Genomic DNA, 112,816 nt, shown 5'->3' on the forward strand with positions numbered 1-112,816 from the left:
TTTCGGCCGTGGCAGTGGATGTCACTACCCGACGGCGATTCCGTAGCGGTTTCCATGAGTGGTGCGCTAAATGTAAGCGTCTGTGACCGGAAAAAACATCCTGTCTGGCTCAAATTACCTTTTGTCGATTTAGAAACAATCGACGCGCATTTTCTTGAAAAACCAACGACAAAAGCGTGTAAGACCGACGACAAAAGCGCCCCGGACGCGAACGCCCGGGGCGGAAAATCGGCCCGCGCCACCGTGTCTGCTCGCTCAGTCACGTGGACACCGCGGGGGACGGAGGTGCCCGTCAGGGATCGGCGACGGGCGGGGTGCGGTGGTCCGGGAAGCGCGGTCCGGCAACGTCATGATCGCGCGCGCGCCCCGTTGACACCCTGACGGGAACATGACTTTTTTGTCAGTTTCGCCGCGACGGCGGCGCGACCCAGGCACCCGCGGCCGGCGCAAACCCCGCCGGCATTGGCTTTGCGGGACAAGTGGTTGATCGCCGCAATCAGAAAAAGACGGTCGCCGAAGTCCGGGGCACCGCCGCCGGCCCGATTTTGCCGTTCGGGAAAATACTGAATCACGCGATCGTGACAAATCCGGAATCTGTCCTATGATTGGTTGGACCTTTGGTCCTTTGTGCCAATCAGTCGGCTTGGCCGGCTTCTACAGGAGTGGTGCTCATGAGATTGCAGGGCAAGCGCGCGCTGGTGACGGCGGCCGGGCAGGGTATCGGCCGCGCGACCGCGCTGCGGTTCGCAAGCGAGGGGGCCGACGTGCTGGCGACCGACATCAACGAGGCCGCGCTCGCGCAACTCGCGGCCGACGCCGAACGTGCAGGCGGCAGGCTGGCCACGCGGCGGCTCGACGTGACCGATGCGAGCGACGTTTCGGCACTCGCCGCGCAGGCGCGCGCGTTCGACGTGCTCTTCAACTGCGCGGGGTTCGTGCACCACGGCTCGATCCTCGATTGCGACGAGGCCGCGTGGGCGTTCTCGCTGAACCTCAACGTCACGTCGATGTACCGGCTGATCCGCGCGCTGCTGCCGGCGATGCTGGAAGCGGGCGGCGCGTCGATCATCAACATGGCATCGGCCGCGTCGAGCGTGAAGGGCGTGCCGAACCGCTTCGTCTACGGCACCACCAAGGCGGCCGTGATCGGCCTGACCAAGGCCGTCGCTGCCGATTTCGTCGAGCGGGGCATCCGCTGCAACGCGATCTGCCCGGGCACGATCGAATCGCCGTCGCTGGCGCAGCGGATCGCCGAGCAGGCGCGCACGCGCCACGTGTCGACCGACGAGGTGCGCCAGGCGTTCGTCGCGCGCCAGCCGATCGGCCGCATCGGCACCGCGGAAGAAGTGGCCGCGCTCGCGCTGTACCTCGCGTCCGACGAAGCGTCGTTTACGACCGGCGCGATTCACCTGATCGATGGCGGCTGGTCGAACTGACCGCGCCTTCCCCTTCACTTTCCGTTTCCGCTCGAGACGACATGAAACTGCTGAGATTTGGCGACAAACACCATGAAAAGCCGGGCCTGCTCGATGCGCAGGGCCATATTCGAGACCTGTCCGGCGTGATCGACGATATCGCAGGCGATGCGCTCACACCCGCGTCGCTCGCGCGGCTGCGTGACATCGACCCGTCGTCGCTGCCGCGCGTCGAAGGCACGCCGCGGCTTGGCGCGTGCGTCGGCCGCGTCGGCAAGTTCATCTGCATCGGGCTCAACTATTCGGACCACGCGGCCGAATCGGGGATGGAAGTCCCGAAGGAGCCGGTCGTGTTCGGCAAATGGACGAGCGCGATCTCGGGGCCGAACGACGACGTCGAGATTCCGCGCGGCTCGGAGAAGACCGACTGGGAAGTCGAGCTCGGCGTGGTGATCGGCCAGGGCGGCCGCTACATCGACGAAGCCGACGCGCTGTCGCACGTCGCCGGCTACTGCGTGGTGAACGACGTGTCGGAGCGCGAATACCAGCTCGAGCGCGGCGGCACGTGGGACAAGGGCAAGGGCAACGACACGTTCGGCCCGCTCGGCCCGTGGCTCGTGACGGCCGACGAAGTGCCCGATCCGCACGCGCTGCGGCTGTGGCTCGAGGTGGACGGCCGCCGCTACCAGAACGGCACGACCGCGACGATGGTGTTCCGCGTGCCGCACCTGATCAGCTATCTGAGCCGCTTCATGAGCCTGCAGCCGGGCGACGTGATCTCGACCGGCACGCCGCCGGGCGTCGGCCTCGGACAGAAGCCGCCGGTCTATCTGCGCGCCGGGCAGGTGATCACGCTCGGCATCGACGGGCTCGGCGAGCAGCGCCAGCGCACCGTGCAGGCCTGATTTCCTTTTACGGACCGTTCGTCATGCCTATCATTCGATCGATGCGCGTCCTCGACGTGCGCTTCCCGACCTCGCAGCAGCTCGACGGCTCCGATGCGATGAATCCGGACCCCGATTATTCGGCGGCCTACGTCGTGCTCGAAACCGACCACGACGGGCTCGAAGGCCACGGGCTCACGTTCACCATCGGGCGCGGCAACGAAATCTGCTGCGCGGCGATCGACGCGATGCGTCACCTCGTCGTCGGCCTCGACCTCGACTGGATCCGCGAGGACATGGGCCGCTTCTGGCGGCACGTGACGTCGGACAGCCAGTTGCGCTGGATCGGCCCCGACAAGGGCGCGATCCATCTGGCGACGGGCGCCGTCGTCAACGCTGTGTGGGATTTGTGGGCGAAGTCGGTGGGCAAGCCGCTGTGGCGGCTCGTCGCGGACATGAGCCCCGAGGAGATCGTGCGCGCGATCGATTTCCGCTACCTGACCGACTGCCTGACGCAGGCCGAAGCGCTCGACCTGCTGCGACGGCAGGCGCCGGGCAAGGCGGCGCGGATCGCGACGCTCGAGCGCGAAGGCTACCCGTGCTACACGACGTCGGCGGGCTGGCTCGGCTACAGCGACGACAAGCTGCGTCGGTTGTGCCGCGAAGCGGTGGACGCCGGTTTCGACTACGTGAAGCTGAAGGTGGGCGCGAACCTGGAGGACGACATCCGTCGCGTGACGATCGCGCGCGAGGTGATCGGCCCGGAGCGCAAGCTGATGATCGACGCGAACCAGGTGTGGGAGGTGGACGAAGCGATCGACTGGGTGCGCGAGCTGGCGTTCGCGAAACCGTGGTTCATCGAGGAACCGACGAGCCCCGACGACGTCGAAGGGCATCGCAAGATCCGCGAGGCGATCGCGCCCGTGCAGGTCGCGACCGGCGAGATGTGCCAGAACCGCGTACTGTTCAAGCAATTCATCGCGCGCGGCGCGATCGACATCGTGCAGATCGACGCGTGCCGGCTCGGCGGCGTCAACGAGATTCTCGCGGTGATGCTGCTGGCCGCGAAATACGGGCTGGCGGTGTGTCCGCACGCGGGCGGCGTCGGGCTGTGCGAATACGTGCAGCATCTGTCGATGATCGACTACGTGTGCATTGCCGGCACGAAGGAGGGGCGCGTGACCGAATACGTCGACCACCTGCACGAGCATTTCGTCGAGCCGTGCGTCGTGCGCGGCGCGGCCTACATGCCGCCGACGGCGCCCGGCTTCTCGATCGAGATGAAGCCCGAATCGCTGGAGCGGTATCGATTCCGCGGCTGAAGCACGCAGCACGACGATGCACCGCGCGCGGCCCGCGCGACGACAACATGAACGACGGAGACGCGAAGTGGATTTGAATCTGCAAGACAAGATCGTGATCGTGACCGGCGGCGCATCGGGCATCGGCGCCGCGATCTCGATGCGGCTGGCCGGCGAAGGCGCGATTCCGGTGGTATTCGCGCGCCACACGCCGGACGACGGCTTCTGGCATGCCCTCACGCAGCAACAGCCGCGCGCCGCGTGCGTGTCCGTCGAACTGCAGGACGACGCGCAATGCCGCGACGCGGTCGCGCAAACCATCGCGCGCTTCGGCCGCATCGACGGCCTGGTCAACAACGCGGCCATCAACGACAGCGTCGGCCTCGACGCCGGGCGCGACGCGTTCGTCGCATCGCTCCAACGCAACCTGATCCACTACTACGTGATGGCGCATTACTGCGTGCCGCACCTGAAGGCGACGCGCGGCGCGATCGTCAACATCTCGTCGAAGACGGCCGTCACCGGGCAGGGCAACACGAGCGGCTATTGCGCAGCGAAGGGCGCGCAACTCGCGCTGACGCGCGAATGGGCCGTTGCATTGCGCGACGACGGCGTGCGCGTGAACGCCGTGATTCCGGCCGAGGTGATGACGCCGCTCTACGAGACCTGGATCGCCGGTTTCGACGACCCCGAAGCGAAGCTCGCGGAAATCGCCGGCAAGGTGCCGCTCGGCAAGCGCTTCACGACCGCCGACGAGATCGCCGACACGGCCGTGTTCCTGCTGTCGGCGCGCGCGTCGCACACGACGGGCCAGTGGCTGTTCGTCGATGGCGGCTATACGCATCTCGATCGCGCGATCGGTTGAGGCCATCGAGCCATGCAACCCGATCTGAACCCGACCGCCGCACCCGCCGCGCTGATTGCGCTGACAGGCATCGGCAAGCGCTTTCCGGGCGTGCAGGCGCTCGACGATTGCCGGTTCGACCTGCATGCCGGCGAAGTCCACGCGCTGATGGGCGAAAACGGCGCCGGCAAGTCGACGTTGATGAAGATTCTCGCGGGTGTTTATCAGAAGGACGAAGGCGAGATCCGGATGGACGGCCGCGCGGTGGAGATCGGCGATCCGCGCGCCGCGCAGGCGCTCGGCATCGGCATCATCCATCAGGAGCTGAACCTGATGAACCACCTGAGCGTCGCGCAGAACATCTTCATCGGGCGCGAGCCGCGCGGCCGCTTCGGCGTGTTCGTCGACGAGGACAAGCTCAACCGCGACGCGGCCGCGATCTTTCAACGGATGCGGCTCGATCTCGATCCGCGCACGCCGGTCGGCCGGCTGACGGTCGCGAAGCAGCAGATGGTCGAGATCGCGAAGGCGCTGTCGTTCGACTCGCGCTTGCTGATCATGGACGAGCCGACCGCCGCGCTGAACAACGCGGAGATCGCCGAGCTGTTCCGCATCATCGGCGACCTGCGCGCGCACGGCGTCGGCATCGTCTACATCTCGCACAAGATGGACGAGCTGCGCCAGATCGCCGATCGCGTGACGGTGATGCGCGACGGCAAGTACGTCGCGACCGTGCCGATGGCGGACACGTCGATGGACGCGATCATCGCGATGATGGTCGGTCGCCAGCTCGATACGACGTTCCGCACGCCGCCCGATACGTCGGCCAACGAGGTCGCGCTCGAAGTGCGCAGGCTGTCGCGCGGCCGCGCGATCCGCGACGTCGGCTTCACGGTGCGGCGCGGCGAGATTCTCGGCTTCGCGGGGCTGATGGGTGCGGGCCGCACCGAGGTTGCACGCGCGGTGTTCGGCGCGGACCCGGTCGACGCGGGCGAGATTCGCGTGCACGGCAAGACCGTGACGATCCGCACGCCGGCCGACGCGGTCGCGCACGGGATCGGTTATCTGTCGGAGGACCGCAAGCACTTCGGGCTCGCGCTCGGGATGGACGTGCAGAACAACATCGCGCTGTCGAGCATGCAGCGCTTCGTGCACCGCGGCATGTTCCTCGATGCGCGCGGGATGCGAGACACCGCGCAGTCGTACGTGCGGCAGCTCGCGATCCGCACGCCGTCGGTCGCGCAGCCGGCGCGTCTCCTGTCGGGCGGCAACCAGCAGAAGATCGTGATCGCGAAGTGGCTGCTGCGCGACTGCGACATCCTGTTCTTCGACGAGCCGACGCGCGGCATCGACGTCGGCGCGAAAAGCGAGATCTACAAGCTGCTCGACGCGCTCGCCGCCGACGGCAAGGCGATCGTGATGATCTCGTCGGAGTTGCCCGAGGTGCTGCGCATGAGCCACCGGATTCTCGTGATGTGCGAAGGGCGCGTGACCGGCGAACTGCGCGCGGCCGACGCCACCCAGGAAAAGATCATGCAGCTCGCCACGCAGCGCGAGTCGACCGTGTTGTCCTGATTCGGACGCCGATTCATACGCCTACCGACCATGTCCAACGATACGCATCCCGTCCCGCCCCTGGCTTCCGGCGACACGCCGGCCGCCGCATCGAGCCTGAAGTCGCGCTTCTTCAACCCGGCCGCGCGGCAGAAGCTGCTCGCGTTCGCGAGCCTCGTGCTGCTGATCGTGTTCTTCAGCTTCGCGTCGTCGAACTTCCTCGAAGTCGACAACCTCGTGACGATCCTGCAGGCCACCGCCGTGAACGGCGTGCTGGCGGTCGCGTGCACCTACGTGATCATCTCGTCGGGCATCGACCTGTCGGTCGGCACCCTGATGACGTTCTGCGCGGTGATGGCCGGCGTCGTGCTGACGAACTGGGGCATGCCGCTGCCGCTCGGGATCCTGGCCGCGCTGTGCTTCGGCGCGTTGTCGGGCAGTGTGTCGGGTTTCGTGATCGCGAAGATGAAGGTGCCTCCGTTCATCGCGACGCTCGGGATGATGATGCTGCTCAAGGGGCTGTCGCTCGTGATCTCGGGCACGCGGCCGATCTACTTCAACGACACGCCGGGCTTCACGTCGATTGCGCAGGATTCGCTGATCGGCAGCCTGATTCCCGCACTGCCGATTCCGAACGCGGTGCTGATCCTGTTCCTCGTCGCGGCCGGCGCGTCGATCGTGCTGAACCGGACCATCTTCGGCCGCTACACGTTCGCGCTCGGCAGCAACGAGGAAGCGCTGCGGCTGTCCGGCGTGAACGTCGACGCGTGGAAGATCGCCGTCTATACGTTCAGCGGCGCGGTGTGCGGGATCGCCGGGCTCCTGATCGCGTCGCGGCTGAATTCCGCGCAGCCCGCGCTCGGACAGGGCTACGAGCTCGATGCGATCGCGGCCGTCGTGATCGGCGGCACGTCGCTGTCGGGCGGCGCGGGCAGCATCGTCGGCACCATCATCGGCGCGTTCATCATGAGCGTGCTGACCAACGGCCTCCGCATTATGTCGGTCGCGCAGGAATGGCAGACGGTCGTCACGGGCGTGATCATCATCCTCGCCGTCTACGTGGACATCCTGCGCCGGCGGCGCCGCTGACGCACGCACGAACACACATGTGCTTCACAGCCGGCCCGCCCGGCATTTCAGTCGATACCAACCAAGGAGACGCGAAGTGATCAGGAGCAAGGTGTTGAACGCGATCGTCGGACTGGCGTTCGCCGTCGGTGTGACGGCGGGCGCGCAGGCGCAGGAAACCTACATTCCGCTGATTTCGAAGGGCTTCCAGCATCAATTCTGGCAGGCCGTGAAGGCGGGTGCGATGCAGGCCGCGAAGGACTACAAGGTGAAGGTGACGTTCGAAGGCCCCGAAACCGAGGCGATGGTCGACAAGCAGATCGACATGCTGTCCGCCGCGATCGCGAAGAAGCCGGCGGCGCTCGGCTTCGCGGCGCTCGACAGCAAGGCCGCATTACCGCTCCTGAAGAAGGCGCAGGCCGAGAAGATCCCGGTCATCGCGTTCGACTCGGGCGTCGACAGCGACATCCCGGTGACGACCGCCGCGACCAACAACAAGGCCGCCGCCGCGCTCGCCGCCGACAAGCTCGCCGCGCTGATCGGCGACGAGGGCGAGGTGGCCGTGGTCGCGCACGATCAGACGAGCCGCACCGGCATCGATCGCCGCGACGGCTTTCTCGAACGGATGAAATCGGCGCACCCGAAGGTGCGGATCGTGACCGTGCAGTACGGCGAAGGCGACCAGTTGAAGTCGACCGAAGTGACGAAGTCGATCCTGCAGGCGTACCCGAAGCTCAAGGGCGTTTTCGGCACCAACGAAGGCTCGGCGATCGGCGTGGTGAACGGCGTGCGCGAGATGAAGCGCAAGGTCGTGATCATCGGTTACGATTCCGGCAAGCAGCAGAAGGATGCGATCCGCAGCGGGATCATGGCCGGCGCGATCACGCAGAATCCGGTCGGGATCGGCTACAAGACCGTCGAGGCGGCCGTGAAGGCGATCAAGGGCGAGAAGCTGCCGAAGGTCATCGATACCGGTTTCTACTGGTACGACAAGACCAACATCGACGACCCGAAAATCACGGCGGTGCTGTACGACTGAACGTGACGTGACACGGCGGACGACGGCGAAACGCGAGGACACCATGGGCGCAGTGCGCATCGATTCTCATCAGCACTTCTGGCGCTATCGCGCGGCCGAATTTCCATGGATCGGCGCCGGGATGGACGTGCTCGCCCGCGATTACATGCCCGACGCGCTGTGGCCGCAGATGCGTGCGCAGGCGTTCGGTGCGTCGATCGCGGTGCAGGCGCGCGTCGGACGCGACGAGACGGCATTCCTGCTCGATCTGGCCCGCGACGAAGCGCGCATCGCGGCGGTAGTCGGCTGGGAGGACCTCGGTGCGCCGGCGCTCGCCGAGCGTATCGGAGAATGGCGCAGCCCGAAGCTGCGCGGCTTTCGTCACCTGCTGCAGGACGAAGCCGACGTCGGCGCGTTCGTCGCGGATCCCGCATTCAATCGTGGCGTCGCCTGGCTGCAGGCGAACGGTTACGTGTACGACGTGCTCGTGTTCGAACGTCAGTTGCGCGACGTGCGCGCGTTCTGTGCGCGCAACGATGCGCACTGGCTCGTGCTCGATCACGCAGGCAAGCCCGCGCTCGCCGAGTTCGACCGCGACGACACCGCGCTCGCACGCTGGCGCGCGGCGTTGCGCGAACTGGGTGCGATGCCGCACGTCGTGTGCAAGCTGTCGGGGCTCGTGACCGAGACGGACTGGCGGCGCGGCCTGCGCGCGCAGGACATCCGCCACATCGAGCTGTGCCTCGATGCGGCGCTCGACGCGTTTGGCCCGCAGCGGCTGATGTTCGGTTCGGACTGGCCCGTGTGTCTGCTCGCGGCGTCGTACGACGAAGTGGCGTCGCTGATCGAGCGCTGGGCAGAGGCGCGGTTGTCGGCGGCCGAGCGCGACGCGTTGTGGGGCGGTACGGCCGCGCGGTGCTATGCGGTGCCGGACGATATGAAGCCCGGCATATAGAATAGGTCCGATCGGTCTGGTGCGGCATTCGTCAGACCGTCCGCAACGCAACCGCTTACCTGTATCAACGTATGTCCATCCAGCCGATTCAGAACCGCCGCCTCTACCAGCAGATCGCCGACAAGCTCAGCGCGATGATCGAGTCGGGCGACTTCCCGCCGGGCAGTTACCTCCCGCCCGAGCGCGAGCTGGCCGAGCAGTTCGGCGTGTCGCGCACATCAGTGCGCGAGGCGCTGATCGCGCTCGAGGTGAACGGTCTCGTCAGCGTGCGTGTCGGCGACGGCGTGAAGGTGCGCCAACCCGAGGCGGCCACTGCGCCGCAAGCGCGGATCGACACGACGGTCGCGCCGTTCTCGATCGTCGAGATCGATCCGGAGCTCGGGATCGCTATCGACCTCGATACCGAAATCCCGCCGTTCGCGTTGTTGCAGGCGCGCCGGCTGATCGAGCCGGAAGCCGCGTCGCTCGCCGCGAAACACGGCTCGGACGCGCAGATCGAGGGAATTCACGAGGCGTTCCTGCGCAACCAGGAAGACAACCGTAGCGGGTCGCTCACGCATCCGGGCGATCGGCTGTTCCATATCCGTATCGCGGAAGCCAGCGACAACCCCGCGTATGCGCTGATGATCAAGCAACTGCTCGCGCACAAGTACGACCTGATGTTTCAGCGGCTGCAGTCGCTGTACATGCCGAACGACATGCCGCATCGGTCGGAGCTCGAACACCGCGCGATCCTCGATGCAATCCGCGCGCGCGACCCGGAGGCCGCGCGCCGCGCGATGGCCGAGCATCTCGACGAAGTGATCCGGATTTTCGGCCGCGCCCTCGACTGAGCGCGGGCGATCGGCATCAGAAGCGGTCGGCGCGGTAAGGCGTCGGATCGGTGAACGGCGTCTCGCCGGTCATCATCTCGGCCAGCAGGCGGCCGGAGACGGGGCCGAGCGTCAAACCGTGATGGTTGTGCCCGAACGAGAACCACATGCCGCGATGCGCCGGCGCGGGGCCGATCACCGGCCGCATGTCGGGCGTGCACGGCCGGAAGCCGAGCCACGGGTGCGGGTCGAGCCGCTCGCCGAAGCCGAACACCGGGCGCGCGACGCGTTCCGCGCGATCGAGCTGCACGCCCGTCGGCGGCAGGCCGCGCCGCGCGATCTCGACGCCGGTGGTCAGCCGCAGTCCGCGCCGCATCGGCGCGATCACGTAGCCGTATTCGCGATCGACGATCGGCGCCGACGGCGCGCCGCGTTCGGACGGCGCGTAGTGCATGTGGTAGCCGCGCTTCTCGCGCAGCGGAATCTTGTAGCCGAACTTGCCGAACACCGTGTCGGACCACGGGCCGAGCGCGACGACGACGGCCGGCGCGGCGATCCTGCCGTCGTCCGTCGTGACCTGCCAGCCGGGCGACAGCGCGTCGAGGCTCGCGGCATCGCCGGTGAGCAGCGTGCCGCCGCCTTGCACGAAGAGTTGCGCGTAGGTTTTGACGAGCGCGGACGGATCGACGACGCTTTTCGGATCGAGCCAGTGCAGCGCGCCGCAGAAGCCTGCGGCGAGGCTCGGTTCCCGTGCGCGAAGTGCCGCGGCATCGAGCGGTGTGATGCCGAGCCCGTGGCGGCGCGCGGTGAGTCCCGCATCGGCGACCGCGCGCTCGAATGCGGCAGGCGTGCGGAACGCTTCCATCCAGCCGCTGGCGCGCACCAGTTCCCCGGCGCCGGCGCGCGCGATCAGCGCGTCGTGCTCGACGATGCAGCGCTCGATCAGCGGCAGCATGTCGCGCGAGGCTGCCGCGTGACGCAGCGGCGCCGATTCCCACCAGAAGCGCGCGAGCCACGGCGCGAACGCGGGCAGCGACGCGCTGTGCCAATAGAGATCGGTGGAGCGGTTGAGCGCATAGCGCATCAGCGTGAACGGGCTGCGCGGGAACGGATACGGTTCGATCGACGAGCGCTCGATCAGCCCCGCGTTGCCGAAGCTCGTGCCTTCGCCGGGTGCGCCGCGGTCGACGAGGGCAACCTTGCGGCCGCGATCCTGCAGGTGCAGCGCGGCGGAGACGCCGACGATGCCCGCGCCCAGAACGATTACGTCGAAGTCCATGAGGGAAGACGAGATAGACGGTTGATGATCGACACTCGGCGTCGGCGACGCGCGCTTCGGCCGGGTGCGCGGAACTGCAATCGAATGATCAGCAAGGATACCCGCGAACGCGGTGATGTGCGAATCGCACTCCCTCGTCCGGCGCGATGGGGGTGTCTGGCGACTGGGTGCCTCGATCGAATTTGCCAGCTGGTCGTCTGAGCCCGCCATGTCCGTGAAGGACGGGAACGGGAATGTGTTCCGGGGCGATTGCAACTTCGTCGTGTCGAGCACCGCGTGACGGATGCGTTGCGTGTGCCGACGGAATCGCGCGGCAACGTCCACCGGCTTCGCATCGTTGCGTGGGGAAACCAGTCCGGCGCACCTCTGCGGAACGTATGAAGTTTGAATCGCACGTTCGTCCTGTTCGCTGACGAATCGTTCGGCATCGCATCGCCGCGAACAGCACCGATTCCCCATACTTTCCGACATGAATAGCGGGTGTATCCCACTGGTTTGGGATACGAATATTTACCTAAGATGGAAGCAATCGTGCGTGTGATACGGTGCCGGCACGCGCATGGCGGGAAGAGGCAGCGCCGGGAACGACTGCGGCAGATGTTTCCATTATGGATGCGAGTATGTGCGCGGCGGCCGCGAATCATCATGCGGTCGCATCGACGCCAGCGGGCGCGGCGGTAATCACCGCGCGGAAGGCATTCGGCCGGTCAGGCCGAGTCGCCGTGTTACGTCACGCATGCATCGCAATCGTTTGCGCTCTGAGCGTCGCGCCCGCCGTTCTCGCCGGGGCGCCTGGCGATGCCGACGAGCCGATCGACACGGTGCGGCTCGTCGCCACCACGACACCCGTCAATCCCACCAGTCCCGCCTTTTCGTCACACGACTCGGCCGTACGCCAGGTCGTGCTCGGCATCATCAGTTTCACGCGCTGGCCGACGACGCCCGTTCGCCTGCATCTGTGCGTGACGGGCAGGTCGGACTACGCGGGCGACCTGACCGGCACGATGCAGGCCGGCTCGACCGCGCTCGACGTGCAGCGGGTCCGCTTCGACGACCCCGCGCTCGGCGTCGCATGCGACGTCGTGTATCTCGGCGTGCTCGGAGACGAAGAGCGAAAGCAGGTGAGGACCGCGCTGGTTGGCCGCCCGGTGCTGACCATCGCCGAACACGATCCGTCCTGCACCGCGGGCAGCATGTTCTGTCTCGTGGTCGAAGGCGAACGCGTCACGTTCGACATCAATCTCGACGCCGTCGCGCGCAGTGGCGTGCGCGTGCATCCGAACGTGCTCAATCTCGCGCGGCGGACGCTGACGCCATGACACGTTCCGGACCCGCCATTTCGCCTTCACGTGTATCGCGCCCGACGCTGCAAAGCGTGTTGCGCCGCGCGCATTTGCGCCTTGCGTTCGTCGCGGTCGCGATGGCCGCCGTGTCGCTGATCGTCGTCGCCGTGATCGCGTTGCGTGCGTACGCCGGCAACAATCTGCACCTGCTGGCGCGCTCGCTCGGTTACACGGTCGAGGCAGCGCTCGTGTTCGGCGACCGCGTCGCGGCGAACGAGGCGATCGCGACGATCGCCAACGACGAGGACGTCGCGCAGGTGGTCGTCACCGATGGCAAAGGCCAGTTGTTCGCGACGTGGAAACTGCCCGACGAAGGCCGGATCGCCCTTCTCGAGCGCGGCGTCGCCACGCTGGCGCTGCCCGGGCCAGTGAGCGCTTCGGTGATGCACGACGGCATCGTCATCGGCCAGGTCATCGTGCGTGGCCGAGGGCACCAGTTCTTCGGGTTCCTGATCGGTGGCATCGGCGGCATTCTCGGTTGTCTGGCAGTCAGCGTGATCGGCGCGTATGTCAGCTCGAAGCGTCTGTTGCGCAACATCGTTGCGCCGCTGCGCGCGCTGGCTGACGTCGCGCACGCCGTGCGCCGCGAGCGTGCGTTCGCGCGTCGCGTCGAGCCAGTGGCGATCGCCGAACTGAATCAGCTCGGCGACGACTTCAATGCGTTGCTCGACGAATTCGAAGACTGGCAGAACACGCTGCGCCACGAAAACGCGTCGCTCGAACACAAGGCGACGCACGATGCGCTCACGGGGCTGCCCAACCGCGTGCAGTTCGAGTCGCGTCTGTCGGTTGCCCTCTGCGACGCCGTGGTGACGGGACAGCGAGTTGCCGTCCTGTATCTCGACTGCGACCGCTTCAAGGAAATCAATGACGGTCTCGGCCACGATGCGGGCGACGCGGCGCTGGTCGGCATCGCGGCGCGGTTGCGCGCGCAGGTGCGCGAGACCGATCTAGTCGCTCGGCTGGGCGGCGATGAATTCGCGGTGATGCTGACGGCTGTGCGCGATACGGAAAGCGTGTGCCGGATCGCCGACGAGATTTTGTCCGGCATGGTGCCGTCGATCGAGCTGTCCGACGGGAGCATGGTGGCCACCATGATGAGTGCCGGTATTGCGCTGTATCCCGATCATGCGTCCGACGCGAGCGGCTTGCTGCGCGCGTCGGATGCCGCGATGTACCGCGCCAAGCGTGCTCGGCCCGGGTCGTGGCAGCTGGCGGAGGCCGTAGCGGGACGGGTTTGATGTCTATCGTTTCGCGCCGTGGGCGAGGCCGCGGCGGCGGGATAATAAGCGCGCGCGAAGCGGGCGCGTACGAAGGGGGCGATCATGGATGACTCGTTGCCTGTGAGCATTGGGCGAATGTGCGTCGCGGGCGCGGTGCTTCTGTGCCTGTTGCTTGGCGGATGCAAGACGCCGCCGCTTCATCGGGGGCTCACGCAGACGCAGGTCACGGCGCTGAAGTCGGCCGGGTTCCAGGAGACCGAGCAGGGGTTCGAGTTCGGGTCGACGGGGCCGATTCTGTTCGATTTCGATCGGTATAACCTCAAGCCGGATGTCAGGCGGATCGTCGAGCGGATTGGCAGGACGTTGAGGTCGGCGGGAATCAACGGGGTGCGGGTGTACGGGTACTCCGACGAGGAAGGGCAGGCTGCCTACGATCTCGAGTTGTCCCGGCGGCGGGCGGAGGTGGTGGCGATCGAGCTTGTGGACGTCGGGCTGGATGCGAAGCGGATCGCGGTTGTGGGGAAGGGGAAGAGCGATCCGGTGGGGGATAACCGGACGCCAGCCGGGAGAACGCAGAATCGGCGGGTGGCGATTGTGGTGTCGCCGAGGTGAGGCGGCTTCAACGCGATGCCGGCGTTCGGCGATGCGCATCGTGCGCTTTGCGTGCGTGACCAGACTGAGATTGTGCAACTTGCTGTGTGCGACCGTTGCGGATCGCCCGCTGCTTCACCAGGCAATATTGCAAGACGACCGCGACGCTCCCGCACCGCCGGTAGCCGTGCAATGCGAACCCGCGCCGTTGTCATAGAACGTCCGCGTCTCCGGCTGCGGCACTGACGGATCGTGCGGATTCGGCGCACCGTGCGGACCGCGCGCGGCATCGTAAGGTCGCGTGGGCGCATACGAATTCCTGCCGCCAGGCGCGTGCGACCCGTTGGCCCTCAGATATTCATTCCAGTTCAACGCGCGCTGTTCGTGTCGTGGCAACGCGCGACCGAAGCTATCGCTGCCGCCCGCGCCGAGCGCGACGCGATTCGAGGGCCAGTCAGAATCACCGGGCTCGCGTTCGACCGAAGGCTGCGGCTTGAGCGTATCGCCCGAAACCCGCAACGGCCGCGTATCAGGCGTATCGAACGGACTGCGTTCAACCGGCGCCGCGTACTTCCCACGCCGAGTCGTCGGCGCCGCGCGTCCCTTATCCCGAGCCGAAGCGCGACGTTCCGAACGAAACACATTGGCACCGCCAGCATGCTCGACCAGCGATTCGTGGTCCGAAGCGTCGGCAATAGAAACGGAAAGTGCACAAGCAAGCGCGGCGGCGGAAGAAAAACGAAGAGGTCGATTCATCGGGCTCCGAACCAGGTGATATGTACTGGGAAAAAACGGCAGATCACTGGCTGGCGGCTCGGCGACGTGTGAGCGTCGAAGCGGCCCTGAAGCGACTGCGAATCGCGGAGGGGGCGACTCGCAGGAAGGCTGGCTGGATTGCAGAAGCGAGCGCGAATTATTTCATAAAAATCACAAACAGCTTTCGTTGTGCGGGTTGATGTCGGCAAACAGAAGGATTGGCCGCTCAGATACATCGCCCCGACTCGGTGCGTGCCGACACAATCGTCAGTTGATTGGTTTTCGACGATCGGACTCCAAGCATCCAAAGAAGCCGGCAGCGCGTGACGCAAAATCGCCGAAACCCACACCCGGTAAGGAATCTGTCCGCCAACCCACCCAAAATCGCAACCCAATTGCACCCACCGCAAACGTTCGCTACCCATCTTGGTTGCTCCCGAATCGCCACCTCGCGCGAGCCAAGTTTCTCCGTGTTTTCCCTCATAGAGACGGCATTTTTGACAGACGATTTAAAAACCCCCATATAATTTCGGCTGCCTTGCCAACGGCTGTCGGACCATCCCTCCGAACGATCAGTTGGCAAGCGGGGCAGGCGAAACGCTTGCGCAATGCAAGACGCATCACGATGTCTTTCCGAACCAGACGTCCCCCTTGGGGACTGCAAGAGCCGGGCCCCGCTACGCAACATCCATCCGCAGGTCCGTCTTCATGTGTCTCGGGCGTGTCCCATGTCCTCGCCCCGGGTGCTGTTCGATTGCGCAAGTCATGCCGCCTTTGCCCGTATGACTAAACAACATCGAGGAGCTCCCAGATGACGCTGTCCCGTCTTACGTCCATTTCCGCCGCCGCCGTGCTGTTCGCCGCCGGCGCCGCTGCCGCGCAAGCGGAAACCGTGAAGATCGCCATCGCTGGTCCGATGAGCGGCTCGGTCGCCCAGTACGGCGACATGGTGAAGGCCGGCGCGCTGACCGCGATCGAACAGATCAACGCGGCCGGCGGTGCGGGCGGCAACAAGTTCGAAGTCGTGCAGATGGACGACGCATGCGAACCGAAGCAGGCCGTCGCCGTCGCCAACAAGATCGTCAGCCAGAAGGTCAAGTACGTGATCGGCCACGTGTGCTCGGGTTCGACGATCCCCGCATCGGACATCTACGAAAACGAAGGCATCGTGATGGTCACGCCGTCGGCCACCGCGCCGCAGCTGACGGAAGGCAAGAAGCGCCACTTCATCTTCCGCACGATCGGCCGTGACGACCAGCAAGGCCCGGCCGCCGCGCACTACATCATCAACAACGTGAAGCCGAAGAAGGTCGCCGTCCTGCACGACAAGCAGTCGTACGGCCAGGGCATCGCGTCGTCGGTGAAGAAGGATCTCGAAGCCGCGAAGATTCCGGTCGTCCTGTTCGAAGGCATCAACGCCGGCGATTCGGACTACTCGGCGATCATCACGAAGCTGAAGTCGCAAGGCGTCGATTTCGTCTACTTCGGCGGCTACCACCCGGAAATGGGCCTGCTGATGCGCCAGGCGCGCGAGCAGGGCGTGAAGGCCACGTTCATGGGGCCTGAAGGCGTGGGCAACAAGGACGTGACGGCGATCGCCGGCCCGGCTTCGGAAGGCATGCTGGTCACGCTGCCGGCCGACTTCTCGGCCGACCCGGCCAACGCGGCGCTCGTGAAGGCCTTCGCGGACAAGAAGCGCGACCCGAACGGCCCGTTCCAGATGCCGTCGTACGCAGCGGTGAAGATCATCGCCGACGCAATTGCCGGCGCGAAGACGACCGACCCGACGAAGGTTGCCGCGTACATGCACAAGACGACGTTCGACACGCCGATCGGCAAGGTCGCGTATGACGCACAGGGCGACCTGAAGGCGTTCAAGTTCGTCGTCTACACGTGGCACAAGGACGCGACGAAGACCGCCGCCAAGTAACAACGGAGTATCCGCCCCGCGCACCCGCTCTGCCCGTCACCCGGGCAGGGTGCGTGCGCATTTGGCCGTTGCACGGCCAACGGGCGGCCCGAGACGACACCGTGCGTTGCGCGCGGCCGAACGCCGTGATCCGGCAACGGCACGCGACCCAGCGCCAACGGGAGCTTCCCGCACATGACTGACTTCTTTCCTCAATTCGCCCAGCAACTGGTCAACGGCCTGACGCTGGGTGCGATCTATGCGCTGATCGCCATCGGCTACTCGATGGTCTACGGCATCATCGGCATGATCAACTTCGCCCACGGCGAGATCTACATGATCGGCGCGTACGTGGGCCTCGTGACCCTGACTGCCATCGGCATCTCGGCCGGCTATCCGCTGCCGCTCGTGCTCGGCGCCGCACTGATCGTGTCGGTGATCGTCACCGGCCTGTACGGCTTCGCGGTCGAGCGCGTCGCGTATCGGCCGCTGCGCGGCGGCCCGCGCCTCGTGCCGCTGATCTCCGCGATCGGCATGTCGATCTTCCTGCAGAACTACGTGCAGATCGGCCAGGGCGCGCGCGACGTGTCGGTGCCGGTGCTGATTTCCGGTGCATTCGACATCCATCTCGGCGGCGACTACGACGTGACGATTCCGTATGCGCGTCTCTTGATCGTCTGCGTGACGATCGTGCTGATGATCGCGCTGACGCTGTTCATCTCGCATTCGCGGATGGGCCGTGCCTGCCGCGCATGCGCCGAAGACATGAAGATGGCGAACCTGCTCGGCATCGACACGAACCGCGTGATCTCGTTCACGTTCGTGCTCGGCGCGATGCTGGCGGCCGTCGGCGGCGTGCTGATCGGGCTGACCATCGGCAAGCTGAATCCGTACATCGGCTTCGTCGCGGGCATCAAGGCGTTCACCGCCGCGGTGCTGGGCGGGATCGGCAGCATCCCGGGCGCGATGCTCGGCGGCGTGCTGCTGGGCCTTGCCGAAACCTTCGCCGCAGGCTACATGCCGGCCGAGTACAAGGACGTCGTCGCGTTCGGCCTGCTCGTGCTGATCCTGCTCTTCCGTCCGACCGGCCTGCTCGGCAAGTCGGACATCGAAAAGGTTTGAGGGAGACGCAGATGAGTCAAGTCATTTCCGTTCGCCGCCCGGCCGCCGATGCCTCGATCGGCCAGGCGCTGAAGAATGCCGCGGCCGCCGCGCTGCTGACGGCGATCCTCACGATTCCGGTGCTCGGCCTGCAGTTGAAGCTCGACGGCTATCAGGTGGTGCTCACGCCGCACTGGCGCCCGGTGTGGATCGCGGTCGCGGCCGTGTTCCTGTTCCAGTTGTTCAAGCCGTGGCTCGTGCGCGCGAAATCCGCGGTGAAGCTGCCGGCGATGCCCGCGATGGGCGCGCAGCAGCAGCGCGCGATCATCTGGGTGCTGCTCGCGGTCGGGCTCGTGTGGCCGTTCTTCGGTTCGCGCGGCGCCGTGGACGTCGCGACGCTCGCGCTGATCTACGTGATCCTCGGCCTCGGGCTGAACATCGTGGTCGGTTTCGCGGGGCTGCTCGATCTCGGCTATGTCGGCTTCTACGCGGTCGGCGGCTATACCTACGCGATGCTGAACCAGTATTTCGGGCTGTCGTTCTGGGAGTGCCTGCCGATCGCGGCAATCGCCTCGGCGACGTTCGGCTTCCTGCTCGGCTTCCCCGTGTTGCGTCTGCGCGGCGACTATCTCGCGATCGTCACGCTCGGATTCGGCGAAATCATCCGCCTGCTCGCGAACAACCTGACGAGCCTCACGGGTGGCCCGGACGGCATCTCGAGCATTCCGAAGCCGACGGTGTTCGGCTTCGAGATGGCGCGCTCGGCGAGCGTCGAAGGCGCGAAGACCTTCCATGAACTGATCGGGCTCGAATACAGCGGCGAGCACATGGTGATCTTCCTGTACCTGATCGCGCTGGTACTGGTCGGCTTCACGCTGTTCGTGACGAGCCGCCTGATCCGCATGCCGATGGGGCGTGCGTGGGAAGCGCTGCGCGACGACGAGATCGCATGCCGTTCGCTGGGGCTGAACCCGACGCGCATCAAGCTGTCGGCGTTCACGCTCGGCGCGGCGTTCGCGGGCATCGGCGGCGCGTTCTTCGCCGCGCGTCAGGGCCTCGTGAATCCTGAATCGTTCACCTTCATCGAATCGGCGCTGATCCTCGCGATCGTCGTGCTCGGCGGGATGGGTTCGCAGCTCGGCGTGATTCTCGCGGCGATCCTGCTGACCGTGCTGCCGGAAGTCGCGCGCGGGTTCGCCGAGTACCGGATGCTGATCTTCGGTCTGGTGATGGTGTTGATGATGATGTGGCGTCCGCAGGGCCTGCTGCCCGCGAGCCGTCCCCACGTGGAGCTGCCGCAATGAGCGCGAATGCAGAACTGTTGAAGGTCGCCGGGCTGCAGATGCGCTTCGGCGGGTTGCTCGCGGTGGACGGCATCGATTTCGACGTGCGCCGCAACGAGGTGTTCGCGATCATCGGGCCGAACGGCGCGGGCAAGACCACGGTGTTCAACTGCGTCGGCGGCTTCTACAAGCCGACCGGTGGCGACGTCGTGCTCGACGGCCACGCGATCGCCGGGCTGCCGAGCCACAAGATCGCGTTGAAGGGCCTCGTGCGCACGTTCCAGAACATCCGCCTGTTCAAGTCGCTGACGGTCGTCGAGAACCTGCTCGTCGCGCAGCATCGCAAGGTGAAGTCGGGGATACTGCATGGCCTGTTCGCGACGCCCGCGTATCGCCGCGCCGAGAAGGAAGCGCTCGAACGCGCGGCCGTCTGGCTCGACCGGATGGGGCTGACGTCGGTCGCCAACCGGCAGGCGGGCACGCTGTCGTACGGGCACCAGCGGCGTCTCGAGATCGCGCGCTGCATGATCACCGAGCCGCGTCTGTTGATGCTGGACGAGCCGGCGGCCGGTCTCAACCCGCAGGAGAAGATCGAGTTGCAGCACCTGATCGACAAGCTGCGCCACGAGTTCGGCGTATCGGTGCTGCTGATCGAACACGACATGAGCCTCGTGATGGGCGTGTCGGACCGCATCCTCGTGATGGAGCACGGCCGGCCGATCGTGATCGGCACGCCGGATGCGGTCCGCAACGACCCGCGCGTGATCAAGGCGTATCTGGGGGAAGAGTGATGCTGAAGCTGGAACAGGTCCATACGCACTACGGCGCGGTCGAGGCGCTCGCGGGCGTGTCGATCGAGGTGAACAAGGGCGAGATCGTCACGCTGATCGGCAGCAACGGCGCCGGCAAGACGACGCTGATGATGACCGTGTGCGGCACGCCGCGCGCATCGTCGGGCCGCGTGCTGTTCGAGGGCAACGACATCACCGCGATGTCGACGCACCAGATCATGCGGCAGGGGATGGCGATTTCGCCCGAAGGGCGGCGCGTGTTTCCGAGTCTGACGGTGCTCGAGAACCTGAAGATGGGCGGGTTCTTCGCGAGCCGTCATGAGATCGAGGATGGCATCGAGCATGTGTTCAAGCTGTTTCCGCGCCTGAAGGAGCGCGCGGCGCAGCGGGCCGGCACGATGTCGGGCGGAGAGCAGCAGATGCTGGCGATCGGCCGTGCGCTGATGAGCAAGCCGCGCTTGCTGCTGCTCGACGAGCCGACGCTCGGCCTCGCGCCGCTCGTGATCGCGCAGATCTTCGACATCATCCGGACGATTCGCGACGAGGGCGTCACGGTGTTCCTGGTCGAGCAGAACGCGAACAAGGCGCTCGGTGTGGCCGATCGCGGGTATGTGCTCGAAACGGGGCGCGTGGTGCTTGCCGATACGGGCGCTAATCTGCTTGCGAACGACCGGATCAAGCAGGCGTACCTCGGCGGTTGATGAGGATAGCCGCCGGCCTGCAATGGGCCGGTGGCTTGCCGCATCCTTCGTGGATGCATCGGTACGACAGGTGCAATTTCCGCTTTGCAGGGAATCTGTAGCCGATTGAGCTTCGATCCTGGCCAAATCGGTTACATCTCGATGGTTCGTCCAGATCGACGTGAGTAGATAGCCATTGCCGCGTCGAATCGCAATCGCACTGTGGAGGCAACCCATGAAAATCAAACGAATCGTCGCCAATATCGACACACGCGCGATCGACGACGCGAAGCGCTTCTACCAACAGATCTTCGGTCTCGACTTGCTGATGGACCATGGCTGGATCGCGACCTACGGTAATGGCGAGCAGATGGATGTGCAGATCAGCTTCGCATCGCAGGGCGGGTCGGGCACGCCGACGCCCGACTTGTCGATCGAGGTCGACGATCTCGACGAAGCGTTCGCACTCGTGCATGCGGCGGGTGTTCCGGTCGAATACGGCCCGGCCGACGAGCCGTGGGGTGTCCGTCGGTTCTACGTGCGCGATCCGTTTGGCAAGCTCGTCAACGTGCTCGTTCACCGCTGAAGCGGCGGTTAAAGCACCACACCGAGCTCCATCGACTGTCGCCGTACCGTTCTATTTAGGAATGCCATCCGTGATGGCTTGGAGGCGTTGATATTCGGGAAACGGCTCGATCAACGCGCGGATATCGTTGATTGCCACCACCGGCTCCCGGCTGTCGCGACCAACATGCGGCGCGGATCGCAGTCAGCCGAAAACAGGTATCGCCATGCGATGCTCCGCGCGAATTCGACTCCCACCCGGGCACGCCCGGTTCAGCGCATCGTCTTCAGTTGCGACCACAACCGGTTTTCCAGTCGCATGATCGCGACGGGCTTCGGTTTCATCAGCGTCATTTTCTTCAGCACGTCGTCCGACGGATAAACCGACGGGTCTTGCGCAATCGCGGCCAGCACGAACTTGCGCGCCGGCACGTTCGCGGTCGGGTAGAACACCTCGTTGGTGATCCCCGCGTTGACCTGCGGATCCTCGATGTAGTTGATCCACTTGAGCGCGGCTTCCGGGTGGGGCGCGTCCTTCGGAATCGCCATCATGTCGAACGCCACCAGCCCGCCTTCCTTGACGTTCGAAAACCGGATGTCATACGCACGCTTGGCGTCGATGCTGCGCCGGCGCGCGATGCCGACGTCGCCCGCGAAACCGATCGACACGCAAACGTCGTTGTTCGCGAGATCGTTGATATAGCCGGACGAGTTGAACTCGGTCACGTACGGCCGGACCTTCTTCAGCATCTCGAAGGCGGCCTGATAGTCGGCCGGGTCGGCGCTGTTCGGATCCTTGTGCAGGTACTGCAGCGCGGCGGCAAACACGTCGATCGACTCGTCGAGGAACGAGACGCCGCATCCCTTGAGTTTCTTCAGGTTCTCGGGATCGAAGACCAGCGACCAACTGTCTGTCGGCGCATTGGCGCCGAGCGCCTTGCGTACCGACTGCACGTTGTAGCCGATGCCGATCGCGACGAATGCCCAGGGCACGCCGTACTGGTTACCGGGGTCGGCGCCCGCGACCATCTGCATCAGCGTCGGGCTCAGGTTCTTCAGATTCGGCAGTTTCGACTTGTCGAGCTTCTGGTACACGCCGGCCTGAATCTGTGCGCCCATGTAGTTCGAGGTCGGCACGACGATGTCGTAGCCGGAATTGCCTGCCAGCAACTTGGCCTGCAACGTGTCGTTGCTGTCGTAGTTGTCATAGCGCACATGAATGCCGGCCGTCTTCTGGAAGTTCGGGATCGTGTCCTTCGCGATGTAGTCCGACCAGTTGTAGACGTTGAGTTCGGTGTCGGCCGCGTGAGCGAACGCCACCGTACACGCTGCCGTGACGGCCGCGATGCGGGTGCCCGCGACGGCCGCACGGCGCACGAGAGCGCCAAAGCGAGAAACGCGCATAGTCTCCTCCTTGTAGATTGCAACTGCGACGGCAACGCCGCCGGTACGACGATGTCGGTTCACTGCTCGGATTCGGCCCGATGCGCCTCGTAGCGCAAGCGCATCGCGGCGCCGATGTCGAAGAACGGGCGGGGTGGCAGCCAGCCGGGTTGCGCATGATGGAGGACGGCCGTCAGCAACGCCGACTGGCCGCCGGATGCCATCTCCGCGAGCAATCGTCCCCACAGCGTGCCGCGTGCCACGCCCGAGCCGTTGCATCCCGCCGCGATATGGATGCCGTTGTCGAGTCTCGCGAAGCGCGGCTCGCCGGAGCGCGTGGCGCTCAGGTGGCCCGTCCACGTATATTGCAGGTGCGCGTCCGTGATCCACGGGAAGCGCCGTTGCAAGCCGCGCAGATGCATCGCGCGGCGCGTGTCCAGCGCGCGGCCGGCAAGATCGCGATGGCGATATTCGACGGTGTTGCGAATCAGCAGCCGCCGGTCCGGCGTCAGACGCACCGTCGCGCCCGCGGGATAGGTGGACAGCACGCCCCACGCGTCTGCGTGGCCGATCTCCGCCTGCTCCTGCGCGTTCAGCGGACGGCTCAACGATGCGCTGAGTTCGAGGGGAAACACGCCGCGCTCCGCGATGCCCAGGCGCGGTAGAAATGCGCCGACACAGGCAATCACCCGCGCGGCTTCGATGTCGCCGCCCGCCGAGCGGGCGCGAATGCCGCCGCCGCTCAGGCGTTCGAGGCCCGTGATCCCGGTATGCTCGAACACTGTCACGCGCTCGGGCAGCGTTTCCAGCAACCCCTTCGCGTACTTCGCCGGCTGAAGCAGCCCGTTGCCGTTGCCGCACCAGATCGCGGCCTGGTAGAACGACGTGCCGAGGCGCCGCGACAACGCGTCTCCGTGCACGAATTCCGCGCTTGCGCCCACCTCGCGCAAGGTCTGCACCTGGGCTTGCGCTTCTTCCAGCTTCGCCGGATCGTGGACCGCGAAGAAATAGCCGGCATCGCTCAGGTCGCACCGGATGCCCAGCGTCGCGATGCGTCGCCTCGCTTCCTCGTTGGCCGCGATGCCGATGTCGGTCACGCGACGGTATGCGTCGTGCAATCGTTGCCCCGCCAGTTCGGCGGGTTCCGGCCGCTCGTGCGCCACGACAAAGCCCGAATTGCGCGCCGACGCCCCCTGGGCCGCGCGTTGCCGGTCGACGACGACGATCTGCGCCTGCGGGTGCAATTCGGCAAGCGTATGCGCTGCCGACAGCCCGGTGAAGCCGCCGCCGATCACCAGCCAGTCGGTTTTCCGAGTGCCTTGCAGCGCGGGCCGGCACGGTGCCTCGCCGGCCTCGGCGATCCAGCCGCATGAATTCCTGGTCAAAACAGTCCTCCCACCTTGGCGCGAGCGACGGCGATCGTCTGAAGTATGAATAATTGGCATCCTTGGATGGCCAATGCGCCGTCGATTTCGGCCAACTATACTGACAGCGTCGTGCTCAGGCCATTGCTATTAATTCATTCAAGCATTCAAAAATCGCATGGATAAACTCTTTCGCCCGCCGTCGCTCCAGGCACTTCAGGCGCTCGTCCTTGCGGCGGATTCGTCGAGCTTTACCGAGGTGGCGGATAAACTGCATCTGACTCAGAGCGCGGTGAGCCGGAAGATCCAGCAGCTGGAAAGTCACTATGGCGTGCCGCTGTTCGTCCGCAACAGCCGCGCCATGCAACTGACCGAGCACGGCAAGGCTGTGCTGGAAGTCGCGCGCAACGTGCTCGGCGACCTGCGCACGCTGGGCGAGCGGATCGCGCCCAGGGACGGGCCGTTTCGGATCCGGATTCATGTGTCGCTCGCGGTGCGATGGCTGCTGCCGCGGCTGACCGATTTCTACGCCGAGCATCCCGACCTGTCGCTGTCGATCGAGACCGTCGCGACCCAATCGGTCGATCCTTCGGGCGAGTGCGACGCCTGCATCCTCTATCTGGCCAGGATGCCGGACGACCGGGCGTTCGTGCCGCTGTTCGACGAATATCTCGTGCCGGTGTGTGCGCCCGACAGCGTGAACGGCTTGCGCCCGCCGGCCTCGCTGGACGAACTGGGGCCGTACACGCTGATCCATGGTTCGACGGGGCACCACGAATGGACGACCTGGCTGGAGGCCCAGGGTGAATCGGATGTCGTTCGATACAAGCACATCACGTTCAATCTGGATGAGCTGGCGATGGATGCCGCCGCGCGCGGGCTCGGCGTCGCGATGGCGGACCTGACGCTTGCGCAGGAGATGATCGGCCGGGGCGCGCTGATCGTCCCGTTCGGCCCGAAGCTTAAGACGGAAGGCGGGTATGCGCTGTGGTTGCAGGCCGCCGAGGCGTTTCATCCGGCGCAGCAGCGCGTTCTCCGGTGGTTTGCCGGGCAGTCGGCAGCGGATGCGGGGAAAGCCGTGCGTTGAACGGTCGCGCCGGCCGCTCGAACCGGCGCGACGAATCGCACGATGCGGAGAAGGGCGTTATCGCGCGGCGGCGTTACAGCGCGCGTTCGATCGCCTGACCGAGCAGCGACACGCCGAGATCGATCTCGTCCTCGCTGACCGTCAGCGGCGGCGCGATCCGGAACACGCCGCCCATGCCGGGCAACTGCACGATGTTCATGCTGAGCCCGAGGTTCATGCACTCGCGCGTGATCTTCGCGCCGAGGCCGTCCGCCGGCTCTTTCGTGCGGCGATCCTTGACGATCTCGACGCCGAGCAGCAACCCGCGCCCGCGCACGTCGCCGATGCAGTCGAACCGTTCCATCAGGTCGAGCAGGCCGCGCCTGAGCCGGTCGCCCATCGCGTTCGCGCGTGCGACGAGCCCGTCGCGCTGCACCACGTCGAGCACGCGCAGGCCGACGGCTGCGGGCAGCGGATCCGACACGTGCGTCGTGTAGAACAGGTAGCCGAGTTCGTGCGCGCGTTCCTCGATCGCCGCGGACGTCACGATGGCCGCGAGCGGCAGCCCGGCGCCGAGCGTTTTCGACAGCGTCAGGATGTCGGGCGTCACGCCGTCGCGCTGGCACGCGAACATCGTGCCGGTGCGTCCGATGCCCGTCTGCGCCTCGTCGAGGATCAGCAGCATCCCGCGCGCCTCGCACTTGCGCTTGAGCGCCGCCATATAGCCTTCCGGCAGTTCGATGATCCCGCCCGAACTGAGGATCGGCTCCGCGATGAATGCCGCGAGGTTGCCGCTCGACTGGCGGTCGATCAGGTCGAACGCGTAGTCGAGTTCGGCGAGATAGTCGTACGCGCCGTTGCGCTCGAAGCGCGGCCGGTACGTGAATGGCGCCGGAATCGCGAACGAGCCGACGGCGGCCGGGCCGACACCCTTGCGGCCCGCGCTGTACGTGGCCGATGCGGCCGCGCCCGTCATCCCGTGCCACGACTGCGCGAAGCCGACGATCTCGTACTTGCCGGTGACGAGCTTCGCCATCCGGATCGCCGCTTCGTTCGATTCCGCGCCGGTGCTGAGCAGCAGCGCGCGGTCGAGCCCGTCGGGCGTGATGTCGGCGAGGCGCGTCGCGAGGTCGACGACCGGCCGCGACAGCATCCCGCTGAACAGATGATCGAGCTTGCCCGCGTATTCGCCGATGACGGAGACGATCTCCGGATGGCAGTGGCCGAGCACCGCGCTCATCTGCCCCGACGTGAAATCGAGGATCGCGCGGCCGTCGGCGTCGTAGACGAAGCTGCCTTTCGCGCGCTCGATGATCATCGGCTCGAACGTGCCGCCGTAGCGGACCAGGTGCTGCCTGGCGTTGCGCCAGAAGGTTGCGTCGTCGTTCAGGGACATCGGGCTTCTCCGGGCGAGGGGGCAGGGATCGCTTGCAGTCTAGGCGCGCGTCTGGTTTGATGGAAACGAATAGTGCTTATGCAAGGTAGAAAGGGAGTTAATACCTTGGGACGCTCGCTCGAAATCGACCTGCTGCGTTCGTTCGTCGTGATCGCCGAGGTGCGCGCGCTCAGCCGCGCGGCCGCGCGTGTCGGCCGGACGCAGTCCGCGCTCAGCCAGCAGATGAAGCGGCTCGAGGATATCGTCGACCAGCCGCTGTTCCAGCGCACCGGCCGCGGCGTGCTGCTGACCCACCCGGGCGAGCGGCTGCTCGTGCATGCGCAGCGCATCCTGCGGCTGCACGACGAGGCCATGGCCGACCTGTGCGGCACGGGGTTGTCGGGGACGATCCGATTCGGGTGCCCGGACGATTACGCGGCGGTGTTTCTGCCGCCGCTGCTGCGGCAGTTTTCGAGCCAGCATCCGCAGGCGATCGTTGAAATCGTATGCGGACCGACGCCGCGGCTGCTGGAACAGCTCGAGAAACGCGCGGTCGATCTCGCGATGATTTCATTGCCGGACGACGGGGCGAACGGCGACATCATTCGTCGCGAGCAACTGGTCTGGATCGGCTATCCGGGGCTCGAGCCCGCGCATTTCGATCCGCTGCCGCTCGCGCTTTCCGATCGCGATACGCTCGACCACATTGCGGCCTGCGAAGCGCTGCATCGCGCCGGCCGCGATTTCCGCGTCGCGTATGCGAGCAGCAGTCTCGCAGGGCTGATCGCGCTGGTGCGCTCGGGGCAGGCGTTCGCGGTGATGACGCAGACGGCCGTGCCGGCCGACCTGGCGATCGTCAACGGCGATCCGCGGTTGCCGCCGTTGCCGGCGGTGGGCATTACGCTGAAGTTCGACCGGAAACGGCCTTCGCATCTGACTGCGGCGTTCGCGGAGCATATTCGGCTGACGCTGCCGCTGTTGTGATGGGCGACGCGCGGCGATTGGCGCCGGCGCGTGTGACTGCCGCGCCGTTGTTTGTCGCCGCTTAGAATCAATTGGCCATCGACGAGGATTGTGCAAGAGCGCTCATGCCGATCCGTCCGAACATGCCGCCGAACGCGGTCCCGCCGACATAGCGCTCCATCGAGAAACCGAGCCCCTCGGACGCGATTTCTTCCGCGAGACAGGCCCTGGCTGCGAGCCGCCGCTGCGGGAGGGGGCTCGCAGCCAGGGCCTGCTATTGCGCGTCGGGCAGGGTGGTGCCGCCCGACGGCGACGAGCCGCTCACTGGGCCGGCTGATGGGCCGCGTTCTGTCCGTTCAACGCTGCTACGCGTGCCTGGGCGGCCTGCAGGTTTTCCGGGAACTGCGTCCTTCTGGCCATGGACGGCTTATAACCCGCCTTTTCGATCTGAATGAGTTCGTTGCGGACCTCCGCACGGGTCTTCGCCGGATTCTCCGGCTGGGCGAACGACACGGCGGGAACGGCGATCATCGTCGCGATGGCCAAGGCTTTAATAAAGGATTCCATAATGATTTACCTCCGATGCAGTTGCGCGCGGCGCTCTCAACCTTCTTGTCAGCTACCGGTAAGAACAGTGTAGCCGAGACCGCATTCAGGTGCTGGTAAAACATTATTGCGCGAGCACGCAATTTAGGTCTTTGCGCACGTCACTTCAAAAAAATCGATCCAATCGATCGAAACGCTTGAGGCATCGAGGAAGGAAAATGACATGGCATCGTCTGACCGACGACATGCTTGTTCGAAGGACGTCCGGACAGCCTCTGATAGAGAAGCCGGCCATGATCCGGAGCGGATCATCGGATGTTTTCCGCTCGCGGCTTGTGATTCGCTCGAATGGTGAACCAGGTCGACCTGATCGCTTGCGTTCACCGCTGCGCAATGAATTGCTCGAGCAGGTCCGGGCGATCGAGCTTGTCGCGCCACCATTGCAGCGCGGGCCCGGCTTCGTCGTCGCGCCATGCCAGATAACACTGGGCCGTTTCGCACATCCCGGCCACGTGGCGGGTCACGAGCCTGCCTTCGTCGATCGCGCGGGCGGCAAGGCCCGCGGGTAGCGTGCCGACGGCAAGTCCCTCGCACTGCACCGCGAGTTTTGTCGCAAGGGTCGGTACCGCGAGGTAGGGTTGGGACGGCTGGAACGCCGCCGAGCGCAGGAGCGATTCGCGCGAAGGGCCGCCGACCAGCGCGCAACGATATTGAGTCACGGCACTGAGCGTGATCGGTTCCGGCATTTTTGCGAGAGGGTGATGCGGCGCGACCGCAAACACGTAACGCAGCGTGCCGATCGGGCGTGCGACGATGTCCGTCAGCGCGGGAGGCTCTCCCGTTGCCCCGACGACGAGATCCGCGCGCCCCGAGACGAGTGCATCCCAGGTGCCGCCGAGCACCTCGGTCGACAGGCGCAAACGCGTGCCCATCTCGAGTGCGTCGAATTCATGCACGTAGGGCCAGAAACCTGAAAACGGCAGCACTTCATCCACGCACACGCGCAGTTCGGTTTCCCAGCCATCGTGGATCCGACGCGTCCTCAGTTCAAGTTGCTCGGCGGCAGCGAGCAGCCGGCGGCCTTCCTCGACAACGACGCGCCCCGCGCGCGTCAACTTCGCACGGCGGCCGCTGCGGTCGAACAACGTGACTCCCAGGTCGCTCTCGACCTTCTGCACGAGATAGCTGAGGGTCGACGGCACGCGGTGCAGCAGGGCGGCCGCATCGGCGAACGAGTTCGTCCGGTCGATCGCATCCAGTGCCTCGAGGGCTTCGAGTGACAGTTTCAATTTCGCTTTCCTCAGTGCAATGACGGACGCATGTCCGACATGCTTTCGTCGATCGTGGCGTGCCGCGAGCCGTCCTCGGCCGGCCATGCGGCGTGCTGCCGCCTTGATGGACTGTCGTCTGTCGCTGTCGTCATCGATCAGGAAAATTCAGGTGTCTTAAGAAAAATCATCTTGCCGTCGTGTAACTTGTGAAGGCGTGAATCGGATGAAGCCACGATCGAATCAAGTCGAACTGGCGCCGGCACGCAGAAGCTTGTCATTCGAACATCGACGAAAAAGGAGAATCACATGTATCAGTCCAGCTTGAGGCCGCTCGCACTCGCAGTACTGACCGGAGTCGTGCTGCTGGGGGCGCCGGTTGCGTATGCACAGGATTCGGATGCTGCGCCGGCAGCGGCCAGTGCCCCGATGTCGAAGCAGGAATTGAAGGCGCAACGCAAAGCGCAGCGCAAGGAGGCCCGGCTGAAGCGGAACCAGGAACTGCGGACGCTCGAGAAGAACGGCTATCGCATGAGCAAGGACGATCACTATCCGCAGAGCCTCCAAAGAGCCGAACACAAAGCAGCAGAACAGAAAGCCGCCGCCGGCGCGTCCGCGCCCGGTCAATGACAATTCGGTGCCGCATCTGCTCCGCCGCCAGGCGGGGCAGGTGACGGCATCCTCCTGCACCTTCTTGCGTGCGCCTCGTGCGCCCGCGTCACGCAATCGTCGGGAAACGCGCACTCCGTTGGCGCAATTCTATGCAAACGGTTGCGTGCCACAGAATACCCATATTCATCGTCTAATTCCAATTCGCTAGGGTTAACGCTCTATCCTCCCGCGCAGTCCGCCGGGTATTATTGCATCAAGTTATGCAAACGGTTGCATGGAGGGTGTGATGGCGGAACAAGCGGTATTGAGTGCAATTACCGATGATCCCGCGTCCGTTACCGCGATCGTCAAGGCGGCGATGGCGGGAACCCGGGACGCTCGGCTGAAGGAGATCGTCGAAGCATTGGTCGATCACGGGCATGCGTTCCTGAAGCAGGTGAAGCTGACGGACGAGGAGTTCGAGCGCGGTCTCTCGTTTCTCCGTGCCGCGGGGCACGCATGCAACGAGCGGCACAACGAGGTCGTGCTCCTGTCGGATGTCCTGGGTTTTTCGACGCTGGTCGCATTGCTGAACAATTCCGACGCGACCGACCGCACGCCGGGCGCGTTGCTCGGGCCGTTCTATCGCGGCGGTTCGCCGGTCTACGAAGACGGCCAATCGATCGCAAGCCCGGGGTCGCCCGGCGCACCGCTGTTCATGCGCGGTCGTGTGCTCGACGTGTCGGGCCGGCCGGTCGGGAATGCGGCGGTCGATGTGTGGCAAGCGTCGCCGGTCGGTCTCTACGAGAACCAGGACCCGGACCAGCCTGACCGCAATTTGCGCGGCCGCTTTCATACCGATGCGCAGGGGCGGTTCAACTTTCGTACCGTGCGTCCCGCCGGTTACCCGGTGCCCGTCGACGGCCCCGTCGGCACGCTGCTCGAGGCGCAGAATCGCCATCCGTACCGGCCCGCGCACATCCACTTCGTGATCGTCGCGGAAGGTCATGCGACCTTGGTGTCGCAGGTGTTCGCCGATGATTCGGAGCATCTCGACTCGGACGTCGTGTTCGGCGTGAATCGTCGCCTCGTCGGCAATTTCGAGCGCCATGACCCGCGGACGGGGCCGTATGCGGAAACGGACGAGGTGTATTACACGCTCGATTTCGAATTCATCATGGCCGAAGGTACGCCGACGTACCCGACGCCGCCCATCGACTGAACAGGAGGCGGCAGTGCCACGCAATCTGAACGAAAAAGTCGCCGTCATTCTCGGCGGTACCGGCGGGATCGGCATCACGACCGCAAGGCATTTCGCCGAAGCCGGCGCGCGCGTTGTCGTTGTCGGACGAAGCGACCTTGAGGCCACGCAGCGCATCGCCGACAAACTGCCCGGGGAAGGGCACTCGGCCGCGCTCGCGGCGATCACCGACAGCGCGACGCTCGCCGCGCTCGCCGACGAGGTGCGCAAGCGATACGGGCGAGCGGACATCCTGGTGAATGCCGCCGGCTTCACGAAGCCGGTTCGCCATGCGGACCTCGACGCGCTGACGGACGAGCTAATCGACGAGATCATGAAAGTCAACTGGCGCGGCCAGTTCGCGGCGATCCGCGCATTTCGTGCGTTGCTTGACGAATCGGGCGACGGGCTCGTCGTGAATGTGTCGTCCATCGCGGGAACGACCGGCAATGGCAGCAATGTCGCGTACTGCGCCGCGAAAGCAGGAATCGATGTGATGGCGCTGTCGCTGGGCCGCGCACTTGCGCCGCGCATTCGCGTCGTGAACGTGTCGCCCGGCGTCGTGGATACGCAGTTCGTTCCCGGGCGCGGCGACGATTTCAACGAGAAGGCCGCGGCGACGACGCCGCTGCGCCGGATCGGCGCGCCGGACGATGTCGCTGCCGCCATCGTCGCCTGCGCGACGACGCTGACGTTCAGTACCGGCGCGACGATCGTCGTCGACGGCGGCCGCCGGCTGAACTGACTGCCTGGAGACCTTTCGATGCATGCTCGCAAGACCATCATTACCTGCGCCGTCACGGGCAACATCACGCGACCCGACCAGCATCCGGGCCTGCCGGTCACGCCCGCGCAGATCGCGAATGCTTCGCTCGAAGCCGCGCAGGCCGGTGCCGCCGTCGTACACATCCACGTCCGCGACCCGGCCACGGGCAAACCCTCGATGGACGTCGATCTCTATCGCGAAGTGATGGCCCGGATTCGCGCGGTCGATCGCGAGTTGATCATCAATCTGACGACTGGCCCGGGCGGACGTTTCATTCCGAGCGACGACGATCCCAGGGTTGCGGCGCCGGGCACCACGCTTCTGCCGCCCGAAAAGCGCGTGGAGCACATTCTCGCGCTCAGGCCGGACATCTGCAGCCTCGACCTGAACACGATGAATTCGGGAGCCGAGGTCGTCATCAACACGCCGAAGAACGTCACGCGGATGGCCGAGGCGATCCGCCGGGCCGGCGTCAAGCCGGAGCTCGAGATCTTCGACTCCGGCGATATCCATCTGGCGCGCGATCTCATTGCGAGCGGCGTGCTCGACGGTCCCGGACTCTGGACGTTCGTCAGCGGCGTCAAGTATGGCTTCGCCGCGTCGCCGGAAACGCTGCTCTATGCACGCAGCCTGCTGCCGCCGGGGGCGATATGGTCCGCGTTCGGGATCGGGCGTTTCGAGTTTCCGATCGTCGCGCAGGCGTGGCTCGCGGGCGGGCACGTGCGTGTCGGCCTCGAAGACAACATCTATATCGAGAAAGGTGTGCTCGCCGAGAGCAATGCCGTGCTCGTCGCGCGGGCACGCGAGATCGTCACGCTGCTCGGTGGCGAGATCGCAACGAGCCGCGATGCGCGCGAATGCCTCGGCCTTGCATCCTGAGCGCAATCCGACGCACGATATTCACGGCGACGCAGGGATGCGCGGTGGACCGACAGTCGCCGCGCGATGTGTCCGAATCGACAATTTCCAGGAATCAATCGAGCATGAAATGCATTCGCGTCCAGCAGAAAAGCGCTGATATCAGCGCGCTCGCACTGAGCATCGACACGCAGCCTGTCCCGACGATCGATACGACCGACTGCCTGATCGAGATCGAGAGCGCGGGCGTCAACCCGAGCGATGTGAAGGCCGTGCTCGGTTTCATGCCGCACGCGGTGTGGCCGCGTACGCCGGGCCGCGATTACGCGGGGCGCGTGATCGACGGCCCGCCGGAACTGGTCGGCAAAGAGGTCTGGGGTAGCAGCGGCGAGCTCGGCATCCGGCGCGACGGAACCCACGCCAGCCATCTCGTCGTGCCGGCGCACAGCGTGCGCGAGAAACCGGCAATCCTGACGATGGACGAGGCGGGATCGATCGGCGTACCGTTCGTCACCGCTTTCGAGGGCTTGCACCGCGCCGGCGGTGTGCGGCGCGGCGACGTCGTGCTCGTGCTGGGCGCGAACGGCAAGGTCGGGCAGGCGAGCATCCAGCTCGCGACCATGGCGGGGGCGGAGGTGATCGGTGTCGTGCGCGACGATGCGTCGTACATCGGGCACGCCACCGGCGACGTGACGATAATCAACGCGTCCGCCGAGCCGTTCGACGAGCTCGTGCTCGAGATGACGGCCGGCCGTGGCGCAAACATCGTCTACAACACGGTCGGGAGTCCGTATTTCGAGCGTGCGAATCGCGCGATGAGCGTGCGCGGCACGCAAATCCTCATCTCGACGATCGAGCGTGCCGTGCCGTTCGACATCTTCGCGTTCTATCGCGGCCAGCACACCTACGTCGGGATCGACACGCTCGCGCTCGACACGCGATACTGCGCCGACGTCCTCGACGCGTTGCTGCCGTCGTTCGAGCAGGGTTCGTTGAAGCCGTTCCCGATCGATGCCGGCTCCGTGTTCGATCTTGCGGATGCGGCGCACGCGTATCGGACGGTGTTCAGCGGTACCGCGAACCGGGTGCTGCTCAAGCCATGAACGTCACGCGCTTTCGCGATGCGCCCGACTACTTCCCGCCGAATCACTTCGGGATGCAATGCGTACGCCTGCAAGGACGCGAGGCGGGCCCGGCCGAATCGCTGTGGCTCGGCGTGTCGACGATCGAGCCGGGCGGGCATACGACGATGGACGGATCGGACGTCGAGAAGCATTACGTCGTGCTGGAAGGGCAGGTGTGCGTAGACGCGGACGGCGTCGAAGTCGAATTGCAGGTGTTCGATTCGTGCCGCCTCGCGCCGGGCGAGCGGCGTTCGCTGCACAACCGGTCGAACCGCCGCGCCAGGATCCTGCTCGCGATGCCGTTCGCGCGCCCTTCGCGCGACTAGATGCGAAGGCGGGCCGGGTGGCGCAATGCTGCCCGCAACGGCTCGATGCGGCCACGCTGGCCGCGCCGCCTGCGAATATCGGACGATCCGGCAAGCTGCAGGCCATTTCGGTCAGGTTTCAGGACGCCCGCAACTTTATATTTGTCTCACCTGATTCGCACGCATGTGCGCAGACGGCAACGACCGTTTCGGTGGCCGGCCAATCGGCGCGAGGCGTCAGTTCGCGCGTGCCCGGCCGCCCGCTGCACGAGGTGCGCCCGTCGACCCGCGCACGATCAGCTCCGGCGGCAGCGTGATGCGCAACGGTGCCTTGCCCGGTGTCGTGATCATGCCGAGCAACAGGCGTGCGGCCTGCCGGCCCATCTCGCGATGCTGGATTCGGAGGGTGGTCAGTGACGGATTCAGCATGTCGAGCAGCGGCATGTCGTTGTGCCCGATCAGCGAGATGTCCTTCGGGCACACGATTCGCCGCTCGGCAAACACGTCATAGCAGCCGAGCGCAATCAAATCGTTCGCCGCGATGATGGCGGTTACGCTGCGATGCGTGTCGAGCAACTGCGCGCATGCAAGGCGCCCGGCTTCGCGCGTGAACTCGACCGCCTCCACGACGACGTTGGCCGCAAGATGGTGCTGCTGGGCGGCGATCTGGAAACCCTGCAGTCGCGACAGGCCGGTCGCGAGCCGTTCCGGCCCGGACAGGTGCGCGATGCGCGTATGCCCGAGCCCGACCAGATGCTCGACCGCGAGCCGCATCGAGAGGAAGTCGTCGTTGACGACTTCGGGCACGTGGCCGCCGTCCTCGCCGCGATTGACGAGCACGACCGGCACGCCGTCGAGGATGCAGCGCCGTACGAGCGGGTCGTGCCGCGCGGCGGTCGCGAGGATCAGCCCGTCCACCTGGCGCTCGAGCATCTGCTCGAGCATCCGTTCCTGGTCCCTGGGCTTGCCGACGATGTTCGCGATCAGCACGCCATAGCCTTCGGCTGCCAGTTCCTCCTCGATCCCGCAGACCATCGGCGGGAACACGGGGTTCGAGATGTCGGGCAGGCACACGCCGATCACCTTCGATTGCCCGCCGCGCAGTGCGGAGGCAAGCCGGTTCTGCCGATAGCCGAGCGACTTGGCCACGGCGAGCACGCGACGCACGACCTCGTCGCCGATCAGGTGGCGTGTGGCCGGATTGAGCACGCGCGACACCGTCGACGCATTGACGGATGCCGCCGCGGCGACTTCGCGAATCGTGACGCGGCCGGTGCCGCGCGCTTCGGAGGATTGGCTCATGGAACCCGCTGGAGAATAGGAATCCGATTGTATCGATGCAATGGGTTGCGATCAATGTTGCAGGTGAAACCCTAATGTTTTCGGGACTAAACCTCATTGACAGGGTAATTGCCTTGGGTAGGATGTGCATACGTTTGCATAAAGTGAATCACGTGATCGATGCGGGCGGTCGAAGCGGTTCCAGCGCCGAAGATGCCATCGGCGGTCCGGCACGCAGAAGCCCGGAAAAAGCAGGGTCGATCGAAGGGTGCGACATGTAACGCCGATGCGTTACCTGGCCATATTTTGTCTGAATTTATGCAAACGGTTGCACACTGTTGCCCAGGATGCCATGCCGGAACGCGGTGTGGCCAATGTGAACGACGTACAGGAGCCAGTGGATGGAGACGAACCCTAAACCCGAACGGCAGCCGGCGCGCAAGCGGGCCGCGATGTGCATCGTCGCCGCGTCTGCGGCGGCGATCGGCAGCTTCCATGGTGCGAGCGCGCTTGCGGCAAGCGAGACGATCGCCGCCTTCTACAAGAACCAGGTCGATCCGCATTTCGCGCTCGTTCGCGCGGGTGTCAACGCCGAGGCAAAGCAGCTCGGCGTGTCGGTCACGCACTACGCGCCGACGCGCCCGAACGATCTCGGCGAGCAACTGAGCGAGCTGGAGGACGTCGGCGTGAAGAAGCCGAACGCCGTGCTGTTCATGGGCGTGAATCCGCACGGCGTCGTGCCGGCGATCCAGAAGATCAACACGATCGGCATTCCGGTCGTCAACTACAACGATCGCGTGGCGGGCGGCAAGTTTTCGTCGGTCGTCGTCGCGGACGACTACAACCTCGGTCTCGACGTTGCGCGGTATCTGTTCAAGAGCCTCGGCGGCAACGGCAATGTCGTGATCCTCGAAGGCGTGAAAGGCTCGACGACGAGCGACGAGCGCGTGCGCGGGTTCAGGAAGGCCCTTCAGGAATTCCCGAACGTTCATCTGCTGGCGTCGCAGCCGGCGAACTATCAGCGGCTGCAGGCGCTGCAGGTGATGGAGAACCTGATCCAGTCGAACCCGAAGATCGACGGCGTGCTGGCGGCCGCCGACGTGATGGCCATGGGTGCAATCGAAGCCCTCGAGGCGGCGGGCCAGAAGCAGGTGAAGGTCGTCGGCATCGGTGGTGTGCCTGAATCGGTCAAGGCGATCAAGGAAGGGCGTTTGCTGGCGACCGCCGAATTCAACGGCTTCAAGATGGGTTGCATCGCGACGATGGCCGCGGTTCGCACCCTGCGGAAAGAACCCGTGCCCGATACGGTGCTGATCAAGGGCATCGTGATCGACAAGACGAACTACGCACCGTTCGAACTAGCGGGCGATCAGCGTCAATGCCCGGCGTGGAGCGACGTGGCCAGCAAGTGACGCGCGCGGCCGGGCGGGCGGCCGCACGCTACGGCAGCCGCGGCTGTCGCATGACGCGCGGCTGGCCGCCGAACAGCACCGTGGAGATGAACATGGAAACCTCGACCGGGCGCGTTCCGCGTCTCGAATTACGCAAGATCTGCAAGCATTTTCCTGGCGTGGCTGCGCTGACCGACGTCGACCTCACGCTCTATCCGGGCGAAGTGCACATGTTGCTCGGCGAGAACGGCGCCGGGAAGTCGTCGCTGATGAAGGTGCTGTTCGGCGCTTACCGTGCCGATGGCGGGGAGATCCGATACGACGGCATGCCGGTCGTGATCGAATCGCCCGCCGACGCGAAGCGCCTGGGCATCGCGGTGATTTTTCAGGAATTCTCGCTCGTGCCGCATCTGTCGATCGCGCAGAACATCTATCTCGGCCGCGAGCCTCGCAACCGCTTCGGCCTCGTCGATCACCGGCGCATGCACTCGGACGCCGCCGCCGTGCTGGCGCAACTCGGGCTCGCGTACGACACGCGGGCCCATGCGGCGGACCTTGGTGTCGCGCAGCAGCAGATGGTCGAGATCGCGAAAGCGCTGTCGCACGACGCGCGCGTGCTCGTGATGGACGAGCCGACCGCGGCCATCTCGGACCGGGAAGCCGACGCGCTGTTCACGGTCGTGCATCGGTTGCGGGACGCGGGTGTTGCGATCGTCTACATCTCGCATCGGATGAAGGAAGTGTTCGATCTCGGCGATCGCGTGACCGTCCTGCGCGACGGCCGGCTTGTGACGTCGATGCCGGCCGGCGACGCGACCCCCGACCAGTTGATCGCGCTGATGGTCGGGCGCAAGGTCGGCGTGGTCTATGAACGCCGCTATTTCGGCGCGTGCGGCGAAATAGCGCTCGACGTGCGCGACCTGACGACGTCGACCGGTGTGAACGGGGTCGACCTGCAGGTGCGCTGCGGCGAGATCGTCGGATTGTCGGGCCTGGTCGGCGCCGGGCGGACCGAGGTCGCACGCGCGGTGATCGGCGCCGACCCGATCAAGGGCGGCCGCATCGAGATTTTCGGCAAGCCGGTATCGGGCAGTCCGCACGAAGTCGTCAAACGCGGCGTCGGCCTGATTCCGGAAAACCGCAAGCAGGAGGGGCTCGCATTGCGTCGCTCGGTGCACGAGAACCTGCTCGTGTCGAGCCTGTGGCACCTGTTCCCGAAGGGCTGGTATCGCCCGGCCCGCGCAACGCGAGCGACGCGCGACCTGATCGACGTGCTGCGGATCGCACCGGGCGACCCGGCGAAACGGGCGCGCAACCTGAGCGGCGGCAACCAGCAGAAGATCGTGATCGGCAAGTGGCTCAGTGCCGAGTGTCGCCTGTACATCTTCGACGAGCCGACGCGCGGCATCGATATCGGTGCGAAGACTGAAATCTTCAACCTGATCGAGCGGCTGGTCGAGGAGGGCGCGGCCGTCCTGCTGATCAGCTCGGAGCTGTCGGAGATCGTGCACGTGTGCGATCGCGCATACGTGATGCGTGGCGGCGCGATTTCGGGCGAACTGCAGCGCGAACAGCTGAGCGAGCAAAACATCCTGGGTCTGGCAATGCACGGAGGTTGACGATGTCGGTTGAAACGAAACGTAATGGCGGGGACCTGGCAGCGCGGCGCAAACGGCCGCTGCCTTCGATCGTGTGGGCCAGTGTCGCGTTGGTCGCGGCGGCGGCTTTCGGCGTACACGGCTTCGCGTCGCGCGCGAACCTGGTCGACATCGGCCTCCAGATCTCGATCCTCGTGATGATCGCGATGCCGATGACCCTGGTGATCCTGAGCGAGGGGCTCGACCTGTCGGTCGGTGCGCTGCTGAGCCTCTGCGGCGTCGTGTTCGCGCAGTCGCTCGGGGCCGGCGCCGGCATCGGTGGCGCGCTCGGCGCGGCGGCGGCGGTCGGTATCGCGATCGGCTTCCTGAATGGCACGCTCGTCGCGCGACTCGGCCTGCCGCCGTTCGTCGTGACCCTCGGCACGCTCGGCGTCGCGCACGGTGTTGCACTCGTGATGACCGACGGTAATGCGGTGGTCGTGACGAATCCTGCCGTCGGCGTGCTTTACGGTTCGTCGGTACTCGGCGTGCCGTTCCCGATCGCCTGCGCGCTCGCGGCATACGCAGTCACGCATCTGCTGCTCTACCACACCCGGTTCGGCGCCTACGTGTTCGCGATCGGCGGTAACCGGGACGCACTGACATTGGCGGGTGTTCGCGCCCGTGTCCATCACGTCGCGATCTACGTGATGAGCGGCCTGTTCGCGGGCCTTGCTGCGCTCCTGCTCGTCGGACGCATGAATTCGGCGGAGCCGAATGCCGCGATCGGCATGGAGTTCGACGCAATCGCGGCAGTCGTGCTCGGCGGAACCTCATTCGAGCGCGGGGAAGGGTGGTTGCCCGGTACGGCGATCGGCGTGTTGACGATCGGCGTGCTTCGCAATGCGCTCAACCTGGTCGGCATCGAATCGTCGCTGCAGGTCGTGACGATCGGTTTGCTGGTTCTCGCGGTCGTCGTCATCGATAGTGTCCGTCAATCCCGCGTCGCAGGAGCGCAAGCATGAATACCCGGAATCAATCTCTGTTTGCGGCGATGCGTGTCATCGGCATCGAACGTCGCGGCCGCCTGTCCGAAGACGCGACCGCGCTGATCTATCGCGCGGCGTTTGTCGGTGCACTTGCAATCGCGCTCGCGTTCGCATCGGACAGTTTCGCCACATCGGGCAACCTGCTGAACGTGCTGCGGCAGGCCAGTCTGATGTTCCTGCTTGCGTCCGGCCTCACGATCGTGATCCTGTCGGGCGGGTTCGACCTGTCGATCGCCGCGAACCTCACTCTTTCCGCCTGCCTCGCAGCAGGTGCGATGAAAGCCGGGGTGTCCCCGTGGTTCGCCGTCGCGATTGCAATGTCGTGCGGCGCGTCGATCGGGTTCCTGAACGGTCTGGCGGTGACGTTCCTGCGGCTACCGCCGTTCCTTGCGACCTACGGGATGCTGTGGGTCGTGCAGGGGCTCGCATTTCACTACATGGGCGGCAACGAGATCTTCGGCTTCCCCGCCGGCTTTCGCGCCCTCGGCACCGGGTTCTGGTGGGGGGTGCCGATTCCCGTCTACATGATGCTGCTCGTGTTGGTCGTCGGCTCGGTCGTCACCGCGCGCCTGAACATCGGTCGCGAGATCTACGCGATCGGAGCGAATCCGGAGGTTGCGAGGCTGTCCGGGATTCCGGTGCGCCGCCGCCGGATTGCGGTCTACACGATCAGCGGCCTGATGGCGGGGATCGCGGCGGTCGTCTACCTCGCACGCGTGAATGCGGCCGATTCGGCGATGGGCGATCCGATCCTGCTGCCTGCGATCGCGGCGATCCTGATCGGCGGTGCGTCGCTATTCGGCGGAACCGGCACCTTGCTCGGCACGCTGCTTGGCTGTTTGACACTGGCGCTCGTCATCGACGGGATGAACCTGCTGAATCTCAACGCGAACCTGCAGCCGCTGGTCGTCGGCGTCGTGCTCCTGATCGCGGTGCTCACCGACGCGCTCGGTCGCCGGCATGCCGAGCGGGTCGGCTGACGGCCCGCAGGCAAGACTCGCCCGACGAAAACAAAGAGACGATTTGACAAGCGACGGGACTCTTCGGCGACGGTTACCGACCGAAGTGTCCTTAACATGAACTCCAGGTGATCGGCATTACGCGATCCGGTCCAGGCGGCAAATCAGATCGGCTCTCGTGACCTTTCGCTTTCGAAGTAGCCATAAGTAGCCATCGGAATGATTAGCTATACAAATTAAATAAGACATTCCATGCGCGGGCATCCGGTATCGAACGACTGAAATGGAGGGGTAGACAGTGGTGGAGATGAAGAAAACAGCGATCGCGGCACTGATCGGCATCGCATTGAGCGGATCGGTTTTCGCACAGAGCAGCATCACGCTCTCCGGGAAGATCGACAACGGCCTGACTTACGTGACGGACGAAGGCGGGCATCACAACTTCAAGATGGACAGCGGCGTGCTGTTCCCGAACCTCTGGATCATGTCGGGGGCGGAAGATCTGGGTGGCGGGAATCGGGCGATCTTCAAGCTGTCGTCGCTGTTCAACCTGAACAACGGGCAGTTGAATCAGCCCGGCACGATGTTCGGGCAACAGGCGTATGTCGGCATACAGACGCCGTACGGCATGGTGACGCTGGGCAAGCAGTTCGACTTCACTGCCGAATTCCTCGCGCCGCTCAACGTCAGTTCGGCCGGCAGCGGTTATGCGATTCACCTCGGCGACTTCGACCGCACGAACAACGACCGGCTGACGAACTCGATCAAGTACATGAGCCCGACGTGGGGCGGATTCCAGTTCGGTGCGATGTACGGGTTCAGCAATACCCCCGGCAGCTTCCACGACGGCAGCGGCTGGAGCGCCGGTTTGCAGTACACCAACGGGCCGCTGACGCTCGCGACGATGTACACGTTCGTCGCAACGCCGACGATCGATCCCTACGCGCAGATCGGGGTGCATTCGTTCTTCGGTCTCCCCGTTGCGACCGGGTCGGGCGACAGCGTCACCGACACTGCGCCGTCCTTCCAGATCCGCTCGCTCGGCACGCTCGGTGTCGGCGGGTCGTACGCGATCGGCGACGTCACGCTGTACGCGGACTACACCAATACGGTGCTGAAGTTCCAGGACGCGAAGTCGGTCATGAACGTCTATGAAGGCGGCGCGACGTGGCAGGTGACACCCGCGTTCCAGCTCGTCGGCGGCTATCAGCACACCAGCTTCGAAGCGCACGCGTGGAACCAGGTGACGGCCGCGGCGCTGTATTCGCTGTCGAAGCGCACGACGGTCTACCTGTCGTCCGATTACCTGAAGGCGTCCGCGGGCGTGGATGCGGTGATCGGCGCGAGCTTTGCACCGGCGCCGACCGGCCATCAGGCAGACGTCCGGATCGGCCTCGCACACACGTTCTGACCGTATCGCGAAAGCTATGCATCCCGGTTCGAACCGGGTCTATCGATGAGTACCAGGAGGAGTCAATGATGAAAAAAGCCTATGTCGCATTCGCAATGATGAGCCTGACGGCCGCCGCCGCCGTTGCGTGGGGAGCCGATGCCGCCGGTGGCGGACCGAAGTTGATTACGACCATTCCGGTCACGAGCGAAAAGCCGTTCGGTTTCGATATCAGCGCAGCATCGGACGGCAACTACTACCTCGCTGACGGCGCGAACGGGACACTCGACGTGTTCGATGCGACCACGATGAAGCTGCGCGACCGGATCAAGGCCGACTTCGCGGGTATCGGTCCGTCGCACGAAAAGTCGGGCCCGTCGGGCGTGCTGCCGATTCCCGGCACGTCGCTGGTGTATGTGGGTGACGTGAACGCCGTCAAGGTGATCGACGTTGCATCGAAGCAGCTCGTCAAGCGCATCGAGGTCAGCACGTCGGGCATTCGTGCGGACGAAGGCTGCCTTGCCCCCGAGCATCATGTCGCGATGTTCTCGAGCGGCGGCGAGCAGCCCCCGTTCGTGACCTTCATCAATACCGACACGCATTCGGTGATTGCGAAGATGCCGCTCGCGGATTCGAGCGGCCTCGAGGCGTGCGAGTTCGACGCGAAGAACGACAACTTCGTGTTGAACAACGACGGGACGAAGGCCAACCCCAAGGGCGAGGTCGACCTGATCCCGGTGAAGTCGGTGCTCGAAGGCAAGCCGATCGTTCAGGCCGCGCTGAAGCTGAAGGGCTGCGACAGCCCGAGCGGTCTCGCGCTCGGGCCGGGTAACGATGCGCTGATCGGCTGCGATCCCGACGAAGGCGGCAAGCAGACGACGCTGATCATCGACCGGACGAACGGTACGCCGCTCGCGCAATTGCCGTTCGGCGGTGCCGACGAGGTGGCCTACGACCCGGTTTCGAATCGCTACTTCCTTGCCGGCGGCCACCACTCGGCCGACAACGTATCGCGGGTCGGTGCGAAGGACGCGAAGTTCGACCCCTCGCTGGGGATCATCGACGCCAGCACGCGTAGCCTCGTCGCGATCGTTCCGACCGGCAAGTTCTCGCATTCGGTCGCGGTCGACGGTGCGTCGCATCACGTGTTCGTTCCGTACGGTGCCGGCTCGTCCGCGCAGTTCCCGGGAACCGGCGTCGCGGTGTTCGCGACGGAATAAGGGCTCCAGTGTGGTGATTTTCCGCGGGAGATGGGCTCCCGCGGACTTTTTCGAACACCCCCGCTCGACCGCTGCGTGAAACCGAATATCGGACTCGACGGTAAGCCGCGAGGCTGGATGGTTAGGTCATGCGGCGTGGCCGGACGTACGCTGGGGCTCGAGCGTACAGGGCGAAGCGGAGTCAGGAGATGGAATTGAAATTCAGGTTACGGGCCCGGTGGTGGGTGAAGGTGCTTAGCGTTTGGGCTGGATTCGCGGGCGCGATGCACGCTTCGTTCGCCGAAGACACCCACGACAACGTCGCGATGCCGACCTATGTCCTGAGCTATGCACAGACGCAGACGCTGCTCTCGCTCGCAATCGCCGAAGCGAACGCACGACACCTGGCGATGGGCTTCGCTGTCGTCGATCCCGGCGGTCATCTGCTCGCCGCGGTGCGGATGGACGGCGCGTCGTTTTCGAGTATCGACTTCGCGCGCGGCAAGGCATTCGCGTCGGTCGCGCTCGGCGGCCAATCCGGCGTCACGCTCGAGCATCGCTATCGCGACGATCCGTCCGAGTACAGCAACATGTCCGGCGCCGGTTATTACGCGCCGTTCCTGCCCGGCCGCGGCACGTTCCCCGTGTTCATGAACGGCCATCTGCTCGGCGCGCTCGGCGCCGCCGGCGCGCCGTCCGAGATCGACGATCAGGTCGTGCTGAAGGCAATCGCCGGGCTCGGCGCTCAATCCGCGCGTTGAACGCGCATTGTCCTTAAAACCAGGTCTGGAAGACGTATGAGACACAACATGGAAATGGAACACTCGGCCGACGCCCCGGCAAGCGACATGGAGACGCGCGGTGCGGTGACGATGGACGGGACCGCGCAATGCCGCCGCACCATGCTGAAGCTCGGCTTTGGCGCGATCGCGGCCGGTTTCGTCGGCGTCGCACGCGCGCAAACGGCAGCCCAGAAGGCGCCGGCAGCCACGATACGTGTGGTTCCGGGCGGCAAGACGGTGAAGCTCGTGCCGTCGTGGAAAACGGTGCAGGTCGGTCAAATGACACCCGATGCCGAGGCCGCCGCGTCGATCCGGTCCGGCGACACGGTCTGGTACGACGGCACGTGGACCAACTGGGGCAATGAAGCGAAGTACGGGATGGGCTTCAAGGAGCGCGAGCCGATCCGCAAGAAATATCCGAACGGCGCATTCTCGTTGATCGGACCCGTGGAGATCGAAGGCGCCGAACCTGGCGACGTGGTCGAATGCCGCATGCTGAAGATGCGGCCGATCGATTGGGGCTGGAATTCCGCGCCCCCGGGCGTCGGCGCACTGCCCGGCGATTTCGGTCCGTATCTTCGTTACCTGAAGTTCGACGACGCGCGCACCTACGCGTCGTACGTACCGGGCGTGCGGATTCCGCTGAAGCCGTTTCAGGCTTATCTCGGCACCCAGCCGCCCGGCGACCGGGTGACAAGTGCGAACTTCGCCGGTAGCTACGGCGGCAATCTCGACTGCGCCGTGCTCGGCGTCGGGACATCGGTATTTCTGCCCGTGCAGGTCGCCGGCGCACGCGTGTGGACGGGTGGGTCGATGGGGGCATCGGGCGAGGGCAACATCGATCAGACGTCGATCGAATCCGCGTTCGAGGAGATGCGGATCCAGTTCCTGCTCCACAAGCGATCGTCGCTCAACGGCCCGATGGCCGAGACCCCGGAGCACTGGATCGGCTTCGGTTTCGCCGATAGCCTCGACGATGCGCTCGTCGCGTGCATTCGTCAAACGATCGGATGGATGTCGTCGGCCACCGGGATTCCGCCGGTCGATTGCTACGGCATCCTGAGCGTCGCGGGGAGCTTCCGGATCACGCAGTACGCGCACCAGACCGGCACCGTCTACAAGACGGAACCGCCGAAAGGCGTGCACTGCATGGTGCCGAAGAATATTTTCTCCGCCGAGATGCTGCGGCGCCTGTCGGATTCCGTGCGCGCATAGGCGCACGCTCTTTACGGCTTGGGAACAAGCGGCCGCACGCGCCGGGTCCGCGCTTCACGGCGAACCGGGCCGCGCGCGCCGCAGGAGGTTGCGTAGTGAAACTGAATGATCAAAAGACCGCAGGCGACGCCGGCATGTCGGCAGTCGGCGGAATGAGCCGGGCAGTCGCGCTGCTCGTTTGCTTTCTCGTCGTCGTGCTCGACGGCTTCAACACGACGTCGATCTCGTTCGTCGTTCCGACGCTGGCTCGGGAATGGCATCTCGCGCCGGCTGCGTTCACACCGGTTTTCGTCGCGACGAACGTCGGCGCGGCGATCGGCTTCATCGTCACGGGCTCGCTGGCCAATCGCTTCGGACATCGTGCGGTCGGGCTGGCCAGCGTCGCGCTGTTCGGCGGCTGCACGCTACTGACGATGTCCGCGGGCAGCGTGGCGCTGCTGTCGGTGATGCGGGTGATGGCGGCGATCGGACTGGGTGCGGCACTGCCGATCGCGATCACGGCTTCGGCGTCGATCATCGGCACGAAGCACAAGGTCGCCGCGTCGGTGCTGGTGACGACCGGGATGTCGGTCGGTGCCGTGACCGGCGGGCTGATCGGCGGCCCGCTGATGCACGGCTTCGGCTGGCAGTCGGTGTTCCTGATCGGCGGCGTATTGCCGTTCGTGGTCGCGCCTGCGTTCTTCCGGATCCTGCCCGCAGCCGCAGCCGCATCCACGGCGACGGATACGCAGCGTCCGGAGCAGCCGGTGGCGAGTCCGGTGCGCGCGCTGTTCGCTGACGGACGCGCGGGCTATACCGGCGTGCTGTGGCTGTTCTCGTTCCTGATCTTCATGGACGTCTATGCACTGTTGTTCTGGCTTCCGACCATGCTTCTGTCGTTCGGCTTTTCGCTGGATCGGGCACCGGCCGGCATGGCCGCGTTCAGTGTCGGCGGATTGAGCGGCAACCTGCTGATGACGGCCGCGGTGACGGCGATGACGGTTTCGGGGAGGTTGCGCGTGAAGTCGGCGCTGGCGGTGGGGATCGTCTGCGTGATCGCCGGCATTGCGGCGCTGAGTCAGGCCGCGTTGTCGCCGTCGACCGTGCTGCTGTCGATCGGCGTGATCGGCGCCGGACTCGTGAACGGGATCATGGGGCAGACGGCGCTTGCGGTCGCGTTTTATCCGCCGGGCATCCGCGCCACCGGCGTCGGCTGGGGCCATGCAATCGGGCGGATCGGTTCGTTCGTCGGCCCGGCGATCGGCGGGGCGCTGCTCGCGACAGGCTGGGATCCGCGCGACATCGTACTCGTCGCCGTGGTGCCGGCGATCGCCGCGATCGCTGCGCTCGGCGTGCTGGCGATCGTCGGTCGCCGTGCGGCCAGTCGCGAACTGACCGCGGGCGGCGCGCCGGCCGCGCACTGAATCGCTTTCGACACGTCTTCCTGGAAACTTGCGGAATCACGCTCAATCATGAAAATCATTGCTTACTCGGACGCGGGCCATCAAGCGCTCGGCGTCGTCACCAGCAACACGCATTTCGTCCCCGTCGCGGAAATCGCACCGGATCTGCCCGCGGATCTGATCGAGATTCTCGAGATGGACGACGGGCTCGAACGTCTGCGCGCATCGGCCGCCGGCAAGACTGGCAACCGGCTGCTCGCGTCCGTGACGCTGAAGCCGTTCCTCGGCCGGCCGAACGCGATGTGGGCGCTCGCACTGAACTTCAAGAGCCACATCGCCGAGACGGGCCTGCAAACGAATCCCGACTATCCGCATTTGTTCCTGCGCACGGCCGCGTCGTACGTCGGCGCGGGCGAGTCGATCGTCGCGCCGCCGGAAGCGGTCGCACGCGCATTCGACTACGAGGGCGAGCTCGGCGTGATCATCGGCAAGCCGGGGCGCTACATCCCCGTCGAACGTGCGCTCGAATACGTCGCCGGCTACACGTGCCTGAACGAGGGCTCGGTGCGCGAATACCAGGTGCACAACCGGCAATTCGGCCTCGGAAAATGTTTCGAGGCGTCGGGGTCGTACGGCCCGTGGCTGATGACGTCGGACGAGTTCGGCGACCCGGCGAAGCACACGGTGCTCACGCGGATCAATGGCATCGTCCGGCAGCGCGCGCCCCTCGACGACATGCTGATCGACGTCGCGCGCACCGTCAGCTACCTGAGTCGCGGCTACCGGCTGCGACCGGGCGACCTGATCGCGATGGGGACGCCGGGCGCGCTGAAGCCGGCGCCGGACGACGTGGACGGCAATGACCTGTCGCGACAGTACGGGCCGTTTCCGACACCGGGTCTCGTACACATGCGTCCGGGCGACTGGGTCGAAATCGAGATCGACGGACTGGGCGTGCTGGGAAATCCGGTGATTGCCGACCCGTCCGACCTGCTGGCCTGACCTGCGCCGCATGTGCGCGTCCGCGCGCATGCGGCAGACCGGCCGCGCCGCCGCGCCGGTCAGTCGAGTCGCTCGAGATCGAGCTTGACCGAATGCCGGCGAAAATCGCTCGGCGGCACGCCCATGTGCTGCGCAAAGAAGCGAGTGAAGTGGCTATGCTCTTCGAAGCCGAGCTCGTCCGCGATGTCGGCGAGCGGCCGGTCGCTTTCCGCGAGCAGCCGGATGGCGTGCGACATTCGAACCCAGTCGATGAAGTGCTGCGGCGAGATGCCCATGCAGCGCCGGAATTGCTCGAAAAAACGCGACCTCGACAGCCCGACCTCCGAGGCGACCTGCGTGACCGTCATGTTCGCGGACGGCGCGCGCTTGATGAAGTCGAGCGCCTTCCTGATTCTGAAGTCGACCGGACGCGTCGACGGTGCGATGCGTGTCGTCAGCTCCGGATCGGCAAAATCGCGCCCGAGCGCCGTGACGAGATCCTCGAGAATCGGCAGGCAGCCGGCATCCTGCGCAACGAGATGATTCGTGATGGCGGCCGCCAGGCGATCGACGTGATGCTGCACGTCCGGCGTCACGACCACGATCCTGCGCGGGAAGATGTCAGCCGGGCCACCGTCCGCCAGGCCGAGCCGCTTGCGCAGCCAGGGCGTTTCGATCACGAGCGACAGGATCAGCGACGGCGTGTCCTTGTTCGCGCACTTGGCGTGTTCGACCCATGGATTCAGGCAGATGGCGGAGTCGGCGCTGAGCGTGCATTCCTCGGCACCCATCCGGAAATCGCAATCGCTCCCGCCGAGCTTGAACAGGAACTGGTACTGCGAGTGCGCATGCGCGACAAGCGGCCGGCTGATGAAGTTCACCGTGGCACGGCCGAACTCGCCTTGCAGTATCCATACCGGCTTTTCCGATTCCATTGCTGCTAGCACCATTTCAACCTTCTCCGGTATCGCCGCGGCTGGAGCGCCGTCGCGACAATGAGGCATCGCTTGAACGTCCGCACAAGCCGTCTACTTAATCAAATGCCCGGCGGCGCGTCAATCCGGGGAAGATCGCAGATGTTGCATGCGCAGCGCTCGACACGCATCGCCATAAAAACCGGACGATCGGGTAAGTGGCCGCTTCAATCGACCATCGCCGAAGCAACGCGCACGATAGAGTGTGACGCAAGCGGGCCGCATGGCGCAGCCCCGATTGGTTCGAGCTGACGAGAGGCTGAGGATGAAGGCATGGTTTGAGCGCGAGGGTATCCGTTTCGCCTTTGAGGAATCGGGTCCACGAGAAGCACCGGTTGTCGTTTTCAGTCATGGATTTCTGATGGATGGCGAAATGTTTCGCCCCAACGTCGCGGCACTGGACGATACGTTTCGTTGCGTCGTCTGGGATCAGCGCGGCTTTGGCTCGACGGGGCCGGTCGACCGGGCGTTCAGTTACTGGGATTCGGCACGCGACCTGATCGCGCTGCTCGATCACCTTGAAATTGCGTCGGCTTCGCTGGTCGGGATGTCGCAGGGTGGGTTCGTGTCGATGCGCGCGGCGCTGCTCGAGCCCGCCAGGTTTCGCGCGCTCGCGCTGATCGCGACGCGAAGCGATCTCGACGACGCATCGGTGACCGCCTCGTTCGAGGAGCTCAAGACGGAGTGGGCGCGTAATGGCGCGGCCAACGTCGCCGTGCACCTCGCCGGGTTCTTGCTCGGTGCCGACTATCCCGCGTCGGCGTGGATCGCGAAGTGGCTGAGAATGCCGCGTGACAACTTCGAATGCCCGGTCGATGCGCTGACGGCACGCGACGATATCACGCCGCGGCTCGGCGAGATCACTCACGCGTCGATCGTATTCCATGGCGATGCCGATGCAGCCATCCCGCTCCGTTGCGGCGAGGCACTTGCCGAGAGGCTGCCGAACTCCAAAGGACTGTTCAGTGTGGCCGGTGCCGGACACACGCCGAACCTGACCCACGCCCACGACGTCAATCCGAAGCTGAGGGATTTCCTGTTGCGCTACGGACGCTGATCGCGTCGATTGATTCCTTCTGACGACGTGGTTCCGCTCGCACGTTCGTCAGATGTCCGGCTTAAATGGAGGAATCCGAATGAGATCAGGCGTTCGTCGATCCGTCGAAGTCGATTTTATTCGCGGAGTCGTGCTGATCGTGATCGCCATCGATCACGTGTCGGGCAGCGCATTGGCGAAGTTCACGTTGCACGGCTATGCCTTTTGCGATGCGGCCGAAGTATTCGTGTTCCTGGCGGGTTACGCGTCCGCCGCCGGCTACGACGCCATTGCGGCGAAGCACGGCCACGACGCGGCGCGGCTCAGGTTTGTCAGGCGCAGCGAACAGATCTACCGGGCCTATCTCGTCACGGCCGGTCTGATGCTCGGTTGTGGCGCGCTGATGACGGCACTTCATCTTCACACGCCGATGATCGCGCAAACCGAATGGCCGCTCTTTGCGAGACAGCCGCTGGCGATGGCGGGCGAAATCGCAAGCTTCCGGCATCAGCCGTACCTGGCCGCGGTATTGTCGATGTATGCCGTGTTTGCGTTATGCGTGAGCGTCGTTGCGCCTTACGTGCGGGGCATGCCTGTCGGCACATTGCTCGTCAGTCTCGCCATGTGGCTCCTCGCGCCGCTGCTTGGCCCGATGCTGCCCAGTGCGACTGGAACCGGCTGGGGATTCAATCCGTTTGCATGGCAGTTGATGTTCGTAGCCGGGATGCTCGTGCGATTGCATCCGGTGCCCGCCGCGTTCCATGCGTCCCGGACGGGAGCGTGGCTGACACGTATCTCGATCGGTATCGCCCTGGCTTTCGCGGTGACGAAGCTCGCGCTTCAACCGCAGCCGATGCCGGGCGTCATGAAACAGAATCTCGCGTCGATACGGGTCATCGGCTTTGCCGTGATCGCGTGGCCGGTTGCGGTCATGGTGCAGCGTGGCTGGTTGCGCGGCGTTGCGCAGCGCTCGCGTTTCATCGTGAACGTCGGCCAGCAGGGAGTCGCCTGCTTTGTCGTGGGCGCGGTCGCCTCGCTCCTGATCGACACCGCATTGAGAGCGAGCGAACCCCATCGGGTTCCGTTTTTCGCGGGATTGGCAGGCGACGTGCTCGTGTTCGCGGTACTGGTCGGTACCGCAGCTGTGGCGCGCAGGTGCAAGCGTCGCGTCGCGGTGTCTCGCGTTGCCGAGACAATGGGCGCAGACGACGAAATGCGGACGATCGGGTAAGCGGGCGCATCTTTCGGTCAACGCCCCGGGCGATGCGAGCCGTATAGTCCTGTCAACGAGAACCTGGACACGTGATCCGATATGCGCCATCCGGCAGAGGCGGGCGAAGCGGGTCTCGCCGATGTCCGGCGGCACTGCCGTCGGCGGCTCGCATCCCCCAAGGAAGGAACATGCTCTTCATCGTTTATTGCCTCGATCACCCGGGTATGGCGCAGCGTCGTCAGACCCACTTTGCAGCGCATAAGGCGCGGTTGCTGGCTTCACCGTTGAAGGCACGGATTGCCGGGCCGCTTATCGATCCGGACGGCTCGGTGAGCGGGAGCCTGTTTCTCTATGAAGCGGACGATATCGACGCGGTGCGGCAACTCGTGCACGACGACCCGTTCAACACGGAAGGCATCTGGAAGACGGTCGATATCCGGTTTTTCCTGAACCGGGCGGATGAGCACTGATGCGTTGTTGCGCGCGGCCCATCGGATTCGGATGGCGCCGCCGTGAGCGAGCACATGCGGATGCAGGCCGCCTCGTGCGCGGTGGCGCCGGTCCGGTCCGTTGCAGTTGTTCCGCTGCGGGGCCGGGAACACGATGCAAACAAAAAACCCGCGAAGCCTTGCGCTGCCGCGGGTTTGATGGAAATGCCCGAAATGCGGAGAAACCGCATCTGGTGCCGACGGCGAGACTCGAACTCGCACAGCTTTCGCCACTACCCCCTCAAGATAGCGTGTCTACCAATTTCACCACGTCGGCACTGCACTACAAGGGGCGCAATTCTAGCGCCACATTGCTCGTTTGTGAAGGGGGTGTGACACGATTGCGGCGTTCGTGAGGGCGATCCCGGTAGAATTCGGACGATCGGTCCGACGACCATCGCTACCGCCATCCGCTTTCTCCCCGTGACCACCACCCTCGAACAACTGCAGGCCGGCCAGCTGTCGGGCGCCCGGCAACTCAAGCTCGCGTGCGGGCTGACCGAATTTCCGCGCGAAATCTTCGATCTGGCCGACACGCTCGAAGTGCTCGACCTGTCCGGCAATGCGCTGTCGGCGCTGCCGGACGATCTGTCGCGGCTGCATCGCCTGCGCATCCTATTCGCGTCCGGCAATCGTTTCACCGAATTTCCCGAAGTGCTCGGCACATGCGCCCAGCTCGACATGATCGGCTTCAAGGCGAACCGGATCCGCACGGTGCCGCGCCGTTCGCTGCCGCGCGCGCTGCGCTGGCTGATCCTGACCGACAACGAAATCGACGCGCTACCCGCCGAGATCGGCGACTGTTCGCGCTTGCAGAAGCTGATGCTCGCGGGCAACCGGCTGCGCGCGTTGCCGCCCGACATGGCCGCGTGCCGTGCGCTCGAACTGGTGCGGCTGTCGGCGAACCGGCTGGACGAACTGCCCGACTGGTTGCTGCGTCTGCCGCGTCTCGCGTGGCTCGCGTCAGCGGGCAATCCGTTCGGCACCGCGCCGGAAGCGGCGGCTTCGGCCGAGCCCGGCGTCGCGGACATCGACTGGACGTCGCTCGCCCTCGATCGGAAGCTCGGCGAAGGCGCATCGGGTGTCATTTATCGCGCGCAGTGGCGGGTGGACGGCCAAGTGCCGCGCGCGGTCGCGGTCAAGCTGTTCAAGGGGGCCGTGACGAGCGACGGGCTGCCCGATTGCGAAATGGCCGCGTGCCTGCACGCCGGGCGTCACCCGAACATGATTCCGGTGATCGGCAAGGTGCGTGGCCATCCGGACGGCACGCACGGCCTCGTGATGGAACTGGTCGATCCGGCGCTGACGAACCTCGCCGGGCCGCCGAGCTTTGCGTCCTGCACGCGCGACGTCTATGCGGCCGATGAGCGATTCGCGCCGGCCGACGCATCGCGGATCGCGCTCGGTATCGCGTCGGTTGCAGCGCATCTGCACGCGCGCGGCATCATGCACGGCGACCTGTACGCGCACAACATCCTGCACGACGGCAAGGGCGGCGCGCTGCTCGGCGATTTCGGCGCGGCGTCGGTCTACGACGTGAACGACCGCGTGCGCGCGGCGCGGCTCGAACGGCTGGAAGTCAGGGCGTTCGGCTATCTGCTCGGCGAGTTGCTGGCGCGATGCGAGCCGCGCGCGTGGGAAGGTTCGCACGTACTCGACGCGCTGGCCGCCGCCTGCCTGAACGAGGAGATCGACGCACGGCCGTCGTTCGGCGAGATTGCGGCCACGCTGGCCGCCAAGGACTGACGGTTCCGACCGCACCGCGGCGCCGGCCATCGCCGGCCCTCGCCGTGCGGACGCTTATGCCTGCCGTGCGGTCAGCAGCTTGATACCGAGCCCGACGAACAGCAGCCCGCTGGCGCGCTTGGCCGCGCGTACCCACGGGCTGACGCCGATACCACGATGGAGCCGGCGCACGCCGAACGAATAGACGCTGTGCACGACGACGACGGTGCATGCGATCGTCACGTACATCACGACGAACTGCATCGCGAGCGGGCGACCGTGTGCGATGAACTGCGGCATGAACGCCGACAGGAAGATCATCGTCTTCGGATTGCTGCCCGACACGAACAGCGCTTCGCGGAACAGCTTCCTGCGGTCGGGCTCGACGGTCGCGGCCCGGCCGTCGGGCGAGCGTGCATTGCGGTCGCCGCGCAGTTGCCGGATGCCCAGGAACATCAGGTACGCGGCGCCGACGACCTTCATCGCGATGAATAGCGGCGGCATCGCGGCCAGCACCGCGCCGACGCCGAGCGCGACGAGCACGACCACCGCGCCTTGTGCGACGAGGTTGCCCGCGATCGTCGCGGCGGTACCGCGCGAGCCGTAGCGCACCGTGTTGCGGATGACGAGCAGCACGTTGGGGCCTGGCGACAGCGTCGTCGCGAGATAGGCGGCGGCAAACAGCATCCAGGTCTGAATGGACATGCGTTGCTCCGGGAGGGGGTTCCGGCGGTCGGGATGAAGCGATGATGCCACGCCAAAATGACGCGGAGCGCCGCCGGAACCGGCGCGGCGCGTCAGCGTGTGTCGCGCACGCAGTATGCGGCGATCGACGACGGCGAATCGATCGCGGAAGGCCGCGTCATCCACGCGATCCACGCCGCCCACAACCCGCAGGCGATCAACACGGCGACGTTCAGCGGCGTCCGGTAGCGGACGATCAGGCTGGCCAGCGGCACGCGTTCCTTGCTCATGTGCGTCTCCTTCGGTCGATGCGGTTGCGGCGTTACTGGCCGGTGTAGGCGGGCGCCTTCGCGTCGCAGGTCACGGACACCGTCGCGCCGTCGGCGAAATGCAGCCGGAGCGGTACCTTCGCGCCGGGCGCGACGGGCTGGCGCGGTTCCTCCAGCATCACGTGATAGCCCTTCGGCCTGAACGTCACCGTGCCGTGCGCGGGCACGTCGACCGCGTCGACGTGAACCATTTTCGCGGTGCTGCCGGCCGTCTGCGTTTCGTGCATCATCGCCATCCCGAACGCGGGCGTATCGACGCCCGTGAGCGTGACGGGCTTGTCGCCGTCGTTCTTCAGCGTGAAATAACCGGACGACGGCACCGTCGCCGGCATCGTGCGGATCCAGCAGGCATCGGCCTGGACGGCCGATGCGGCGAACGTGGCGGGCGCCTGCAGCGCCAGCAGTGCAAACAGCAGGCTGGTCGGAATCGAGCGTTTCATCGAGTGTGTTCCTGATCGGGTAGGGAAGATCGCCGCGCGGGCATCGTGTGCGTTACTTCAGCGTGAACGTGTAGTGGCCCTGCGTGCGATGCCCGTCGGTCGCCACCGCAACCCAAGCGACGGTGTACGTGCCCGGCGTCAGGTTCGCCAGCTCCACATGCATCCGCTTCCGGTTGCCGGCGTCGATGGCGGCTTTCCCGTCGACGACCGACTGTCCATGGCTGTCGGTGACGGCGATCGAACTGAATGCGGGTTCGAGCGTTTCGCTGAAGTCGATCGTGACTGCGTGCGGCGCGCTCGACAGCGTGGCGTTGGCGGCCGGGTCCAGGTTTTTCGGGTGTGCGTGCGCGTGCGCAGCCTGTGCGACGACGAAGCTGAGTGCGACGAGTGCGCCGCGGACGAAAGCAGTGGTTTTCATGACGGGATGATCCGGTTGGAAATGACAAGGAGAACGATGCATTCGACGAATGGTCGCGCGTTCGTGCACGCGTGGCCGCCGGAGGCGGGCGAGCGCACGCAAGGCACGATGCCCCGAGCAATACGGTCGAACATGAGATCGTCCTTCGAAACGTGACACGGCATGCACGCGCGGCGCGCGTGCGGACGGCGTGATGCGCGAGGGCATCACGCGCGGTGACGACGAATCAGGACGCGAGCGGCGGGGCGCGCGGTTGCGCGGCCGTGCGCGGCAGCGTGCGGCGCAGGCTTTCGAAGCGGGTTGCTTCGCGATGCTGGCGCGGGTGGAAGTTGGCCGCGAACGTCAGTTCGGGCGCGGGCAGCGCGGGTGTATGGGCGAGCAGGTTGCAATAGCCGCAAGCCTGCAGATGGGCCTGCAGGCTTTTCGACGACGCATCGCCGGCATGGTTGCCGCCCGCCGGCCCGGCCGTGCAGTAACCGGCAAGGAGCGAGTCGACGCGGTCGTGCGTCGTCAGCGCCTGCGAGATCGTCGGCGCGAGCGTCGTCATCAGGATGGCGAGCATCCCGATCAGACTGACGATCTTCCGGAAACGACGGCTCAGCATGCGATGCGCGGGGCGGGACAGGAACGGCGATGGAGCGGATTATGCCACGCACCCGCCGCCCGGGCATGCGGGCACGCGGATACCGGGCATGACGCGCGGCACGCTTACGCGTGCTTCGCGAGATATTTCGTGATCAGCGTCATCTGCGCGGCCCAGCCTTGATCGTTCATCTCGCGAGCCTTTGCGCGGCGCGTTTCGATCAACTGGTCGAAGCCCGTTTCGGTGATCGTCAGCAGCGTGCCGCCGTTCGCTTCGGCGAGTGCGAACGTGACGAGCGTCATCGGCTCGGACGCGTAATCGAGGTTCGGATCGATCGCGAACGGGTGCCAGCGAAAGGAGAATCGTTGCATCGGCTCGACGCGATCGACGACGATTTCGAACACGGTGCCGGCATACGGCTCCTGTGCCCGGGCGATGTCGTCGTCGACGCGCGTCGGCGTGATGCGGCCGAACAGCGGCCGGTCGGCGACGAACGGCCCGTCGAACGTCACGCCGAACCAGGTGCCGAATTCCCCGGCATTGCTGACGGCTTCCCAGACGCGCGCCAGCGGCGCGGCGAGCAAGGCTTGTTTCTCGATGCGGTCGGTGGACTGGGTCATCACGTTCTCCAGGCGGGCATCCTTGATGCGGGACGGCGCACGCGCGCTCGCCGCGTTCAGTCGATCATCACCGCGTCGGGCACGTCGAGCACGACATCCGAGGTCGCCACGGCCACGCACGGCAGCGTATAGCCGTCGGCCTTTTCCTCGCGGCTCAGACCCGGCCATTCAATCGTATAGCGTACGCTGCCGCTGACGATCCTGCACAGGCAGCTTCGGCATGTGCCGTTGCGGCACGAGCGCGGCAGCCTGACGTGCGCAAACGCGGCGGCCTCGAGCAGCGTCAGCGAATCGGGGGCGTCGAACGTCGCGCCGAGCGGCTCGATGCGCACGAGAGGCGGGTGGTCGGGATCGGTCATGGGGCGAAGCGGGTGCTGGCGCGGCGGCAAAACAAGGCAAGCGCCAAGCATACCCGAAGGCGGCGCGGCCGGCGCCCGTCGGGCAGCCGGCCCGGGACGTCAGTGTCGGCGCAGGTAGCGGTACACGGTATTGCGCGCGAGCCCAAGCTCCCGCGCGGCTGCCGATACGTTGCCGCCGTGCCGCGCGAGCACCGCGTCGATCACCGCCGCCTGGTGGCGCTGCAGTGTCGTCGTTGCTTCGCACGTGTCGGCCGGCGCGGGCGTGGCCGCGGGCGCGGCGTCGCAGTCGAGCCAGAAATCGTCGGGCAGGTGCGCGAGCGTGATTTCGGCTTCGTCTTCGGCGAGCATGCCGGCCGTGCGCAGCACGTTGGTCATTTGCCGCAGGTTGCCGGGCCAGCGGTGCCGCATGAACGCGTCGAGCACGTCGGTCGCGAGGCGGCTCGGCATCGGCTCGCTGCGACCGAGCCGCGCGAGGATCCGCTCGACCAGCGCCGGCAGGTCGGTGCGCGCGGCGAGCGGCGGCAGTGTGACCGCGAGCCCGTTGATCCGGTAGAACAGGTCTTCGCGGAACGTGCCTTCGGCGATCATCGCACGCAGGTCGCGGTGGGTCGCGCAGACCACGCGCACGTCGACCGGCACCGCGCGTGCGCCGCCGAGCGGCATCACCGCGCGCTCCTGCAGCACGCGCATCAGCCTGACCTGCTGCGCGAGCGGCATGTCGCCGATTTCGTCGAGAAACAGCGTACCGCCGTCGGCCTGCGCGATCTTGCCGGGGCTGCCGCGCTTGCGCGCACCGGTGAAGGCGCCGTCCTCGTAACCGAACAGTTCGGCCTCGATCAGCGAATCCGGCAGTGCCGCGCAGTTGACCGCGACGAACGGGCCGTCCGCGCGCGGCGATGCCTGGTGCAGCGCACGCGCGAGCCATTCCTTGCCGGTGCCGGTCTGGCCGAGGATCAGCAACGGCAGATCGCGGCCACGAATCTTCGCGACGCGCTCGAGCACGGCGGCCATCCGCGCATCGCCGGTGTCGAGCGTCGCGAACGTGATCGCGTCGGGGTCCGGAGCCCGCGTGCGCACGGCGGGCGCGGGCGGCGCGACGGCGACGGCCGTCTTGTGCGCTTCCGCGAATTCGCAGCGTGCGAGCACGCGCACGCCGGTCGACAGCGTGAGGCTGAACGGTGCGCCGGGTGCGCGGGCGGCCTGCTGCGCGAGCTGGCCGAAGCGCATGCCGAACAGCGCATCGCAGCCTTGATGCTGCAACGCATCGAAGGTCGCGCCGAGCTGGAATTGCGCGCTGCGGTTCGCGGCGATCAGTCCGCCGTCGGGGCCGAATGCGACGAGGCCGGCGAACAGCGAGTCGACGCAGTCCTCGTGGGCGTGGAAGCGCAGCCGCAGTGCTTCCGCGCACTGGTTCGCGAACAGATGGTTCTCGATCAGCTGCGCGGACATCCGCACGAGCGCGAGCGTGTGGGGGCTGAAGCCGCGCGGGTCGCCGCTCACGTCGAGCGTGCCGAGCGTGCGGCCGAACGAGTCGATGATCGGCGCACACGAGCAGGTGAGGATATGGTTCGCGCGCAGGAAGTGCTCGGACCCGTGCACGGCGACCGCCTGGCCCGATGCGAGCGCGGTGCCGATCGCATTGGTGCCGCGTGCGCCTTCGGCCCACGACACGCCGGTGCACAGCGCGACGCGGTTCGCCTTTTCGATGAAGTCCGCGTCGCCGATGCTGTGCAGGATCACGCCGTCGGCGTCGGTGAGCAGCACGAGGCTTTGCGTGTCGGCGATCTGCGCGTGGAGGTTCTCCATCACCGGGCGCGCGTGTGCGAACAATGCGTGGTTCGTGTCGAGCAGTTCGCGCAGCGCGAGCCGCGACAGCGGCGAGAAATCGGGTTGCTCGTTTGCGCGCAGGCCGACCGCGATCGAACGGGCATGCGCCTGCGCGAGCAGGTCGTTGCGGCCCGCGGTGGCGGGCAGCACGAAAGATTGAGGCATGTCTTGTCTCCTGTCGGCCCCCGTTGGCGCTTACCGAGGCCCCATGCTTCCCGGTCGCCCCGCGTTGACGCTTTGCACCGCACCATCCGCCACCCGGGCCGCCGCTATCGATATCGCCTCATCATACAAGCCCCGTGCGCGTTGTGCGACTGCGTACAAAAACCCCTTGCTTTTAAGCGCCCGCATGCAATGATGAAAGTGGAACGCGCACGCGCCGTGTTCCGCATCGCAACATGCATGCGACGTGACATGCATCCGTTCGGGAGACCCATCATGGTTCGGACGGAACTGAGAGTCGTGCTGGCGGCCATCGCCACCTTCATCATGCTGGGCGGCATCGCCGTCGCGATCCATGGTCTGCTGTTCGACCTGAGCGACGCGGTGCAATACGGGGCGGCCGCGATCGCGGTAGGCGCCACGACCGCCGCGATCGCTCTGAACATCTGGCCCTCCGATCCCCATTGACGCCGCCCGGCAAACGGTGCCGGATGTCGCGCTGGTCTGATGAAAATGCGCGTCGGAACGACGCACATCGCAAAATTTGCCTCCTGCGCGAAACCGTCTAAAGTGGAATGCAACCGGCATGCAGTGTCCGCGCCATACCCCGTGGATCCTGCCTCTACCGGCGAGCCCGCGTGAATTTTCGTCCGGCCGGTGGCGGACGATGGACGCGGTCATTTGCTTTCTACCGGACGAGGCGGCTCCCATGCAGATTCATTTCACGAATGAGAAGCCCGAATATTCGGGGCGCGACCTGATGCTTGGTTTCACGGCGCTGGTCAATGGCGAGCGCGTTCAATGTCAGATCACCGCCGAGGCGCTGGAGGATCATTTCGGTGCGGCATCGCCGCGCTTCGAGGACATGGTCGGTGCGTACGATCAGCACCGCGAGCGTATCGAGGCGGCCGCACGGCGGTTGCTGTCCGAGACGCGCGCGCAATGCGTGACGCTGCGCAGCGGCTACGTGCGCTTCTACGAAGCGAACTGGCGCTGAGCCGGACGACCGGGCAGCGACGGAGCGGGCGCCGGATACCGGCGCCCGTGTCATATCGGCGCATGCGCGTCCGGTAACGCGCTCGGCCTGAGCGGTGCGCGGCACGTTCGAGCGTCGTGCGGCACACTGGCGTGCCCGCGTTCCGTTTCGCTCAATCCGCCCCGCCAAGCACATACGCGCCGCCGGTTGCGCCGTTCGTGCGCGCGATGCGTGCGAAGCCCGTGTCGGCGAGGTGCATGCCCGCAATCAGCAAGTTATCCGAAGCGGCTTCGGCGAGCGTGGCCGCGCGCGTCGATGATGCCTGCGACGGATCGTGATCGAACGCGATCGACACGTCGGGGCGCGCAACCTGAATCGGCGCGAAATGCACGAGATCGCCCCAGATCAGCAGGCGCTCGCCGCGCGATTCGACGCGATAGCCGGTGTGGCCGGGCGTGTGCCCCGGCAGCGGGACCGCGACGATCCCGGGCAGCACGTCGCCTGCCTCGATGGTGCGTAGATGCGCGCGATACACGTCGAACGTGCGCCGCGCGATCCGGACATTGACGCGTGCGCGCTCGTTTGCCCGCTCGTACATGGCGTCGTCCAGCCAGAACGCACGTTCCCGTTCGTGAATGAGCACCTCCGCTTGCGGAAAGGCCGGATGTCCGTCCGTGTCGAGGAGGCCGCCGATGTGATCCGGATGCGCGTGCGTCAGCAGGACCGTGTCGATGTCGCGTGCATCGATGCCGGCTTGCCACAGCGACGGACGGAGCAGGCCGCCCCAGTTCCGGATGCCGCCGGCGCCGGTGTCGACGAGCACGGTGCGCCCGTTCCCGCGTATGACATAGCAGTTGATGTTGACGTCGGACGGCGCGTGTATGCCGGCCCGGTGCATGATGCCGGCCGCGTCGTCGATGTCGATGTTCGACAGCTGGTCGAGGCCGGCCGTCAGCGTGCCGTCGCTGATCGCGATCACCGTGAAATCGCCGATCTGGCGACGCGGGAAAGAAGGGGGTTGAACAGGTGCGCTCATGGGTCAATGCCGGGCGTGAAGGTGGGCGGTGTCGTAGCCGAAGCAGCGGATGCGTGCGACGAATCCGGTGTGGCGAAGAATCTCGCGATCCAGCTCGGTCATGAACCGGTCCATCAGTTCAGTGGTGCGAAATGCCGAGGTGCGAAAGAGGATCTCCGCGCTGACCGGATGTCCGCAGCCGTGCCGGACCGGGACGTACACGACGTGGACCGTGCCGGGGGCGGCGCTCAACACGCCGGTGCAGAGCCTCTCGCAGGCCGACGACAACGCGTCGAGCGCCGTGTCGGCCGGCATGCTCGCCTCGGAAATCAAGATCGTGACGCTGGGCATGGTCGGGCTCCGCTCAGCGTGCGGTTGCCGATGTCGGCGTGCTGACGAGTGGGTCACCCATCGGTGCATAGAGCCGGATCGCGGCATCGGACCCGAGCCGAGCCTGATCGTGCGTGAGGACGGCCAGCCAGCGCGCGGCCGGCCGCCGATCCAGCGCGAGCGCATGCAGGGCCGTGGCTGCGATCGCTGCTCGCGCGAACGGGGCGGGGTCGTCGCACACGGCCAGCCATTGATGGCCGGAGACGGCCGGCGCGGGGCCCGCGCAGTCGTATACGTTGCGGCGCCACTCGACGATGTGCGGCTGCCAGCGAGCGAAATTGCCGCCGCCCTTGTCGCGATATTCGGCCGACGTCAGCACGTCCGGGCCGTCGATCGTATGCAGCGCGAGGTAGACGGGGCCGTCGCCGCCGAGTGCGCGAAAGCGTTGCGACGTGCGGAAGCCGGATACGGAGATCAGCGCGGGCAGTTTGATCCGGCTGTAGAAGTCGTTCCACTCGGCTTCGACGGCGGGCTCGGCGATGCTGCATTCAACGGCATAGATCATGACTTCTCCACGGGGGGGAGCGGCCTTCGGGGACGATGGCTGCTCGACGGGTTGAGTTTTTGTCATGATAATGAGCCGGTGGATGGCGGAAAAACGATGATTCGTCACCGTTCAATGACATTTGATCAAGCCATGACCGACGGCGGTCGGACCGGGAGCAATCGTGACGCGACGCAGGATTCCGAGCAATTCGGCATTGATGGCATTCGAGGCCGCGGCGCGGCATGGAAGCTTCGCGCGCGCCGCCGACGAGTTGGCGTTGACCGAAGGCGCGATCAGCCGGCAGATCGGCCGGCTGGAGACGTTCCTGGGTGTCGCGCTGTTCGAGCGGGTCGGCAACCGCGTGCGGTTGGCGCCGAACGGCGTGCGCTACGCGGCGCAGGTTCGCGAAGTGCTGGACCGGCTCGAGCGCGACAGCCAGTACATGATGGGGCAGCCCGGCGACGGCGGCAGCGTCGATATCGCCGTGACGCCGACATTCGCGACGCGCTGGCTGATTCCGCGGCTCAAGGGATTCCAGACGCAGCATCCGAACATCACGGTGCATTTCGCCGATCGCGCGGAGCCGTTCGTGCTGGCCGGCAGCGGTTTCGATGCGGCGATTCACTTCGAGCATCCGGCCTGGGCCGGCATGCATACGTACCGGTTGTGCGAGGAGGTGCTGGTGCCGGTCTGCCATCCGTCGCTGCTCGCGGCCGGGCAGCCGGACGTATTGCTGGGCACGCTGCCGCGCCTGCACAAGCGCCAGACACCTGATGCGTGGTCGGCGTACGTGCAGGAGACGGGGCTGCCGGTGAGCAATCCGGCCGCCGGCGCACGCTACGATCTTTACTCGATGCTGATCGCGGCGGCGCTGGCCGGGCTCGGCGTCGCGCTGGTGCCGCGCCTCTATGTCGAGGCCGAGATCGCGCAAGGGTTGCTCGCGGCGCCGTGGCCCGACGGGCGGGGCGTGGTCAAGCGCTTCTGTCTCGTGTTGCCCGAGGCGCTGGAGCTGGGCGACGGGCCGTTGCAGACCTTCGCGCGCTGGGTGCTCCGGCAGGCGGAGGCGTGACCGGCGCTCGCTTACACGACCCGCGTAGCCAAAACAAGACCAAAACGACAACGCCACCCGAAGGTGGCGTTTTCGTTTCATATTGCCGCGCACAGGGGCGCGCGTGCGTCACTCGCTGCCGAGATAGAAGAAGCGGAACAGGAACACGGCTGCGATGATCCACACGATCGGCTTGACCGTGCGGGCCTGGCCCGTCAGCAGCTTCAGGCCGCCGTATGCGATGAAGCCGAACGCGACGCCGTTCGCGATCGAGTAAGTGAACGGCATCAGCAGCGCGGTCAGCGCGGCCGGCACGGCTTCGGTCGCATCGTCCCACGGCACGTCGACCATCTCGCGCAGCATCAGGCACGACACGTACAGCAGTGCCGGTGCCGTGGCGTAGGCCGGCACGACGCCGGCGAGCGGCGCGATGAACAGGCACGCGAGGAACAGCACGGCGACGGTGATCGCCGTCACGCCCGTGCGGCCGCCGGCCTGCACGCCCGACGCGCTTTCGATGTACGCGGTGGTCGACGACGTGCCGAGCAGCGAGCCCGCGACGATCGCGGTGCTGTCGGCAAGCAACGCCTTGTTCAGGCGGTTCATCTTGCCCTCGACGAGCAGGCCCGCGCGGTTCGCGACGCCCATCAGCGTGCCGGTCGCGTCGAACAGTTCGACGAGGAAGAACACGAGGATCACGTTGATGATGCCGGTCGACAGCGCGGCGCGGATGTCGAGCTTGAACAGCGTCGCGTCGATCGACGGCGGCGCGGAGAACACGCCGTGGAACTGGTTGTCGCCGAAGAAGAACGACAGGATCGTGACGCCGATGATGCCGATCAGGATCGCGCCGCGCACGCGCAGGTGGTCGAGCGTGACGATCGTGAAGAAGCCGATGATCGCGAGGATCGTATCGTGCTTGTGCAGGTCGCCGAGCGTGACGAGCGTGGCGGGGTTGCCGACGATCACACCCGAGGTCTTCAGCGAGATGATGCCGAGGAACAGGCCGATGCCGGCGGTGATCGAGATGCGCAACGATTTCGGAATGCCGTTGACGATCGCCTCGCGCACGCGGAACAGCGTGACGAGCAGGAACAGGCAGCCGGAGATGAACACCGCGCCGAGCGCGGCCTGCCACGTGAAGCCCATCCCCTTGACGACCGTGTACGCGAAATACGCGTTCAGGCCCATGCCGGGCGCGCACGCGATCGGGTAGTTCGCGTACAGCCCCATGATGATCGACGCCAGCGCCGCGACGAGGCAGGTCGCGACGAACACGGATTCCTTGGGCATGCCGGCATCGCCGAGGATCGCGGGGTTGACGAAGATGATGTAGGCCATCGTCAGGAACGTGGTGACGCCTGCGAGTATTTCGGTGCGGAAGTCGGTGCCGGCTTCGTCGAAGCCGAAATACCGTTTGATGGATTCCATGAAGGCGTTTCTCCGGTCGGGTTGTCGTGTTGCTTGTTGTTCGTGCCGAATTGTTGTAAGGCAGCGCGAGGCCGGCGTACTGTAACCAGCCACTATTGCGACGCTATCGGCGGATTGTAATAGCGCGGATAGCTCGGACGATATAGTTGCGGGGCACGATCGACGGCGTTCGCGCGAACGGCTGGACAGGCCGGCCGCGCGGGGAAGGCGCGCATTTTACCGGTTCGGACGAGGCGGGCAGGTAGAAACGATGGAAACGATTCGACGACGGGCGGGCCGTGTCGGCCGATGCGGGCGCAACGGCATGATCGACAGGCGGGTGCTGCCGCAACGCGACGACATGCGACTGCAATGGCACGGCCGCACGAGGGGCGAACACGGGATGGACGCAATATCTGCGCGAGCGCGCGCATGACCGGCGCGGGTGCGCGGCGGCATGCGGCAGCCATTCGTCAGTCCAGGCGGTTGCAGATATCGGGCTATCCTGCGCCGAAGCCGTCGCGTCCGCAACTGTCATTTCGCGGTGCGCGCCCGACTGTGGTTTCTGTGTAAAAGATTGCAAGACGTCATCGCGTTAACCGGCAAGTGTTTCTAGGATAGATACACCGCGCGCACACGCCGGCCAGATGTTGCCGACGCGGGGGAGTCGCAGTCCGTGCAGGCCGGGCGGTGAAGCGTGGTGACGGTCGTTGCGCATTCGGGCAGGCGCGACCGGTTGCGATTGCCCGATGCGGGTTCGCCCGTCATCACGGAGGTCAGCATGTTGAACTGGATCAGCCGTTGGGCGATGCGGCACGCCCCCACGCCGGAAAAAACCGCTGCATCGATGCTCGTGACGGCGCGCATGGAACTGTTCGCAGCCGAACAGCGCGTCATCGATGCGAAATTACAGGCGGATTACTGGCGTACGCGGGTGTCATTTCTCGAGGAGGTGCAAAAGCAAGGCATCGACCCGTGGGTGACCTCGCAGGCAGCGCAACGCCCCGACGTCGAGTCCACGCCTCGCAGCACGGGCCCGCGTCTCGCCGCCAGCACCTGATGCACATGATGCATGTGAGGGTTGCGCACGGCGCGCGATCGCACGCGGCACGCACGTGCGTGCCGCGTCATTCGATGCGCACCTGCGACGCGTTGCGTCGCGGGTGCGTCCATTTCCGGATACGGTGATTCCGCGCGTTCCGGCATCCCCGCCGCGCGCGTGAGCGCGCATCGTCAATCCCGTCTTCGCCATCGTCCGGCGAGCAAACGTTGCATTCGCGCGAGCGTGCGTCTCAGCCGTTCGCCGCGCCTCACGTACGCCGTCGTGATCGACGCTTCGGCCGGCCGGTCGTCATCGGTGCCGAGCCAGATGCGATCGCCGCGCGCGATGCGCAGCACGTCGCCGGGTTGTACCCAGTAGTCGTCGACGCTCGGCGGCCGCGTAATCCACAGCGGTGCGCCGTGCGCGCGAATTTCCGCATCGCTCGGCGCGCGCCAGGTCAGTGTCGTGCGCGGCGCGACCGCGAAGCGGATCACGACGGTCGGTAACGCGATCGCACCGACGCGGCGCGTATCGGGACGGTCGAACAACGGGCTTGCCTGGTCCATCGTCTGCTCCATTCGTTGAGCCGGACGGATGACGCGCACCAGAACAAAAAGGCCTCATCCGTTTCCGGTGAGGCCTTGTGTGACATGCGGTACTGCTCGGATGCTAACGCACAAGCGCCTCCCGTGATCCATTCTTTCGAATGTTCACCGGGCAATGATTCGCGATGGCGATGAGCTTGAACGTAGGCATGCGAACGAGTTTGTCGATGTCGTTCGGCGTTGTCAACGACTATTTTCGAGATTTGCGACGATCACGCGTCGCGCTGGGCGAGGCCGTTGACGAGCAGTTCGGACAGCAGGCCGGTCATCCCGTTCGGATGGGTGGCGGCGCGTGCCTTCAGCTGTTCGACGAGTTCGGCGTTGAGCTTGCACGCGAACGGCACGAGACCTTGCTCCTGGTCGAGCTTGCGCTGCGCGCGGCGGTCGAGCTTCGCTGCGTCCTCGGCAGCCTTGCCGAAGCGGGCGGAGCTGGACTGCTTCATCGCTTGCGTCAGCTTGAGCGCCTTGTTCTTTTCTAGATCGGTTTTCTTCATGGCCATCGCGGCACCTCCGGGAAATGAAGCCGCGATTGTACGCATTTCGGCCGGCGCCCCGCCGAAACCGTCGCGAACCCGCTTGCGGACCCGGTCACGCGCCCTTCGTCGTGCCCCAGTTGCCGCCATGCGCGGCCGCTTGCGCGGCCGGCGAGCGCGCCAGATACGCAAGCGCCTGCTCGGTCGAGCCTTCGTGATGCGGCGTATAGCCCGGCTTGAAATAGCGCAACGCCGCGCCGATCACTTTCCAGAACGACGGCAGGTGCCCGCGTCGGGAACCCTTCCACCACGACAGCACGAAGCCCGGGTAGCGGCCGGCGGCGGGATCTCGCCGGTACATGAATTTCGCGCCGCTCGTGATGAAGTAGAGCAACAGCACGATCACGAACGCCATGTGCACGCAGCGCTCCGGATAGTTGCCGCCCATGTGGTTGTAGATGTCGAACGCGACGGTCCGATGTTCGACTTCCTCCGCGCCGTGCCAGCGCAGCAGGTCGACCATCGTCGGGTCGGCACGGCCTTCGTCGAGCCCGTGCGCATTGAGCACCCAGTTGCCGAGATAGCCGAAGAAATGTTCGAGCGACGCGATCACCGCGAGCTGCTGACGCAGCCAGAAACGCGTGTGGCCGATCTTCAGCCCGAACGGCGCTTCGCCCAGCACGCGCGTAAACAGCCAGTTCAGCTTCTGCGTGAACGGCTTCGTGTCGATCCCGTGCCGGTCGTAGTAATGCTTGAGCACGCCGCCGTGCGAGCGCGAATGCACGGCTTCCTGGCGCAGGAAGCCTTCGGCTTCGTCGCGCAGGCGCGCATCGGTGATGTTCGGCAGTGCCTTGTTGTACACGCGGCAGAACCACAGCTCGCCTTCCGGGAACAGCAGGTTCAGCGTGTTGATGATGTGCGTGCTGCCCGGGTCGTTTGGCACCCAGGTGATCGGCGTGTCGCTGAAGTCGAACTTCACGTGCCGGGCCTTGATCTTGTGATAGTCGGCGGTAGCGGTCATCGGTGTCTCCGTTTCTGTGCGGCGCGCCGCGCCGTCAATGCGAGGCCATGCTGACGCGGGCAAGCATCCGGCCGAGCCACGGCATGAAGCGGCCGACGAAGCGCAGCGCGTGCGCCTCGGTGCCCACGGCCACGACCGGCCGGTTGCGCAGCACGCCGTCGACCATCGCCTGCGCGACGGTTTCCGGCTTCAGGCCGCGCATCTGGTACAGCTTCGTCGCGCGTTTGCGCAGCCGCGCCTCGTCCTGTGCGCTGGCGCCCGCGTATTGCGTCGACGCCATGATTCCGGTTTCCGCGAAGCCGGGGCAGATGGCCGTCACGCCGATGCCTTTTTCCGCGAGTTCCGCGCGCATGCATTCGCTGAGCATCAGCACGGCGGCCTTCGTCGTCGCGTACGCGGGCAGGTCGCGCGACGGCCCGAACGCGGCGGCCGACGCGGTGTTGACGATGTGGCCGCCCGTGCCGCGTGCGGCCATCTGCTGCGCGAACAGCCGCGAGCCGTGGATCACGCCCCACAGGTTCACGTGCAGGATGCGCTCCCAGTGCCGCTCGCTGGTGTCGAGAATGCCGCCTGCCATGCCGATGCCCGCGTTGTTGATCACGATGTCGGCGCCGCCGAGTTCGCTGCCGACCCATGCCGCGAGCGCTTCCATCTCGTCGGCGGAGCCGACGTCCACGCGTCTTGCATGCGCCTGCGCGCCGGTGAGTCCGAGCAGCAGGGCGGTGCGCTCGGCGCTCGCGAGATCGATGTCGCACGCGACGACGGTCGCGCCTTCACGGGCAAATGCGAGCGCCGCGCAGCGGCCGATGCCGCTGCCCGCGCCGGTGACGACCGCGACCTTGCCGCTGAAGCGGCCGCTGGTCGCGCGGCGGCGTGCGTTCGCGAGCGCGGGTGGCTCGTCGCCCGATTCGACCGCGTCGATCAACTGTTCGGCGAGGCCCGCGAAGCGCGCGGGATCGGCGAGCGGCAGCCAGTGGCCGGCCGCGACTTCGCGGCGGTAGTACTGCGGCACCCAGCGCGACAGGTTCTCGGACAGCGCCGGGCTCACGTACTTGTCGCCGAGCGGCACGATCGTCTGCACCGGCGCGTGCGCGTAGCGCTCGCGCGGCGCGAACAGGCAGCGGATGAAGTTCGCGCGATAGAGGCGTACGCCGCGCGCGCCGTCGTCGGCCTGCGTCGCGCGCGGCGCGGCGGGGGTCTTCTCGACCAGGCGCAGCAGGCCCGGCCATGCGCGGCCGAGCCACAGCTTCCAGCCGAGCTCGGGGATGAACGGCAGATGGAACAGATACACGTACCACGAGCGCACGAGCTGCCCGCCGAGCCTGGCTAACGACGCGGGCGTCGGATGCAGCACGCGTTCGCGCAGCCAGAAGCCGACGTGGTCGAGGCATGGTCCCGAGCACGACGTGTACGACGCGATGCGGCCGGCGAGCCGCGGATCCGTGACGAACTCCCAGCCCTGGATCGAGCCCCAGTCGTGCGCGATCAGGTGCACCGCGCGGCCGGGGCAGAGCGCGTCGATCACCGCGATGAAGTCGTCGGTCAGCTTCGCGAGGTGGTAGTCGGCCGTGCGCTTGGGCGCGCCGGACAGGCCCGCGCCGCGCACGTCGTACGCGATCACGTAGTGCTTGCGCGCGAGCAGCGGCGCGACCTGCTGCCAGACGCTGCTGTCGTCGGGGTAGCCGTGCACGAGCACGACCGGCGAGCGGGCTGGGTCGCCCCAGGTCCTGACCGCGAGCGTCAGTTCGCCGGAGGCGACGGCCGTCTCGCTGTGAACCGATTCGAACAGGGCCAGCGGCGCTTCATCGGAAAGAGGCTGCATCGTGAGTCCGTCGTTCAGGGATTCGGGAAGGGGGCGAGACGCGGACGTGTCAGGCGACGGCCTGCATGCGTTCGGCCTGGCGGCGCTGCCAGCGGCGCACGTGCGGCAGGTCGTCGTCGAGCCAGTACGCGTCGTCGTCGGTGATCACCAGCAGTTCCTCGAATTTCGCGCCGACGCCGGCGAAGCCGAGATGCGGCTCCACGGCCCACAGGCCCGGCACCGGCGCGTGCTCGGAGCGGCGGTCGATCGACCACAGCGGCGACCAGCCTTGCCGCTTCGCCGCGCGGCCCTGGTCGAGCAGCAGGTTGCGCGTCGCGTTCAGCCCGAAGCGCGCGACGAAGCGCGGTGTCGACAGCTTGTGGATCTTCGCGACGCGATGCGCGAGCACCTTGAACGGATAGGCCTTGTGGCGCGGCTCGACGCCCTGGCGGCGGCACAGCGCGTCCACCGCCTGCGCGACCTCGGCCATCGGGCGGCGCTCCTTCACGAGCCGCACGATCATCTCGCGATGGTCCATCAGGTCGTCCTGCAACTGTTCGAGGATGGGGTTGTGGCCGAGGCAGTGCGCGTAGCCGACGTCGGCCACGATGCCGTCGAGCACCGGCGCGACGTCGAGGATCACGGGCATGTCGGTCTCGAGCTGGCGGTTGCTCGGGAAGAACGCGAGGTTGAAGCCGCCCATGTGCTTCAGGCCGGAGAAGCCTTCGAACGCGGTGCGGTCGCCGAACCACGCGAACGGCTTGTGCAGCCAGTCGTGCACGCCGTTGTCCCGCAGCCATTCGGTCAGCAGGCGCGCAGCTTCCTTCTCGGTGATGCCGGGATGGAGCATCGCGCCGACGGTCTCGACGCAGCGATAGGCAAGCTGCTGGACCGCGCGGAATTGCGGCAGCTCGTCGAGATGGACTTCCGGCAGCGGATGGTCGGGCATGAGGCGTCTCCATGTGTCGGCCCGCGTTCGCGCTTCGGCGACGCGGGGCCTGTGCAAGGCTGGGGCGCTGATCCGGAATCCATTCGCCGCCGATCCAGGGCGAATTATTCAGTCAGCATTTAATGTGTCATTGATCAATGTAAAGATCATAGCCGGTTCGACGTGGCGCGGAGGTGAGGGCTTCTCCTAATGCAGGCCGAAATGGAGGGGACGCTCTAGGTTTCCGGCGGTCGGGGCCGGTGGCTGTCGCCGCGCGCGTGTCCCGTGCGCGGAGCCGGCCGGAGAGCGCCCCGCGCGGTGTCGACGCAGGCCGGCATGTCGCGCCGGATCAACTCTCCGTCGTGTGGTGGCGAGACGCTGTCAAATTGCCGAAATAATTTCGTCACATCATTCGCCCCCGATTCGAAGCCTTTCCGGCTTCGCGGGGCGGGTGTGCCGCGCGTTGCGCGGGGCTACGACCCAAGCCGATTCGACAATTCCACGGAGAGAGACCATGCAACGCCGCAAGTTCATGAACACCCTGGCCGCGGCGACCGCTGCGACGCCGCTGATGCTCAAGGCCGGCATGGCCGGCGCGAAGAGCGCAACCGCGCCGGACGCGCTGGACCCGGGCCGCTGGTCGCCGTTCAACGCCGCGCGCCTGCAGGCGGTGCTCGACCGGCATGGCGTCGCGAGCGCGCGCTATGACGGAAAGCGCCGCCCGTATGCGGTGTTCGACTGGGACAACACGTGCATCATGAACGACTGCGAAGAGGCGTTGCTGATGTACCAGATCAACCATCTGCAGTACAAACTGACGCCGGACGAGTTCGTCGATGTGATGTGGAAGGACGTGCCGAAGGGCGCGTTCATGAAGGACTACACGACCGTCGACGGCAAGCCGGTGACGATGGAGGATCTCGCCGCCGACGTCGAGTCCGACTACCGCTGGCTCTACGCGAACTACAAGGGCCTCGGCGGCGACAAGAGCCTCGACGAGATTCGCGAGACCGACCAGTTCAAGGACTTCCGCGCGAAGCTGTACTTCATGTACGACGCGATCTGCGACACGCATCCGCTCGAAGTCGGCTACAAGTGGATCATCTACTTCTACAAGAACATGACGACCGCCGAGCTGCAGGCGATGGCGGAAGCATCGAACAACTACGGTATCGGCGACGCGCTGCGCAAGGTCCGTTACGAAAGCCCGAAGGCGCTGCCTGGCAAGGCCGGCGTGGTGGCCGACACGCATTTCCATGGCATCCGCATTCACGAGGAAATCCGCGCGGTGATGCATACGCTGCGTGCGAATGGCATCGACGTGTACGTGAGCACCGCGTCGCTCGACGATGTCGTGCGCGTATTCGCCGGCAATCCGAACTATGGCTACGGCGTGGCGCCCGAGAACGTGATCGGCCTGCGGCTCGACATGCAGGACGGCAAATACACGAGCACCTATCCGGCCGGCTGGCATTTCAACTGGGGGCCCGGCAAGACGGTGGGCATCCGCAACGTCCTCGTGTCGAAGAAGGGCTACGGGCCGCTGCTGGTGTTCGGCGACAGCGACGGCGACGCATGGATGCTGCGCGACTTCAAGGACACCGCGGCCGGCGTGATCGTCAACCGGATGAAGAAGGGCGAGATCGGCGCGGACAGCAAGCTCGCGGCCGAACAGATCGGCAACCCGGATGCCCGCTTCCTGCTGCAGGGCCGCGACGAGCACACGGGCCTGATGATTCCGGACGAGAAGTCGATCAAGTACGGCAAGACCGAGCGCAAGCTGCTGGCCTGACGCGGGGTGGGCGCCGGGCCGCCGCGGCCCGGCGTCCATCGGCATCGGCTGAGGCTGCGGCGTCGTGCGGGCCGGCGCCCGCGCGGCTCAATGCTCGTGCGGCGAGCCCAGCCGGTCCAGCAGCGCCCCCAGCAGATCGATCGGCAGCGGAAACACGATCGTCGAGTTCTTGTCCGCCGCGATCGTCGTCAGCGTCTGCAGATAGCGCAGCTGCATCGCCTGCGGCTCCTGCGCGAGCCGCTGCGCGGCCTGCAGCAGTTTCTCCGACGCCTGCAGCTCGCCCTCCGCATGAATCACCTTCGCGCGCCGTTCGCGCTCGGCCTCGGCCTGCCGCGCGATCGCGCGCACCATCGTCTCGTTCAGGTCGACGTGCTTGATCTCGACCGTCGACACCTTGATCCCCCACGCATCCGTTTGCGCGTCGAGCGTCTTCTGGATGTCGGCGTTCAGCTGCTCGCGCTCGGCCAGCAGCGCATCGAGCTCGTGCTTGCCCAGCACCGAGCGCAGTGTCGTCTGCGAGAGCTGGCTCGTCGCGTCGAAGAAGCGCGCGACCTGGATCACGGCCTTCTCCGGATCGACGACGCGGAAATACACGACCGCATTCACCTTCACCGACACGTTGTCGCGCGTGATCACGTCCTGCGGCGGCACGTCGAACACGACGGTGCGCAGGTCGATCCGCACGACCTGCTGGACGATCGGGATGATCAGCACGAGCCCCGGCCCCTTGACTTTCCAGAAGCGGCCGAGCATGAACACCACGCCGCGCTCGTACTCGCGAAAGATGCGGATCGACGATGCGACGAGCACCACGACGAAGACGATCAGGACGCTGCTGAAGCCAAACGTGTAGCCCATCATGACGGTGCTCCCTGGTGTTGTTGTTCGTGTGCCGGCACGTCGTAGAGCGGTGCGACCGTGAGCATCAGCCCCTGGCGGCCGGTGACGCGCACGCGGCAGCCCGCGGCGAGCGGCACGCTGCTCGCGACGCGCCAGCGCTCGCCATGCACGCGCGCCCAGCCCGCGGCCGATGGCGCGGGGCCGGCCGCGCCGTGCGGCTGGTCGGCCTGCAAACCGTCGTCGAGCACTTCGCCGATGCTGCCGACCATCGCCTCGGCGCCCGTCACGACCGGCCGCCGCCGCGCGCGCAGCGCAACGCTCGACACGCCCGCGACGAGCAGCCCGCCGCCGAGCGCGAGGCTCCCGATCACGGGCCACGGAATACCGTAGCCGGGCACGTCGGTATCGATCAGCATCAATGCGCCGATCGTAAACGACACGATTCCGCCGAAACCGAGCACGCCGAAGGTCGGCAGGAACGCCTCGGCGACGAGGCAGCCGAGCCCGAGCAGCACGAGCCCGAGGCCCGCATAGCTGATCGGCAGCAATTGCATCGCGAACAGCCCGATCAGCAGGCAGATGGTGCCCGCGACGCCCGGCAGCACGAACCCGGGATTCGCGAATTCGAAGAACAGACCGTAGATGCCGATCGTCAGCAGGATCAGCGCGACGTTCGGATCGGCAATGATCGACAGGAAGCGGCTGCGCCAGTCGGGCGCGAGCACGACGAGCGGCGCATGCGCGGTCGCAAGCCGCACCGTGCCGGCGGTCGTCGTCACGGTGCGGCCGTCGAGCTGGCGCGCGAGGTCGGCCGGGTCCTGCGCGATCAGGTCGACGACATGCTGCGCGCGCGCTTCGGTCGCGGACAGGCTCAATGCCTCGCGCACCGCGCGCTCGGCCCATCCGGCATTGCGTCCGCGCAACTGCGCGAGGCCGCGGATGTACGCGGCGGCGTCCTGGGTCGCCTTGCGGATCTCGGTCGACTGCATATCGTTCGGCAGCTCGGCCGGCGTCGCGGATGCACCGGCAGCACCCGATGCCCCGGCTGGCGGCGGTCGGGGCGCGCCTGGCGTCCCCGGCGCGCCACCGCCGATCCCGAACTGCACTGGCGACGCCGCGCCGAGATTGGTGCCGGGCGCCATCGCGGCGATGTGGCTCGCGTAGACGATATAGGTACCGGCGCTCGCGGCCCGTGCGCCACCCGGCGCGACGAACGCGGCGACCGGCACCGGCGAGCCGAGGATCGCCTTGATGATCTGCCGCATCGACGTGTCGAGCCCGCCGGGCGTATCGAGTTGCAGGATCGCGAGCGGCGCGTGCTCGCGCGCCGCGCGGTCGAGCGAGCGGACGATGAAGTCGGCGCTGGCCGGCCCGATCGCGCCGTTGACCGGAATCACGAACACCGGCGGCGCGGCCGCGGGTGCGGGTGCGGCGGCGGGGGGCGGGGCGGCAACCGCCGCGCACACGACGAGCAGCGCCGCGAACAGCGCGGCGCGCGCGACCCGCGCGGACAGCGGGTGACGGGGGCGGCCGCCGGGCGATGCAGGTGCCGGCGGCGGCCCATGACGGTGAATGCGCATCGGGGCGTCCGGGCGGCGCGCAGCCGCACGCCGTCCGGCTCGCGTAAAGGGCGTTGGCCCGATGATTGAAGATTAGGCGGTTTCGGCGGAAAGCGCGAAGTTGCGGCGGCGCGCCGCTGATTCAGCCGACGCCGCCGCCGCGCGCGAGCGCTTCTTTCCGATATTCGGCCGGGCTGCGCCCGCTCCATTTGCGAAACGCGCGGTAGAACGCGCTCGGTTCCGCGAAACCGGCGGCCGCCGCGACGTCGGCGATGGTCCGCGACGGATCGGCCAGCGCCTCGAACGCGAGGTCGCGCCGCAGCGTGTCCTTGATCGACTGGTACGCGTGGCCTTCCTGGTGCAGCTTGCGGCGCAGCGTCGCCTCGGCCACGTGCAGCCGCGCGGCCATCCCGTCGGCGCCGGGCCACGCGGCGGGCGGCATGCCGCGCAGCACCGTGCGCACGCGTTGCGCGAGCGCGTTCGGGTTGCGGTACTTGACGATGAAGCTGGCCGGCGCGTTGCGCAGGAACGTTTTCAGCGTCTTGGCGTTCTGCACGACCGGCAGCGTGGCGAATTCCGGATCGAAATCGACATACGAATCGGGCTGGTTGAACCGCATGTCGTCGCACAGCATCGACGGGTATTCATGGTCGGCCGGCGGCGTGTCGCAACGGAAGCTCGCGTGGAGCAGCGGGATGCGTCGCCCGATCAACCAGCAGGTGAGCCCGTACACGATGATGAAGTAGGTCGCGTACGTGAACATCGCGGGCGCCGCGGTGCCGTTGCGGTGCACAAAACGCAGCCGCACGCGCTGCGGGTTGGCATCGAGCTCCGCGTGCAGGTCGTCGAGCACGCAGTGCATGAAATTCACCGCGCGCGCCATCGCATGCAGCCCGTCCTTCGCGGACAGCGCCGCCTGGCTCATCGCGATGAAGCTGCCGCTGCGCATCGGGTGGCGATCCTGCCCGAAAAACTCGTCGTCGAGCGCGCGCGCAATGGCGTTCCACAGCGCCCCGTATTGCTGCGCGGACACCCGCGCACGCGGCTGCGCGAGCAGCGCGGGCGCGATGCCGGCTTGCGCGAGCAGCGGCTCGGCCGCGACGCCGCGCCGGGTGGCGAGCGCGACGCTGTAAGCGACGAGGCTGATCGCGACGGTTCCCTTGTCTTCCTGCTTCATCGAAGCCGCCGGTATGGCAAAAACGCTCAGTGTAAATGAGCGGCGCGAGCATCGAACAGTCGCGCGCGCTTGCCTACACTTGTTGCATCGAAACGAAAGGTCGGTCGCCGCACGCGGCCGCAGGAGACAGCAGCGCCATGGACGAGCTTTACACCGAAGACCAGCGGATGATCCGCGACGCCGCGCGTGCTTTTGCCACCGAGGTGCTGGCACCGAACGCCGCGCAGTGGGACCACGACGCGCACCTGCCCGACGCCGTCGTCGCGCAGCTCGGCGAACTCGGCCTGCTCGGGATGATCGTGCCGCAGGAGCTGGGCGGCGCGTATACGGATTACGTCGCCTACGCGCTGGCGATCGAGGAAATCGCCGCCGGCGATGCCGCGTGCGCGACGCTGATGAGCGTGCACAACTCGGTCGGCTGCGGGCCGATCCTCGGTTTCGGTACGCCCGCGCAGAAGGATCGCTGGCTGGCCGAGATGGCGGCGGGCCGCATCATCGGCGCGTTCTGCCTGACCGAGCCGCAGGCCGGCTCCGAGGCGAACAACCTGCGTACGCGGGCGGAACTGCGCGACGGCAAGTGGGTGCTGAACGGCGCGAAGCAGTTCGTGACCAACGGCCAGCGCGCCGGGCTCGCGATCGTTTTTGCCATGACCGACCCTGAAGCCGGCAAGCGCGGCATTTCCGCGTTCCTGGTGCCGACCGACACGCCGGGCTTCATCGTCGGCAAGCCTGAAAAGAAGATGGGCATCCGCGCATCCGACACATGCCCGATCACGTTCGAGAACTGCGCGATTCCGGAAGAAAACCTGCTCGGCAATCGCGGCGAAGGGCTGAAGATCGCGCTGTCGAACCTGGAAGGCGGGCGCATCGGCATTGCCGCGCAGGCGCTCGGCATCGCGCGCGCCGCGTTCGACAAGGCGCGCCGCTATGCGCGCGAGCGCGTGCAGTTCGGCAAGCCGATCGCCGAGCACCAGGCGATCCAGCAGAAGCTGGCCGACATGGCCACGCAGATCAACGCGGCGCGCCTGCTCGTGCATCACGCGGCAAAGCTGCGCACGGCGGGGCTGCCGTGCCTGTCCGAAGCATCGCAGGCGAAGCTGTTCGCGTCCGAGATGGCCGAGCGCGTGTGTTCGGATGCGATCCAGATCCACGGCGGGTACGGCTACCTCGCCGATTACGAAGTCGAGCGTCACTATCGCGACGCGCGCATCACGCAGATCTACGAGGGCACCAGCGAAGTGCAGCGGATGGTGATCGCGCGACAGCTTTGAGTCCTGAATCGCGACGCGCGCTCCACCGACAACCACGCAAAGAACCAGACAGGCAGGCAAACAGGCAGGGCACGAAGGCAGCGCGGCAAACGCGGCACGCAACGACGTGACCGTGCGCCGCGCGACACGGAACCGGGCATGCGCTGCAGCCATGCACTGGACCGACCGCACGAGGCATGGGACGAGAGCAAGCGTTGATGCGCTGACTCTCGTCGACAGGAGACAGGAGACGACACGATGACGGTACAGGCATTCCTGGACGCACGCGACTTTCTGCTGCGCCATCGCACCGACTACGAAACCGCGTACCGCGATTTCGAATGGCCGGTGCTCGATGCGTTCAACTGGGCGCTCGACTACTTCGACCCGATGGCGCGCGGCAACGACAAGCCCGCGCTGTGGATCGTCGACGCGGCAACCGGCACGGGCGATCCGTATTCGTTCGCGCAGATGTCCGAGCGCTCGTCGCGGATCGCAAACTGGCTGCGCGGCATCGGCGTCGTGCGCGGCGACCGGATCCTGCTGATGCTGCCGAACCGTGTCGAGCTGTGGGACGCGATGCTCGCCGCAATGAAGCTCGGCGCGATCGTGTTGCCCGCGACCACGCAGCTGTCGGCCGACGACGTGCGCGATCGCGTGCAGATCGGCGGCGCGAAATACGCGATCGTCGACGAGAGCGAAACCGCGAAATTCGAACAGGCCGATCTCGGCCTCAAGCAGAAGATCGTCGCCGGCGCGCCGCGCGCGGGCTGGCTCGCGATGAACGACGGCTACGCGGCGAGCGCCGCGTTCGAGCCCGACGCCATCACGCACGCGAACGATCCGATGCTGCTGTACTTCACGTCGGGCACGACGTCGAAGCCGAAGCTCGTCGAGCATACGCACCGCACCTATCCGGTCGGGCACCTGTCGACGATGTACTGGGTCGGCCTGCAGCCGGGCGACATTCACTGGAACATCAGCTCGCCGGGTTGGGCGAAGCATGCGTGGAGCTGCTTCTTCGCGCCATGGAATGCGCAGGCGTGCGTGTTCGCGTTCAACTACGCGCGCTTCGAGCCGAAGGTCGTGCTCGACGCGCTCGTCAAATACCAGGTGACGACGCTGTGCGCGCCGCCGACGGTGTGGCGCATGCTCGTGCAGCAGCCGCTCGCGTCGTTCGACGTGAAGCTGCGCGAGATCGTCGGCGCCGGCGAGCCGCTGAATCCCGAGATCATCGAGCGCGTGAAGAAGGCGTGGGGCATCACGATTCGCGACGGCTACGGCCAGACCGAGACGACCTGCCTGATCGGCAACACACCGGGCCAGCCCGTCGTCGCCGGTTCGATGGGGCGCCCGCTGCCCGGCTACCGGATCGCGCTGCTCGACCCGGACGGCGCGCCCGTCAGCGAAGGCGAGGTCGCGCTGCCGATCGGCGCGGGCGTGACGCGCCCGGTCGGCCTGATGAACGGCTATGCGAACAATCCGGACGCGACGGCCCACGCGATGCGCGACGGCCATTACCGCACGTCGGACATCGCGATGCGCGGCGACGACGGCTACTACGTGTACATCGGCCGCGCGGACGACGTGTTCAAGTCGTCCGACTACCGGCTGAGCCCGTTCGAACTCGAAAGCGTGCTGATCGAGCATCCGGCGATCGCGGAAGCGGCCGTCGTGCCGAGCCCGGACCCGGTGCGGCTGTCGGTGCCGAAGACTTTCATCACGCTGCGCCAGGGGTACGAGGAAAGTCCCGCGCTCGCGCTGGAGATCTTCCGCTTCTCGCGCGAGAAGCTCGCGCCGTACAAGCGCATCCGGCGCCTGCAGTTCGCGGAGCTGCCGAAGACCATCTCGGGGAAGATCCGCCGCGTCGAGCTGCGCCGCCGCGAGATCGAGCGCGGCGACGATGCGACCACGCGCATGCCCGGCGAATACTGGGAAGAAGATTTCGCCGCCGAACTGAAATGACCTGCCGTGGGCCGCGTGCCGCATATCGCGGCCGTCGCCCGCGGCACCGATCGAACCGGCCGCGCGTTGCATGACGCGACACGGCCCACTGCAAGGAGAGTGCATCGATGAACGCGAATCCGACGCCCCGCACGGGGCAAGACGTGCCGACGGTCAAGCTGCTGATCGACGGCGCCTTCGTCGAGTCCACCACGAGCGAGTGGCGCGACATCGTCAACCCGGCGACGCAGCAGGTCCTCGCGCGCGTGCCGTTCGCGACCGTCGCGGAAGTCGACGCGGCCGTGCAGGCCGCGCACGTCGCGTATGCGACATGGAAGAACACGCCGATTTCCGCGCGCATGCGCATCATGCTGAAGTTCCAGGATCTCGTGCGCGCGAACCTGCAGCGCATCGCGAAGACGCTGACGGCCGAGCAGGGCAAGACGCTGCCCGATGCCGAAGGCGACATCTTCCGCGGCCTCGAAGTGGTCGAGCACGCGTGCTCCGTCGGCACGCTGCAGCTCGGCGAATTCGCGGAGAACGTCGCGGGCGGTGTCGATACCTACACGCTGCGCCAGCCGCTCGGCGTGTGCGCGGGCATCACGCCGTTCAACTTCCCCGCGATGATTCCGCTGTGGATGTTCCCGATGGCGATCGTGTGCGGCAACACGTTCGTGCTGAAACCGTCGGAGCAGGATCCGATGTCGACGATGGAGCTCGTCGAACTGGCGATCGAGGCCGGCGTGCCGAAGGGCGTGCTGAACGTCGTGCACGGCGGCAAGGAAGTGGTCGACGCGATCTGCACGCATCCGCTCGTGAAGGCGATCTCGTTCGTCGGCTCGACCGCCGTCGGCACGCACGTGTACCACCTCGGCAGTCAGCACGGCAAGCGCGTGCAGTCGATGATGGGCGCGAAGAACCACGCGATCCTGCTGCCCGACGCGAACCGCGAGCAGGCGATCAACGCGCTGGTCGGCGCCGGCTTCGGCGCGGCGGGCCAGCGTTGCATGGCGACCTCCGTCGCGGTGCTGGTCGGCAACGCGCGCGAGTGGCTGCCGGACATCGTCGCGAAGGCGAAGCAGCTGAAGGTCAACGCGGGCTCGGAAGCGGGCACCGACGTCGGGCCGGTGGTGTCGCGCGGCGCGAAGGCGCGCATCCTGTCGCTGATCGACACGGGCATCAAGGAAGGCGCGAAGCTCGAACTCGACGGCCGCGACGTGAAGGTCGCCGGCTTCGAGGAAGGCAACTTCATCGGGCCGACGATCTTCTCCGGCGTGAAGACCGACATGACGATCTACACGCATGAAATCTTCGGGCCGGTGCTGGTCGTGATGGAAGTCGACACGCTCGACGAAGCGATCGCGCTCGTCAATGCGAACCCGATGGGCAACGGCGTGGGCATCTTCACGCAGAGCGGCGCGGCCGCGCGCAAGTTCCAGAGCGAGATCGACGTCGGCCAGGTCGGCATCAACATCCCGATTCCGGTGCCCGTGCCGTTCTTCAGCTTCACCGGCTCGCGCGGCTCGAAGCTCGGTGATCTCGGCCCGTACGGCAAGCAGGTCGTGCAGTTCTACACGCAGACGAAGACGGTCACCGCGCGCTGGTTCGACGACGACACGACGGCCGGCCCGGTGAACACGACGATCCGGCTGCATTGAGCCGGGGAGGACACGAACATGAAGATCGGATTTATCGGACTCGGCCACATGGGTGGGCCGATGGCGCTGAACCTCCTGAAGGCCGGCCATGAAGTGCACGCGTTCGACCTGAGCGCCGACGCATTGCGCGCGCTGCAGGACGCCGGCGCGCAGGTGGCTGCGTCGCCTCGCGAAGCCGCATCGGGCGCGACCTTCGTCATCACGATGCTGCCGGCCGCGCCGCACGTGCGCTCGGTGCTCGCCGGCGAGAACGGCGTGCTGGCCGGCCTCGACGCCGGCGCGACCGTGATCGATTCGAGCACGATCGATCCGGCGAGCGCGCAGGCGTTCGGCGCGCTCGTGCGCGAGCGCGGCGGCGCGTTCGTCGATGCGCCCGTGTCGGGCGGCACCGGCGGCGCGGCGGCAGGCACCTTGACCTTCATGGTCGGCGGCAGCGACGCCGATTTCGAGCGCGTGAAGCCGGTGCTCGCCGGCATGGGCAAGAACATCGTCCATTGCGGCGCGACGGGGATGGGGCAGGTCGCGAAGGTATGCAACAACCTCGTGCTCGGCATCTCGATGGCGGCCGTGTCGGAGGCGATGTCGCTCGGCGTCGCGCTCGGCATCGACCCGAAGGTGCTGGCCGGGATCGTCAACACGTCGACGGGCCGTTGCTGGAGCTCGGACACCTACAACCCGTATCCGGGCGTGATCGACACCGCGCCGTCGTCGCGCGGCTACAGCGGCGGCTTCGGCACCGACCTTATGCTGAAGGATCTCGGCCTCGCGAACGACGCCGCGAAGCAGGCGCGCCAGCCCGTCTATCTCGGCGCGCTCGCGCAGCAGCTGTACCAGACGATGAGCAGCCGCGGCGACGGGCAACTCGATTTCTCGGCGGTGATCCGCCTGTACCAACCGGCCACGAAGAAGGACGCCTCATGATCGAACTGGACTACGTCGACGACGGCGCGATCGCGTGCGCGACGCTCAAGCGTCCGCCCGCGAACGCCTTTACCGCCGACGGGCTGCGGCAACTGCAGGAAACCGTCGCCGAACTGAACGCGAACCCGCGCGTGCGCGCGCTGGTGATCACCGGCGACGGCCCGAAGTTCTTCAGCGCGGGCGCCGACCTGAACACGTTCGCCGACGGCGACCACGCGGTCGCGCGCGCGATGGCCGCGCGCTTTGGCGCGGCGTTCGAGGCGCTGCATGACGCGCGTGTCGTGACGATCGCGGCGATCAACGGCTATGCGATGGGCGGCGGCCTCGAATGCGCACTCGCGTGCGACCTGCGGATCGCGGAGACGCACGCGCAGATGGCGCTGCCCGAACCGTCGGTCGGCCTGCTGCCGTGCGGGCTCGGCACGCAGACACTGCCCTGGCTCGTCGGCGAGGGCTGGGCGAAGAAGATCATCCTGGCCGGCACGCGCGTCGACGCGGCAACGGCGCTCAGGATCGGCCTCGTCGAGGACGTGGTCGAAAGCGGCGCGGCACGCGATGCGGCGCTGGCGCTCGCACGCAACGTCGCGCGGCAGAGCCCGCACGCGATTGCATACAGCAAGGAACTGATCGGCCTCGCGCGCCGCGGCGTGCCGCGCAGCGCGGCGCTCGCGGTCGAGCGCGAACGCTTCGTCGACCTGTTCGACACGAACGATCCGCGCGAAGGCGTGGCCGCGTTTCTCGGCAAGCGCGCGCCGCAATGGCAACCCGATGGAGAGCCGCAACGATGAGCACGCCGGTCAAGACTCATGACAGCTTCGCGCAACCCGCGCCGGAGGTGCTGTTCCGCGTGGTGAACCGCGTGGCGCTCATCACGCTGAACCGGCCGGCCGCGCTCAATGCGTTGTCCTATTCGATGATCGGCGAGCTGGCCGCACACCTCGAACGCTGCCGCACCGATGACCAGATCGTCGCGGTCGTGCTGCGCGGCGCGGGCGAGAAGGGCTTCTGCGCGGGCGGCGACGTGCGCGCGCTGCACCGGATGGTCGCGCAGCGCGAGACGTGGCTGCCGTTCTTCGTCGACGAATACCGCCTCGACTACGCGATCCATACGTTCCCGAAGCCGGTCGTCGCGTTGATGGACGGCGTGACGATGGGCGGCGGAATGGGGCTTGCGCAAGGGGCGGCGCTGCGCGTCGCGACCGAGCGCAGCAAGATCGCGATGCCGGAGACGCGCATCGGCCTCGTGCCGGACGTCGGCGCGACGCATTTCCTGTCGCGCATGCCGGTCGAACTCGAGCTGTACGTGGGGTTGACGGGCGCGATGCTGTCGGGTGCCGACGCGCTGACCGCGAAGCTCGCGGACCTGTGCGTGCCGTCGTCGTGGCTCGATACGTTCGAGACGCGCATCGAAAGCGTCAAATGGGACGGCGACGTGCTGCCGGCGCTGCGCAAGGTGTTCGAGCCGCCGTGCAACGTCGTGCCGCATTCGGCGCTCGACAGCCAGATGGCGTGGATCGTTCGTCACTTCGACAAGCGCTCGACCGTCGAGCGGATCGTCGCGACGCTGAAGCAGGATCTTGAACGCGACGAGCGGGCGCGCGAGCATCGTCAATGGCTGCAGTCGACGCTCGACGCACTCACCGGCCATTCGCCGACGATGCTGTGCGTGACGCGCGAAGCGCTGCTGCGCGGCCGTCAGATGACGCTCGCCGAGTCGTTCCGGATGGAGCTCGGCATCGTGGCGCGCGCGATCGAGGAGGGCGACTTCTGCGAAGGCGTGCGCGCGCACCTCGTCGACAAGGATCGCAAGCCGCGCTGGGCGCCGGCGTCGCTCGTCGAACTGCGCGCCGAACGCGTGCGGCATTTCCTGACGTCGCCGTGGAAACTGTTCGCACATCCGCTCGCCGATCTTGGCGCGGCGTGAGGTGACGTGATGCACCGACGCGCCCGTGCGGCGCGTCGGCTTCGACCCATTTCCTTTCCGCGCTTCCGCGCTCAGCGCTCGATCATCGGCGGCACCGCCTGCACGAGCGCGTCGATCACGCAGCGCGTCTTGCGCGGCAGGTAGCGCGTTTTCGGCCAGATCGCGTGGATGTCGCCTTCGCAGACGAAACAGCGGTCGAGCACGACGACCATTTCGCCGCGCTTCACGTAATGATCGAGCAGCCAGCTCGGCAGCCATGCGATTCCGAACCCCGAGGCGCCTGCCGCCGCGATTGCCTGCACGTCGTCGAAACTGAGCTGATGCGACATGTCGATGCGCACCGTCGAGCCGTCCGGCGCGCGCAAGTCCCACGGCTGCGCGACGCCCGAGCGTGAATACGCGATCGTCCGGTGGTTCCTGAGGTCGTCGAGCGATTGCGGCATTCCGTGGCGCGCCAGATACGACGGCGCCGCGCCGAGGCTCCCGTATTGCGTGCCGAGCCGCCGCACCGCGAGGCTTGTGCTGTCCGAAAGCGGGCCGATCCGTACCGCGAGGTCGATCCCTTCTTCGACCAGATCGACGAAACGGTCGGTGATCGACACGTCGATCCGCAGGTGCGGATAGGTGCGCGCGAGATCGAGCACGATCGGCGTCACGCAGTGATGCCCGAATGCGAGCGGCACGCTCAGCCGCAGCTTGCCGCGCGCTTCGTTGCGGCCGCAATCGAGATCGGCTTCCGCCGCTTCCAGCTCCGCGAGCGCGCGCACGCAGCGGTCGTAGTACGCCTGGCCGTCGTCGGTCAGGCTCTGGCTGCGGGTCGTGCGCTGCAGCAGCCGCGCGCCGAGCCGCTTCTCGAGCCGCGCGATCGCCTTGCCGACCGCCGAGCGCGTCATGTCGAGCCGTTCCGCGGCGAGCGCGAAGCTGCCGGATTCCACGACCTGGACGAAGGTCGTTACGCCGTCGAGTCTGTCGGTCATGGCGGGTTGGATTGATTGCGTCCTGTGATTCCCTGGTTCGTGGAAATAGGCGCGTCAATGGGGAGCGAAATTCTCACTATAGTACCGATTCCCGTTCAGCGTGCGTCGCCGGCCGCGCGCGGCGATCCCTTCTCACTGGAGGCGCGCGGCCCGTTGCCGGGCCGACGCGCAATACGCATGACGCTATCCGACTCCCGCAGGAATGCGGTCGCGCTCGCGGCCGTCTGTCTCACGTCGCTGATGTTCGGCCTCGAGATCTCGAGCGTGCCGGTGATCCTGCCGACGCTCGAACACGTGCTGCACGGCGACTTCAACGGCATGCAGTGGATCATGAACGCGTACACGATCGCGTGCACGACGGTGCTGATGGCGGCCGGCACGCTTGCGGACCGGTTCGGCCGCAAGCGCGTGTACGTGATCGGCACCGCGCTGTTCGGTGCGACGTCGTTGCTGTGCGGGCTCGCGCCGACCGTGCCGGTGCTGGTCGCGGGCCGGCTGCTGCAGGGCGCGAGCGGCGGCGCGATGCTGATCTGCCAGATCGCGGTGCTGTCGCACCAGTTCCGCGAAGGGCGCGAGCGCGGCCGCGCGTTCGGGATCTGGGGGATCGTGTTCGGGATCGGTCTCGGCTTCGGGCCGCTCGTCGGCGGCGCGATCGTCGCGCTGGCGAGCTGGCCGTGGGTGTTTCTCGTGCATGCGCCGCTCGCGGCCGTCGCGCTCGTGCTGATCGGCGGCGCGGTGCGGGAGTCGCGCGATCCGCACGCGGGCACGCTCGACGTCGCGGGCATCGTCACGCTGTCGCTTGCCGTGCTCGGTCTCGCGTTCTACATCACGCAGAGTGCAGAGCTGGGGCTCACGAGTGCTGCCGGGCTCGGCGTGCTCGGTGCGACCGTGCTCGCGCTGGCCGGCTTCTTCATCGCGGAGCGCACGAGCGCGCGGCCGATGTTCGACTTCTCCGTGTTCCGGATTCGCGCGTTCACCGGCGCGATCTTCGGCTCGATGGGGATGAACTTCAGCTTCTGGCCGTTCATGATCTACCTGCCGATCTGGTTCCAGGTCGCGCTCGGCTACGACAGCGTGACGGCCGGCCTCGCGCTGCTCGCATACACGCTGCCGACGCTGGTCGCGCCGCCGTTCGGCGAGCGGCTCGCGCTGCGCTACGGGCCCGGCGTCGTGATCCCGGGGGGCCTGTTTACGATCGCGGTCGGCTTCGCGCTGATGCGGATCGGCGGCGGCGTCGAGCATGCCAGCTGGCTCACGATGCTGCCAGGCTGCGTGATCGCCGGCATCGGGCTCGGGCTCACCAACACGCCGGTCACGAACACGACGACGGGCGCGGTGCCGAGCTCGCGCGCCGGGATGGCGTCAGGCATCGACATGAGCGCGCGGATGATCTCGCTCGCGCTGAACATCGCGACGATGGGCTTCGTGCTGGTTGCGGGGATCGTCGCGAGCCTGAAGGCGGGCGTCGCGGGGGCGGTCGATGCGGGGGCGCTGCGCATGCTGGCCCAGCAGATCGCGTCGGGCCGCACAGATGGGCTGCAGGCGATCGCGCCGGCGCTCGCAAAGGCCGACCCGACCGGGGCGGCGCTGCACGCGGCGCTCTTGCACGGGTTCGGCTGGGTGATGGTGTACGGCGCGGCTGGCGTGGCCGTGCTCGCGACCGCGAGCGCGGTGGCGTTCGCGCCGGCAAGGCGCGGGGCGACGGTGTGTGAATGACGGGCGCAATGTCGCGCGCGGCCGGTTCCGGGCGCTTACGCGCCGTTGCCGCGAGCGTCGATCCGGCGTTGCGTGTCCGCGTCGACGATCGCGCGGATCGTGCTGAATAACGGCGCCGCGTCAGTGTAGCGCCGGCCGTAGCCGAGATTGAACGCGTAGTCGAAATCCGGCGGATTGCTGCCCTGGTTGTGCTGGAGGATCGTTTCGAGCTTGTCGAGTGCCTTCGCGGCGCGCGCTTCCGGTGATGCCGCCGCCTCGTATTCGTCCCACAGTGCGACGATCTCGTCGCGCAGCACGCGATCGAGCCCGGCCGTCAGCATCAGCAGGTCGTCGCGTTCGTGTGTGTGCTTGTCCGGATGCGCGGCCTGCTCGATCGCGGGGATGTCGCCGTGCAGCGCTTCGCCGAGATCGTGGACGACGCACTGCTTCAGCAGCTTCGTCGTGTCGACGTCGGGTAGCGCATCGGCAAACACGAGCGCCATCAGGCACAGCCGCCAGCTGTGTTCGGCCGTGCTTTCGGTGCGCCCGGTCGACGTGTGGCCGCTGCGCAGCACGTCTTTCAGGCGTTCGGCTTCGCGCAGGAAATCGAGCCGCGCGTGGATCGTGCCAGGATGAAGATGGCGACAGGGCAGGCCGGCGTCGCAGGCGGGGGACGGCGAGCGTCGGGATCGGTACCGCCGATATGGGGCTCGGCGTTGCACGACGAATTCATTCGTCCACCTTCATATTGATGCCACGTTGCGCGGGCAACAATCGCGGGCAGACGTTCGACAATCTTGCGGCGCATCCCGCGACCGCAAGCCTTTTCCGAGGAAACGCCATGCTCAAGACGCTCGCCCGCGCCGCGGCCGCACTCGCCGTCGCATCCGCCTCGCTGCACGCCGTCGCGCAGACCAGCTACGACTACCTGTTGCTCGCGGCTTCGTGGGAGCCCGGCTTCTGCGCGTCGCACGACACGCCGGAGTGTACGAACCTCGCCGGCACGTACGCGGCGACGAGCCTGTCGCTGCACGGCCTGTGGCCGAGCAGGTACGACGGCAACCAGCCGTTCTACTGCGGCGTGCCGCAGAGCGACGTCGATCTCGACAACGCGCACCAGTGGTGCAGCATGGATGCGTATCCGGTCAGCACCGCGACGCGCAACACGCTGTCAACCTACATGCCGGGCGTGGCGTCGTGCCTCGACAAGCACGAATGGTTCAAGCATGGCACCTGCTCGAATTCGGCATCGCCGGACGCATACTGGAACGAGGCGGCCGGCATGATCGGCCGGCTAGGCAACACGTCGTTCAACGCGTTCCTGCAGGCGAACGCGGGCAAGACCGTGACGCGCAACCAGCTGCTGTCCGCATTCGAAGGCGCGTTCGGCAGCAATACGCGCAGCGCGGTGTCGCTGAAGTGCACGAAGACCAACGGCGTCAGCTATTTCACGGAAGCGTGGATCGCGGTCAAGACGAATGCGACCACGCAGTTTCCGAGCGCGGCGTCGCTCGTGACGGACGGGAATACGCAGGGGACCTGCCCGACGTCGGGCGTGTATATCGCGAAGTAACGCGCGACGTTGCGTGGGATGCGCCGGTCGGGAGCGTTCCGGCCGGCGTGGTGCGGGTGTTGCACGTCTATGCGAGCAGCAGCAGTGCGTCGGCGAGCGACAGCACGGTCGTGCGCGTCTCGAACGCCGTCGCGAACAGATGCTCGTGCACGACCTCATCCGGGTCGTAGCAGCAGTCCTTCACCGTATACAGCCGGAAATCCGCATCGCTTGCGTGCGCAACCGACGACAGCACGACGCCGGTCGACGCAATGCCGACCAGGATCAGCGTGTCGATACCCTGCGCGACGAGCCGTGACTGCAGGTCGGTGCGGAAGAACACGCTCGCGCGATGCGCGACGGTCAGCGGCTCGTCGTCCAGCCGTCCGAGTTCCGGGCACGGGCCGTCGTCGACGAACAGGCCGAGCTGCTTGATTCCTTGCCCGTTCTTGTTGCGTGGACTGACTTCCAGATAGCCTGGGCTGAAACGGAGATTGGCGAAACACACGTGGACGCCGCCCGCCCGGGCGGCATCGCACAGCTTGCGCGTGTTGGCGAGCAGGGTAGGGGCGACCGATGGAAAGAGGCCGAGAATGTCGGTCTGGTAGTGCATCACGACCAGTGCGGTTTTTGCCGGCACGATCGGCGGAATCGGCGTGCGTGTGCGGCCTTCCGCGCTTGCGCGGCGAGTCGTTGCGAGATCTGAAGCGTGTTCCGGTTGCATGACTGATGCTCTCCCATGAGTCATTTCGGTGTCTCAGAAAATCGATCGCTCGTTATACGTCGTCAACCATTCCGATGCAAGCGTGCCGGACCGCGGTCGATATGACCTGACATGCAATCTCTTCGGGCGGGTGGCGCAGATCGATGCCATCGTCGCCGCCAAAAAAACCGTCATTTTCTCTCCGAGGTGGGTCAGGCCTGCGGCGGCGCAGGGGGCATTTCCACATCGGCGCCGACACCTTCGCGATTGCATTACGCACGCCGCTGCTTAGGAAATGAATTTTTATTGGTTCTGCTTCCCTGTCCGCGCTCGCATAGTGGTGCTGACGGCTATAGACAGCACGCAAGCTGCACCGGCCGCATTCCCGGTTGTTTTTGATCATACGAATCTGCGAGAACAAGGAAGCGTGATGACGTTTGCATTGGAAGAACGAACGGCCGCCCGGCAGGCGCTCGACGACGCCCGCGCGGTCGCGGCAGCGGCCGGCACGCCGTACGCGGGGGGCGTGGCGCCCGACGCCGCATGGGCGCTGTTTTCCGCCGGCCACGCGTTGCTGGTCGACGTACGGACCGCGGAGGAACGGAAATTCGTGGGCCACGTGCCGGAGTCGCTGCACGTGCCATGGGCGACCGGCACGAGCCTGACGCGCAACCCGCGCTTCGTGCGCGAGCTGGAAGCGAAGACAGGCAAGGACGCGGTGCTGCTGCTGCTCTGCCGCAGCGGCAACCGGTCCGCGCAAGCGGCCGAGGCCGCGACCAAAGCGGGCTTCACGCAGGTATTCAACGTGCTCGAAGGGTTCGAGGGCGAACTCGACGAACAGCAGCATCGCGGCGACCGCAACGGCTGGCGCCATCGCGGCCTGCCGTGGACGCAGGACTGAATCACGGCCGTTACGGGGAGAAGTCAGCATGGCCGCATTCGAAATCGACGACATCGTTCAGTCGCTCCAGACCGTGCGCCGCGCGTGGCGCGAGAAACAGCGGCGCTCGCTCGAACCGGGCGGGCGCGACCTGCCGGCGCGCGAAGCGCTCGCACAGATCATCGGCGCGCTGAAGGGCGTGCTGTTCCCGATGCGGCTCGGGCCGCCCGACCTGCGACAGGAGAGCGAGAACTTCTATGTGGCCCATGCACTCGACGCGGCGCTGAACGCGTTGCTCGCGCAGGTGACGCTGGAGTTGCGCTACGCGGCGCGGCAACGCAACGCCGACGCGCAAATCGACGAGGCCGCGTCAGCGGCCGTGCAGGCGTTCGCCGCACGCTTGCCGGACATTCGCCGGCTGCTCGACAGTGACGTGCTGGCCGCATTTCACGGCGATCCGGCGGCCGGCAGCGTCGACGAAGTGCTGCTGTGCTATCCCGGCATCCTCGCGATGATTCACCACCGGCTCGCGCACGAGCTGTACCGGCTCGGGCTGCCGCTGCTCGCGCGCATCATCGCCGAGCAGGCGCACGCCGAAACCGGTATCGACATTCATCCGGGTGCGCGCGTGGGCGGCGGCTTCTTCATCGACCACGGCACGGGCGTCGTGATCGGCGAAACCGCGATCATCGGCGAGCGCGTGCGCGTGTACCAGGCGGTCACGCTCGGCGCGAAGCGCTTCCCGCGCGATGCGGCAGGGCATCTGGAGAAGGGGCTCGCGCGCCATCCGATCGTCGAGGACGACGTCGTGATCTATGCGGGCGCAACGATCCTCGGCCGCGTGACGATCGGCCGCGGCGCGGTGATCGGCGGCAACGTGTGGCTGACGCAGGACGTGCCGGCCGGCGCGAACGTCACGCAGGCCGTGCTGCGCAGCGAGGCGAACGCCGGCCCGCCCGCGCGGACCGAACCGGCCCGGCCGGCCGCACAGGTGACGCCATGAGCAACCTGATCCAGCACTTCGGCGCCAACGTGCGCAAGCTGCGCGAAGCCCGCACGTGGTCGCAGGAGCAGCTCGCGGAACACGCGGGGCTGAACCGCTCGTACGTCGGCGAGATCGAGCGCGGCGAGGCGATCGCGTCGATCGTCACCGCCGACAAGATCGCGCGCGCGTTCGACGTGTCGATCGCGATGCTGCTGCGCGGCGTGTACGCCGCCTGACGCATCGCGCTGCTTTTCCCGTTCGGTGGTGCCATATGACGGCTATAGCATGTTGAGCCGGCAGGTGCGTGCTTCCGATAATCATCCCGCGTCATAAGCAATCCCGTTTTTCATCTTAAGAACCCGGAGCCACACATGTCGACCGTTGCAATCGGCACGGCCGCGCTGAGCGATCACGCCGCCCGCCAACTAGCGAACGCTACCAAGACCGTCCCGCAGCTTTCCACGATTACGCCGCGCTGGCTGACGCATCTGCTGCAGTGGGTGCCGGTCGAGGCCGGTATCTATCGGCTGAACCAGGTGAAGAACCCGGAGGCCGTGCGCGCCGCGTGCACGCAGCTCGAGGACGAGCGCGTGCTGCCGCGAACCTTCGTGCCGTACGAGGAACAGCCGCGCGAGTATTTCCTCAACGCGGTGAGCACGGTGCTCGACGTGCATACGCGGATCTCCGATCTCTACAGCAGTCCTCATGACCAGATCAAGGAACAGCTGCGCCTGACGATCGAGACGATCAAGGAGCTGCAGGAAAGCCAGCTGATCAACAACCCGGACTACGGGCTGCTCGCGAACGTGACCGACGAACAGCGGATCTTCCCCCTGACCGGCGCGCCGACGCCCGACGATCTCGACGAACTGCTGACGAAGGTGTGGAAGGAGCCGGCGTTCTTCCTCGCGCACCCGCTCGCGATTGCCGCGTTCGGCCGCGAATGCACGCGGCGCGGCGTGCCGCCGCCGACGGTCAGCCTGTTCGGCTCGCAGTTCCTCACATGGCGCGGCATTCCGCTGATCCCGTCGGACAAGGTGCCCGTCGCGGACGGCAAGACGAAGATCCTGCTGCTGCGCGTCGGCGACAAGCGCCAGGGCGTCGTCGGGCTCTACCAGCCGGGCGTCGCCGGCGAGCAGGGGCCGGGCCTGTCGGTTCGCTTCATGGGGATCAACGACCAGGCGATCGCGTCGTACCTGATTTCGCTGTACTGCTCGCTCGCGGTCCACTCGCCGGATGCGCTGGCTGTCCTCGATGACGTCGAAATCGCCAAGTACCATGACTATCCCGACACCTACCGTTAATCCCGGCGCGATCGGCGGCGACGCTCCGGCGCGGCCGCACGCGCCGCTGCCCGCCGGTTTGCCTGACCCGGCGGCGCTCGCACGGCTCGCGTCCGAGTTCTTCGCGACGCCGCCCGGGCAGGCGCCCGCGCCGGGCCTGTCGGCCGGCAGTGGTGCGGTCGGCGGCGTACCGTCGGCGTTGCCGGCCGCAGCGCCGATTCTCGCGTCGGTGAGCAATCCCGCGCCGGCCGGCTCGCCGCTCGCCGGGCCGGGCGGCACGGGCACCGGCGTGCCGGGCCTCGCGCTGCCGCAAGGCAAGGCACCGGGTGCGAATCTCGCGCCGTCCGCACCGACGCACGTGCTGTCGCTCGGCAATCGCGTGCCGGCGCTCGCGCCGCATGCGGCCGCACAGAACGGGCTGCCCGACAACGCCGTGTCGATCGCGCCGGCGCTGGAGCCGCGCGTCGGCGGCGCGGCGCTCGGCGTGCCGCAGGCGAACGCGGTGGCGGCTGAGGAAAGCGCGAAGGCCGCATCGCCGTACTACTTCACCGACGGCGTGCGGCAAGGCTGGCAGGCGACGCCGGAGGACATCGTCGTGCCGTCGAATGGGCTGGCGTCGCCAGAGGCGTTCGGGCTGCCGGGCGACGATGCATTGCGCGAACTGCTCGCCGTGCAGCCCGACCGGCCGGTCTCGCGTGCATCGGGGGCGGACGTTCCGCGATATTTCATCGACGATGCGCATGCCATCGAACCGTCGGGCCAGTTGCATCGCGGCGCGCACCCGCCGTTCGACGTCAACGCGATTCGCCGCGACTTCCCGATCCTGCAGGAGCGCGTGAACGGCAAGCCGCTCGTATGGTTCGACAACGCGGCGACGACGCACAAGCCGCAGGCCGTGATCGATCGCCTTGCGTATTTCTACGCGCACGAGAACTCGAACATCCACCGCGCAGCGCATGCGCTCGCGGGCCGCGCGACCGATGCGTACGAGCATGCGCGGGAGACCGTGCGCCGCTTCATCGGTGCATCGTCGCCGGACGAGATCGTGTTCGTGCGCGGCACGACCGAGGCGATCAACCTGATCGCGAAGACGTGGGGCGTGCAGCACGTCGGCGAAGGCGACGAGATCGTCGTGTCGCATCTCGAGCATCACGCGAACATCGTGCCCTGGCAGCAGCTCGCCGCGCAGAAAGGCGCGAAGCTACGCGTGATTCCGGTCGACGATTCGGGGCAGGTGCTGCTCGACGAATACCGGAAGCTGCTCAACGACCGCACGAAGATCGTGGCCGTCACGCAGGTGTCGAACGCGCTCGGCACGGTCGTGCCCGTGAAGGAGATCGTCGAGCTCGCGCATCGCGCGGGCGCGAAGGCGCTCGTCGACGGCGCGCAGTCGATCTCGCACATGCGCGTGGACGTGCAGGCGCTCGATGCGGATTTCTTCGTGTTTTCCGGGCACAAGATCTACGGGCCGACCGGGATCGGCGTCGTGTACGGCAAGCGCGCGATCCTCGACGACATGCCGCCGTGGCAGGGCGGCGGCAACATGATCGCGGACGTGACGTTCGAGCGCACGGTGTTCCAGCCGCCGCCGAACCGCTTCGAGGCCGGCACCGGCAACATCGCGGATGCGGTGGGGCTCGGCGCGGCGCTCGACTACGTGAGCCGCGTCGGCATCGAGAACATCGCGCGCTACGAGCACGACCTGCTCGCATATGCGACGAGCATGCTCGCGCCGGTCCCGGGCGTGCGGCTCGTGGGCACTGCGCGCGACAAGGCGAGCGTGCTGTCGTTCGTGCTGAAGGGCTATGAAACCGAGGAAGTCGGGCAGGCGCTGAACGAGGAGGGCATCGCGGTGCGCTCCGGGCATCACTGCGCGCAGCCGATCCTGCGGCGCTTCGGGCTCGAGGCCACGGTGCGGCCGTCGCTCGCGTTCTACAACACGTGCGACGAGGTCGATGCGCTGGTGCGTGTCGTGCGAAGGCTGTCGACGCGCCGTTGACGGTGTCCGGGTCTGAAGGTCGAGCCGCTTGCGGGCGTCATCCGTGACGTGTCGCAGGCGGCTTTTTAGTCGCTTCACGATCACGCGGTCGCAAGGGCGTCGGCCCATTGGTTCGTCCTGTTCTGTTGCGTCGAAATTGGCTGGCACGCTTCAACAGAGCGTGGTGACGCGTATAACAATGCGCGGCGGCGCGATCCAATAACGGATTCGGAAATGCGTTCGCGCCGTCGTGCAAAGCGTGTGGCGCCGGCTATTGCGACACGGCTTGCTGCGCGGTGGGCGTGCAGATCGGGCGGATCGTCTCGCCTGCGAGCACGCGCTTCACGAACGGAATCGAATCGGCGAGCGACGCGTTCACGGTGCTGTTGTGTTCGCGGCCCGCATACAGGTGCGCCTCGACCGTCGTGCCCGCCGCGCACGCATCCTTCGCGAGCGCGAGTTCGAGCGGCGCGAGCCCGTCGTCCGCGCCCGCACCGATGAAGACGGGCGTGGCGATCTTCAGCGTCGGGAACGTCAGGTATTCGTCCCACCAAGCCTTCAGCCGTGCATCGCCGCCGGGCTTCACGGTGTTCGCATGCGTGAGGTGCGCGAGCACGGCGTCGTCCTCGAGCGACGCGAGGCAACTGATGCGCGACTGTTCGAGGATCGGCAATGCCTGGTCGGTCAGCACCTCGTCCGCGCGCAGCGACGGGTCGATCTGCTGCGCGGAGAGCACCGAGTAGAACTGGTACGCGAGCGTCGGATCGACGCGATCGGGATCGCGCCGGTACGCGCTCTCGAACTTCGGCAGCGACGCGAGCGTGGCGGGAGACGCGTTGTAGATCGTGCCGGTGGCAACGGTCGCGCGGATCGCGAGTTCGGGCGCGTAGGCGCGCGCGTAGCCGGCCGCCGCGAACACGGCCGAGCCGCCCTGCGACTGGCCGACGAGCACGACCTCGTTCGCGAGGCCCGGCACCCCGCCGAGCACCGCGCGCACGCTGTCGAGCAGCGTGTAGCTGTTCGAGCGGTTGTTGAGCTGCGGATTCGGGCCGGGCGTGCCGAGCCCCTGGTAGTCGGTCGCGACGACCGCGAATCCTTGCTGAAGCCACGCGTTCAGGAAGCGCACGTCGCGATACGAGCGGCCGAACCACGATGGCGCGCAGATGTCGGCCATCCCGAACGTGCCGTGCGCCCACGCGACGATCGGCCAGCCGCCCGCCGGCGGCGTGCCGCGCGGCACGAACAGCGCACCCGACACGGCGATCGGCGTGCGGCCGCCGACGCCGTCGGTCGATGCATAGAGGATGCGCAGCTGGCGCCCGGCGCTCGCGAGCCCGAGCGTCGCCGGAAGCGGCTCGGTGCGCAGCAGCACGCCGGGCGTCGCCGGAATGTCGCGGTCCCACGTGTAGAACGCGGACACGCGACCGTCGCCCTGCAACGGATCGGGTGCAGGAACGCGGCCCGGTGAAGCCGCATGCGAGAGGAGGGACGAGACGGCGAGCGCCGAAGCCAGCAGCGTGCGCGCGGCGTATGCGCGCAGGGGGAGGAGCGTCATGGTCGGATGGAGGTCGGTGAGTTCGGATCGGACGCGCTGCGCATTGCGCGGCGCGGGCCGACCACAACGCAAGTTTCGAACCAGCGCAGCCGTTGGGTGCGCAGCGCGTGGCAAGACGGGCCGCCGTGTCGTGCGGCGTGCCGCGCGCGCTCTCAGCGGCTGCGTGTCGGGCAGCAATCCGGGCCGGCAGGCTGTTGCTCCCGCAACAAAGGCGCACGCGTGGCTCGGACGGCGCGCATCGTGCGTGGCGCACGCGCACCGTGGCGCGGGCCTTCGATACACGTATGCCCGGCTGGCACGATTGCTGCTGATCCGGTGGCCGTGCGTCGCGGTGTCACGACATCGCGATGCGAGCCCATCCGTCCACCCGATCAAGGAAACCGTCCTCATGTCCGTCACCTCAACCATCGACAGCGGCGAACTCGTGGCATTCGTCGAGCGCGCCACGCGCGAATTCACGCAGGCCGAACGCGTGCTGAAGGACACGCGCACGCTGTCCGCGACCAACACGTTCCAGGCGTTCCAGCGTGTGCCAGGCACGGAGCTTGTTGTCGCGTTGTCGGCGCCGAGCCCGTGGGCCGCGTCGCAGGAGATCCAGCCGGTCGTCGTGACGTTCGACGGCGACGTGCTGCACGGCGACGCGCGCGCGGGCGGCAACGGGCCGCGCTATGCGGACGTGTTCCGCGAGGCGCCGGAGGTCGGCGTCGTGATCCACGTGCACGGCCCGTACCTCGGCGCCTGGGCGAGCGCGCATCGCCCGCTGCCGATCCGCTATGCGCCGGCTGCGCGCTACACCCGCGCGCGCGAGATTCCGGTGTATGTCGATCGTCGTCCCGGCGAGCCGCGCTTCATCGTCGACACGATCCGCCGCGACCCCGAGGTGCCGGCGATCATCGAGGCGAATGGCGGCGCGACGTTCTGGGGAAAATCGATCCTCGATGTGTCGAAGTACATCCTGATCCTCGAGGAAGCCGCGTATTTCCAGGCGCTCGCGGAACCGCTCGGCGGCTCGCTCGAATTCGGCCCTGGCGCGCTCGAGCAGCAATGGAAGATGACCGGCCTCGCGTGACGCCGCGCGGCGGTCGGCGCAATCCGGCCGCCGTCATACCGATAGCTCGATGAATTGGTTCGTGGCCGGCGCGCGTCTTGCTATCGTCGAATCTTCCCCGTTCAACACGCCGGTCGTGCCATGGCCATCTTCAGCTTGCCGGACCCGACTTCGCATGCGATCACGATTCGTGCGAAGGCGCTGACGTTCGACGATCCCAAATCGCGGGTGCTGCTCGAGCGCATCCAGCTCGTCGCGCCAAGCGACGCGACCGTGCTCGTCACCGGCGAGAGCGGCACCGGCAAGGAGCTGATCGCGCGCCTCGTGCATTCGCTGAGCGAGCGCCGTGACGGCCCGTTCGTCGCGGTCAACTGCGGCGCGTTCTCCGAGACGCTGATCGAGAGCGAACTGTTCGGCCACGAGCGCGGTGCGTTTACCGGCGCGATCAACAGCCAGCCCGGCTGGTTCGAATCCGCGAATCGCGGCACGCTGTTTCTCGACGAGGTGGGCGATCTGCCGCTGTCCGCGCAGGTGAAGCTGCTGCGCGTGCTGCAGGAGCGCGAAGTGACGCCGGTCGGCTCGCGCAAGACCGTGAAGATCGACGTGCGGCTCGTCGCGGCGACCAACGTGAATCTCGAAGCCGCGGTGCGCGCGGGCAATTTCCGCGAGGATCTCTACTACCGGCTCAACGTCGTAAAGCTGAGCCTGTTGCCGCTGCGCGAGCGGCCCGGCGACATCGCGCCGCTGATCGAACACTTCATCGACACCTATGCGAAGCGGCTGCGCGTGGCGGCGCCGACGCTGACGGACGCCGCGCGCGCACGGCTGCATGCGCACGCATGGCCCGGCAACATCCGCGAACTCGAGAACGTGATCCACCACGCGGTGCTGATCTGCGCGGGCGGCGCGATCGACGTGAGCGACCTGCAGTTCTCCGCGCTGTCGCTTGCGCCCGATGCCGGCGACCCGAGCACCGCGGCGGTGGCGCCGCCGCGCCGTGCGCGCGACGTGGCCGAGGCAACCGATGCGCTGCGCCACGCGGTGATCGAGCTGCTGGATCTCGGCACGCCGGCGCTGTGGCAGCACATCGAGGACACCGTCTACCGCAGCGTGTTCGACTACAGCGACCACAACCAGCTGCGCATGTCGCGCCTGCTCGACCAGTCGCGCAACATCGTGCGCGCGCGGCTCGCGCAGCTCGGCATCCTGAAGCCGCGCGACGCGGGCGACGCCGACGCGCGGCTGCGCCGTCAGGCGTGATCGCGCCAGCGCAGCGCGCGCTGCGCGATCCGCTCGCATAGCGCACTCATGCCGACGGCGAGCGCCGTCACGCCCAGCACGCAGACCAGCAACACGTCGGCGCGCGCGCCGGCCTGCGCGTTCTGCATCAGGCTGCCGACACCCGCGCCCGCGTTGAACAGCAACTCGCTGCTGGTCGCGGTGATCCACGCAAACGGCACGGCCTGCAACACGCCCGCGAACAGGTCGGGCAGCGCGCCCGGAATCAGCACGTCGCGCCACAGGCCGATGAGCGTCAGGCGATACGACTGCGCGAGTTCGACATAGCGCGGATCGACGCGGCGCAGCCCGTCGAAGCTGGCGGTGGTCATCGGGTAGAACGCGGCGAGCGCGATGATGAAGACCTTCGCGAATTCTCCGGTGCCGGCCCACAAGCTCAGCAGCGGAATCAGCCCGAGCAGCGGCACGTAGCGCAGCGCCTGAAACGCCGGCTCGCCGAGCTTGCGCACGAGCGTCGAGCGCGCCATCGCCGCGCCGAACACGAGTCCGAACACGATGCCGGCCGCCAGGCCGAGCGTCGTGCGGCGCAGGCTCGCGCCGAGATCGGTCGCGAGTTCGCCGCTGCGTGCGAGTTCGACGAGCGCGGTGCCAACCTGCTGCAACGGCACGAACGCGTATTGATGGACCGCGTCGCCGGACGACGCGTATTGCCATGCGGCGACCAGCAGGGCCGGCACGACGAGGCCGCGCGCACGGCGGCGCAGCGCGGCGAACGAGAAGGGGGGCTTGGCGAGGGTCATTCGGAAACCTGTTCGTTCAGCGCGCGGGCGTCTGCCAGCGCAATGCGTAGCGTTGCACGAGCGTGATCGACCGGTCGATCGCGAAGCCGATCAGCCCGATCACCGCGACGTCGATGAGCACGACGTCGAGGCGCAGCATCTGCCGCGCCAGTTCCATCATCTGGCCGATCCCGCTGTCGGCGCTCAGCAGTTCGACCGCGACGAGCGCGAGCCAGGCGCGCGCGAGCGCGATCCGCACGCCAGTCAGGAGTGGCGGCAACGCGGCCGGCAGCAGCACGTCGCGCAGCAGCGCGAAGCGGCCGAGCCCGTAGTGGCGCGCCATCTCGACGAGATCGCGCGGCGCGTCGTGCACGCCCGTGTACGCGGCCAGTGCGACCGGAAAAAATACGGCCTTGGCGACGACGACGAGCTTCAGCGGTTCGTCGACGCCGATCAGCAGGATCAGCAACGGAATCAGCGTGAGCGTCGGCACCTGCCGCAGCAGGTCGAACGTCGGCCGCAGGTAATCGGCGAACAGCCGGCTGCGCGCAAGCAGGATGCCGAACGCGGCACCGCCGGTCGCACCGATCGCAAAGCCGAGCGCGAGGCGATGCAGCGTGATCAGCAGGTTGTCGCGCAGTTCGCCCGTGTCGAGCAGCGTGCGCAGCGTTGCCGCGAGCCGATCCGGCGGCACGACGAGCTGCGGCGGGAACCAGCGCTGCGCGCTCGCGAACCACCACAGCGCGACGAACGCGACGGGCGTGGCCCACCACAGCGCGATGCCGCCGAGCCGAGCGAGTCCGGTCAGGCGGAGCGCGCGTGCGCCGTTCGACGCGAGGGCGTGCGTCGGCATCAGCGGCTCGCGACGCGCGCCGCGTCGGTGCGCCAGTAGCCGTCGAGCCCGAGCTGCTTGAGCGCGGTCGACACGAACGTCGGCGCGAGCAGCGTGTTGACGTCGACCGGCGTGGACGTCAGGCCGGCCTGGCGGCTGTACGCGATGACGTCGCGATAGTGGCCGGTCAGCGCGGGCGTGAAGAGCGGCGTCCATTGCTCCTTCCACGGTGTCGCCTCGTCCGCGTATTCGCGGCGCACGACGCTTTCCGGCTGGCCGGACGCGCTCAGGATCTTCACGAACGCGTCGCGGTTCTGCGGCTGCGAGATCCAGTGCGCGGCGCGCACGTAGGCCGTCGCGACGAGCTGCGTGACGTCGGGGTAGCGCCGCACGAAATCGTCGGACGCCCACAGTTCCGCGCGCATCTTCCAGTCGTCGGGCGCGGTCTTGGTCGACCAGATGATCTTGCCGACGTTCTTGTCGACGAGCGAATACGCGTCGGACAGCGTGAAGAAGCCGTCGACGCGGCCGGCCGCGACGGCTGCCGCACCGGCCTGCGGGTCGAGGTTGTAGATCTTGAAGTCGGACAGCTTCAGCCCGTTCTCGGCGAGCAGCTTGCTGAACGTGACTTCCCACGGCCGGCCGCGATTGAGCGCGATGCGCTTGCCTTTCAGATCGACGATCGACTTCGCGGTCGAGCCGGCCGGCACGACGAGATACGTGTTGCTGCCGGCACCGCCCGGGACGATCAGGCGCGTATGGGTGCCCGATGCGTTGACGACGACCGACGGCAGGTCGCCGTAGCCGGCGAAATCGATGCTGCCGTTCGTGAATGCCTCGTTCACGAGCGTGCCGACCGCCGCGGTCGACACGGGTACCCATTGCAGTTTCACGTGCCGTGCGGCGAGTGCCTTTTCGAGCGACTTGTCGGCGTCGAGCAGTGCCGACGCGCCAGCGTATTGTGTCTTGCCGCCGCTCGAATAGGCGACGACGGCGATCCGCACGACCCTGGGTGCGTCGTCCGCATGCGCGGCCGGTGCGGTGAGCATCGCCGCGGCGAACGGCAGCGCGGCGAACTGTGCGTGCAGCAGGCGGCGCAGCGAGGCGAGGGAGAGCGTGTGTTTCATGATGGTCCGGAACGGTAGGCGGAAAAGGGGACTCACGCACGCTTCTGCAGCGATGGCCGCAGCACGTCGGCGAGGGGGCGCGGGTCGATCCAGTCGGCGACGTCGAAGTCGGCTTCCAGAAAGCCGTGGTCGTGCAGAAAGGTCTTGAAGTCGTCGAGCGCGGCGACTGATTCCTCGTCGAGGTTGACCCCGAGATGCCGGTGCAGCTGGTTGCCGTACGCGGCGCGGACCCAGTCGATCGACGACGCGGTTTCGCCGGCCACGTAATGCGCGGTCTCGTCGGGATGCGTGCCGGCCCAGTCGCCGGCTGCGACCACGAGCTTCAGGAAACCGGCGACGATGTCCGGATGATTCGCGAGCACGTCCGCGTTGACGGTCAGCGGGCGCGGCGTGCCGTTGTTGTTGCGAATCGCGCGCTCCGGATGAAAGCCGATGTCGATCACGACGTGCGCGCCGATCAGCTGTGCGATCTCGAGGCCGGTCGAACCCTTCACGTAGATCGCGTCGACCTCGCCGCGCAGCAGCGCGCCGGCTTCGGCCGCATACAGCGCGCGGCTCGAAAAGCCGTGCGGTGACGCGAACAGGTCCGCGGCGTGTGCCGGCCCGACGGCCTGCAGCGTGCGTGCGCGCACGTCGACGAGTTCGACGTCGCGTATGGCTAGCCCGTCGAGGCTGAGCGCATTGACGAAGCCGCGCAGCGCCGACGCACGAAAGATGTCGATGCGGTCGTCGGGGCGGATCGGGATCGCGATGCGGCGCCCGCGCAACGCCTTCACGGAGCGGATGCCCGACTCGGGCCGCGCGAGGATCAACTGCGATTCGTCGACCCACGACAGCCCGATCAAGCGCGTATTCGCGCCGTTCGAGCGTGCCCACATCGCGGGGATGCTGCCGCCCTGGCGAAACGACTGCGCGAGCGTTTGATCGCTGATCGACGACACGTCGTGCCGTGTGGCGCCGCGCGGCGAGCGGATCGCGACGCCGTCGGCCGACGTCTCGCCGTTGAGCCAGCCGAGATGCACGGCGATGCCGAGCGGGGTCGGCACGGGCGATCGGGCGTACCAGAATGTCTGCTGCTTGTCCGATGACGAATCGGGCCTGTCTGTCATGGGTGAGATTCCCTCTCTGCTTGAGCATGGTTGAAGCGCGGTTGCGTACGGTGTCGGTGTCGCACGCGCGGGCCGGTCAACGTTGCAAGTTCCGGGCCAGTGAACGGAAGCGGCTCGGCCGCACGCGACGCGGGCATCGCGCGGGAGGCGCGGTGCTTGCGCCGATGCGTGGCCTGTTGCGTCAGCAACAGTCGCGGCGGCCACTGTTGCGCGCGCAGCAGCGGTGTGGTCGGTGCAGCAGTGCGATACGTGCGCGTCGTGACGGCCTGGGCCATCGCGAGCGGGTGCGATCCGATTGCCGCTGATGGCCGGTGTGCAAGGCACTGCGCAGGTTCGCCGGCGGCCACGCACGCGCTGTTGAGCGCGCGTTGGCACACCGCGTGCTTTACAGCGCAGCACACGCGCGGCACGCCGATGCCGCACGCAATCCGAATGGCCCGACCAGGAGAACTCCGATGGCTGTTGAATTTCTGTGGCGCCTGCCGATGCATGGCGACGGCCGGCGCGCACACGACCTGCATACGCGCGGCGAATGGAACCGCCAGCGCGCATCGCGTGTCGCGCCGAAAGTCGACGATGACGATTTCGGCTACATCGACTATCTGTCGCAGGTCGCGCGCGCGGCCGATATCGCCGGCTTCCACGGCGCGCTGATTCCAATCTTCCGCTTCACCGAGGAGCCATGGGTCGTGGCGGCCGCGCTGGCGCGCGAGACGCGCCGGCTGCGACTCCTGATCGCGCTGCAGCCGCATTTCGTGCATCCGGTCTATGCGGCGCAGATGGCCGCGAGCCTGCAGCGGATCAGCCGTGGCCGAGTCGAGTGGAACGTCGTCACGGGCGGCGGCGGCCCCGACCAGCGTGCATACGGCGACTTTATCGATCACGACAGCCGCTATGCGCGCACCGACGAATTCCTCGATGTCGTGAAGGGCGTCGCGGCCGGCGAGCCGTTCACGTTCGACGGCCGCTTCTACCGCGTCGAAGCCGGTGGCCTGCTGCCGCCGCTGAGCGGCCAGAAGCCGCCGCGCATCTACCTGGCCGGTGCGAGCGACGCCGCGCTCGCGGTCGCCGCGAAGCACGGCGACGTGCACCTGAGCTGGGGCGAGCCGCTCGCGAAACAGAAGGAGGTGATCGATGCGGCGCGTCGCGCGCTCGATCGGCAGAACGCCGAGCGCGACCTGCGCTTCGGCATGCGCATCGACATCCTGGCGCGCGAGACCGAGGCGCAGGCCTGGGCCGAGTTGCGGCAGATGTTCGCGACGGTGGGCGACGCAACGCGCAACGGTTTCGGCGGGCGCGGCGAATCGTCGGAGTCGGTCGGCGCGAAACGTCAGTTCGCGCTGCACCAGGGCAACACGCAACACTTCGACGACCTGATCGTCGGCCCGAACCTGTGGGCCGGGATGTCGCAGATCCGCGGCGGCCCCGGTTGCGTGATCGTCGGCAGCCACGAGCAGGTGGCCGAGCGGCTCGCGGAGTACGTCGACATCGGCGTCTCGACGTTCATTCTCGCGAGCAACCCGCATCTCGAGGAGGCGTACCGCGTGGGCGAGGAAGTGCTGCCGCTCGTCGACGGCGCGCTGAACGCGCGCGGTACGCAGGCGGCGCTGCGCGTGGCCGGCGCATGAACGCGACTGCATTCCCGCGCCATCCAACGACATCGACAAGGACATTCACCATGACGACACTCGCTGCGCAGGTCACGGCCTGCGACGCACTCTGGTACACGCGCTGCCCGGTGCCGACCGCGCTCGGCATCGCCGTGCACCGCGGCTGGTTCGACGAGGAGTTCGGGCCGGACGGCATCGCGCTGCATTCGCTGCAGGAGACGGCCGACGCCGGCAAGCGCGAATCGCATTTCGATCACAGCCTGCCGCACTCGTTCCGGCAGGGCGGCAACATTCCCGCGCTGTGGGCGCGGGCACGCGGCGCCGATACGCGCGTGATCGGCCTGTCGTGGACCAACGAATTCCAGGCGATCGTCACGCTGCCCGATCGCGGCATCCGCTCCGTGCGCGATCTGCGCGGCCGGCGGCTCGGGCTGCCGCGCCATCCGATCAGCATCGACTTCTGGCGGGCGGCCGCGCTGAAAGGCTTCCTGAGTGCGCTCGAACTGGAAGGGCTCGGGCACGGCGACGCCGAATGGGTCGACCTGCCCGACGAACGCGAACGTCGCACCGGGCCCGCTTCGTTCACGCGCGGCCCGCACGAGTACGGGCTCGAGGTCGCGGCGCTCGTGCGCGGCGAGGTCGACGCGGTGTTCGTGAAAGGTGTCGAAGGGCTCGAAACCGTGCATCTGATCGACGCGCAGGTCGTCATCGATCTCGGCGCGCACCCCGATCCGCTCGTGCGGATCGGCAACGGCACGCCGCGCACGCTGACCGTCGACCGCGCGCTGATCGACGCGCGCCCCGATCTCGTGAGCCGCTTCCTGTCGGTGGTGGTGGGGGCGGGCGACTGGGCCGCGCGCCATCCGGCGGAGACGGTCGCCTATATCGGCCGCGAGACGCGCGCATCCGACGAGTGGGTGCGCTATGCGTACGGAGCGGACGTGCACCGCCATCTGGAGACGGGGCTCGCGCAGACGTCGATCGACGGGCTGGTCGCGTTCAAGGACTTCCTGGTCGAGTGGGGCTTTCTCGAACGGGATTTCGATGCGCGCGCCTGGATCGACCCGGCGCCGTTCACGCGCATCGACCGGCAACGCCATGCGTGGGTCGCGTAGCGCGCCGCGGCGCGTCATTGCAAGGAGTCGAGCATGACAGGTCTGACGATCGAATACGGCTTGCCGCCGGCACGCCGGCACGCGGCGCGTACTGCGCCGCGCGCGGGTACGGGCAGGGTGGCGGGGGTGGTGCGTCCGCCGTCCGCTTCGCCTTCGGCACGGCCGGATGCGCGAGCGGCGAAACCGGGCGCGTGGCGCGTCACGGGTGGGATTGCGCTCGCTGTCACGGCACTGCATGCGGGTGTCGCGCTGCTGGCCGCGCGCGCACCTGCCGCGCCGCCGGTGCAGCCGCCGCGGCCGCTGCCGATGACGGTCGAACTGACGCGGCCGCCCGAACCGTTGCCGCAAGCCGTGCATCAGCCGCCACCGGTGGTGCCGCCGAAACCGCTGAAGCAGGCGCCGACCCCGCCGAAGCCGCGTGCGGCCGTCGCGCATCCGGCGCCTGCACTGACTGCCGCGCCGCAAACAACGCGCGAGGCGGCCCCCGCGACGGCGGCACCGGCCGTCGCGACGCCAGCCGCACAGGCCGCGCAAGCCGCACCCGTGCGCGAAACCGCACCGATCGGCGACGCGGCCTACCTGCGCAACCCGGCGCCCGACTATCCGGCGTTCGCGCAGGACCAGGGCTGGGAAGGGCGCGTCGTGCTGCGCGTGCACGTGCTCGCGAACGGCACGCCGGATTCCGTCGAGGTCCGCACGAGCAGCGGCCGCCGCATGCTCGACAACGCGGCGGTGGCTGCGGTGAAGCGCTGGACGTTCGTGCCCGCGAAGCGCGGCGACGAAGCGGTCGACGGCTGGGTCAACGTGCCGATCGATTTCAAGCTGGGCTGACCCGCCGGGTGGCCCGCCACATTTTTCAAGGAACTCACATCATGAATGGCATCCCGACCACCTTCATCGTCCAGGGCGCGCTCTGGCTGCTCGTCCTCTTCTCCGTCGTCACGTGGACGCTGATCGTCGTGAAGGCGATCCAGAGCCTGCGGGCGAGCGCGCGCAACCGGCGTTACGTCAGCGCGTTCTGGGCGGCCAACAGCTTTCACGAGGCCGCCGCGCTCGACGGCGCGAACAGCCCGGTGGGCGAACTCGCCGCGACGGGCTTCGACGCGCTGCGGCGCGCCGACGAAAGCAGCGCGCACGATCTCGAACACAGCTGGAGCCGCCACGACCTGCTCGAACGTCATCTCCGGCAGCAGATCCACAACGCGCGCCGGCGCGAGGAGGCGGGGCTGGCGGTGCTCGCGTCGATCGGCAGCACCGCGCCGTTCGTCGGCCTGTTCGGCACCGTGTTCGGCATCATCCACGCGCTGACCGCGATCACGCACAGCGCGTCGGCGAGCATCGACGTCGTGGCCGGGCCGATCGGCGAGGCGCTCGTCGCGACCGGGATCGGCATCGCGGTCGCCGTGCCGGCCGTGCTCGCGTACAACTTCTTCGTGCGTCGCGTGAAGGCCGCGTCGGCCGATCTCGATGCGTTCGCCACCGATTTCGTCACGCTCGCGCAGAAAGCCGGCTTCCGCGTGCCGGCCGCCTCGACCGTGCCTGCGCCGGCGCGCCGTGCCGACGACACCCGTCAGGAGGCATTCGCGTAATGGCCTTCTCTTCTTCCTCCGACAACGACGACGTGCTCAGCGAAATCAACATCACGCCGCTCGTCGACGTGATGCTCGTGCTGCTCGTCGCATTCATCGTCACGGCGCCGCTGCTCAACAACGCGGTGCACGTGAATCTGCCGAACACCGTCGCCACGGCGCCGGCCGATCGCAAGCCGAACGTCACCGTGAGCGTCGACGACAAGGGCGTCGTGTATCTCGACAAGCGCGCGGTCGCACTGGCCGCGGTGCCGGCCGAGCTGGCCGCGCTGAAGGCCGGCCGGCCCGATGTCGCGCTCGACCTGCAGGCCGACGAGCACGTGCCGTACGGCACGGTCGCGAAGCTGATGGCCGCGATCGAGCATGCGGGCATCACGCGGCTGTCGGTGCTCACCGCGCCGCGCGGCTGACGCGCGGTTCACGACTTCCTTTAAGAACGTATCCATGAGCATCACGGCTTCCCGTAACGTCCAGTCGATCTGGTACACACGCTGTCCGGTGCCGACGCCGCTCGGCATCGCCGCGCATCTTGGCTGGCTCGACAGCGAATTCGCCGGCGACGGCATCACCGTGCGCGCGCTGCAGGAAAGCCAGCACGCGGCGCTGCATCACGCGCACATCGATCATTCGCTCGACAACGCATTCCGGCAGGGCGGCAGCATTCCCGCGCTGTGGGCGCGCGCGGCCGGCGCCGATACGCGCGTGGTCGCCCTGACCTGGGTCGACGAGGCGCAGGCGATCGTCGCGCTGCCGGAAAGCGGCCTGAAGCGGCCGAAGGACCTGCGCGGGCGCCGCATCGGCCTGCCGCGCCGCGACGGCGAGCGCATCGACATCTTCCGTGCAGCAGCGCTGCGCGGCTTCGTCTGCGCGCTGTCGCTCGACGGGCTCGGCCCCGCCGACGTCGAATGGATCGACGTGCCCGCGTCGACCCTGCGCGCACCGGTGTCGATACCGGCGACGCGCGACGCGGCATTCAGCCATCCCGCGAGCCTGTCGAGCCGCCGGCTCTATGCGGCCGAAGCGGCTGCGCTCGTGCGCGGCGAGGTCGACGCGATCTACGTGAAGGGTTCGCTCGGGCTCGAAACCGCGCACCTGATCGGCGCGCAGCCGGTCGTCGACATCGGCTTTCATCCCGATCCGCAGATCCGCATCAACAACGGGTCGCCGCGGCCGCTGACCGTCAATGCGTCGACGCTCGAACGCCATCCCGACATCGTCAGCCGCTTCCTCGCGCGCGTGACCGATGTCGAAGGCTGGGCGCGCGAGCACGAGCAGGAAGTGCTCGGCTATCTCGGCCGCGAGACGGGATCGGGCCATGACTGGCTGCGGCTCGCGTACGGCGCGGACGTGCACCGGCGGCTGCGCACGGATCTCGACGAAGCATCGGTTGCCGCGCTCGACGATTTCAAGCGCTTCCTCGTCGAATGGCGATTCCTGCCGGCCGACTTCGACGTGCGTGCGTGGGTCGACCGGCGCGCGCTCGACGGCATCGCGACGCTGTCTCGCGACGCTGCGCGGTGAGCGCGCCGGCACGCGTCGCCGACGCATGGCGGCGCGAGCGTTTCACCGGCGGCTTCATGCTGCTGGCGCTCGCGAGCGGCACGACGATCAGCATGGCGCAGCTCGCGACGACGCTGTACGCGCTCGCGCTCGGCGTCGACAGCGCGCGGCTCGGCATCATCGCGGCGATGGAGCCGCTCGGCATCGCGTTGATGACGCTGCCGGCCGGGCTGCTCGTCGCGCGCTACGGCGCGCGGCGCGTGTACTTCGTCGCGAGCATGGGCCCGATGCTGCTCAATCTCGTCGTGCCGTTTACCGGCGCATGGCCGCTGATCGCGCTCACGCAAGTGTTGATCGGGCTGTGCATCCCGTTCCGGATCGTGTCGATCAGCGGCGTGTTCCTCGCGCGTCTCGCGCAGATCGGGCTCGCGCGCGCCGGTTGGTACCGCGCGGCGATGTCGGTCGGTACCGGCATGGTCGGGCCATGGCTCGCGAGCTGGCTGATCGGCGCGCATGGCGCGGTCGCGACGTTCTGCGTGGCATCGGCGAGCTTCGCGGGCATGGCGCTGTTCAGCCGGACGCTGCTCGGCGGCGCGGAGCCTGCGGCACGCGCTGAGCAACCTGAACCCGGAGGCCTGCGCGCATTGCTGGCGCTCGCATGGAGTCACGACGTGCGCGAGCAGCTCATGCTGGAAGCCGTGAACAGCGCGACACGTTCGCTCGCCGGCGCGTATACGGTGGTGCTGGCGATCCAGTCGCTCGGGCTGTCGCAGACGAAAGCCGTCGCGCTGCTGACGCTGCAGGGCGTTGTCGCGGTGATCGCGCTGTTCGGCCTCGGGCATGTCGCGCAGCGGATGACGGCGCGCCGTTGCCAAGCGCTCAGTCTTGCCGGTGGCGTGGCCGGATTGCTCGCGCTGGGTCTTGCGCATGACGCATGGATCGTCGGTGCGGGACTCGCCGCGCTGTGCGGCGGGTCGTCGCTGCTGCATCTCGTCAATATGCAGCGTCTCGGCCGCCACCCGGCCGACAAGAGCCAGGTGTCGAGCCTCTACAACCTCGCGTCGATGACGGGCGCGTTCTGCGGCCCGCTGGCCGGCAGCGCGCTCGTGCCGGTCGTCGGATTGCCGGGCATGTTTCTGTGCTGGCTGCCCGTCGTCGTGCTGGTTGCGTTCGCGTTGCGCGTCGCAACGGGGCGGCGCGAGGTATCGCATCCCGTGACTGAATAGCTGTCCTGACGACCATCGGATCGGGTGTTACGGAATCGGCGCAGTGTTGCGTGACAAGCAGTTTGCTTCCCGTCACAGATGCGCATGCAGCAACACCTGCACCACACCCATGCCGGAAGCCCCGTCCGACGGGCCTCTCGATGCTGGCATCCGAATTGCAATAGGTCACCCGTGCGTCGTGCACGCACGTGCGTTCAACCGATCAAACAGGATGACTCATCGATGTTCAGGAAAAAACTAATCGTCACCGCGCTGGGGGGACTGCTGACGGGCGGGGCCGTATCGTTGCCCGCATGGGCGGAAGATGGCGCAGTGGCGGCGGCACCGGACGCGAAGCCGGCGCAACAGGACGCGGACGATGCAGCCGCGGCGGCACCGACGGCAGCCCGCGCGAACCGCGGCGCGGCTGCACGCGAAACGAACCTCGGCACGGTGACGGTGACCGCGCGCCGGCGCAAGGAGAGCATCCAGGACGTACCGGTCGCGGTGAGCGCGCTGAGCGGCGACACGATCAGGAACAACGAGTTGCGCGTGGTGAACGACGTCACGAAGTACGTGCCGAACTTCACCGGCCAGTCGACCGAAGGCCGCGAGCGGCCGCGCTGGTTCCTGCGCGGCGTCGGCAGCAACGATCCGTCGGACCTGTCGCTGAGCCCGATCGGCGTGTATTTCGACGACGTCTACATCAACAGTGTGTTCGGGCAGGGCTTCCCGCTGTTCGACCTCGATCGCATCGAAGTGCTGCGCGGCCCGCAGGGCACGCTGTGGGGCAAGAATACCGTCGGCGGTGCGCTCAGCATCACGTCGCAGAGGCCGACCTTCGACGTGAGCGGCTACGGCAAGATCGGACTCGGCCAGTACAACAGCCGGCTCGCGGAAGCCGCGATCGGCGGGCCGATCGGCAAGAACGACGTGCTGGCCGCGCGCGTGTCGGTGTATCACGAGAACGCCGACAGCTTCTACACGAACACCGTGCAGCAAGGGCGCTTCGGCGGCTTCCACGACAATGCGGTGCGCTTCCAGGTGCTGGCCGTGCCGACCTCGGACACGGACTTCTTGTTCAACATCCACGGCCGCAACTACACGGGCGGCGGCAATGCGTGGCACGCGCAGGGCGCGGGGCCGGGCGGCGCGAACCAGTTCGGCTTCGTCGGGTCGAGCGATCCGTACACGGTGTCGCTCAATGCGCCGTCGAACGATCACATCTCGACCTGGGGCACGTCGCTCACCGCGCACTGGCGCATCAACCCGGCGGTGACGCTGACGTCGATCACCGCGTTCGAAGGGCTGCACCGCTGGTACCAGGACGACGAGGACTATTCGGCGTTCGACGCCGCGCGCTCGCACGATCGCTTGTCGAGCCGCCAGTTCTCGCAGGAATTCCGGCTCGAATCGCCGCAGAACGACCGGCTCAGCTGGCTCGTCGGTACGCATCTGTTCACCGAGCAACTGGCCGAGGAGGGTGCCGGCGGCGGCCTGCCGGGCGCGCCGTCGCCCGCGTTCTACCACTTGACCGACCTCACGCAGCACACCCAGAGCGCGGCGATCTTCGGCAGCGTGAAGTATCGGTTCACCGACCGCTTCAACGTGACGGGCGGGCTGCGTTACACGATCGAGCGCAAGAACATCAACCTGACCGGGCTGCAGAACACCGGCAACGTGACGTTCAGCAATCCGGGCAGCTGGTGGGATCCGTCGTCGGTGTCGTCGCCGCTGGCGGTCAGCGCGCGGCAGAACCAGACGAACACGTGGCGGGCGCCGACCTGGGACCTCACGCCCGAATATGCGCTCAGCAGCAACGTGCGCGCGTATTTCCGCTATGCGCGCGGCTTCCGTTCGGGCGGCTACAACGGCAACGCGTATACGCAGAGCACGGTGTCGACCGTGTCGCCGGAGTACCTGACCGACTACGAATTCGGCATCAAGAGCGAGTGGTTCGACAAGCGGCTGATCGTCAACGCGAGCGTGTTCCACTACGACTATCGCGACATCCAGGTGTTCGCGCTGGCGCCGAATCCGTTCGGCGGCCCGCCGGTGTCGACGCTGTCGAATGCGGGCCAGGGGCGCGCGGACGGCTTCGAGCTGGAGCTGAAGGCGCAGCCGGTCAACAGCCTCTACCTGTTCGCGAACCTCGGGATGCTGAACACGCGCTACACGGAGTTCCGCTATGTACCGACCGCCGTCGGCAATTCGTTCGCGCGTTCGCCGCATACGACGATCAACGCGGGCTTCGACTATCGCGTGCCGGTATCGTTCGGCACGCTGACGGCCGGCGGCGACGTGAATTACCGCAGCCGCGAGTACTTCAGCGCGACGCGGCAGACGATACCGCAGCTCTGGCAGGGTGGCTACACGGTGCTGAACGCGCACGTGTCCTATACGACGCCGAACCAGAAGTACATCGTGACGGGCTACGTGACGAACCTGACCAACAAGGTCTACAAGAAACTCGAGCTGCTGCCGTCGTATGGAGCGTATCCCGTGCTGTACGGCGATCCTCGGACTGTTGGACTGACGTTCACCGCAAAAATCTAGGTACCGGGTGGTGCCGCACGGTCTCCCGGAGCGAACCTGATTTCCGGGAGGCCGGTTCGAGCGCATCGAAGTCATCGGCGGAAGGGGGGCGATCCGCGTCCCCTCCGATCCAGGTTTAACTCGCGGTTCCGCTTGAGCGGCGAATCGGACGGTGCGGCATGCCCCTTTGGCTTTCACTGCATGAATCGCCGGAATATCCGTCAGGACCGGACTCAGGAAGTCGCGGGACGTGAGAAAGCGTGGCCGAACGTGATGAACTGCGCCGACGACCACACCTTGCTATCGTTGCGCTGCCGTCCAATGAAATAGACAGGGCGGTTGCCGAACGCCGCATTGCCGGGCGTCACCTCGATGCTGCCGGACAGATCGACGGGCAGTTGCTGGTCGGTCAGCCGCTCGACCGCGACGAACAGCTCCGTGCCGCCGAGCGCATGCGTCGCCGTACCACGCGCGCCCAACCTCGCCCCCTCAAAAAATCGACCTTCCCGTATAAGTCGTCAACCACTCCAGCGCCAGCGTCCCCGCCAGCGAGTTCCCGTTCGCATCGAGCCCCGGCGCCCATACGCACACGGCCATGTCACCCGGCAGCACTGCGACGATCCCGCCGCCGACACCGCTCTTGGCAGGCAAGCCGACGCGATAAACGAAGTCGCCCGCCGCGTCGTAGGTGCCACAGGTCAACATCAGCGCCGACAACCGCTTCGCCGAACTCGCATCGACGACCCGCTCGCCAGTGACGGGCGCGACGCCGCCGTTCGCGAGAAACAGCGCCGCTTGCGCAAGCTCGACGCAGTTCATCGTGATCGCACACTGGCGGCAATACGCGTCCACCACCGTGTCGGGCGGCATCTGCATGTTCCCGAAGCTCGCCATGAAATGCGCCATCGCGCGGTTGCGATCCGCGTGCTGCAGTTCCGACAGCGCGACGCGCGAATCGTAGTCGAGATCGGTCGCGCCGATCAGCCGCCGCACGAACTCGACGAGCGCCGTCTCGGCGCGCACGAAGCGGCGGCACAGCACGTCGGTGACGACCAGCGCGCCGGCGTTGATGAACGGGTTGCGCGGCTTGCCGCGCTCGCTTTCGAGCTGAACGAGCGAATTGAACGCGGTGCCGGACGGCTCGCGGCCGACCCGTTCCCACAGCGCATCGCCCAGCAGCTGGAACGCGAGCGTGCAAGCGAACAGCTTCGAGATGCTCTGGATCGAGAAGCGCTCCTGCGCGTCGCCGACCGTGTAAACGTTTCCGTCCAGCGTCACAACGGCCATCCCGAACTTGTCGGCGGGCACTTTGGCGAGCTCGGGAATGTAGTCCGCGACACGTCCCTGGCCGATCCAGGGGGCGAGTTCGGCATGGATGCGTTCGAGGATCGACTGGTAATTCATCGTGTGTGAGGCGGGGCGGGCGCGGCCCGGTTTTCGGAGAGCCCGTATGGAACCGTTTCGGCGCCGATTCGTCAAGCGCGGCGATCATCGCACCCTTATTCTCCAGATCTTCAAACGGGCAATCGGTGGGCGCAGTATCATGCGGTACGTTTCGACCGATGGCCGGCAGCCGGCGCAGGCCCGCCGCCGCCGCGGTTTCCCCGTACGATCCGACCGTTGCCCATGTCTTTTCGCATCCTGCTCGTCGAAGACGACACCCGCCTGTCCACACTGATCGCCGGCTACCTGCGCAAGAACGACTATGAAGTCGACACTGTGCTGCACGGTGACGCCGCCGTGCCGGCGATCCTGTCCACGCGCCCGGATCTCGTCATTCTCGACGTGAACCTGCCGGGCAAGGACGGCTTCGAGATCTGCCGGGAGGCGCGCAAGGCGTACGACGGCGTGATCATCATGGTGACGGCGCGCGACGAGCCGTTCGACGAACTGCTCGGCCTCGAATTCGGCGCCGACGACTACGTGCACAAGCCGGTCGAGCCGCGCATCCTGCTCGCGCGGATCAAGGCGCAGCTGCGCCGCGTCCCCGCGCGCGCGGCCGAGGGCGCCGCGCCGCAACCGGAGCGCTACACGTTCGGCCAGTTCTCGATCGACCGCACCGACCGTTCGGTCGTGCTGCCGGGCGGCGGCTCGCCCGACCTCACGTCGGCCGAGTTCGACCTGCTGTGGGTGCTGGTGTGCCGTGCGGGAGAAGTCGTCAGCCGTGACGACCTGATGCTGCAGCTGCGCGGCGTCGAGTTCGACGGTCTCGACCGCACGATCGACGGGCGCATCTCGAAGCTGCGCCGCAAGCTGCACGACGATGCGGGCAACCCGCAGCGGATCAAGACGATCCGCAGCAAGGGTTACCAGTTCAGCAAGCATGCGTGGGAATGACGCCGGCCCGGCACGACGCCGTCGGCCGCCGCATCCCCGCATCGCACGATAGCCGGAAGCCGCGATGATCCGACGCACCCGTTCGCACCCCGATGCAGCGCCGCTTTCGGCGCCGCGCTATGTCAGATGGCGCTGGCTGCATTTCCGCCGCGCGTGGACCGACACGCGCGCCGACCGCATTCCGAGCTGGTCGCGCCTGTACGTGCGGACCTACCTGCATCTGCTCGGCCTCGTGCTGCTGACCGCGCTCGTGCCGGCGCTCGCGTTGTGCGTCGTGCTGTCGCCGGAAGTCGTGTGGCACGCGTTCGACGCGCTGCCGGGCGATATCTGGATCGTGCTCGCGTTCGTGTTCGCGGCGCCCGCGCTCGCCGCATATCGGTGGATGCGGCCGGTCTGGTCGGATCTCGTGATGGTGCGCGAGCGCGCGATCGACTTCACCGGCGGCCGCTTCAACACGCGCGCGCGGGAGTCGCACAGCGTGATCATCGGCCCGCTCGCGCGCACGCTGAATGCGCTCGCGATGCGCATGGAGCGGCTGATCGCGGCGCAGCGCGACCTGACGAACGGGATCTCGCACGAGCTGCGCACGCCGCTCGCGCGCGTGCGCTTCGCGCTCGAGATGCTGCGCGAACCGGGCT

Annotated in this window: 110 protein-coding genes, 1 tRNA gene and 1 pseudogene (1 of these 112 only partly in view); 70 read left to right on the top strand and 42 right to left on the bottom strand. The window is 66.9% G+C overall.

Going from position 1 to position 112,816, the window contains the following annotated elements:
• Nucleotides 1-671: 671 nt before the first annotated feature.
• The 9 genes from WS75_RS28585 to WS75_RS28625 all read left to right on the top strand — a co-directional run bounded on the left by WS75_RS28585 (nt 672) and on the right by WS75_RS28625 (nt 9,872).
• Entirely contained in the window at nt 672-1,436 is a 765-nt protein-coding gene (locus tag WS75_RS28585; protein ID WP_059685643.1) for an SDR family oxidoreductase, read from the top strand.
• Between the two features lie 41 nt (nt 1,437-1,477).
• Nucleotides 1,478-2,320 (top strand): ureidoglycolate lyase, encoded by an 843-nt coding sequence (locus WS75_RS28590; RefSeq protein WP_059685645.1) that lies wholly within the window; start codon nt 1,478-1,480, stop codon nt 2,318-2,320.
• 23 nt (nt 2,321-2,343) lie between these two features.
• Nucleotides 2,344-3,621 carry an L-fuconate dehydratase gene (locus WS75_RS28595; protein ID WP_059685648.1) on the top strand — a complete coding sequence of 426 codons (1,278 nt, stop codon included), beginning with the start codon at nt 2,344-2,346 and terminating at the stop codon, nt 3,619-3,621.
• 67 nt (nt 3,622-3,688) lie between these two features.
• Nucleotides 3,689-4,465: an SDR family oxidoreductase gene (locus tag WS75_RS28600; RefSeq protein ID WP_059685651.1), complete on the top strand. Its 777-nt coding sequence runs from the start codon at nt 3,689-3,691 to the stop codon at nt 4,463-4,465.
• 12 nt (nt 4,466-4,477) lie between these two features.
• Nucleotides 4,478-6,019: a sugar ABC transporter ATP-binding protein gene (locus WS75_RS28605; RefSeq protein WP_059685653.1), complete on the top strand. Its 1,542-nt coding sequence runs from the start codon at nt 4,478-4,480 to the stop codon at nt 6,017-6,019.
• A gap of 30 nt (nt 6,020-6,049) precedes the next feature.
• On the top strand, nt 6,050-7,087 hold the full coding sequence (locus tag WS75_RS28610; protein WP_059685655.1) for an ABC transporter permease: 1,038 nt from the start codon (nt 6,050-6,052) through the stop codon (nt 7,085-7,087).
• A gap of 76 nt (nt 7,088-7,163) precedes the next feature.
• Nucleotides 7,164-8,105, top strand: a complete 942-nt coding sequence (locus WS75_RS28615) for an ABC transporter substrate-binding protein (RefSeq protein ID WP_059600212.1) — start codon at nt 7,164-7,166, stop codon at nt 8,103-8,105.
• Between the two features lie 43 nt (nt 8,106-8,148).
• Nucleotides 8,149-9,039 carry an amidohydrolase family protein gene (locus WS75_RS28620; protein WP_059686347.1) on the top strand — a complete coding sequence of 297 codons (891 nt, stop codon included), beginning with the start codon at nt 8,149-8,151 and terminating at the stop codon, nt 9,037-9,039.
• A 71-nt stretch (nt 9,040-9,110) separates the two neighbouring features.
• Nucleotides 9,111-9,872, top strand: a complete 762-nt coding sequence (locus WS75_RS28625) for a FadR/GntR family transcriptional regulator (protein ID WP_059685658.1) — start codon at nt 9,111-9,113, stop codon at nt 9,870-9,872.
• A gap of 16 nt (nt 9,873-9,888) precedes the next feature.
• Here the strand turns inward: WS75_RS28625 and WS75_RS28630 are convergent, their stop codons facing one another.
• Nucleotides 9,889-11,130 (bottom strand): NAD(P)/FAD-dependent oxidoreductase, encoded by a 1,242-nt coding sequence (locus WS75_RS28630; RefSeq protein WP_059685660.1) that lies wholly within the window; start codon nt 11,128-11,130, stop codon nt 9,889-9,891.
• Between the two features lie 608 nt (nt 11,131-11,738).
• On the opposite strand from WS75_RS28630, the gene WS75_RS28635 reads away from it, so the two are divergent.
• The 3 genes from WS75_RS28635 to WS75_RS28645 all read left to right on the top strand — a co-directional run bounded on the left by WS75_RS28635 (nt 11,739) and on the right by WS75_RS28645 (nt 14,308).
• A complete protein-coding gene (locus tag WS75_RS28635) occupies nt 11,739-12,449 on the top strand; it encodes a YfiR family protein (RefSeq protein WP_059685662.1) in 711 nt (236 codons plus the stop codon).
• Nucleotides 12,446-13,714 carry a diguanylate cyclase domain-containing protein gene (locus WS75_RS28640; protein ID WP_059685664.1) on the top strand — a complete coding sequence of 423 codons (1,269 nt, stop codon included), beginning with the start codon at nt 12,446-12,448 and terminating at the stop codon, nt 13,712-13,714. The genes WS75_RS28635 and WS75_RS28640 overlap by 4 nt, the downstream gene beginning before the upstream one ends.
• An 84-nt stretch (nt 13,715-13,798) precedes the next feature.
• Complete coding sequence (locus tag WS75_RS28645; RefSeq protein WP_059685666.1) at nt 13,799-14,308, top strand: OmpA family protein; 510 nt, start codon at nt 13,799-13,801, stop codon at nt 14,306-14,308.
• Nucleotides 14,309-14,422: 114 nt separating this feature from the next.
• On the opposite strand, the gene WS75_RS33065 is transcribed toward WS75_RS28645, so the two are convergent.
• Complete coding sequence (locus WS75_RS33065; protein ID WP_082729772.1) at nt 14,423-15,043, bottom strand: hypothetical protein; 621 nt, start codon at nt 15,041-15,043, stop codon at nt 14,423-14,425.
• An 811-nt stretch (nt 15,044-15,854) separates the two neighbouring features.
• Between WS75_RS33065 and WS75_RS28650 the strand changes: the two genes are divergently transcribed.
• The 6 genes from WS75_RS28650 to WS75_RS28675 all read left to right on the top strand — a co-directional run bounded on the left by WS75_RS28650 (nt 15,855) and on the right by WS75_RS28675 (nt 21,393).
• Nucleotides 15,855-16,973, top strand: coding sequence for a branched-chain amino acid ABC transporter substrate-binding protein (locus tag WS75_RS28650; protein ID WP_059685668.1), 1,119 nt, complete (start codon nt 15,855-15,857; stop codon nt 16,971-16,973).
• 174 nt (nt 16,974-17,147) lie between these two features.
• Nucleotides 17,148-18,074, top strand: coding sequence for a high-affinity branched-chain amino acid ABC transporter permease LivH (livH, locus tag WS75_RS28655; protein WP_006484734.1), 927 nt, complete (start codon nt 17,148-17,150; stop codon nt 18,072-18,074).
• An 11-nt stretch (nt 18,075-18,085) separates the two neighbouring features.
• Nucleotides 18,086-19,357 (top strand): high-affinity branched-chain amino acid ABC transporter permease LivM, encoded by a 1,272-nt coding sequence (locus tag WS75_RS28660; protein ID WP_059447699.1) that lies wholly within the window; start codon nt 18,086-18,088, stop codon nt 19,355-19,357.
• A complete protein-coding gene (gene livG / locus WS75_RS28665) occupies nt 19,354-20,127 on the top strand; it encodes a high-affinity branched-chain amino acid ABC transporter ATP-binding protein LivG (protein ID WP_059685670.1) in 774 nt (257 codons plus the stop codon). Before WS75_RS28660 ends, livG begins: the two co-directional genes overlap by 4 nt.
• Entirely contained in the window at nt 20,127-20,828 is a 702-nt protein-coding gene (locus WS75_RS28670; RefSeq protein ID WP_059685671.1) for an ABC transporter ATP-binding protein, read from the top strand. The genes livG and WS75_RS28670 overlap by 1 nt, the downstream gene beginning before the upstream one ends.
• A 214-nt stretch (nt 20,829-21,042) precedes the next feature.
• Complete coding sequence (locus WS75_RS28675) at nt 21,043-21,393, top strand: VOC family protein (RefSeq protein WP_059685673.1); 351 nt, start codon at nt 21,043-21,045, stop codon at nt 21,391-21,393.
• 251 nt (nt 21,394-21,644) lie between these two features.
• Here WS75_RS28675 and WS75_RS28680 read toward each other — a convergent pair whose 3' ends face one another.
• Nucleotides 21,645-22,775, bottom strand: a complete 1,131-nt coding sequence (locus WS75_RS28680; RefSeq protein WP_059685675.1) for a polyamine ABC transporter substrate-binding protein — start codon at nt 22,773-22,775, stop codon at nt 21,645-21,647.
• Nucleotides 22,776-22,834: 59 nt separating this feature from the next.
• The gene (locus WS75_RS28685; protein ID WP_059685677.1) at nt 22,835-24,139 is read right to left on the bottom strand and encodes an NAD(P)/FAD-dependent oxidoreductase; all 1,305 of its coding nucleotides are present in this window, start codon (nt 24,137-24,139) and stop codon (nt 22,835-22,837) included.
• Between the two features lie 157 nt (nt 24,140-24,296).
• On the opposite strand from WS75_RS28685, the gene WS75_RS28690 reads away from it, so the two are divergent.
• Nucleotides 24,297-25,205, top strand: a complete 909-nt coding sequence (locus tag WS75_RS28690; RefSeq protein WP_059685679.1) for a LysR substrate-binding domain-containing protein — start codon at nt 24,297-24,299, stop codon at nt 25,203-25,205.
• 73 nt (nt 25,206-25,278) lie between these two features.
• Here WS75_RS28690 and WS75_RS28695 read toward each other — a convergent pair whose 3' ends face one another.
• Nucleotides 25,279-26,580, bottom strand: a complete 1,302-nt coding sequence (locus tag WS75_RS28695; RefSeq protein WP_059685682.1) for an aspartate aminotransferase family protein — start codon at nt 26,578-26,580, stop codon at nt 25,279-25,281.
• Between the two features lie 78 nt (nt 26,581-26,658).
• Between WS75_RS28695 and WS75_RS28700 the strand changes: the two genes are divergently transcribed.
• A complete protein-coding gene (locus WS75_RS28700) occupies nt 26,659-27,543 on the top strand; it encodes a LysR family transcriptional regulator (protein ID WP_059685684.1) in 885 nt (294 codons plus the stop codon).
• Between the two features lie 88 nt (nt 27,544-27,631).
• Here the strand turns inward: WS75_RS28700 and WS75_RS34835 are convergent.
• From WS75_RS34835 to WS75_RS28710, 3 genes and pseudogenes are all read right to left on the bottom strand, one after another.
• Nucleotides 27,632-27,754: pseudogene (locus WS75_RS34835) on the bottom strand (MFS transporter); the annotation flags it as partial.
• 89 nt (nt 27,755-27,843) lie between these two features.
• On the bottom strand, nt 27,844-28,089 hold the full coding sequence (locus WS75_RS28705; RefSeq protein ID WP_082729774.1) for a DUF4148 domain-containing protein: 246 nt from the start codon (nt 28,087-28,089) through the stop codon (nt 27,844-27,846).
• 359 nt (nt 28,090-28,448) lie between these two features.
• Nucleotides 28,449-29,357 (bottom strand): LysR family transcriptional regulator, encoded by a 909-nt coding sequence (locus WS75_RS28710; RefSeq protein ID WP_059685686.1) that lies wholly within the window; start codon nt 29,355-29,357, stop codon nt 28,449-28,451.
• Nucleotides 29,358-29,645: 288 nt separating this feature from the next.
• Here WS75_RS28710 and WS75_RS28715 point away from each other — a divergent pair, with 288 nt between their 5' ends.
• The 6 genes from WS75_RS28715 to WS75_RS28740 all read left to right on the top strand — a co-directional run bounded on the left by WS75_RS28715 (nt 29,646) and on the right by WS75_RS28740 (nt 34,241).
• The gene (locus WS75_RS28715) at nt 29,646-29,966 is read left to right on the top strand and encodes a hypothetical protein (protein WP_059685688.1); all 321 of its coding nucleotides are present in this window, start codon (nt 29,646-29,648) and stop codon (nt 29,964-29,966) included.
• 268 nt (nt 29,967-30,234) lie between these two features.
• On the top strand, nt 30,235-31,149 hold the full coding sequence (locus WS75_RS28720; RefSeq protein WP_257129471.1) for a dioxygenase family protein: 915 nt from the start codon (nt 30,235-30,237) through the stop codon (nt 31,147-31,149).
• A 13-nt stretch (nt 31,150-31,162) separates the two neighbouring features.
• Complete coding sequence (locus WS75_RS28725) at nt 31,163-31,912, top strand: SDR family NAD(P)-dependent oxidoreductase (RefSeq protein ID WP_059685692.1); 750 nt, start codon at nt 31,163-31,165, stop codon at nt 31,910-31,912.
• An 18-nt stretch (nt 31,913-31,930) separates the two neighbouring features.
• The gene (locus WS75_RS28730; RefSeq protein ID WP_059685694.1) at nt 31,931-32,812 is read left to right on the top strand and encodes a 3-keto-5-aminohexanoate cleavage protein; all 882 of its coding nucleotides are present in this window, start codon (nt 31,931-31,933) and stop codon (nt 32,810-32,812) included.
• Nucleotides 32,813-32,916: 104 nt separating this feature from the next.
• Nucleotides 32,917-33,894 carry a quinone oxidoreductase family protein gene (locus tag WS75_RS28735; protein ID WP_059685696.1) on the top strand — a complete coding sequence of 326 codons (978 nt, stop codon included), beginning with the start codon at nt 32,917-32,919 and terminating at the stop codon, nt 33,892-33,894.
• A complete protein-coding gene (locus tag WS75_RS28740; protein WP_059685697.1) occupies nt 33,891-34,241 on the top strand; it encodes a cupin domain-containing protein in 351 nt (116 codons plus the stop codon). Before WS75_RS28735 ends, WS75_RS28740 begins: the two co-directional genes overlap by 4 nt.
• A 216-nt stretch (nt 34,242-34,457) precedes the next feature.
• Here WS75_RS28740 and WS75_RS28745 read toward each other — a convergent pair whose 3' ends face one another.
• Entirely contained in the window at nt 34,458-35,522 is a 1,065-nt protein-coding gene (locus WS75_RS28745; RefSeq protein ID WP_059685699.1) for a LacI family DNA-binding transcriptional regulator, read from the bottom strand.
• Between the two features lie 380 nt (nt 35,523-35,902).
• On the opposite strand from WS75_RS28745, the gene WS75_RS28750 reads away from it, so the two are divergent.
• From WS75_RS28750 to WS75_RS28795, 10 genes are all read left to right on the top strand, one after another.
• Nucleotides 35,903-36,913 carry a sugar ABC transporter substrate-binding protein gene (locus WS75_RS28750; RefSeq protein ID WP_082729776.1) on the top strand — a complete coding sequence of 337 codons (1,011 nt, stop codon included), beginning with the start codon at nt 35,903-35,905 and terminating at the stop codon, nt 36,911-36,913.
• 92 nt (nt 36,914-37,005) lie between these two features.
• The gene (locus WS75_RS28755) at nt 37,006-38,511 is read left to right on the top strand and encodes a sugar ABC transporter ATP-binding protein (RefSeq protein WP_059686351.1); all 1,506 of its coding nucleotides are present in this window, start codon (nt 37,006-37,008) and stop codon (nt 38,509-38,511) included.
• 2 nt (nt 38,512-38,513) lie between these two features.
• Nucleotides 38,514-39,494 (top strand): ABC transporter permease, encoded by a 981-nt coding sequence (locus WS75_RS28760; protein ID WP_059685701.1) that lies wholly within the window; start codon nt 38,514-38,516, stop codon nt 39,492-39,494.
• Nucleotides 39,491-40,498: an ABC transporter permease gene (locus WS75_RS28765; protein ID WP_257129472.1), complete on the top strand. Its 1,008-nt coding sequence runs from the start codon at nt 39,491-39,493 to the stop codon at nt 40,496-40,498. Before WS75_RS28760 ends, WS75_RS28765 begins: the two co-directional genes overlap by 4 nt.
• A gap of 286 nt (nt 40,499-40,784) precedes the next feature.
• Nucleotides 40,785-41,888 carry a porin gene (locus WS75_RS28770; RefSeq protein ID WP_059685706.1) on the top strand — a complete coding sequence of 368 codons (1,104 nt, stop codon included), beginning with the start codon at nt 40,785-40,787 and terminating at the stop codon, nt 41,886-41,888.
• A 68-nt stretch (nt 41,889-41,956) separates the two neighbouring features.
• Nucleotides 41,957-43,087, top strand: a complete 1,131-nt coding sequence (locus WS75_RS28775) for a YncE family protein (RefSeq protein ID WP_156429912.1) — start codon at nt 41,957-41,959, stop codon at nt 43,085-43,087.
• 263 nt (nt 43,088-43,350) lie between these two features.
• The gene (locus WS75_RS28780) at nt 43,351-43,827 is read left to right on the top strand and encodes a GlcG/HbpS family heme-binding protein (protein WP_059685710.1); all 477 of its coding nucleotides are present in this window, start codon (nt 43,351-43,353) and stop codon (nt 43,825-43,827) included.
• Between the two features lie 48 nt (nt 43,828-43,875).
• Nucleotides 43,876-45,063 carry an acetamidase/formamidase family protein gene (locus WS75_RS28785; RefSeq protein WP_257129473.1) on the top strand — a complete coding sequence of 396 codons (1,188 nt, stop codon included), beginning with the start codon at nt 43,876-43,878 and terminating at the stop codon, nt 45,061-45,063.
• Between the two features lie 95 nt (nt 45,064-45,158).
• Nucleotides 45,159-46,466, top strand: a complete 1,308-nt coding sequence (locus WS75_RS28790) for an MFS transporter (protein ID WP_059685714.1) — start codon at nt 45,159-45,161, stop codon at nt 46,464-46,466.
• Between the two features lie 48 nt (nt 46,467-46,514).
• Nucleotides 46,515-47,447, top strand: coding sequence for a fumarylacetoacetate hydrolase family protein (locus tag WS75_RS28795; RefSeq protein WP_059685716.1), 933 nt, complete (start codon nt 46,515-46,517; stop codon nt 47,445-47,447).
• A gap of 59 nt (nt 47,448-47,506) precedes the next feature.
• Here the strand turns inward: WS75_RS28795 and WS75_RS28800 are convergent, their stop codons facing one another.
• The gene (locus WS75_RS28800) at nt 47,507-48,376 is read right to left on the bottom strand and encodes a helix-turn-helix domain-containing protein (RefSeq protein ID WP_179948963.1); all 870 of its coding nucleotides are present in this window, start codon (nt 48,374-48,376) and stop codon (nt 47,507-47,509) included.
• A 229-nt stretch (nt 48,377-48,605) separates the two neighbouring features.
• Here WS75_RS28800 and WS75_RS28805 point away from each other — a divergent pair, with 229 nt between their 5' ends.
• The 3 genes from WS75_RS28805 (at nt 48,606) to WS75_RS28815 (ending at nt 51,119) form a co-directional block, all read left to right on the top strand.
• On the top strand, nt 48,606-49,457 hold the full coding sequence (locus WS75_RS28805) for an alpha/beta fold hydrolase (protein WP_082729779.1): 852 nt from the start codon (nt 48,606-48,608) through the stop codon (nt 49,455-49,457).
• A 79-nt stretch (nt 49,458-49,536) separates the two neighbouring features.
• Entirely contained in the window at nt 49,537-50,667 is a 1,131-nt protein-coding gene (locus tag WS75_RS28810) for an OpgC domain-containing protein (RefSeq protein WP_082729780.1), read from the top strand.
• A gap of 170 nt (nt 50,668-50,837) precedes the next feature.
• Nucleotides 50,838-51,119 (top strand): YciI family protein, encoded by a 282-nt coding sequence (locus WS75_RS28815; RefSeq protein ID WP_059685724.1) that lies wholly within the window; start codon nt 50,838-50,840, stop codon nt 51,117-51,119.
• Nucleotides 51,120-51,329: 210 nt separating this feature from the next.
• On the opposite strand, the gene WS75_RS28820 is transcribed toward WS75_RS28815, so the two are convergent.
• Nucleotides 51,330-51,414, bottom strand: a tRNA-Leu gene (locus tag WS75_RS28820).
• Nucleotides 51,415-51,560: 146 nt separating this feature from the next.
• Here WS75_RS28820 and WS75_RS28825 point away from each other — a divergent pair.
• Entirely contained in the window at nt 51,561-52,883 is a 1,323-nt protein-coding gene (locus WS75_RS28825; RefSeq protein ID WP_059685727.1) for a leucine-rich repeat-containing protein kinase family protein, read from the top strand.
• Nucleotides 52,884-52,937: 54 nt separating this feature from the next.
• On the opposite strand, the gene WS75_RS28830 is transcribed toward WS75_RS28825, so the two are convergent.
• The 8 genes from WS75_RS28830 to WS75_RS28860 all read right to left on the bottom strand — a co-directional run bounded on the left by WS75_RS28830 (nt 52,938) and on the right by WS75_RS28860 (nt 58,287).
• Nucleotides 52,938-53,567: a LysE family translocator gene (locus tag WS75_RS28830; protein ID WP_059685729.1), complete on the bottom strand. Its 630-nt coding sequence runs from the start codon at nt 53,565-53,567 to the stop codon at nt 52,938-52,940.
• A 92-nt stretch (nt 53,568-53,659) separates the two neighbouring features.
• Nucleotides 53,660-53,836, bottom strand: coding sequence for a hypothetical protein (locus WS75_RS34270; protein ID WP_170296371.1), 177 nt, complete (start codon nt 53,834-53,836; stop codon nt 53,660-53,662).
• Nucleotides 53,837-53,868: 32 nt separating this feature from the next.
• Nucleotides 53,869-54,315 (bottom strand): copper chaperone PCu(A)C, encoded by a 447-nt coding sequence (locus tag WS75_RS28835; protein WP_059685731.1) that lies wholly within the window; start codon nt 54,313-54,315, stop codon nt 53,869-53,871.
• A 52-nt stretch (nt 54,316-54,367) separates the two neighbouring features.
• On the bottom strand, nt 54,368-54,733 hold the full coding sequence (gene copC / locus WS75_RS28840) for a copper homeostasis periplasmic binding protein CopC (protein WP_059685732.1): 366 nt from the start codon (nt 54,731-54,733) through the stop codon (nt 54,368-54,370).
• A gap of 226 nt (nt 54,734-54,959) precedes the next feature.
• Complete coding sequence (locus WS75_RS28845) at nt 54,960-55,337, bottom strand: DUF2946 domain-containing protein (protein WP_059685734.1); 378 nt, start codon at nt 55,335-55,337, stop codon at nt 54,960-54,962.
• Nucleotides 55,338-55,441: 104 nt separating this feature from the next.
• Complete coding sequence (locus WS75_RS28850; protein ID WP_059685739.1) at nt 55,442-55,936, bottom strand: SRPBCC family protein; 495 nt, start codon at nt 55,934-55,936, stop codon at nt 55,442-55,444.
• 56 nt (nt 55,937-55,992) lie between these two features.
• Nucleotides 55,993-56,295 (bottom strand): 2Fe-2S iron-sulfur cluster-binding protein, encoded by a 303-nt coding sequence (locus tag WS75_RS28855; RefSeq protein ID WP_059527056.1) that lies wholly within the window; start codon nt 56,293-56,295, stop codon nt 55,993-55,995.
• A 99-nt stretch (nt 56,296-56,394) separates the two neighbouring features.
• Complete coding sequence (locus WS75_RS28860; protein WP_059685741.1) at nt 56,395-58,287, bottom strand: sigma-54-dependent Fis family transcriptional regulator; 1,893 nt, start codon at nt 58,285-58,287, stop codon at nt 56,395-56,397.
• Between the two features lie 273 nt (nt 58,288-58,560).
• On the opposite strand from WS75_RS28860, the gene WS75_RS28865 reads away from it, so the two are divergent.
• Both WS75_RS28865 and WS75_RS28870 read left to right on the top strand, forming a co-directional pair.
• A complete protein-coding gene (locus WS75_RS28865) occupies nt 58,561-58,752 on the top strand; it encodes a DUF2964 family protein (protein WP_059686353.1) in 192 nt (63 codons plus the stop codon).
• Nucleotides 58,753-58,993: 241 nt separating this feature from the next.
• On the top strand, nt 58,994-59,281 hold the full coding sequence (locus WS75_RS28870) for a DUF1488 domain-containing protein (RefSeq protein WP_014898618.1): 288 nt from the start codon (nt 58,994-58,996) through the stop codon (nt 59,279-59,281).
• Between the two features lie 151 nt (nt 59,282-59,432).
• On the opposite strand, the gene WS75_RS28875 is transcribed toward WS75_RS28870, so the two are convergent.
• From WS75_RS28875 to WS75_RS28885, 3 genes are read right to left on the bottom strand one after another with little or no spacing between them, the layout of a single operon-like run.
• Complete coding sequence (locus WS75_RS28875; protein WP_059685743.1) at nt 59,433-60,296, bottom strand: MBL fold metallo-hydrolase; 864 nt, start codon at nt 60,294-60,296, stop codon at nt 59,433-59,435.
• A gap of 3 nt (nt 60,297-60,299) precedes the next feature.
• Complete coding sequence (locus WS75_RS28880) at nt 60,300-60,626, bottom strand: hypothetical protein (RefSeq protein WP_059685744.1); 327 nt, start codon at nt 60,624-60,626, stop codon at nt 60,300-60,302.
• Between the two features lie 13 nt (nt 60,627-60,639).
• Nucleotides 60,640-61,170 (bottom strand): hypothetical protein, encoded by a 531-nt coding sequence (locus WS75_RS28885; RefSeq protein WP_059685746.1) that lies wholly within the window; start codon nt 61,168-61,170, stop codon nt 60,640-60,642.
• A gap of 199 nt (nt 61,171-61,369) precedes the next feature.
• Between WS75_RS28885 and WS75_RS28890 the strand changes: the two genes are divergently transcribed.
• Complete coding sequence (locus WS75_RS28890; RefSeq protein ID WP_059685748.1) at nt 61,370-62,221, top strand: LysR substrate-binding domain-containing protein; 852 nt, start codon at nt 61,370-61,372, stop codon at nt 62,219-62,221.
• Nucleotides 62,222-62,329: 108 nt separating this feature from the next.
• Here WS75_RS28890 and WS75_RS28895 read toward each other — a convergent pair whose 3' ends face one another.
• Complete coding sequence (locus WS75_RS28895; RefSeq protein ID WP_059685750.1) at nt 62,330-63,631, bottom strand: NCS2 family permease; 1,302 nt, start codon at nt 63,629-63,631, stop codon at nt 62,330-62,332.
• Nucleotides 63,632-64,391: 760 nt separating this feature from the next.
• On the opposite strand from WS75_RS28895, the gene WS75_RS28900 reads away from it, so the two are divergent.
• Nucleotides 64,392-64,670 (top strand): hypothetical protein, encoded by a 279-nt coding sequence (locus tag WS75_RS28900; protein ID WP_059686354.1) that lies wholly within the window; start codon nt 64,392-64,394, stop codon nt 64,668-64,670.
• 173 nt (nt 64,671-64,843) lie between these two features.
• On the opposite strand, the gene WS75_RS28905 is transcribed toward WS75_RS28900, so the two are convergent.
• The 5 genes from WS75_RS28905 to WS75_RS28925 form a co-directional block, all read right to left on the bottom strand.
• A complete protein-coding gene (locus WS75_RS28905; RefSeq protein WP_059686356.1) occupies nt 64,844-65,218 on the bottom strand; it encodes a DUF2917 domain-containing protein in 375 nt (124 codons plus the stop codon).
• Nucleotides 65,219-65,469: 251 nt separating this feature from the next.
• Nucleotides 65,470-65,757, bottom strand: a complete 288-nt coding sequence (locus WS75_RS28910; RefSeq protein WP_059685752.1) for a hypothetical protein — start codon at nt 65,755-65,757, stop codon at nt 65,470-65,472.
• A gap of 88 nt (nt 65,758-65,845) precedes the next feature.
• Nucleotides 65,846-66,751 carry a metal-dependent hydrolase gene (locus WS75_RS28915; protein WP_059685754.1) on the bottom strand — a complete coding sequence of 302 codons (906 nt, stop codon included), beginning with the start codon at nt 66,749-66,751 and terminating at the stop codon, nt 65,846-65,848.
• 34 nt (nt 66,752-66,785) lie between these two features.
• A complete protein-coding gene (locus tag WS75_RS28920; RefSeq protein ID WP_059685756.1) occupies nt 66,786-68,573 on the bottom strand; it encodes an SDR family oxidoreductase in 1,788 nt (595 codons plus the stop codon).
• A 49-nt stretch (nt 68,574-68,622) separates the two neighbouring features.
• On the bottom strand, nt 68,623-69,501 hold the full coding sequence (locus WS75_RS28925; protein WP_059685758.1) for a M24 family metallopeptidase: 879 nt from the start codon (nt 69,499-69,501) through the stop codon (nt 68,623-68,625).
• 493 nt (nt 69,502-69,994) lie between these two features.
• On the opposite strand from WS75_RS28925, the gene WS75_RS28930 reads away from it, so the two are divergent.
• Nucleotides 69,995-71,272 (top strand): HAD family hydrolase, encoded by a 1,278-nt coding sequence (locus WS75_RS28930; protein ID WP_059685760.1) that lies wholly within the window; start codon nt 69,995-69,997, stop codon nt 71,270-71,272.
• A gap of 87 nt (nt 71,273-71,359) precedes the next feature.
• Here the strand turns inward: WS75_RS28930 and WS75_RS28935 are convergent, their stop codons facing one another.
• From WS75_RS28935 to WS75_RS28945, 3 genes are all read right to left on the bottom strand, one after another.
• Complete coding sequence (locus WS75_RS28935; protein WP_059685762.1) at nt 71,360-72,133, bottom strand: slipin family protein; 774 nt, start codon at nt 72,131-72,133, stop codon at nt 71,360-71,362.
• Nucleotides 72,130-73,692, bottom strand: a complete 1,563-nt coding sequence (locus WS75_RS28940; protein WP_059685764.1) for an NfeD family protein — start codon at nt 73,690-73,692, stop codon at nt 72,130-72,132. The genes WS75_RS28935 and WS75_RS28940 overlap by 4 nt, the downstream gene beginning before the upstream one ends.
• A gap of 121 nt (nt 73,693-73,813) precedes the next feature.
• Nucleotides 73,814-74,848 carry an AraC family transcriptional regulator gene (locus WS75_RS28945; RefSeq protein WP_059685766.1) on the bottom strand — a complete coding sequence of 345 codons (1,035 nt, stop codon included), beginning with the start codon at nt 74,846-74,848 and terminating at the stop codon, nt 73,814-73,816.
• 137 nt (nt 74,849-74,985) lie between these two features.
• On the opposite strand from WS75_RS28945, the gene WS75_RS28950 reads away from it, so the two are divergent.
• From WS75_RS28950 to WS75_RS28975, 6 genes are all read left to right on the top strand, one after another.
• Nucleotides 74,986-76,119, top strand: a complete 1,134-nt coding sequence (locus WS75_RS28950; RefSeq protein WP_059686358.1) for an acyl-CoA dehydrogenase family protein — start codon at nt 74,986-74,988, stop codon at nt 76,117-76,119.
• Between the two features lie 237 nt (nt 76,120-76,356).
• Nucleotides 76,357-78,063 carry an AMP-binding protein gene (locus WS75_RS28955; RefSeq protein WP_059685768.1) on the top strand — a complete coding sequence of 569 codons (1,707 nt, stop codon included), beginning with the start codon at nt 76,357-76,359 and terminating at the stop codon, nt 78,061-78,063.
• A 107-nt stretch (nt 78,064-78,170) separates the two neighbouring features.
• The gene (locus WS75_RS28960) at nt 78,171-79,700 is read left to right on the top strand and encodes a CoA-acylating methylmalonate-semialdehyde dehydrogenase (RefSeq protein ID WP_059685770.1); all 1,530 of its coding nucleotides are present in this window, start codon (nt 78,171-78,173) and stop codon (nt 79,698-79,700) included.
• An 18-nt stretch (nt 79,701-79,718) separates the two neighbouring features.
• Nucleotides 79,719-80,621, top strand: a complete 903-nt coding sequence (gene mmsB, locus WS75_RS28965; RefSeq protein WP_059685772.1) for a 3-hydroxyisobutyrate dehydrogenase — start codon at nt 79,719-79,721, stop codon at nt 80,619-80,621.
• Nucleotides 80,618-81,409 carry an enoyl-CoA hydratase gene (locus WS75_RS28970; RefSeq protein ID WP_059685774.1) on the top strand — a complete coding sequence of 264 codons (792 nt, stop codon included), beginning with the start codon at nt 80,618-80,620 and terminating at the stop codon, nt 81,407-81,409. The genes mmsB and WS75_RS28970 overlap by 4 nt, the downstream gene beginning before the upstream one ends.
• The gene (locus tag WS75_RS28975) at nt 81,406-82,545 is read left to right on the top strand and encodes an enoyl-CoA hydratase/isomerase family protein (protein WP_059685777.1); all 1,140 of its coding nucleotides are present in this window, start codon (nt 81,406-81,408) and stop codon (nt 82,543-82,545) included. The genes WS75_RS28970 and WS75_RS28975 overlap by 4 nt, the downstream gene beginning before the upstream one ends.
• A gap of 71 nt (nt 82,546-82,616) precedes the next feature.
• Here the strand turns inward: WS75_RS28975 and WS75_RS28980 are convergent, their stop codons facing one another.
• Complete coding sequence (locus tag WS75_RS28980; RefSeq protein ID WP_059685778.1) at nt 82,617-83,522, bottom strand: LysR family transcriptional regulator; 906 nt, start codon at nt 83,520-83,522, stop codon at nt 82,617-82,619.
• Between the two features lie 177 nt (nt 83,523-83,699).
• Between WS75_RS28980 and WS75_RS28985 the strand changes: the two genes are divergently transcribed.
• Nucleotides 83,700-85,238 (top strand): MFS transporter, encoded by a 1,539-nt coding sequence (locus tag WS75_RS28985; RefSeq protein ID WP_059685780.1) that lies wholly within the window; start codon nt 83,700-83,702, stop codon nt 85,236-85,238.
• 35 nt (nt 85,239-85,273) lie between these two features.
• Here the strand turns inward: WS75_RS28985 and WS75_RS28990 are convergent, their stop codons facing one another.
• Nucleotides 85,274-85,870: an HD domain-containing protein gene (locus WS75_RS28990; RefSeq protein WP_059686360.1), complete on the bottom strand. Its 597-nt coding sequence runs from the start codon at nt 85,868-85,870 to the stop codon at nt 85,274-85,276.
• A 188-nt stretch (nt 85,871-86,058) separates the two neighbouring features.
• On the opposite strand from WS75_RS28990, the gene WS75_RS28995 reads away from it, so the two are divergent.
• On the top strand, nt 86,059-86,790 hold the full coding sequence (locus WS75_RS28995) for a ribonuclease T2 (RefSeq protein ID WP_059686362.1): 732 nt from the start codon (nt 86,059-86,061) through the stop codon (nt 86,788-86,790).
• 67 nt (nt 86,791-86,857) lie between these two features.
• Here the strand turns inward: WS75_RS28995 and WS75_RS29000 are convergent, their stop codons facing one another.
• A complete protein-coding gene (locus WS75_RS29000; protein WP_059685782.1) occupies nt 86,858-87,493 on the bottom strand; it encodes an isochorismatase family cysteine hydrolase in 636 nt (211 codons plus the stop codon).
• Nucleotides 87,494-87,545: 52 nt separating this feature from the next.
• A complete protein-coding gene (locus WS75_RS33960) occupies nt 87,546-87,875 on the bottom strand; it encodes a hypothetical protein (protein WP_156429913.1) in 330 nt (109 codons plus the stop codon).
• Nucleotides 87,876-87,902: 27 nt separating this feature from the next.
• Between WS75_RS33960 and WS75_RS29005 the strand changes: the two genes are divergently transcribed.
• The 5 genes from WS75_RS29005 (at nt 87,903) to WS75_RS29025 (ending at nt 92,619) form a co-directional block, all read left to right on the top strand.
• Nucleotides 87,903-88,373: a rhodanese-like domain-containing protein gene (locus WS75_RS29005; RefSeq protein ID WP_059685784.1), complete on the top strand. Its 471-nt coding sequence runs from the start codon at nt 87,903-87,905 to the stop codon at nt 88,371-88,373.
• A gap of 28 nt (nt 88,374-88,401) precedes the next feature.
• The gene (epsC, locus tag WS75_RS29010; RefSeq protein WP_059685786.1) at nt 88,402-89,355 is read left to right on the top strand and encodes a serine O-acetyltransferase EpsC; all 954 of its coding nucleotides are present in this window, start codon (nt 88,402-88,404) and stop codon (nt 89,353-89,355) included.
• Nucleotides 89,352-89,573 carry a helix-turn-helix domain-containing protein gene (locus WS75_RS29015; RefSeq protein ID WP_059685788.1) on the top strand — a complete coding sequence of 74 codons (222 nt, stop codon included), beginning with the start codon at nt 89,352-89,354 and terminating at the stop codon, nt 89,571-89,573. Before epsC ends, WS75_RS29015 begins: the two co-directional genes overlap by 4 nt.
• Before the next feature lie 135 nt (nt 89,574-89,708).
• Complete coding sequence (locus WS75_RS29020) at nt 89,709-90,641, top strand: family 2A encapsulin nanocompartment shell protein (RefSeq protein ID WP_059685790.1); 933 nt, start codon at nt 89,709-89,711, stop codon at nt 90,639-90,641.
• Entirely contained in the window at nt 90,616-92,619 is a 2,004-nt protein-coding gene (locus WS75_RS29025; RefSeq protein WP_059685792.1) for a family 2A encapsulin nanocompartment cargo protein cysteine desulfurase, read from the top strand. The genes WS75_RS29020 and WS75_RS29025 overlap by 26 nt, the downstream gene beginning before the upstream one ends.
• 250 nt (nt 92,620-92,869) lie before the next feature.
• On the opposite strand, the gene WS75_RS29030 is transcribed toward WS75_RS29025, so the two are convergent.
• Nucleotides 92,870-94,153: a lipase family protein gene (locus WS75_RS29030; protein ID WP_059685794.1), complete on the bottom strand. Its 1,284-nt coding sequence runs from the start codon at nt 94,151-94,153 to the stop codon at nt 92,870-92,872.
• 388 nt (nt 94,154-94,541) lie between these two features.
• Here WS75_RS29030 and WS75_RS29035 point away from each other — a divergent pair, with 388 nt between their 5' ends.
• Complete coding sequence (locus WS75_RS29035) at nt 94,542-95,222, top strand: class II aldolase/adducin family protein (RefSeq protein ID WP_059686364.1); 681 nt, start codon at nt 94,542-94,544, stop codon at nt 95,220-95,222.
• A 120-nt stretch (nt 95,223-95,342) separates the two neighbouring features.
• Entirely contained in the window at nt 95,343-96,461 is a 1,119-nt protein-coding gene (locus WS75_RS29040; protein ID WP_059685796.1) for a sigma-54 interaction domain-containing protein, read from the top strand.
• On the opposite strand, the gene WS75_RS29045 is transcribed toward WS75_RS29040, so the two are convergent.
• From WS75_RS29045 to WS75_RS29060, 4 genes are read right to left on the bottom strand one after another with little or no spacing between them, the layout of a single operon-like run.
• The gene (locus WS75_RS29045; RefSeq protein ID WP_059685798.1) at nt 96,452-97,240 is read right to left on the bottom strand and encodes an ABC transporter permease; all 789 of its coding nucleotides are present in this window, start codon (nt 97,238-97,240) and stop codon (nt 96,452-96,454) included. The two genes, WS75_RS29040 and WS75_RS29045, sit on opposite strands and share 10 nt — an antisense overlap.
• Nucleotides 97,241-97,256: 16 nt before the next feature.
• Nucleotides 97,257-98,072 carry an ABC transporter permease gene (locus WS75_RS29050; protein ID WP_059685800.1) on the bottom strand — a complete coding sequence of 272 codons (816 nt, stop codon included), beginning with the start codon at nt 98,070-98,072 and terminating at the stop codon, nt 97,257-97,259.
• Entirely contained in the window at nt 98,072-99,178 is a 1,107-nt protein-coding gene (locus WS75_RS29055) for a PhnD/SsuA/transferrin family substrate-binding protein (RefSeq protein ID WP_082729781.1), read from the bottom strand. Before WS75_RS29055 ends, WS75_RS29050 begins: the two co-directional genes overlap by 1 nt.
• Nucleotides 99,179-99,210: 32 nt before the next feature.
• On the bottom strand, nt 99,211-100,287 hold the full coding sequence (locus WS75_RS29060; protein WP_059685802.1) for an ABC transporter substrate-binding protein: 1,077 nt from the start codon (nt 100,285-100,287) through the stop codon (nt 99,211-99,213).
• Nucleotides 100,288-100,742: 455 nt separating this feature from the next.
• On the opposite strand from WS75_RS29060, the gene WS75_RS29065 reads away from it, so the two are divergent.
• The 8 genes from WS75_RS29065 to WS75_RS29100 all read left to right on the top strand — a co-directional run bounded on the left by WS75_RS29065 (nt 100,743) and on the right by WS75_RS29100 (nt 109,862).
• Entirely contained in the window at nt 100,743-101,915 is a 1,173-nt protein-coding gene (locus WS75_RS29065) for an LLM class flavin-dependent oxidoreductase (RefSeq protein ID WP_059685804.1), read from the top strand.
• 50 nt (nt 101,916-101,965) lie between these two features.
• A complete protein-coding gene (locus WS75_RS29070; protein WP_059685806.1) occupies nt 101,966-103,012 on the top strand; it encodes an ABC transporter substrate-binding protein in 1,047 nt (348 codons plus the stop codon).
• 33 nt (nt 103,013-103,045) lie between these two features.
• A complete protein-coding gene (locus tag WS75_RS29075; RefSeq protein WP_059685808.1) occupies nt 103,046-103,843 on the top strand; it encodes an energy transducer TonB in 798 nt (265 codons plus the stop codon).
• A 41-nt stretch (nt 103,844-103,884) separates the two neighbouring features.
• Nucleotides 103,885-104,601 (top strand): MotA/TolQ/ExbB proton channel family protein, encoded by a 717-nt coding sequence (locus WS75_RS29080; RefSeq protein WP_059685810.1) that lies wholly within the window; start codon nt 103,885-103,887, stop codon nt 104,599-104,601.
• The gene (locus tag WS75_RS29085; RefSeq protein ID WP_009694203.1) at nt 104,601-105,011 is read left to right on the top strand and encodes an ExbD/TolR family protein; all 411 of its coding nucleotides are present in this window, start codon (nt 104,601-104,603) and stop codon (nt 105,009-105,011) included. Before WS75_RS29080 ends, WS75_RS29085 begins: the two co-directional genes overlap by 1 nt.
• A gap of 34 nt (nt 105,012-105,045) precedes the next feature.
• Nucleotides 105,046-106,122 (top strand): ABC transporter substrate-binding protein, encoded by a 1,077-nt coding sequence (locus WS75_RS29090; RefSeq protein ID WP_059685814.1) that lies wholly within the window; start codon nt 105,046-105,048, stop codon nt 106,120-106,122.
• A complete protein-coding gene (locus tag WS75_RS29095) occupies nt 106,119-107,327 on the top strand; it encodes an MFS transporter (RefSeq protein WP_059685816.1) in 1,209 nt (402 codons plus the stop codon). The genes WS75_RS29090 and WS75_RS29095 overlap by 4 nt, the downstream gene beginning before the upstream one ends.
• 222 nt (nt 107,328-107,549) lie before the next feature.
• Entirely contained in the window at nt 107,550-109,862 is a 2,313-nt protein-coding gene (locus tag WS75_RS29100; RefSeq protein WP_059685818.1) for a TonB-dependent receptor, read from the top strand.
• Nucleotides 109,863-110,074: 212 nt separating this feature from the next.
• Here the strand turns inward: WS75_RS29100 and WS75_RS29105 are convergent, their stop codons facing one another.
• Entirely contained in the window at nt 110,075-110,320 is a 246-nt protein-coding gene (locus WS75_RS29105) for a hypothetical protein (RefSeq protein WP_059685820.1), read from the bottom strand.
• Nucleotides 110,321-110,330: 10 nt separating this feature from the next.
• Nucleotides 110,331-111,245, bottom strand: coding sequence for a glutaminase (locus WS75_RS29110; protein WP_059685822.1), 915 nt, complete (start codon nt 111,243-111,245; stop codon nt 110,331-110,333).
• Nucleotides 111,246-111,467: 222 nt separating this feature from the next.
• On the opposite strand from WS75_RS29110, the gene WS75_RS29115 reads away from it, so the two are divergent.
• Nucleotides 111,468-112,178 carry a response regulator gene (locus tag WS75_RS29115; RefSeq protein ID WP_059685824.1) on the top strand — a complete coding sequence of 237 codons (711 nt, stop codon included), beginning with the start codon at nt 111,468-111,470 and terminating at the stop codon, nt 112,176-112,178.
• A 64-nt stretch (nt 112,179-112,242) separates the two neighbouring features.
• Nucleotides 112,243-112,816, top strand: partial view of an ATP-binding protein gene (locus WS75_RS29120; RefSeq protein ID WP_059685826.1) — the 5' portion only. 557 nt of this gene lie beyond the right edge of the window; 574 of the gene's 1,131 nt are visible here — the first part of the coding sequence; the start codon lies at nt 112,243-112,245; the stop codon falls past the right edge of the window.

Source organism: Burkholderia sp. FL-7-2-10-S1-D7, from assembly GCF_001524185.1.
GTDB classification, from domain to species: Bacteria; Pseudomonadota; Gammaproteobacteria; order Burkholderiales; family Burkholderiaceae; genus Burkholderia; species Burkholderia diffusa.

Bases quoted from the DNA above. Each gene is read 5' to 3' on its own strand.
- WS75_RS28585 (WP_059685643.1), top strand. From the start codon at position 672: ATGAGATTGCAGGGCAAGCGCGCGCTGGTGACGGCGGCCGGGCAGGGT.
- WS75_RS28590 (WP_059685645.1), top strand. From the start codon at position 1,478: ATGAAACTGCTGAGATTTGGCGACAAACACCATGAAAAGCCGGGCCTG.
- WS75_RS28595 (WP_059685648.1), top strand. From the start codon at position 2,344: ATGCCTATCATTCGATCGATGCGCGTCCTCGACGTGCGCTTCCCGACC.
- WS75_RS28605 (WP_059685653.1), top strand. From the start codon at position 4,478: ATGCAACCCGATCTGAACCCGACCGCCGCACCCGCCGCGCTGATTGCG.
- WS75_RS28610 (WP_059685655.1), top strand. From the start codon at position 6,050: ATGTCCAACGATACGCATCCCGTCCCGCCCCTGGCTTCCGGCGACACG.
- WS75_RS28620 (WP_059686347.1), top strand. From the start codon at position 8,149: ATGGGCGCAGTGCGCATCGATTCTCATCAGCACTTCTGGCGCTATCGC.
- WS75_RS28625 (WP_059685658.1), top strand. From the start codon at position 9,111: ATGTCCATCCAGCCGATTCAGAACCGCCGCCTCTACCAGCAGATCGCC.
- WS75_RS28630 (WP_059685660.1), bottom strand. From the start codon at position 11,130: ATGGACTTCGACGTAATCGTTCTGGGCGCGGGCATCGTCGGCGTCTCC.
- WS75_RS28635 (WP_059685662.1), top strand. From the start codon at position 11,739: ATGGATGCGAGTATGTGCGCGGCGGCCGCGAATCATCATGCGGTCGCA.
- WS75_RS28640 (WP_059685664.1), top strand. From the start codon at position 12,446: ATGACACGTTCCGGACCCGCCATTTCGCCTTCACGTGTATCGCGCCCG.
- WS75_RS28645 (WP_059685666.1), top strand. From the start codon at position 13,799: ATGGATGACTCGTTGCCTGTGAGCATTGGGCGAATGTGCGTCGCGGGC.
- WS75_RS33065 (WP_082729772.1), bottom strand. From the start codon at position 15,043: ATGAATCGACCTCTTCGTTTTTCTTCCGCCGCCGCGCTTGCTTGTGCA.
- WS75_RS28650 (WP_059685668.1), top strand. From the start codon at position 15,855: ATGACGCTGTCCCGTCTTACGTCCATTTCCGCCGCCGCCGTGCTGTTC.
- livH (WP_006484734.1), top strand. From the start codon at position 17,148: ATGACTGACTTCTTTCCTCAATTCGCCCAGCAACTGGTCAACGGCCTG.
- WS75_RS28660 (WP_059447699.1), top strand. From the start codon at position 18,086: ATGAGTCAAGTCATTTCCGTTCGCCGCCCGGCCGCCGATGCCTCGATC.
- livG (WP_059685670.1), top strand. From the start codon at position 19,354: ATGAGCGCGAATGCAGAACTGTTGAAGGTCGCCGGGCTGCAGATGCGC.
- WS75_RS28670 (WP_059685671.1), top strand. From the start codon at position 20,127: ATGCTGAAGCTGGAACAGGTCCATACGCACTACGGCGCGGTCGAGGCG.
- WS75_RS28675 (WP_059685673.1), top strand. From the start codon at position 21,043: ATGAAAATCAAACGAATCGTCGCCAATATCGACACACGCGCGATCGAC.
- WS75_RS28680 (WP_059685675.1), bottom strand. From the start codon at position 22,775: ATGCGCGTTTCTCGCTTTGGCGCTCTCGTGCGCCGTGCGGCCGTCGCG.
- WS75_RS28690 (WP_059685679.1), top strand. From the start codon at position 24,297: ATGGATAAACTCTTTCGCCCGCCGTCGCTCCAGGCACTTCAGGCGCTC.
- WS75_RS28695 (WP_059685682.1), bottom strand. From the start codon at position 26,580: ATGTCCCTGAACGACGACGCAACCTTCTGGCGCAACGCCAGGCAGCAC.
- WS75_RS28700 (WP_059685684.1), top strand. From the start codon at position 26,659: ATGCAAGGTAGAAAGGGAGTTAATACCTTGGGACGCTCGCTCGAAATC.
- WS75_RS28705 (WP_082729774.1), bottom strand. From the start codon at position 28,089: ATGGAATCCTTTATTAAAGCCTTGGCCATCGCGACGATGATCGCCGTT.
- WS75_RS28715 (WP_059685688.1), top strand. From the start codon at position 29,646: ATGTATCAGTCCAGCTTGAGGCCGCTCGCACTCGCAGTACTGACCGGA.
- WS75_RS28720 (WP_257129471.1), top strand. From the start codon at position 30,235: ATGGCGGAACAAGCGGTATTGAGTGCAATTACCGATGATCCCGCGTCC.
- WS75_RS28730 (WP_059685694.1), top strand. From the start codon at position 31,931: ATGCATGCTCGCAAGACCATCATTACCTGCGCCGTCACGGGCAACATC.
- WS75_RS28735 (WP_059685696.1), top strand. From the start codon at position 32,917: ATGAAATGCATTCGCGTCCAGCAGAAAAGCGCTGATATCAGCGCGCTC.
- WS75_RS28740 (WP_059685697.1), top strand. From the start codon at position 33,891: ATGAACGTCACGCGCTTTCGCGATGCGCCCGACTACTTCCCGCCGAAT.
- WS75_RS28745 (WP_059685699.1), bottom strand. From the start codon at position 35,522: ATGAGCCAATCCTCCGAAGCGCGCGGCACCGGCCGCGTCACGATTCGC.
- WS75_RS28750 (WP_082729776.1), top strand. From the start codon at position 35,903: ATGGAGACGAACCCTAAACCCGAACGGCAGCCGGCGCGCAAGCGGGCC.
- WS75_RS28755 (WP_059686351.1), top strand. From the start codon at position 37,006: ATGGAAACCTCGACCGGGCGCGTTCCGCGTCTCGAATTACGCAAGATC.
- WS75_RS28760 (WP_059685701.1), top strand. From the start codon at position 38,514: ATGTCGGTTGAAACGAAACGTAATGGCGGGGACCTGGCAGCGCGGCGC.
- WS75_RS28765 (WP_257129472.1), top strand. From the start codon at position 39,491: ATGAATACCCGGAATCAATCTCTGTTTGCGGCGATGCGTGTCATCGGC.
- WS75_RS28770 (WP_059685706.1), top strand. From the start codon at position 40,785: ATGAAGAAAACAGCGATCGCGGCACTGATCGGCATCGCATTGAGCGGA.
- WS75_RS28775 (WP_156429912.1), top strand. From the start codon at position 41,957: ATGAAAAAAGCCTATGTCGCATTCGCAATGATGAGCCTGACGGCCGCC.
- WS75_RS28780 (WP_059685710.1), top strand. From the start codon at position 43,351: ATGCACGCTTCGTTCGCCGAAGACACCCACGACAACGTCGCGATGCCG.
- WS75_RS28785 (WP_257129473.1), top strand. From the start codon at position 43,876: ATGGAAATGGAACACTCGGCCGACGCCCCGGCAAGCGACATGGAGACG.
- WS75_RS28795 (WP_059685716.1), top strand. From the start codon at position 46,515: ATGAAAATCATTGCTTACTCGGACGCGGGCCATCAAGCGCTCGGCGTC.
- WS75_RS28800 (WP_179948963.1), bottom strand. From the start codon at position 48,376: ATGGTGCTAGCAGCAATGGAATCGGAAAAGCCGGTATGGATACTGCAA.
- WS75_RS28810 (WP_082729780.1), top strand. From the start codon at position 49,537: ATGAGATCAGGCGTTCGTCGATCCGTCGAAGTCGATTTTATTCGCGGA.
- WS75_RS28815 (WP_059685724.1), top strand. From the start codon at position 50,838: ATGCTCTTCATCGTTTATTGCCTCGATCACCCGGGTATGGCGCAGCGT.
- WS75_RS28830 (WP_059685729.1), bottom strand. From the start codon at position 53,567: ATGTCCATTCAGACCTGGATGCTGTTTGCCGCCGCCTATCTCGCGACG.
- WS75_RS34270 (WP_170296371.1), bottom strand. From the start codon at position 53,836: ATGAGCAAGGAACGCGTGCCGCTGGCCAGCCTGATCGTCCGCTACCGG.
- WS75_RS28835 (WP_059685731.1), bottom strand. From the start codon at position 54,315: ATGAAACGCTCGATTCCGACCAGCCTGCTGTTTGCACTGCTGGCGCTG.
- copC (WP_059685732.1), bottom strand. From the start codon at position 54,733: ATGAAAACCACTGCTTTCGTCCGCGGCGCACTCGTCGCACTCAGCTTC.
- WS75_RS28845 (WP_059685734.1), bottom strand. From the start codon at position 55,337: ATGCTGAGCCGTCGTTTCCGGAAGATCGTCAGTCTGATCGGGATGCTC.
- WS75_RS28850 (WP_059685739.1), bottom strand. From the start codon at position 55,936: ATGACCCAGTCCACCGACCGCATCGAGAAACAAGCCTTGCTCGCCGCG.
- WS75_RS28855 (WP_059527056.1), bottom strand. From the start codon at position 56,295: ATGACCGATCCCGACCACCCGCCTCTCGTGCGCATCGAGCCGCTCGGC.
- WS75_RS28860 (WP_059685741.1), bottom strand. From the start codon at position 58,287: ATGCCTCAATCTTTCGTGCTGCCCGCCACCGCGGGCCGCAACGACCTG.
- WS75_RS28865 (WP_059686353.1), top strand. From the start codon at position 58,561: ATGGTTCGGACGGAACTGAGAGTCGTGCTGGCGGCCATCGCCACCTTC.
- WS75_RS28870 (WP_014898618.1), top strand. From the start codon at position 58,994: ATGCAGATTCATTTCACGAATGAGAAGCCCGAATATTCGGGGCGCGAC.
- WS75_RS28875 (WP_059685743.1), bottom strand. From the start codon at position 60,296: ATGAGCGCACCTGTTCAACCCCCTTCTTTCCCGCGTCGCCAGATCGGC.
- WS75_RS28880 (WP_059685744.1), bottom strand. From the start codon at position 60,626: ATGCCCAGCGTCACGATCTTGATTTCCGAGGCGAGCATGCCGGCCGAC.
- WS75_RS28885 (WP_059685746.1), bottom strand. From the start codon at position 61,170: ATGATCTATGCCGTTGAATGCAGCATCGCCGAGCCCGCCGTCGAAGCC.
- WS75_RS28890 (WP_059685748.1), top strand. From the start codon at position 61,370: ATGGCATTCGAGGCCGCGGCGCGGCATGGAAGCTTCGCGCGCGCCGCC.
- WS75_RS28895 (WP_059685750.1), bottom strand. From the start codon at position 63,631: ATGGAATCCATCAAACGGTATTTCGGCTTCGACGAAGCCGGCACCGAC.
- WS75_RS28900 (WP_059686354.1), top strand. From the start codon at position 64,392: ATGTTGAACTGGATCAGCCGTTGGGCGATGCGGCACGCCCCCACGCCG.
- WS75_RS28905 (WP_059686356.1), bottom strand. From the start codon at position 65,218: ATGGACCAGGCAAGCCCGTTGTTCGACCGTCCCGATACGCGCCGCGTC.
- WS75_RS28910 (WP_059685752.1), bottom strand. From the start codon at position 65,757: ATGGCCATGAAGAAAACCGATCTAGAAAAGAACAAGGCGCTCAAGCTG.
- WS75_RS28915 (WP_059685754.1), bottom strand. From the start codon at position 66,751: ATGACCGCTACCGCCGACTATCACAAGATCAAGGCCCGGCACGTGAAG.
- WS75_RS28920 (WP_059685756.1), bottom strand. From the start codon at position 68,573: ATGCAGCCTCTTTCCGATGAAGCGCCGCTGGCCCTGTTCGAATCGGTT.
- WS75_RS28925 (WP_059685758.1), bottom strand. From the start codon at position 69,501: ATGCCCGACCATCCGCTGCCGGAAGTCCATCTCGACGAGCTGCCGCAA.
- WS75_RS28930 (WP_059685760.1), top strand. From the start codon at position 69,995: ATGCAACGCCGCAAGTTCATGAACACCCTGGCCGCGGCGACCGCTGCG.
- WS75_RS28935 (WP_059685762.1), bottom strand. From the start codon at position 72,133: ATGATGGGCTACACGTTTGGCTTCAGCAGCGTCCTGATCGTCTTCGTC.
- WS75_RS28940 (WP_059685764.1), bottom strand. From the start codon at position 73,692: ATGCGCATTCACCGTCATGGGCCGCCGCCGGCACCTGCATCGCCCGGC.
- WS75_RS28945 (WP_059685766.1), bottom strand. From the start codon at position 74,848: ATGAAGCAGGAAGACAAGGGAACCGTCGCGATCAGCCTCGTCGCTTAC.
- WS75_RS28950 (WP_059686358.1), top strand. From the start codon at position 74,986: ATGGACGAGCTTTACACCGAAGACCAGCGGATGATCCGCGACGCCGCG.
- WS75_RS28955 (WP_059685768.1), top strand. From the start codon at position 76,357: ATGACGGTACAGGCATTCCTGGACGCACGCGACTTTCTGCTGCGCCAT.
- WS75_RS28960 (WP_059685770.1), top strand. From the start codon at position 78,171: ATGAACGCGAATCCGACGCCCCGCACGGGGCAAGACGTGCCGACGGTC.
- mmsB (WP_059685772.1), top strand. From the start codon at position 79,719: ATGAAGATCGGATTTATCGGACTCGGCCACATGGGTGGGCCGATGGCG.
- WS75_RS28970 (WP_059685774.1), top strand. From the start codon at position 80,618: ATGATCGAACTGGACTACGTCGACGACGGCGCGATCGCGTGCGCGACG.
- WS75_RS28975 (WP_059685777.1), top strand. From the start codon at position 81,406: ATGAGCACGCCGGTCAAGACTCATGACAGCTTCGCGCAACCCGCGCCG.
- WS75_RS28980 (WP_059685778.1), bottom strand. From the start codon at position 83,522: ATGACCGACAGACTCGACGGCGTAACGACCTTCGTCCAGGTCGTGGAA.
- WS75_RS28985 (WP_059685780.1), top strand. From the start codon at position 83,700: ATGACGCTATCCGACTCCCGCAGGAATGCGGTCGCGCTCGCGGCCGTC.
- WS75_RS28995 (WP_059686362.1), top strand. From the start codon at position 86,059: ATGCTCAAGACGCTCGCCCGCGCCGCGGCCGCACTCGCCGTCGCATCC.
- WS75_RS29000 (WP_059685782.1), bottom strand. From the start codon at position 87,493: ATGCAACCGGAACACGCTTCAGATCTCGCAACGACTCGCCGCGCAAGC.
- WS75_RS33960 (WP_156429913.1), bottom strand. From the start codon at position 87,875: ATGATCAAAAACAACCGGGAATGCGGCCGGTGCAGCTTGCGTGCTGTC.
- WS75_RS29005 (WP_059685784.1), top strand. From the start codon at position 87,903: ATGACGTTTGCATTGGAAGAACGAACGGCCGCCCGGCAGGCGCTCGAC.
- epsC (WP_059685786.1), top strand. From the start codon at position 88,402: ATGGCCGCATTCGAAATCGACGACATCGTTCAGTCGCTCCAGACCGTG.
- WS75_RS29015 (WP_059685788.1), top strand. From the start codon at position 89,352: ATGAGCAACCTGATCCAGCACTTCGGCGCCAACGTGCGCAAGCTGCGC.
- WS75_RS29020 (WP_059685790.1), top strand. From the start codon at position 89,709: ATGTCGACCGTTGCAATCGGCACGGCCGCGCTGAGCGATCACGCCGCC.
- WS75_RS29025 (WP_059685792.1), top strand. From the start codon at position 90,616: ATGACTATCCCGACACCTACCGTTAATCCCGGCGCGATCGGCGGCGAC.
- WS75_RS29030 (WP_059685794.1), bottom strand. From the start codon at position 94,153: ATGACGCTCCTCCCCCTGCGCGCATACGCCGCGCGCACGCTGCTGGCT.
- WS75_RS29035 (WP_059686364.1), top strand. From the start codon at position 94,542: ATGTCCGTCACCTCAACCATCGACAGCGGCGAACTCGTGGCATTCGTC.
- WS75_RS29040 (WP_059685796.1), top strand. From the start codon at position 95,343: ATGGCCATCTTCAGCTTGCCGGACCCGACTTCGCATGCGATCACGATT.
- WS75_RS29045 (WP_059685798.1), bottom strand. From the start codon at position 97,240: ATGACCCTCGCCAAGCCCCCCTTCTCGTTCGCCGCGCTGCGCCGCCGT.
- WS75_RS29050 (WP_059685800.1), bottom strand. From the start codon at position 98,072: ATGCCGACGCACGCCCTCGCGTCGAACGGCGCACGCGCGCTCCGCCTG.
- WS75_RS29055 (WP_082729781.1), bottom strand. From the start codon at position 99,178: ATGAAACACACGCTCTCCCTCGCCTCGCTGCGCCGCCTGCTGCACGCA.
- WS75_RS29060 (WP_059685802.1), bottom strand. From the start codon at position 100,287: ATGACAGACAGGCCCGATTCGTCATCGGACAAGCAGCAGACATTCTGG.
- WS75_RS29065 (WP_059685804.1), top strand. From the start codon at position 100,743: ATGGCTGTTGAATTTCTGTGGCGCCTGCCGATGCATGGCGACGGCCGG.
- WS75_RS29070 (WP_059685806.1), top strand. From the start codon at position 101,966: ATGACGACACTCGCTGCGCAGGTCACGGCCTGCGACGCACTCTGGTAC.
- WS75_RS29075 (WP_059685808.1), top strand. From the start codon at position 103,046: ATGACAGGTCTGACGATCGAATACGGCTTGCCGCCGGCACGCCGGCAC.
- WS75_RS29080 (WP_059685810.1), top strand. From the start codon at position 103,885: ATGAATGGCATCCCGACCACCTTCATCGTCCAGGGCGCGCTCTGGCTG.
- WS75_RS29085 (WP_009694203.1), top strand. From the start codon at position 104,601: ATGGCCTTCTCTTCTTCCTCCGACAACGACGACGTGCTCAGCGAAATC.
- WS75_RS29090 (WP_059685814.1), top strand. From the start codon at position 105,046: ATGAGCATCACGGCTTCCCGTAACGTCCAGTCGATCTGGTACACACGC.
- WS75_RS29100 (WP_059685818.1), top strand. From the start codon at position 107,550: ATGTTCAGGAAAAAACTAATCGTCACCGCGCTGGGGGGACTGCTGACG.
- WS75_RS29110 (WP_059685822.1), bottom strand. From the start codon at position 111,245: ATGAATTACCAGTCGATCCTCGAACGCATCCATGCCGAACTCGCCCCC.
- WS75_RS29115 (WP_059685824.1), top strand. From the start codon at position 111,468: ATGTCTTTTCGCATCCTGCTCGTCGAAGACGACACCCGCCTGTCCACA.